The sequence below is a fragment of the Achromobacter sp. ESBL13 genome, assembly GCF_036668755.1.
Lineage (GTDB): Bacteria > Pseudomonadota > Gammaproteobacteria > Burkholderiales > Burkholderiaceae_B > Achromobacter.
In genome coordinates this window covers 227,952-343,294 of record NZ_JAZEVT010000006.1, presented here as the reverse complement: position 1 = coordinate 343,294, position 115,343 = coordinate 227,952, and the positions used below count along the sequence as shown (strand labels likewise).

The window sequence follows — 115,343 nt, the reverse complement described above, 5'->3', positions numbered from 1 at the left end:
ACGCGGGTTCAAGGACGCTTGCGGGTCCTGGAAAATCATCTGCACGCCCAGCGTATAGGCCAGCTTGTCGGCGCCACGCAGGCGCACGGCATCGCGGCCCTGATACAGCAGTTCGCCTTCGGTCTGGCGGTGCAAGCCGGCCACGACGCGTCCCAACGTGGACTTGCCGCAACCGGACTCGCCCACCAGCCCGACGACTTCGCCGCGCTTGATGGACAGGTCCACGCCGTTCACGGCATACACCGTGCGGCGGTCCAGCGGGCGGCCGGTCAGGGCCAGGATGCGCTGGGCCAGATCGGGGCGCTGTTCGAATCGCTTGTGGACGTTCTTGAGCTCGATGACGGGAGTATCGGCTTGGCTCATGCTTGCTGTGCCTCGCGGGCTATCGGCACGTAACAGCGGTAGCTGCGCGGACCTTCGGTGGTAACGGAGGGGGCTTGTTCGGTGCAGCGCGTGACCGCCTTGGGGCAGCGCGGCCTGAACGCACAGCCCGAAGGGCGGCCCGCCAGGCTGGGCGCCATGCCGTTGATCTGGTGCAGGCGCGCGCCGGGTTGCGTGGCGCCGGGCATCGAATCCAGCAGGCCGCGCGTGTACGGGTGGCGCGGCGCGGCCAGCACCTGTTCGACCGGGCCGCTTTCAACGATGCGGCCGGCGTACATGACGGCGACTCGGTCGGCCAGTTCAGCCACCACGCCCAGGTCGTGCGTGATCCAGATAAGCGCGGTGTTGTGCTCGCGGCAGATCTCTTGCATGCGGTAAAGAATCTGGCCCTGGATGGTGACGTCCAGCGCGGTCGTGGGTTCGTCGCAGATGATGAGGTCGGGCTTGTTCAGCATGGCGATGGCAATTGCCACGCGCTGGCGCATACCGCCCGAGAACTCGTGCGGATAGCTCTTCAAGCGCGATTCCGGCGACGGTATGCCCACCATCGCCAGCGCCTCGCGGCAACGTTCCTCGGCTTGCGCGCGCGACACGTTTTCGTGCGTGAGGATGGCTTCCATCATCTGTTCGCCGATGCGCAGCACCGGGTTCAGCGTCATCAAGGGGTCTTGGAAGATCATGGCGATGCGGTTGCCGCGCAACTGGCGCATCTGCTCTTCCGTCAGCTTGCGCAGGTCGGTGCCCTTGAACTTCACTTCGCCGTCCACCACTTCCCCGGGTGGGTCGATCAACCCCAGCAGCGAGAAACCGGTCACGGATTTGCCGGAGCCCGATTCACCGACCAGGCCCACGATTTCGCCACGGCGAACGGTAATGTCGACGCCGTCAACGGCCAGGTACGCGCCGGCTTCGGTATGGAATGCAGTGCGCAGTCCGCGCACATCAAGAAGAATGTCGCTCATTTCAGTAGTCCATTGCGCCACAGGCTACCCGCAGCGTATGCCACGGGAGTCGCGCCATCGGGATGCCGCGGAGCCGGCTTTGCCGGTCCGCCGGCATGCCCCCTTGAGGGGGAAGCGCATCGCGCTTCGGGGGTGGGCGTCATCGTTTGGGGTCCAGGCTTTCACGCAGGCGGTCGCCCACGATATTGATGGAAAGAATCAGCACCAGCAGCGCAATGCCGGGGAACAGGCTGATCCAGTAATCGCCGGACAGCAGGTATTGGAATCCGTTGGAGATCAACAGGCCCAGCGAGGGCTCGGTGATCGGCACGCCGACGCCCAGGAAGGACAGCGTGGCTTCCAGCGCGATGGCGGTTGCGATCTGGATGGTGGCGAACACCATGACGGGGCCCAGGCAGTTTGGCAGCAGGTGGAACACCATGATGCGCCAGGCCGGAAAGCCCAGGTTGGCGGCGGCTTCCACGTATTCCTTGCGGCGCTCTTGCAACGCGCGGCTGCGCATGATGCGGGCGTAGTGCCCCCACTGCACCAGCACCAGCGCCAGGATCACCTTGTCCACCCCGCGTCCCAGCACCACCAGCAGCACCAGCGCCACGAGGATGGTGGGAAAGCCCAGGATGAAGTCAACGATGCGCATCAGGATGGTGTCGACCAGGCCGCCGACATAGGCGGCGATCAGGCCGATGGCGCCGCCGATGGCGGTGGCCAGCACCACGGCCGACAAGCCCACCATCAGGCTGATGCGCAGGCCGTACAGGATGGCGCTGAGCATGTCGCGGCCCTGGTCATCGGTGCCCAGCCACGCGATGCTGCCGTCCATCAGCGCCTGGCGCGGCGCCAGCCGGCCGTCCATCAGCGACAGGTTGGCCAGGTCATAGGGGTTCTGCGGCGCGAAGTAGGGCGCGAACACCACCAGGATGATCAGGATGGCCAGCGCGATGACCGAGCCGCGCACGGTGGGGCGCGCATGCAGTTTTTTCAGGATGGAGGCGCGCTGCGGGGTCTCGGCCAGAGGCTGGACGGTGCGGGTGCGGCCGGGATTGGGAGAGTTAGCCATGGCGGATTATTGAGCGGAGGCCACCAGCTGCACGCGCGGGTCGAGCGCCGCGTACAGGATGTCCACAACCAGGTTGATGACCACGAAGATCAGGGTGACCAGCATCACGTAGGCGACCACCACCGGGCGGTCCAGCTGGTAGACGCTGTCAATCAGCAGCTTGCCCATGCCGGGCCACGCGAAGACGGTTTCGGTGATGGTGGAATAGGCGATCAGGCTGCCGAATTCCATGCCGATCACGGTCACGACCGGGATCAGGATGTTGCGCAGAATGTGGCGGCGCACGATGCGGCCGGGCTTGACGCCCTTGGCGCGCGCGAATTTCACGTAGTCCTGACTGCGCGCCTCGACCACGCCCGAGGCCGTCAGGCGCAGGACCAGCGCGATATTGGCCAGCGCCAGGTTGATGGCCGGCATGATCAGGTGCGACCAGCCATCGGCCGTCAGGATGGACAGGCGCACGCCCAGCACGGTGACGGTGTCGCCGCGCCCCGTGGCCGGCAGCCAGCCCAGCCACACGGCGAACAGCAGGATCAGCATCATGCCCTGCCAGAAGTTCGGCAGCGAAAAGCCCAGCACCGACGACGCCATGATGCCGCGGCCCAGGTAGTCGTCGCGGTACAGGCCGGCCACCAGCCCCAGTGGAATCCCGATCACACAGGTCAGCATGATGGCCACGATGACGAGTTCGAACGTGGCGGGAATGCGCTGCACGATCAGCTCAATGGCCGGGATGCCGTGCACGAACGACGTGCCCAGGTCGCCATGCAGCGCGCGCCACAGGAACCCGGTGTATTGCTGCCACACGGGCAGGTCCAGGCCCAGGCGGGCGATCATCGCCTCGCGGGCGGCCTGGCTGGCTTCGGGGCTGACCAGCAGTTCGATCGGGTCGCCCACGGCATACACCGCGAAAAAGACCACGACCGATACGGCCAGCAGTACGAACAGACTCTGGATCAGTCTGCGCAGGATGAACAAGGCCACGTGATGATTTCCTTGGTGGGCTCAGGGTTTCTTGGCGCGCCGGGTGTTGGCTTGGCGTGTTGAGTGGGTTGGGTTGTTTGGTTGCTTACTTGGGCGATTACTTGGGCGACTACTTGGCCGGTCGGGCCGACATGGCCAGCGTGTACTGATCCGCACGGCCCTCGTAGACCAGCCCCTTCTTGAACGCCCAGATGCTGCTTTCAAAGTGCAGGGGAATGCTGGGCAGGTCGGCCAGCGCAATCGCCAGCGACTGTTGCAGCAGCTTTTCCCGCTCGGCCGGGTCCACGGTCACCAGCGCGCGCTTGAACACGCCGTCGAACTCGGGGTTGTCGTAACCCCCATAGTTGCTGGTGCCCAGGCCGTGCTCTTTGTCGAACCGGCTGACCCAGTATTGTAGGAAAGACGACGCCTCGCCCGTCTCAGACGACCAGCCGCCCATGGCAAAACTGAATTCGCGCTTGGCCCGCTTGGGGAAATACACCGAGCGCGTCATCGCGTCGACCGTGGTCTTGATGCCCACGCGCGACAGGTACTGCGCCACGGCCTGCGAGATCTGGGCGTCGTTGATGTAGCGGTCGTTGGTGGACGAAATGGTCAGGTCGAAGCCGTTGGGGTAGCCGGCTTCGGCCAGCAGTTTCTTGGCGCCTTCAGGGTCGTACTTGAGTTCGGGCGGATGGCGCAGCGTGCCGAACATGCCGTCGGGCAGGAACTGGTTGGCGGGCGTGGCGGCGCCGTCCATGATGCGCGCGGCGATGGTCTTGCGATCGATCGCCATGGAAATGGCGCGGCGCACGCGCACGTCCTGCAAGGGGTTCTTGCCGTCGGCGGCCTTGACGGTGGGGCTGGGGCTGCGGCCCACATCAAACTGGAAATACACCACCCGCACCGACGGCGTGATCACATGGCCGAAGCCCGGCGTTTCCGAAATGCGCTTCACATCGCGCGCGGCGGGGTTTTCGATCAGGTCGAAGTCACCGGCCAACAGGCCCGTCAGGCGCGGGCCGGCGGCCGGCACGGGGATCAGCTTGACGTGCTGCCAGGCGGGTTTGTCACCCCAATAGCCGTCGTTGCGCGTCAGCTCGATGGCCGTGCCCTTCACATAGGACTTCAGTGTGTACGGGCCGGTGCCGATCACATCGCGGCCGCCATTGAAGTCGGCAACGGTGGGCCAGGGGCCGGTCACGCCGCACTTGTTCTTCAAGTCGAAGGTGATGGAACCGTGTTCGACGATGCCGCTCCAGAGCATGGCCGTGCGGGTCAGGTCGTTGGGCAGCAGCGGATAGGGCTTGTGCGTCTTGATGACCAGCTTGTTGCTGCCTTGCGCCTGGACGTCGGCAAACTTCTGCACAATCGCCGGGTACGAACCGCCAATCGCTTGTTCGTTATTCATCACGCGGCAGAACGTGAAGATGACGTCCTGTGCGGTGAAGGGCTGGCCGTTGGAAAATCGGGCGTTCTCGCGCAGCGTGAATTCCCAGGTGGTGTCGTCCAGCGCCTTCCAGCCCGTGGCCAGGCGCGGAATCAGGTCCATCCTGGCGTCCTGGCCCACCAGCGTCTCGAACATGTGCGAGGTCATCGCATCGTTGGGCGTGGCCTGGTGGTAGTGCGGGTCCATCGACGTGGGCTCGGACGACAGGCCGATCTTCAACGTGGTCGGCGTCGTCTGGGCCATGGCGGCGGGGGCGCCGGCCAACGTACAGGCCAAGGCCAGTAATGCGCTGCGGGTGGATACCTGGATGGACATGCTTTCCCTTGTTTTGAATGGTCGGCGGCGCCTCGTGGATGGGCGCCGCTCGTTGGTGCCTGTGGGTGTCAATCAGCCAATAGGCTGCGCCAGCCGCACGACGGTCACGCCGGGCCGCAGGTTGGCGGTGGACGGCATGATCAGCACGCAGTTGTCATACGGAGTGACGACCGGTTCGCCTTCGGACCAGCCGATGACGGTGCCGGCGGTGGCCAGCGTTTCCAACCCTTTCCAGGGTTCGGCAAAACGGAAGTCGGCGCTTTTTGCCGCAACGGCGTGGGTCACGCGCAGCGCGCGCTGTGGGGCCGCGGCGGGTTCGATCCAGCCGGCGGGGATGTCCGCGCGGTCAAGCGTGCCGGCTTGGAGCAGGAAGCGGGCCATCTGGTCCACCGCCACGCCGCGCGCTTCGGGCGCGCCATGGAAGCCGCATTCAATCAGCAAGGACCTCGTGCCGTTGTCGCCGGCCTCGCCAAAGCGGCCATAGTCGCGCATGCGCACGCCGGCCGCATGGCCCGCGTCGGCAATGATGGTGGCGGGGTTGCCCAGCGCCAGGGCCAGGTCGATATTGCGCTGTTCCATGCCGGTCAGTTGCAGCGGCACGTCGGAATTGCTCATGGAATGAAAGTCCAGCAACCAGTCGGACTGTTCGACCCATGGACGGATTTGCGCGGCGCGGCGGCGTTCCTGGCTGATGGGCACCGTCAGCTTGTCGTCGCTCCAGACGCGGTTCATGTCTTCGTCGACAAAGCGCGCGGGGGCGTAGTTGGTGGAATCAAAGCGGTCGAATGCGGCCAGGTTGCAGAAGGCCAGCGTCAGCGTACCCCGGCGGGGACGCAGCCCGGCCGTCAGTGCTTCTTTCAGGGCCCAGGCGCCGCACAGCTCGTTGCCGTGGATCAGCGCGCTCAACATGACGCGCTTGCCGGGCACGCCGGAATCGAAATGCCAGACGCCGGGCGTATCCGTATTGCCCAAGCGTTCGGCCGACAAATCCGGACAGGCTAAAAGAAAAGGGCGCGGACGGGCCGCGGGGGTAGGCGTGGGCATGGCAACTCCGATGAAGCGGGGGAATTGTATAGGGTATCCGACCAAAAAAAACGGCTGCGCAGGGCAGCCGTTTCCTGGTTCAGACGCGGTGGATCACTTCTTGTCGGGCGTGACGGACGTGGCCAGGGTGTACTGGTCGCGGCGGCCTTCGTAGGTGATGCCCTTGCGGAAGGCCCAGATGCTGCTTTCAAAGTGCAGCGGGATCAGCGGCACGTTGTCCAGGGCGATCTGGGTGGATTCCTGCAACAGCTTCTCGCGCTTGGGCGCGTCCACCGTCACGATGGCCTGCTTGTAGACCTTGTCGAAATCGGCATTGGAAAAGCCGCCGTAGTTGCTGGTGCCCAGGCTGTTGGGCGAATCCAGGGACGCAACCCACAGCTGGAACAACGCCGAGGCTTCACCCGTTTCCGCCGGCCAGCCGCCCATCGAGAAGCTGAACTCGCGCTTGGCGCGCTTTGGGAAATAGATGGATGCCGTCATGGCGTCCACGTTGGTCTTGATGCCGACGCGGGCCAGGTATTGCGCCACGGCTTGAGCGACCTGGCCGTCGTTGACGTAGCGGTCGTTGGTGGACGACAACGTCAATTCAAAGCCGTTCGGGTAGCCGGCTTCGGCCAGCAGCTTCTTGGCGCCTTCCGGGTCGTACTTGATTTCCGGGGCCTTGGGCAGCGCGCCGAACATGCCGTCGGGCATGAACTGGTAGGCCGGGGTGGCCATGCCGTCCATGATGCGGGCGGTGATGGTCTTGCGGTCGATGGCCATCGAAATCGCCTTGCGCACGCGCAGGTCTTGCAGCGGGTTCTTGCCGTCGGCGCTCTTGACGAACGGGCTGGGGTTGCGGCCCACGTCCGGCTGGAAGAACACCAGGCGGGTGGACGGCGTGGCCACAAAGCCGAACTTCGGGTTGTCCTTCAGGCGCGGCAGGTCGCGCGCGGCCGGGTTTTCGATCATGTCGAAGTCACCCGACAGCAGGCCGGTCAGGCGCGGGCCGGCGGAGGGCACCGGCACGAACTTCACTTCCTTCCAGTGCGGCTTCTCGCCCCAGTAGTTCTCGTTGCGGACCAGTTCGATGCCGGTGCCCTTCACGTAGGACTTCAGGGTGTAGGGGCCGGTGCCGATGGAATCCTTGCCGTTGTTGAAGTCGGCAACCGTGGGCCACGGGCCCGTCACGCCGCAACCCTTCTTGGGATCGAACGTGAGCTTGCCGTGCTCGACAATGCCGTTCCAGACGATGGGCAGCGAGCGGGCCAGCTCGGCGGGCATCAGGGGGAAGGGCTCGCCGGTCTTGATGATGACGGTGTGCGCGTCGGGCGTTTGCACGTCCGTGATGCGCTTGGTCATGTCCATGTAGGACTGCGACACGTTGGTTTCGTTGTTCAGCGTGCGGCAGATGGTGAACAGCACGTCTTCGGACGTGAACGGCTTGCCGTTCGAGAACTTGACGTCGTCGCGCAGCTTGAATTCCCAGGTCAGGTCGTCCAGGTTCTTCCAGGACTTGGCCAGTTGGGGCGTCAACTTCATGTCGGCGCTGCGGCCCACCAGCGAACTGTAGACGTGCGCCGAGAACGCGTCGTTCTGCGTCATCTTGTGATAGTGGGGGTCCGCCGAAGTGGGTTCGGCCGACAGGCCGATCTTCAGCGTCTGGGCTTGGGCGGCTGCCAAGGGAATGGCGGCGGCCACAAGGGCCAGGGTGGTGCGCAACTTCATGGTGACAACTCCGGAGGAATAACGAACCGGATCGTGCCTGCGCGACAACCACCAAGGCCGGGGCAAACACAGCGTGTCGACCGCAAGAGATGCTTTGGGAAGGGGAAGGCGCCAGGCACGACGGCAAGGGGCCGATTATCGGTAGGGGCTTCGCGCGCTGTCAATGAAGAACGGCGAACCAGGCGCTAGGGAAAACGCCGAGAAGAGGGGGGTGGCGCAGGGCCAAAGAGGGCGCCGCGAGGGTTCTCGTTGTACATCACGGGAACCGGCGCGGCGCGAAGGCGCCTGTGAGGGACGGCGCCAGATACTCGTTGCCGGGGCGCTTGGCTGGCAAGCGGGCCGTGCAACGACAGCGCGCCGGGCGAAATCGCGGGAGATCGTCGCGATTTCAGCCCAGCGCGGCTGTTTTTACCACTGCGAGCCGGAGAAGCGCGAGCTGGCGGCGCGGGCCTTGTTCATCGATTCGTTGACTTCGTCGATGAAGGCGAACACGCCAGCAACAGCGGCGATCACGGCTTGGCCGGCCTTCTTCAGGCTGGTCAGCGGGTGGGAATTGGGTTGATTTTCGAGGGCGCCGCGCAGCAGGTCGCGCTCCAGCGCGTCGGTCAGGCGGGCAGTGCTATTCAGGGTCAGTTCAGTCATGGTCTTTCTCCAGTCCGTTTCGTCTTGGTGAAAACCATTATAGGGATAACCCTAGGGGCGGCGCAATGATTGTTTTAGGGAAAACCCCTAGTATGTTGTAAAAATGTTTATTTGACGGGGACTTAGCGGCCATTGCGCAGGGCGCGGGCCGCGTTTGGCAGCTCTGAGGCGGTCAGGCCGATCGGGCCCACACCGGCTGCCACCAGCGCATCCGCCGCCGCGCCGTGCAGCCAGACGGCGCCGGGCACGGCTTGATCCTCGGGCAGCGTCTGTGCCAATAAAGATCCCAGCATTCCTGCCAGAACGTCGCCGGTGCCGGCCGTGGCCAAACCGGGATTGCCGCTGGTATTGACCCGGATGCCGCGAGCCGGGTGGCAGACCACCGTGCCCGCGCCTTTCAGCACCACCCAGCATTGATAGCGCTGTGCCAGTTTCCAGGCGGCGCCGGGGCGGTCCGCCTGCACCTGGGCGACGGGGATGCCCAGCAGGCGGCCGGCTTCGGCAGGATGCGGCGTCAGCACAACCGGGCCGGCGCCCCAATTGGGCTGGATGCCGCCGCTGGCCAAGAGGTTAAGCCCGTCGGCGTCCAGCACCAGCGGGGTTTGGCGCCGTAGCACGAACAGTTCCGACAGGGCGTTGGCCGCCAGCCCGCCGGTCCCGATGCCGCAACCCGCCACCCAGGTAGTCACGCCCCAATCGGTGTCCAGCAGCGAGCGGGCATCGCGCAGCATCAATTCCGGCTGTTGCGGATCGCAAGCCAGCGGCGACGCTTCCTGCGCAAAGCCCACCAGCACCTTGCCCGCTCCGGTCAACAAGGCGGCGCGGGCGGCGAGCAGTGCCGCGCCTGTCATTCCGGGGCCGCCACCCACCACGCCGACCGTGCCGAAGCTGCCCTTGTGCGTGTCAGCGTCGCGGGGGGCGAACAGGGCTGGCAGGCTGGCGCGGTCAATGGGGGCGCCGGCGGTCGGGGCGGGGGTGTTCATTGGCTGAGGCTCCTGGGGACAAGCGGCTGGGCGGCGTTCGTGTATCCACTATAGTGCGCAAAAACATGCCGGCCTGTACGCCCGGCAGCCCCCGACAACCCCGGAGTAGACAATGACCGATATCACGCTGCAACACTATTCAGCCTATGAATCCCTGAAGCTGCGCCGGCACCCCGGTGGCGTGCTGGAGCTGATCATGGGCGCCAAGGGCGGCCAGCCCGGCAAGCTGTCCACGGCGGATGACCGCATGCACCGCGAGCTGGCGGACATCTGGCGCGACATCGACACCGACCCCGACACCCGAGTCGTGGTGATCCGTGGCGAAGGCAAGGGCTTTTCGGGAGGCGGCGACCTGGAGCTGGTGCAGCAGATGGCCGACGATTTTGACGTGCGCACCCGCGTCTGGCGCGAAGCGCGCGACCTGGTCTACAACATCATCAACTGCAACAAGCCCATCGTGTCCGCCATGCACGGCGCGGCGGTGGGGGCGGGGCTGGTAGCCGGCCTGCTGGCCGACATCTCGATTGCCGCGCGCGACGCCCGCATCATCGACGGCCACACCCGCCTGGGCGTGACGGCGGGCGACCACGCCGCTATCGTCTGGCCGCTGCTGTGCGGCATGGCCAAGGCCAAGTACTACCTGATGCTGTGCGAAACCGTGACGGGCGAAGAAGCCGAACGCATCGGCCTGGTGTCGCTGTGCGTCGATGAAGCCGATTTGATTCCCCGCGCCTTTGAAGTGGCCAACAAGCTGGCCGCCGGATCGCAAACCGCCATCCGCTGGACCAAGTATTCGCTGAACAATTGGCTGCGCATGGCCGGCCCCAGCTTCGATACGTCGCTGGCGCTGGAATTCATGGGATTTGGCGGGCCGGACGTCAAGGAAGGCATCCAGTCCCTGCGCGAACGTCGGGCACCCAATTTCCGGCCTGATTCGCCGTTTTGATGCGGCGCGCGGGGGGGGCGTGGACTCAACCGCCTGCAATCCCCCGCGCGTCGTCCGCTATTTCTTGAAGAACTTCGCGAACGCCGCCTGCGCCTCTTCGGTTTGCAGGCGGGCGCGGAACTGCTGGGTTTCGTAGTCCAGCGTTTCCTGGATGGCTGATCGATCAGCGCGTTTCATCATGGCCTTGGTCAGGCGCAATGCGGCCGGCGGTTGGCCGGCCAGGTCGGCGGCGGTGGCCTGTGCCGCGGCCAGCGCCCCGCCCGCCGCCGTGACGCTGGTGGCCAGGCCCGCGTCGCGCGCGTCCTCAGCCGAAAACGCCTTGCCCTGCAACAACCATTCGGCCGCGCGTCGGCCCGCCAGGCGCGGCATCAGCAGGCTGGACGCGCCTTCGGGGCACAGGCCCAGCGCCACAAACGGCATGCGCAGCGTGGCGCCCTGGCCAATATGGACAAAGTCGCAATGCTGCAACAAGGTGACGCCGATGCCGATGGCGTAGCCCTCGACCGCCGCAATCACCGGCACGTCGGCCGTGGACAGCGCCCGCAGGAACGTCAGCCCCGCGCTATCGCCCGCGCCGCGTTCGGCCTGGAAGTCTCGCAGATCATTGCCCGCCGTGAAGTGCTGGCCCGCGCCGGTCAGGATCACCGCCGAGACCGCCTGGTCGGCGCTGGCCAGCGACAGCTGCTCGGTCAGCGCGGCGTAGGTGGCGGTGTCCAGCGCGTTGCGGCGGTCCTGGCGGTCGATGGTCAGCGTCAGCACCGCGCCGTCGCGGGCGACTTTCAGCCCCGCGCTCATGCGAACGACCTGCCTTCCAGTTGCGCCTTGGCCTCGGCATATTCGCGGCGCAGCGTGGCGACGATTTCGCGCGTGGGCAACACGCTGGCGATGCCGCCCACGCCCTGGCCCGCGCCCCAGATGTCTTTCCACGGCTTGACCCGCGAGGATCCGAAGTTGGATGCTTCGCTGTCCGGCTGCGGCAGGTTGGCCGGGTCCAGCCCCGACGCGGTAATGCTGGCCTTCAGGTAATTGCCCGGGATGCCGGTGAAGAACGGCGTGTACAGGATGTCGGACGCGCTGGCTTGGACGATGGCGGATTTGTAGCCCTCGCTGGCGTTGGCTTCCTGGCTGGCGATAAAGCGCGTACCCATATAGGCAAAGTCGGCGCCCATCGCCAACGCCGCCAGCACGTGCGCGCCGGACGTGATGGCGCCGGACAGGATCAGCGGGCCGTCATAGAAGCGGCGCACTTCGGACAACAGCGCAAAGGGGCTAAGCGTGCCGGCGTGGCCGCCCGCGCCCGTGCACACCAGGATCAGTCCATCGACGCCCGCTTCCAGTGCCTTTTCGGCATGGCGCAGCGTGGTGACGTCGTGAAAAACCTTACCGCCCCAGTCGTGCACGCCTTTGACTAGATCGCCGGGGGCGCGCAGGCTGGTGATGATGAGCGGCACGCGGTGGCTGGCGCAAACGGCCAGGTCCTGTTCCAGTCGGTCGTTGGACTGGTGAATGATCTGGTTGACCGCAAACGGCGCCACGACGGCGCCGGGGTTGGCTTCCCGGTGCGAGGCCAACCCGGCCTGGACTTCATCCAGCCAGTCGGTCAACAGGCTTTGCGGACGCGCGTTCAGCGCGGGGAACGAACCCACGATGCCGCTTGTGCACTGCGCGATCACCAACTGCGGGTTTGAGACGATGAACATGGGGGCGCTGATGACCGGCAGGGACATCTGGCCATACAAATCTGTCACGAGAGAGTGGGGCATAGCGTCGTCGCGTTGTGTCCAGGTCAGTCCAGAAAGGGCTTGCCCGCAAGCACTCGGGCACCGAAAAACCATCTTGAGCCCAAAAGGCGGATGTGCCTATAATTACCTACCGACCGTCCGGTAATTAATTAATCTTTATTTAACGGCATGCGCCGAACCGCTGTCAATGCAAGGTCATCCGACCCGCGCGGGGACCTCGGCGCAACCCTCCAAAGGCTGTCATGGCGACCTCCGCCCCTCCTGTTCAGAAACGCGCCCGCGCCGGCCGCCCGCCCACGCTGGTGGCGCCCCGCGAACGCATCCTGGAAGAAGCCGCCAAGCTCTTCGCCCAAAGCGGTTACGACGGCAGTTCGGTGTCGGACCTGGCCGCCGCCATTGGCGTGTCCAAGGCCGCCATCTATCACTACTACACCACCAAGCAGGACATTTATGACGCCATCATCCTGGGCGTGCTGAATGGTTTGACCCAAAGCGTCGGCCAGGATGTGGCCGCCGCCCAGGGCGCAGCCGCCCGGCTACGCGCGTTCATGGTCGGCCACGCCCGCTACTTCGAACAGCACCATGCCGAATTCGTCACCATGCTGATCGGTTATTCCGGCATGGCGCTGCCCGAACGCGAAGACGCCGCCCGCCTGCGCGATGGCTACGAAAAGCGCCTGCGCGAAGTGATTGCGCAAGGCGTGGAGCAGGGCGTGTTCCGCCCGCTGGATGTGGCCGCGACCGGCCGCGCCGTGCTGTCCATGCTTAATTGGATGGTGCGCTGGTACAAGCCCGGCCAGGGCGACAGCGCCGAGACCATCGCCGACGGTTATTTCGATTTACTGGTGGGCGGCATGCGCGCCTGACGCACGGCCACCGACCCTCTGCCTGCTTATCCATCTTCTGAGACTTGCACCATGGCCCTCGACACTGAAACCCTGAACCTGTTGCTGGACGCCGTGCACCGCTTCGTGCACGAACGCCTGATTCCCGCCGAAGACGAATTGGCCACCAGCGGCCAGGTGCCGCCGGACATCGTTAACGAAATGCGCGAACTGGGCCTGTTCGGCCTGTCCATTTCGCCTGATTTCGGCGGCCTGGGCCTGACGATGGAAGAAGAAGTGCGCGTGGTGTTCGAACTGGGCCAGACCTCGCCCGCCTTCCGTTCGCTGGCGGGCACCAACATCGGCATCGGCTCGCAAGCCATCGTGCTGGCGGGCACGGACGAACAGCGCGCGCGCTATCTGCCCAAGCTGGCCAGCGGAGAGCTGATCGGCTCATTCGCGTTGACGGAGCCGGACGCCGGTTCCGACGCAATGGCGCTGCGCCTGTCCGCCGAGCGCGACGGCGACAGCTACGTGCTCAACGGCACCAAGCGCTACATCACCAACGCGCCCATCGCCGGCCTGTTCTCGGTGATGGCGCGCACGGCGCCCGAACGCCGCGCCAACTCCATTTCGTGCTTTCTGGTCGAAGCCGGCACGCCCGGCCTCATCATCGGCAAGCCCGACAAAAAGATGGGCCAGGCCGGCGCCTTGACCAGCGATGTGGTGTTCGACAACTGCCGCGTCCCGGCCAGCGCCTTGCTGGGCGGTGAAGAGGGCAACGGTTTCCGCACGTCGATGCGCGTGCTGGACAAGGGCCGGCTGCACATCTCGGCGCTGTGCGTGGGCATTGCCGACCGCTTGCTGGCCGACGCGGTCAAGTACGCCATGGAACGCAAGCAGTTCGGCCAGCCCATCGCCGAATTCCAGCTGATTCAGGCCATGATCGCCGACAGCCAGGCCGAGCTTTACGCCGCGCGCTGCATGGTGCTGGATGCCGCCCGCATGCGCGATCGTGGTGAGAACACCACCATGCAAGCCGCCTGCTGCAAGCTGTTCTCGACCGAAATGGTGGGCCGCGTCGCGGACCGCGCCGTGCAGATCCATGGCGGCGCGGGCTACATGTCGGAATACGCCGTTGAACGCTTCTACCGCGACGTGCGCCTGTTCCGCATCTTTGAAGGCACGTCGCAGATCCAGCAGTTGGTGATCGCGCGCGAAACGATCAAGGCGCATTCCTGAGCGTTTTCCGCCCCGAAATCCGGTCATAGTGTCCAAACAGCTAATATCCGGATTGACGAATGGTGCCGCGGGCGCGACCCTAACGGTCCGCGTCCGGGTATGACGCGCCGGCGGCTCAACCCGCCGGCATGACGGAATTCCAGTCTGGCTTCGCGCGTGGCCGCAAGCCGGACGTTTTCATTTCTCATCTAGCGAAAAGACTACAGATGTCGCAACGTCCCGCTCCCCTTACCGGCATACGCGTGCTGGATCTGACCCGCGTGCTGGCGGGCCCCTGGTGTACCCAGAACCTGGCCGACCTAGGCGCAGAGGTCATCAAGATCGAACGGCCCGGCTCGGGCGACGACACGCGCGCGTGGGGGCCTCCGTACCTGAAGGACGAAGCGGGCAACGACACCACCGAAGCCGCCTACTACCTGTCCGCCAACCGCAACAAGATGTCGGTGGCGCTGGACATCGCCTCGCCGCGCGGCGCCGAGCTGGTACGGGAACTTGCCCTGCAAAGCGACATCCTGGTGGAAAACTTCAAAGTAGGCGGCCTGAAGAAATACGGCCTGGACTACGAAAGCCTGAAGGCCATCAACCCGCGTTTGATCTATTGCTCGATCACCGGCTTCGGCCAGACCGGCCCGTACGCCAGCCGCCCCGGCTATGACTTCATGATCCAGGGCATGGGCGGCCTGATGAGCATCACGGGCGAGCGCGACGACCTGCCCGGCGGTGGCCCGCAAAAGGCCGGCGTGGCCGTGGCCGACCTGATGACCGGCATGTATTCCACCGTGGGCATCCTGGCCGCGCTGCTGGAGCGCGCCAACAGCGGGCTGGGCCAGCACATCGACATGGCGCTGCTGGATTGCCAGGTCAGCATGATGGCCAATCAAAACCTGAACTTCATGACCTCGGGCGTGGCACCCCAGCGCGCGGGCAACGCGCACCAGAACCTGGTGCCTTACCAGGTGTTCGCCGCGTCCGACGGCCACTTGATCGTGGCGGTGGGCAACGACAGCCAGTTCCGCAACTATTGCGGCGCCATCGGTCTGCCGGAGCTGTCCGCCGACCCGCGTTTTTCCACCAACCCGCAACGCGTGAAGAACCGCGCCGAACTCGTGCCGCTACTGGCCGAGCGCATGGCCACCGGCGCGCGCGACCACTGGCTGGCGGCGCTGGAAGGCGTGGGCGTGCCGGCCGGCCCCATCAATACGCTGGACCAGGTCTACGAAGACCCGCACGTGCTGGCGCGCGAAATGAAGCGCGAACTTCCGCATCCGGCCGCCGGCAAGGTGCCGATGGCGTCCAGCCCCCTGAAGTTCTCCGACAGCCCGGTCCAATACCGCCGTCCGCCGCCCATGCTGGGCGAGCACACCGCGCAGGTGCTGGCGGAAAAGCTGGGTTTGTCGGCTGAAGAAATCCAGGCGCTGGCTCAAAGCCAGCCCTGATCGCGGCGGGCGGCCAGGCGCCGCCCGCTTGCCGTGCGCCATGCCGCGGCGCGCACCACCATTCCAATACCCAATACAGGCAGGAGAGAGTTGATGACGGAGATTCAAACCATCGGCGTCGTGGGCGCCGGGGCCATGGGGCGCGGCATCGCGCAGATCGCGGCGCAAGCCGGGCTGCGTGTGCGCCTGTACGACACCAGCGCCGACGCCGTGGCGGCCGCGCGCGAATCGTTGCGCCAGACGTGGGACAAGCTCGCTCAAAAGGGCAAGCTGACCGCCGCCGACGCACAAGCCGCGCTGGAACGCGTGGAATCCGCCACCGCGCTGACCGATATGTCGGCCTGCCAGTTGGTCGTGGAAGCCATCGTTGAACGTCTGGACGTCAAGCGCGACCTGTTCGCCGCCCTGGAAGGCGTGGTCTCGGAAGACTGCATCCTGGCGTCCAACACGTCGTCGCTATCCATTACCGCCATCGCGGCTGCCTGCAAGCACCCGCGCCGCGTGGCCGGCTATCACTTCTTCAACCCGGTGGCGTTGATGAAGGTGGTGGAAGTCATCGACGGCCTGCGCAGCGCGCCCGAAGTGGGCGACGCGCTGGCCGACCTGGCGCGCCGCATGGGCCACACGCCCGTGCGCGCCAAGGACATGCCGGGTTTCATCGTCAACCACGCGGGCCGTGGCATGAACACCGAAGGGCTGCGCGTGGCCCAAGAGGCTGTGGCCACGTTCGCCCAGGTTGACGCCGTGATGCGCGAGCAGGCCGGCTTTCGCATGGGCCCGTTCGAACTGCTGGACCTGACCGCGCTGGACGTGTCGCATCCGGTGATGGAATCCATCTACCGCCAGTTCTTCGACGAAGCGCGCTTTCGTCCGTCGCCCATCACCACGGTGCGTCTGGCCGGTGGGCTGATCGGGCGCAAGGCCGGCGAAGGCTTCTATGTTTACGCCGATGGCCAAAAGCAAGTGCCCGCTGAACCGCCGGTGCCGGCGCTGCCCGACGGCCTGAAGGTGTGGGTCAGCCCCAAGCACGCGGAAGGCTACGCACGTGCATCGGCGCTGGTTGAAAAGCTGGGCGCCACCTTGGTCACCGGCGCGTCGCCCGACGCGGACGCGCTGATCATCGTCACGCCGTTTGGCGATGACGTGTCGACGACGGTGTCGGCACAAGGCCTGAATGCCGGCCGCACGGTGGGCCTGGACGCGCTTTACGCCTTCGATGGCGCCAAGCGCCGCACCATCATGGTGTCGCCTGCCACCGAAGCCAAATGGCGCGACGCGGCGCATGCCCTGCTGGCCGCCGATGGCGTGCCGGTGACGGTGATCGAGGATTCACCGGGCTTCATCGCCCAGCGCATCGTGGCGATGATCGTCAACATCGCCAGCGATATCGCGCAGCAGCAGATCGCCACGCCGGAAGACATCGACAAGGCCGTGACGCTGGGCTTGGGCTACCCCGTGGGCCCGCTGGCGCTGGGCGACAAGCTGGGTGCCGACCGCATCCTGGAAATCCTGAAAAGCATGCAACGCGTGACGGGCGACCCGCGCTATCGCCCCAGCCTTTGGCTGCAACGCCGGGTGCAGCTGGGCATGTCGCTGTTGAAGTCGTCGGCGGAATAAGCCGCAGCGGCGTTCCGGCGGCCCGGCGTCCCGGCGTCCCGGCGTTGCCCTTACCCGTAACGCACCATAAAAAAGCCCCTTGAATGTTCAAGGGGCTTTTTACTGTCCGGGTCATCCGCATCGCGGCTCCGGCGACATACGCCGGGTTTACTTGGCGTGATCCACCATGTACTGAACGGCGGCGCGGATGTCTTCTTCCGAGGCGTTGGCGGCCCCGCCCTTGGGCGGCATCGGCGGCTTGCCTTGCATGGCGACCTTCACCATGGCGTCCATGCCGGTCTTGATGTAGGGGTCCCAGGCAGCCTTGTCGCCGAACTTGGGCGCGTTGGCCACGCCGGTGGCGTGACAGGCGAAGCAGACGCTCTTGTAGAGCTTTTCGCCAGCCGGGTTGACGGCGGCGGCCTGTTGCGGGGCAGCGGCAGGAGCCGGCGCCGCGGCGGTCGGGGCAGGAGCGGCGGCTGCGGGGGCTGTGGGGGCTGCGGCAGCCGGTGCTGCGGCAGCCGGAGCTGCGGCAGCCGGTGCTGCGGCAGCCGTTGCTGCGGCAGCCGCCGGGGCGGCGTCCGCTTCCTTCTTCGCGCCTTCTTCCGCCGGAGCGGCCGGTTCAGGCAGCGAGGCGCCCGACTTGTTGGCCATATAGACCACCGCGCGCGCCACTTCGTAGTCGGACAGCGTCGGGTTGCCACCCTTGGCCGGCATGCCGCCCTTGCCGTGCAAGGCCACATTCAACATGGTGTCGTAGCCCGACTTGATGAACGGCGCCCAGGCTGCGTTGTCGCCCATCTTCGGTGCGCCGGCCACGCCGGCGGTGTGACAGGCCGTACAGACGGCGGCAAAGACCTGTTCGCCCGTCTTGAATACCTTGGGCGCATTGGCGTCCACAAGCTCAAACCCCGCCACCGGGGCGATGCGCTTGGTGACCGCTTCAGGGGACAGGGAATCCGAGCCGGCTCCGGTCTTGGTACCGGAGACCACCATGTTCACCAGGAGGATGATGATGGCGATGGGGATCACGAAAGACAGGACGATCGTGACGACCAGTTGCTTGGGGGTCTTGATGGGGGAGGAGTGCTCTTCTATGTGTTCCTGCTCGTTGCTCATGACCAAATCCTGCTAACGGGTGGGGCGCCTGGCGGCGGCAACAGAAAATCAGTAACTGCACAAATCGGCGGACAAGTCGGACATCCGCCTGCAAGCAAACGCTGGATTATATAACGGTGTCAGGGACGAGCGTCCAATGCATCTGACCGGGTTTTCGATGAGATTGGCGGAAGATTTGACCCACTTCATGCAGCCTATCGAAAACTAGGTACAATGTCGCCTCCTTGCGCTGCGCCCGTAGTTCAATGGATAGAATGAGAGTTTCCGAAGCTCTTGATACAGGTTCGATTCCTGTCGGGCGCACCACCAACGTGCACAGCGCTTGTGTTACTTCCGCAGTACCCCCTCCGCATTACCCCCACGCATTACCCCCACGCATTACCCCTACGCATTACCCCTACGCATTACCCCCTACGCATTACCCCCGGCGCAATACCCTTCGCCTTTCCCGCCGCTTTACCCCCCCATGCAATTTTCCATCCCGGCTTTCCCACGCTTGCCTCCTGCTTGCCGCTGCCGCAATGCCGCACATGCCACGCATCCGGCCCGTTGCCATGTTGTGAAAAGTGGACATCACGCCCCATTACATTTCTGAGAATGCGAATCGATTTCATCGATAGTAAGATCGCGCCACTTAAAAATTCTCGGATCTTGGAATGCGGCGCGTCATCTTTTCGGCATGTCTTTTAAACACAGCGGTTCCCCCGGCGTTGGCCGATGACGCCGGCACAACACCACCCGTCCAGCTCGAGGCGGTCAGCGTTTATGGGGATGCCGAGCGTGCCGACGGCCCGGTGATCGGCTATCGGGCCACGCGTTCGCTTAGCGCGACGCGCACCGACACCGCGCTGCACGATGTGCCGCAGTCGATCACCGTGGTGCCCCGCGACGTCGTCGAAGACACCAACGCAACGCGCCTGGAGCAAGTGCTGGATTACGCCGGCGGCGTCGGCCGCGCCAACAACTTCGGCGGGCAGGGGCTGACCACCGTCACCGTGCGCGGCTTCACGACTGGCGAGTACTACCGCAACGGCTTTCCCATCAATCGCGGCTATCCCAATGCGCCCGACTCCTACACGCTGGAACGGCTGGAAGTCATTCGGGGTCCCAACACCAGCCTGTATGGCCGAGGCGACCCCGGCGGCACGTTCAACGTGGTGACCAAGCAGCCAGAGGCGGAATCGCGCGTAACCGTGGGCACGCAGGTCGATACGCACGGCATGCGCCGCGCCACCCTCGACACCACCGGCGCGCTGAACGAAGACGGCAGTCTCACCTATCGCGTCAACGCACTGGCCGAAGGCGGCGACAGCTTTCGTGATGATGTCAGCACCGAACGCTATGGCATTGCGCCGGTGATCAGCTGGCAACCCGGCGCCGCCACCCGCATCACGCTGGAAGCCGAGATGATGCGCAACAACCATCCGCTGGACCGCGGTCTGACGCGCTATCCCACCCAGACCGAACGCGCCTCGCGCGCCACCAACGTCTGGGAGACGGGCACCGACAACAAGCTGCACAACGACAACAACGTGGTGCAGCTGCGCTTCGAACATGCGCTTAACGACAACTGGAAACTGGGCGGCGGGGCACAGTGGCTGGACGGCACGCTGAAAGGAAACGCCGTCGAAGCGAACGCCTTGCAGGCGGACGGCCGCACGCTGGGTCGCAACTTCAATTACCGCAAGCTGGACTGGACGGACCGCGACGTCCAGCTGAACCTGACCGGCAACTTCAGCACGGGCGGCCTACGTCACACGCTGCTGACCGGTATCGAGGTCGAAGACTACGATTACCGGTCCATCATCCGGCGTTCGGCCGCGGGTGCCGCTGCCTATCCCATCGATCTTTACGATCCCGTGCTGGGGCAGCCACGCCCCGCGTTGACACGCATCACCACGCACGACAACGAAAACCTCAAGACCTGGGCCGCCTTCGTGCAAGACCAAGTGGCGCTGACCGATCGCTTCAAGCTGCTGGCCGGGCTGCGCTTCGAACGCTTCGAACACACCTACCGCGACCGGCTGCCCGCGGGAAGCCGTTGGCGCACCACCGATACGGCCGTCACGCCGCGCCTGGGCCTCATCTATGACCTGACCGATACCCTGGCCGTCTACGCCAACACGGCGCGCTCGTACAAGCCGAACACGGGCGCCGACCGCCAAGGCAAGGGCTTCGATCCCGAACAGGGCAAGTCGTTTGAAGTGGGCGCCAAATGGGAATTGCTGGACCGCCGCCTGAGCGTGGATGTGGCCGCCTACCAGATCGACAAGAAAAACGTGCTGACGGTGGACCCTACCGACTCCACCTATCGCGTTGCGGCCGGCAAGGTGCGCAGCCGTGGCATCGATGTCAACGTGGCGGGCAACATCACGCGTGAATGGCGGGTCATCGGCGGCTATTCGTATGTGGACGCCAAGGTCACCGAAGACAACACGCTGCCGCGTGGCACGCGCCTGGCCAACATCCCGCGCAACACGCTAAGCCTGTTGAATATGTACGAATTTCACGAAGGCCCGGCGCGGGGTCTGGGCCTGGGCGCCGGTGTGCGCTATGTGGATGACCGCGCCGGCCAGACCGTGGCCTCTTCGTACAACATGGGCGCCTACGTGGCGGTGGACCTGTACAGCTTCTACCAGGTCAACAAGCACCTGCGCGTGAACCTGGACGTGACGAACGTGTTCAACCGCAATTACGACGAGGGCGCGTTCAATACCTACGTGTATCCCGGTGCGCCGCGCACCGCGCAATTGGGCGTCAGCTACACGTATTGAGGCGGAGGCCTCGCTTCATGGCGCAGGCCTCATGCGGCGCGCCGGCCCAGCTCTTTCAGGGCCGCTGCCCCTGGGACCATGACAGCGGTGTCGGGCAACGCGTCAAAACAATCGACGCGTTGCCGACCCGTGGCCGGACGACGACGCAACGGGCGTGTCGATACGGCAAACGTCAATCATCCAGCGACGGCACCGTGCCGATTTGCGTCAGGATGCGGGGCGATTCCATATCGCCGGTTTCTTTGTCTATCCACACTTCGTAGGCGGCAACCCCCACGAATTTGGACGCCATCGAATTCGCGATTCGGATGGCGCCGAATTCGCTGCTGGCCGGACGGATTTCCCCAGGCGCCACGCCGTTGGCGGCGGCGCGATAGGGCACAACGATGTACTGAACAAGATGAGCGGCTTCTGACACAGGATTCTCCCTGGATGACAGTTTTTTGGGCGAGCGAAATGTATCACGTCGCACTGTGTTTTTGTACAGTATTTCGCATGGTCACACCAACTAATTCTTTCGCGGCGGGAAAACCCCTAGCGCGCAGTCGTTGCCCGAAAAAGTCGTCGCCTCTATTATTTTCGAAAATCTTCACGGTTTTATAAAAGAGGCCAGTCATGGAAGCGAACCGGTACGACGCCTATCGCGAGGACACCGCGGGCCGCGCCAATGTGGCGGATTCACCCGAGCGCATCGCCTATTACCAGGAGCTCGCCCGCCTGGAAACCGGTGCTTTGTGGACCGTGGCGAACAAGATTGAGCCCTGGGCGCCGCGCTCCGCGTCGGTGCCCGTGGTGTGGCGTTACCAGGACTTGCGCGGCCACGTGCTGCGGTCGGCTGAATTGGTGTCGCCCGAGGAAGCCGGCCGGCGCGTCATCTACCTGAACAACCCCGGCCGACGCGATGTGGCCGCCGCCGTGGGCTGGTTGTATTCCGGTCTGCAAGTGATGCAGCCGGGCGAGCTGGCCTCGGCGCACAAACATTCCCATTCCGCGCTGCGTTTCATCATGGAAGGGCGCGGCGCGTACACCGTGGTCGACGGCCACAAAATGACGCTGGGTGCGAACGACTTCGTGCTGACACCCAACGGCACCTGGCATGAACATGGCGTGTCCGAAGACGGCACCACCTGCATCTGGCAGGACGGCCTGGACATACCGCTGGTCAACGCGCTGGAAGCCGGTTTTTACGCCGTGCACCCCGACCTGAACCAGACCGTGACCTATCCCGTGGACGACACCAGCGCCGCCTGGGGCAACGTTGCCTTGCGCCCGCAGGTATCCGGTTGGACGAAACCCTATTCGCCGCTGTTCAAGTACGAATGGGAACCCACCTACGACGCCCTGCGCCGCTACGCCCGCACCTCCGCCGGCAGCCCCTACGACGGCATCCTGCTGGACTACGTCAACCCGGCAACCGGCGGCCCCGTCATGCCGACCATCGGCGCCAGCATGCAGTTGCTGCGGCCGGGCGAACACACCAAGGCGCATCGGCACACCGGCAGCTTCATCTATCAGGTGGCCAAGGGCAGCGGCTATTCCATCATCGACGGCAAACGCTACGACTGGACCGAACGCGACATTTTCTGCGTGCCGTCCTGGGCCATCCACGAACACGTCAACCTGTCTTCCAACGACGACGCCTGCCTGTTCTGTTTCAACGACCTGCCCGTGATGCGCGCGCTGGGGCTATACCGCGAAGAAGCGGTCAAGGAAAACGACGGCCATCAAATCCTGATCTAGCGCCGCGCCACCTTCCCATCAAATTTTCATCCGCCGCGCGGGCGTTGTCCGCGCGCCTGGCTCAACACGTCTTGAATCTATGGAGTTCCTATGCGCTTGGTGACTTTTCGTGCTCATCCCACCGCCGCCGCCCGGCTTGGCACGCTGGCCGAAGGCTATGTAATCGACCTGGCATTGCTGGGCGAGGCGGGCGGGGTGGACCTGCCCGACGACATGTTGGCGTTTATCGACCTGGGGCCGGTGGCCGTGGCGCAGGCCAGCCGCCTGATGGATGCCTATCGCGGCGAATGGCCCGTGGGCACGGCGCTGCCGCAGGAAAACGTAAAGCTGCTGGCGCCCATTCCGCGCCCGCGCAAGAACATCTTCGGCATCGGCCTGAACTATGTGGAACACGTGGCCGAATCCAGCCGCACGCTGGACACGTCGGCCGACCTGCCCAAGCAGCCGGTGATCTTTTCCAAGCCGCCCACCACCGTGATCGGCCCGGGCGACGCCATCGAACACAACGCCAAGATCACGCAGCAGTTGGACTGGGAAGTGGAGCTGGCCGTGATCATGGGCCGCCGCGCCTCGCGCGTGGCCGAGGCCGATGCGCTGTCCTACGTGTTCGGCTACAGCGTCATGCTGGACATGAGCGCGCGCGACTGCCGCCGCGCCGGGCAATGGATCTATTCCAAGGGCCAGGACACCTATGCGCCCTTCGGGCCGTGCATCGTTACCGCCGACGAAATTCCCGACCCGCAGGTGCTGGACTTGTGGCTGACCGTGAACGGTGAAAAGAAGCAGGGATCGAACACGCGCCACATGCTGTTCAAGGTGCCGTTCCTGATCGCGGACATCAGCGCCGGCATCACGCTGGAGCCGGGCGACATCATCGCCACGGGCACGCCCGAAGGCGTGGGCGCGGGCCGCAAGCCGCAGGAATGGCTGTGGCCCGGCGACGTGGTGGTGGCGTGCGTGGAAGGCATCGGCACGTTGCGCCATCCGGTTGTGGCGGTATAGCTCACACCCGGCCGGCAAGGCGGGCAACGCAATCTTCAAGGGGAAACCATGATCAAGAAACAGAAACTGGGCGGCATCGCCGCCGCGTTGTCCGTCGCGCTGGGCGCGGCCATGTCGATGAGCGCCGCGCGCGCCGCCGATCCCGTCAAGATCGGCTTCATCGCCACCTTGTCCACGCCGGCCGGCTACATCGGCGAGGACGAGCGCGATGCGTTCAACCTGGCCATCAAACAGGGCGGCGGCAAGCTGGGCGGCGTGCCGGTGCAATTGGTGATCGAAGACGACGGCCTGAAACCCGCCAATGCCAAGCAGGCGGCCGACCGCCTGATCCAGTCCGGTGTGAAGCTCTTTACCGGCGTCAACTTTTCCAACGTGCTGGCCGCCGTCGTGCCCAGCGTGGTGAAGTCGGGCGCGTTCTACGTCAGCCTGAACCCGGGGCCGTCGAACTTTGCCGGTGAAAAATGCGACGCGAATTATTTCGTGGCGTCCTACCAGAACGACGCCTTCCACACGGCGGGCGGCGTGGCGGCCAATGAACTGGGCTACAAGCGCGTGGTGCTGCTGGCGCCCAACTATCAGGCGGGCCGCGACGCCATCGAAGGCTTCAAGCGCACCTACAAGGGCGAGGTGATTGCCGAGATCTACACCAAGCTGGACCAATCGGACTTTTCGGTGGAGCTGGCGCGTGTGCGCTCGCTGTCGCCCGATGCCATCTACCAGTTTCACCCGGGCGGCACCGGCATCAACTTCGTCAAGCAGTACGCGGCGGCGGGCCTGAACAAGAGCATCCCCATGCTGATGCCCAGCTTCTCGATGGACGCGCGCATGATCCAGGCGACCGGCGACGCATCGCTGGGCTCGTACACCACCGGCATCTGGTCGCAGGATTTCGATAACGCGCCATCGCAAGCCTTCGTGAAAGCCTTCAGGGAAGCCTACGGCCGCGTGCCCACGGACTACGCCATGCAGGCCTATGACACGGCGCAGCTGATCGGCGTGGGCCTGAAAGCCACTGGCGGCGACTTGTCCAAGGCCGATGCCTTCCGCGCCGCGCTGCGCAAGCCCGACTTCACGTCGCTGCGCGGCAAGTTCAGCATGAACACCAACCAGCATCCAATTCAGGACCTGTACCTGATGCGCATCGAGAAGGACAGCGCGGGCGTGCTGGCGCCGCATCTGGTGCGCAAGTTGGTGGCCGACGATAAGGACGCCTATGCCCAATTCTGCAAGTTGCCATCATGACGCTTCTGTTCGAACAGCTGCTTAACGGTTTGCAGTTCGGCGCCATGCTTTTCATGCTGGCGGCCGGGCTGACGCTGATCTTCGGGATCATGGGCGTGGTGAACCTGACGCACGGGTCCTTCTACATGGTGGGCGCGTACTGCGCGGCCTACGCCATCGGCACCACGGGCTCGTTCCTGGCGGGCGTGCTGGCCGCGCTGCTGGGGGCGGGGCTGTACGGCATATCGGTCGAAGTGCTGGTGATCCGCAAGCTGTACAAGCGCGATCACCTGTACCAGGTGCTGGCCACGTTCGGCCTGCTGCTGTTTTCGAACGAGGCGGTCAGCCTGATTTTTGGCCGGCGCCCGCCACTGGTGGGCATCCCGTCTTTCCTGGAAGGCGCGGTGACGCTGGCGCCGGGCTTTCAGTATCCGGTGATCCGCCTGTCGTTCATCGCGATCGGCGCGCTGGTGGCGGTGGGGCTGTGGTGGCTGGTCAACCGCACCCGCATCGGCATGCTGATCCGCGCGGGCGCGGATGACAGAGAAATGGTGGACGCGCTGGGCGTGGACATCCGCAAGCTGTACACGCTGGTGTTCGGCCTGGGCGCGTTGCTGTGTGGCCTGGCGGGCGTGATGGCGGCGCCGCTGCTGGCCGTGGAAATCGGCATGGGCGAACGCATCCTGATCACCACGTTCGTAGTGATCGTGATTGGCGGTGTCGGCTCGGTGCGCGGCGCGTTGGCGGGCGCCTTGCTGGTGGGCATGGTCGATAGCCTGGGCCGCGCGTTCCTGCCGCAGTTGCTGTCCAAGATGTTCTCGCCCGCCACGGCGGACCCTTTGGCCGCCGGCATGGCGTCGGCCAGTATCTATGTGCTGATGGCGATCGTGCTGATCGCCAAGCCCGGCGGCTTGTTCCCGGCGCGAGGATGATGATGGCAAAGACACTTTCCAATCGCGCCCGCTGGGGCCTGGCCGGGCTGACGGTATTGATCCTTCTGCCGGCGGCTGCGCTGGCGTCGGGCTCGCCGTTCTTGATCGGCGTGGTCACGCGGTTCCTGATCTACGGCCTGGCCGCCGTCAGCCTCGACCTGGTGATCGGCTACGGCGCCATGGTCAGCTTCGGCCACGCCATGTTCTTCGGCTTGGGCGGCTATGCGGTGGGCATCATCGCGTTCCACACGGCCGAAGCGGGGCCCATCTTCGGCTGGGCCGGCAGCAATGCCGCGCTGGTCGTGTGGCCCATCGCGCTGGCGGTGTGCGCGCTGGCCGGTTGGGTGTTCGGCTATCTGGCGCTGCGCACGCGCGGCGTGCAGTTCATCATGATTACGCTGGCGTTCGGGCAGATGGTCTATTTCATCTTGGTGTCGCTGCAATTCTATGGGGGCGACGACGGGCTGATGATTCCGCAGCGCAATGTGCTGCCCGGCATCAACCTGGAAAGCCCGCTGGTTTTTTACTACGTGTGCCTGGCGCTGCTGACGGCGTGGACGCTGCTGTGCATCCGCGTCACGAATTCGCGATTCGGCATGGTGTTGCAGGCGCTGCGGCAAAGCGAACGGCGCGCCCTGAACCTGGGCGTGGCGCCCACGCCGTATCGCCTGAGCGCGTTTGTGCTGTCGGCGGTGGGCACCGGGCTGGCCGGCGTGCTGTGGGCCAACTATGCCGGGCTGGTTACGCCCGACATGGCCGCGTGGACCAAGTCGGGCGAACTGATGGCAATCGTGATCCTGGGCGGGGTGGGCACGTTGCTGGGGCCGATCGCGGGCGCGGCCGTGTTCCTGGGCCTGGAGCAGATGCTGTCGTCGATGACCGAACATTGGCTGCTGTACATGGGGCCTATCCTGGTGCTGGTGGTGCTGTGGGGCCAGAAGGGGCTGTTCGGAAAATTGCTGGAGACGCGCCATGCCGATTGACGCGCAAGACTGCTTGTTGCGGCTGACGCAGCTGCGCAAGGCCTTTGACGCGGTGGTGGCCACCAATGGCGTGGACCTGGATGTGCGGGCCGGCGAAATCCACGCCATCATCGGCCCCAACGGCGCGGGCAAGTCCACGCTGATCGCGCAGATCTGCGGTGAAATCCGGCCCGACTCCGGCACCATTCACCTGGACGGGCGCGACGTCACCGGGCTACGCGCCTTTGAACGCGCGCGGTTGGGGCTGGGACGGTCGTTCCAGATTACCGAGCTTTGCCACGAATACACCGCACTGGAAAACGTGATCCTGTCGCGCATGCTCAAGGGTGGGCGCGCGTTCGGCGCGTGGTCCGATCCGCGCCGCGACGCGGGGTTGAAAGCCGAAGCCATGCAGTGGCTGACACACGTGGGCCTGGCGGACCGCCGCCATGTACGGTCCGCCGATCTGGCGCATGGTGAAAAGCGCCAGCTGGAATTGGCGGTGGCGCTGGCGCGGTCGCCACGGCTGTTGCTGCTGGACGAGCCGATGGCCGGCATGGGCCCCGAGGAATCGGCCCGCATGACGCGGCTGCTGCAAGGCATGAAGGGCGACTACGGCATCTTGCTGGTGGAACACGATATGGACGCCGTCTTTGCGCTGGCCGACCGTATCAGCGTGCTGGTCTACGGCCGCGTGGTGTTCAGCGGGCCGCCCGACGAGGTGCGCCGCCATCCGGAGGTGCGCGCGGCCTATCTGGGAGAAGAGCATGTTGAAGGTTGACGGCCTGACGGGCGGCTACGGGTCCAGCAAAGTGCTGTTCGGTATGTCGTTCGAAGCCAGCGAGGGCGAAGTCATTTCGCTGATCGGGCGCAATGGCATGGGCAAGACCACCACGGTCAAGACCGTGATGGGCATGCTGCCGGCTACCGGCGGCGCGGTGCAGTTCCGGGGGCAGACGCTGGGGCGGTCCGCGCCCAGCACGGTCGCGCGCCTGGGCGTGGGGCTGGTGCCGGAAGGGCGGCGGGTGTTCGGGTCGCTGACGGTGCAGGAAAACCTGGTGGCCACCGCGCGCGCGGCGGCGGGCGGCTGGGACCTGGACCGCGTGTTCACGCTGTTTCCGCGCTTGAAAGAGCGGCGCACGCAATCGTCGCGCACGCTGTCCGGCGGTGAACAGCAGATGCTGGTGGTGGGACGCGCGCTGATGACCAACCCCAAGCTGCTGATCCTGGACGAAGCCACGGAAGGGCTGGCGCCGCTGATCCGCCAGGAAATCTGGCGCTGCCTGCGCGCCTTGAAGTCCGAAGGCCAGACCATTCTGGTCATCGACAAGAACCTGCCTGAAATGGCAACGCTGGTCGACCGCCACTACATCGTCGACAAGGGCCGCGTGGCTTGGTCGGGCAAGCCGGCCGAACTGTCGGCGCAGCCCGAGCTCGCGCAGCGATATCTGGGAATATGAGCCCGCCGCGCGCGAGTAGAATGAGCCGCCTGTGCGCGGATCGGCGGACGCGCCGCTGACACCTGGAGAGCATGTTGAAGCCAAGAATCAAAGCGTCCCGCCAGGACGAGCCCGGGTCTGACGGGAACGCCGACGTTGAAGACATCACGCTGTCCGAGCAGGTCTACCGCCTGCTTCGACGCGACATCATGAGCGGCGCCTTCGCGCCTGGCCAGTCGCTGCGGCTGGAATTGCTGCGGCAGCGCTACGGCAGCAGCTTTTCGCCGATCCGCGAAGCGCTGAACCGCTTGCGCAGCGAACGCATGGTCGTGAACACCACGTCGCGCGGGTTCAGCATCGCGCCCCTGTCGGTCGACGAAATGTGGGACGCCTGTGAAACCCGCATCCTGATCGATTGCGACGCGTTGCGGCGGTCGCTGGCCAACGCGGACGACGCCTGGGAGACGCGGCTGGTGGGCGCGTACCACGCGCTGACGTTGGCTGCCCAGCGCGCCGGCCAGTCGCCCGCGCCGTCCGACGAACTGGAAGAACTACTGGAAGCCCGCCACCTGGATTTTCATCACGCGCTGATCGGCGCCTGCCGCTCGCGCTGGCTGCTGGACCTATCCACGCAGCTGTATGCACAAACCGAGCGCTACCGTCGCCCGGCGCGTGCGGGCGCCACCGCCTACGGGCCGGAACGCAATGTTGACGACGAGCATCGCCAGCTGCTGGACGCCGCGATATCCCGCGACGCGGAACGCTCGGTGGCCATGCTGGCCGCGCATTACCGCAAGACCGCGCAATTCATCGAACGGATCATTTCACAGCCCGACCCCCAGGCACGACATGCATAAGCCCGACATCGACCTGTTCTTTTCCACCATCGCCGAACGCGACGTGCAATACAACGCCCGTGAATCGGTGGCGGACTTTGATGCCTGCGTGCGCCGCTACGCGGAGTCGTCCGCGCGCGTGCGCTCGCGCCGCCCAGGCGTGCTGGACCTGCGCTATGGCATGGGCCAGGACGAGCGTCTGGACCTGTTCCTGCCTGCCGCGTCGCGCACGCCCGCGCCGGTATTCGTGTTCATCCATGGCGGTTACTGGCGCGCCCAGCGCAAGGAAGACGCGCCCGTCATGGCCGAAGCCTTCAACGCGGCGGGCGCGGCCGTGGCCACGCTGGAATACACCTTGGTGCCCGAAGCCACCCTGGGCGAAGTGGTGCGCGAAGTGCGCAGCGCGGTGGCCTGGCTGTACCACAACGCGGCGGCCTATGGCGTGGACCCGGAACGCATCTATGTGGGCGGCAGCTCGGCCGGCGGGCACCTGGCGGGCATGCTGGTCGCGCCCGGTTGGCCCGCGCGCTATGGCGTGCCGGACGACATCATCAAGGGCACGCTGGCCTTGTCGGGCCTGTTCGACCTGCGCCCGCTGTGCGACATCCTGCCCAATACCTGGCTGCGCTTGACGCCCGAGCAGGCCGCGCATCAAAGCCCCATCTTCAATCTGCCCGAGCAGGCCGGCCCGATGCTGCTGGCGGTCGGCGGGCTGGAAACGCAGGGCTTCAAGAACCAGACGGCGGCCTTTGAAGCCGCCTGGAACGCCGCGGGTCTGGCGTCCACGCGCATTGCCACGCCGCACTGCAACCACTTCGATCTGGTCAATGAACTGGAAGACGCGGATAGCCCGCTTACCCGCGCCACCGTGGCGATGATGGGGCTGGCGGGTCGCTGACGGAGTTGCAGATGGCCGACCTGAAACTTCTTGAAGACTTGATCGCGCTGGCGCGCACGGGCAGTTTCGTGCGCGCGGCCGAGCTGCGCCATGTGACGCACCCCGCGTTCGGTCGGCGCATTCGCGCGCTGGAAGCCTGGGCGGGCGCGCCGCTGGTCGAACGCCAGCACCTGCCCGTGACGCTGACCGCGCAAGGCGAGGCGCTGCTCAAGACGGCCACGCAGGTGGTTGAACAGATGGGGCTGGTGCGCCATCGCATCCGCAGTTCGGGCGCGGGCGGCGAGGCGGTGCTGCGCATTGCGACCGGCCGCAGTCTGGCGCGCACGCTGGTGGCCGACTGGATCGCCCGGCTGCGTCACCGCGCGCCCAAGGTGCTGACCGAAGGCACACAGGTGGAGCTGTCCACGGGCCAGGCGAAAGACCTGGTGGTGCGCCTGGAGCAGGGCAAGGTGGATTTGCTGTGCTGCTACGAACACCCGGCGCTGTCGGTGCCGCTGAGCCCGGCGCGCTATCGCTACATGACGCTGGCCACCGACAAGCTGGTGCCCGTCAGCCAGGCGGATGCGCGCGGCCGCGCCCGCTACGCGCTGAAAGATGGCGGCCAGGCCGTGCCGCTGATCACTTATACGGGCGGGCTGGCGATGGAACGCATCGTGGGCGACCGCCTGGAAACCACGCCGTACGCCTTGACGCCGTTCGTGCGCAGCGATTCGCTGGACGCGGCGCATGGCGCGGTGGCCAAGGGCCTGGGCGTAGCGTGGCTGCCATGGTCGATGGTGGCGGCCGATTGTCGTCGTGGCGCCTTGGTGGCCCTGGGCGGCCGTAGCGAGGAGATCGCCTTCGAGGTGCGGCTGTATCGTCCGCGTGCGCGCCTGACAGAGCTGGCGGAGGCGGCCTGGGAGGCCACGGCCAACCGCAAGGCGTAAGGCCGGCATCGTGCCCGGCCATGCACGCTAGGCAGGATAAGCACGAAGATGTGCCGTTTCGGCACAACCGTGTCACACCGCCGCCGCGAAAATAACAGCCTATACCTCCAACGAGACGGCTCCGCCGTCCACCCCTCAGCACCCCAAGGAAGAAAACATGAAGTCCGTACTGCATCCGCTGCGCGCAGCGCTTGTTGCGTTTTGTGCCGCCTCGGCCGTGGCAACCGCCCCGGCCGCCTTCGCCGCCGATTACCCGGCCCGCAGCGTGTCGCTGGTGGTGGGCTACCCCGCTGGGGGCAGCCTGGACCTGACGGCGCGCCTGTTGGGCGAAGAACTGGGCAAGCGCCTGGGCCAGACCGTGGTTGTGGAAAACGTGGGCGGCGCCGGTGGCACCATCGGCGCCCAGCGCGTGGCGCGCGCTGCACCCGACGGTTACACGATTTTCCTGGGCTCCACGAACGAAATGGTGATTGCCCGCATGATCAACACGGCGGTCAAGTACGACAGCGCCAAGGACTTTACGGCGCTGGGGCTGGTGGCCTCGCAGCCGATGCTGCTGGCCGCCAGCAAGAATTCCGGCGTCAAGACCGCCGCCGACTACTTGCAAAAGCTGCGCGGCGCGGAGCCGGGCACGTTCAACTACGGCTCGTCAGGCGTGGGCACCACGCTGCATCTCGCCGGTGAAATGATCAACCAGGCCACCGGCACGCGCGCCGAACACGTGCCGTATCGCGGCGTGTCGCCGCTGGTTACGGACCTGATGAGCGGCCAGCTGGACTACGGCATGCTGGTGCTGTCCTCGGGCCTGCCGCAAGTGCGCAGCGGCAACATCGTTGCGCTGGGCCTGACCGAGAACAAGCGTTCGCCGGCCGCGCCGGAAATTGCGCCGCTGGCGGCCACGCCCGGCTTTGAATCCGTCGACATCAATCTGTGGTTCGCGCTGTACGGCCCCGCCGGCTTGCCCGAGCCGGTTGTGGCCAAACTGCGCACCGTGCTGGACGAAACGCTGAAGTCCGAATCGTTCCGCAAGAAGATGCAAGAGGCGGGCGGCGAAGTGGCCAAGCCGGGCGTGGATCTGGTGGCCTACCAGGCCGAAGAAACCAAGAAGTACGGCGCGCTGGTCAAGGCCGCCAAGATCGAAGCCCAGTAATCGGCCCCAGTAATCGGCCCCAGTAATCGCCCCCCAGCACCTACGTCAGAAAGCGGACCTCACCATGCAATTTCAGCTTCCCGTTCCCGACCTCGCCGCCGAACGCGCGGGCAATACCGATACGCCGGGCGTCTGGCATTTTGATTCCGGCGTGCCGGGGCGGGCGCTGATGGTGAGCGCGCTGGTGCACGGCAACGAGCTGTGCGGCGCGTGGGCACTGAAAGACCTGCTGGCCGCCGGCGTGAAGCCGCGCCGGGGCAGCCTGACGCTGGCCTTCTGCAACCTGGACGCGTTTGACCGCTTCGATCTGGCCAGGCACGATGCCTCGCGCTTCGTTACCGAAGACATGAACCGCGTCTGGAGCGCCGAGCGCCTGGACAACCCCACCACCGCCGACCGCCAACGCGGCGCGGCGCTGCGCCCGTGGGTGCAGCGTGCGGACTGGCTGCTGGACCTGCATTCCATGCACGAGCCGGGCGCGCCCCTGCTGTTGACGGGCGTTTTGCCGCGCAACATCGCACTGGCGCGCCGCCTGAAGGCACCGCAGCATGTGATCGTGGACGCGGGCCACAAAGACGGTGTACGCATGCGTGACTTCGCACAGTTCGGCGATGCCACGCGTGACGACGCGTGCGCCTTACTGATCGAATGCGGTTTCCATGGCGAACTGGCCTCGCGCGATGTCGCGCGCGACATGGTGGCCCGCATGTTGGTGGAATCCGGCGTGGTGGATGCCGCCGATGTGCCGGCCGGCTGGCGGCTGCCCGATCCCGACACCCAGCGCGTGCTGGAAGTGACGGACGCCGTGGTGGCACCGTCGATGGACGTGACGTTCGCGCAACCCTGGACGGGGCTGGAAACGCTGGCGCAAGCGGGCTCGGTGATCGGCTGGGCAGATGGCCAGCCCATCGTGACGCCCTATGACAACTGCACGTTGATCATGCCGTCGCTGCGTCAACTGAAGCCGGGCGTGACGGTGGTGCGCTTGGCCCGCGACTACGCGGGCTGATGGCCGAGCCGCGCCGCGTGGCGCGGTCAGCGAAAGCCGGCGCGAGCCGGCGTCCTGCTTATTTCTGCGGCGTGTACCGCAGTTCATCCAGCTCGTAGCCCTGGGCCTTCGCGGCAGCCAGGGCCTTGTCCAACTCTTCCTTGGGCAATTGCGGCGAGCGCGACAGAATCCACAGGTACTTGCGATCGGGCGTGCCCACGACGGACCAGCGGTATTCCGGGTCCAGGCCGATCACCCAGTAATCGCCCTTGAACGGCTTGAAGAAGGTGACTTCAAGCTTGGCGTTATTGCTGCCTTCCACGACGGTGGCGGTGCCGGACGCGGAATCGATATCGCCGTCCTTGGTGCGGCAGCGATTGTTCACGCCGATGGTGCCGTCGGGGTGCGCGGTGTATTCGGCGGTGGTGTCGCCGACGCAATTGCGCTGGAAGAACATGGGGAAATTGGCGATTTCGTACCACATGCCGACATAGCGTTTCAGGTCCACCGAATCCACGGTCTGCATGGGCGGCGGCGCGGCATGGGCGAGGCCCACGCTGGCTGCCAGGGCCAACAGGAATGTTGCGGTGCGGCGCATTGAAAAACCTCCAGAGTGAGACTGACCGAACCGCGGCGCTTGCCCGTCAGGCAGGCGCCGCGTACGCAAACCCTAACGATACGCCTTATTTGCGCGGGGCCTTCAGGGCCTCGTGGTAGCGTGCCACGTAGGTGGCGAAGTCCACCGTGTCCGACTGCTCGATGCGCTGCTGCTCTTCGGTGGATTGCGTTGCCGCCTGTTGATACGCGGCGGCCAGGTCCGAGGGCAGGGCTTGTCCGCGCAGCGTATCCGCATGCTTGCGGCTTTGCGCCAGCGAGTAGTCGTGAAACGACAGGCCGCTTTGCGTCAACGACTGCAACAGACGCGCGGACGGCGTGGCGTCGGGCTGGTCCAGCTTGACGCGTTGCGCAGCCAGCGCATCGGCGTAGGCGGTGCCGCCCAGGGCCGAATCAAACAGCGCGGCGTACGGCGCAATCTGGTCCAGCAATTCGTGGCCCCATTCTTTCAGCGCCACCGGCTTGCCTTCGCGGTCCAGCATCAGGCCAGGCTTGCGGCCTTCTTTGACGACGGTCGAAAAGTTGTCGGCGCTGCGCTGACAGTAGCCGTTGGCGGGGAAGAACGGGCTGTCGGACGCGGTGCAGAACAGCAGGAACGCGTCGACAAAGCGGCTGGTATCGGCGTCGATGCCCACCGGCGATTCGGGGTCGATATCCAGGCAGCGCACTTCCACATATTGCACGCCGCGTTCCGCCAGGGCGGTGATGGGGCGTTCGCAGCGCCCCGTGGCGCGCTTGGGGCGGATGCTGGAGTAGTACTCGTTTTCGATCTGAAGCACGTTGGTGTTCAGCTGGATCCATTCGCCATTGCGATGCGTGCCGATCTTTTCGTAGTCGGGCCACGTTTGCGTCACGGCGTCGTACAAACGGCCAAGGAACGTGTCCAGGTCGTTGTAGCAAAGCTTGAGCTGCGACTGCGCCTTGTTCTGGTAGCCCAGGTCGCTCATGCGCAGGCTGGTGGCATAGGGCAGGTACAGCGTGTGGTCGCCCAGGCGTTCCAGCGGGTGGTCATGGCCACGCAGAAAGTCGCTGGACAGCGCTGGCGCCGCGCCAAACAGGTACATCAGCAGCCAGGAATGGCGCGTGAAGTTCCGGATCAGCCCGATGTAGCCGCGCGAACGGCGGTCTTGCGCGGACCCGGCCTGCGTGTCCAGCACGGACCACAGGTCTTCGGACAGCGAGAAGTTGTAGTGCACGCCCGCAATGCATTGCATCGTCTTGCCGTAGCGCTCGGCCAAGCCGCGGCGATACACGTGTTTGAGCATGCCTGTGTTGGACTTACCGTACCAGGCGATAGGGATGTCGGCTTCGGCCGGCAGCGTGGCCGGCATGGACTGGTTCCAGATCAGCTCGTGATCCAGCACGCTGTACACGTGGCGATGGGTGTTGGTGAGCTCGGCCAGCAGCGCATCGACGTCGGTGTGCGTGCCGGTGATCAGCTCAAGCAGCGATTCGGAGTAATCGGTGGTGACGTGTTCATTGGTCAGCGCCGAACCCAGGCCGGCCGGGTGGGGCGTGCGCGACAAAATGCCCTGCTCGTCCACGCGCAGGCCTTCTTTTTCAATGCCTCGCAACGTCTGGGTCAGCAGCGAGCGGTTGGCCTCTAGGCGGGAGAGGCGGTTGGCGGCGGTATCAGTCACGGATTCTTCTCGTTGGGGTCTGTCGCGGGATTTTACGGGGTGCCGGCCTCCTGTGCCGAGGGAGTCAGTACTGGGGGCAGGGACAATGCCTGCGCCGTGCGCGCCAGCCATTCGTCCAGGTCAGCATAAACCGGATCGGAAATAGGGGCCGTTTCATTGAAAATTTCGTGCCAGGCGGTGTCGTACCAGCGCAGGGTCAGCAATTGCGCGGGTGCGCGCTGGGCGAATTGGCGGCTGCCTTCGGCGGCCACGATGGAATCATCGCCCGCCACCATCAGCAGGGTGCGGCAGGGCAGAAGATCGGCTTCGCGCAGCGATTCCCGGCCCCCTTCGTCGACAAAACGGGCCAGCCGGCCGGTCATGCGCCGGCGCACCAGGGGGTCGGACCGGTAGGCTTTGACGACGGCCCGGTCGTGCGAGATGCGGGCGGGCGCCAGGCCATGGGGCACGCGCAAGTCTGGCGCATGCAGCGACATCCAGGTAAGTGTGCGGCGCACCCACATCGGCACGTTCACGACAAAAGGCGGCGAGCTGAGCACCAGCGCGTCCAGCTCGGCCAGGCGGCGCAGGGCGATGCGCACGGCCACCAGCGCGCCCAGGCTGTGGGCCAGCACGATGGGCGGGCGGCCTTGCAGGGCGGTCCAGGCGCGGAGGCGGTCAACCGCGTCCACGACCAGGTCGTCCTGATGGGCCAGGGTGGCGGCCGGGCCGCCGGAACGACCATGGCCGCGGTGATCGTGCGCGCCCACGGTCCAGCCGCGCGCGGCCAGCCAGCGGGCCAGGCGGTCATAGCGGCCGGCGTGTTCGCTCAGGCCGTGCATCAGGTACACGCTGGGCGTGCCCGGCCCCGTGACGGGGGGCGGCACATTGGGCGCGGCGGGCCAAAGATAGTTGGCCAATGGCGTGCCGTCGGGCGCGGGGGTGATGGAAATCGGCGACAATTTCAGCATTCCTCGAAATGAATGGGCCGTCGGGTCTACGGTAATGACGATTTCATCGCTGTTTCGTTTCATGTTCAAGAAAGCCGGCCTGATTGTGGGGTTGGCTTTGTTGGTTGCCGCCTGCTCGCCCCGTTACAACTGGCGCGAAGTGGACGTGGCCGACGGCCACGTGCGCGCGGCATTCCCCGACCGGGTCTCGACCGACAGCCGGGACCTGCCCCTGGACACCCATACCCTGCGTTTTACCTTGTCGAGCGCGACCGTGGGCGAGGCCGTGTTCGCCGTGGGCTCGGCGCCGCTGCCGCCGGACATTGCCGCGGACCCGGCCGCCAAGCAGGCGCTGGGCATGGCGTTGATGCGTTCGCTGTACACGAATATGCAGGCCCCGCCGCCCACGGAATGGCCGGCGTATGGGCAGGACATCGAAGTGCACGGCAAGGCCATGGGCAAGCCGGGCTGGCTTGTAGCCAAGGTGTGGGTCACCGACACCATGCTGATCGAGGCCGTGGCCGCCGGCACCCAGGAAAGCCTGCCCGCCGAACGCGCGCGCGAATTCCTGAGGTCGGTGGTGGTGAATCCCGGCAAGCCGGGCCCGGCCAACCCGGTTACTCGATGACGCTGTCCAGCAGCCCGTGGCGCAGGGCCACCACCACGGCCGTGCGGCGCCCGCGCACGCCCAGCTTGGTGCAGGCGTTGCGCAAATGGAAATTCACGGTGCTTTCCGCGACGTCCAGGATACGGCTGGTTTCCCAGCTGGTCTTGCCGGCAGCTGCCCAATACAGGCACGCCGCCTGGCGGTCGGACAGCGCTTTGTAGGGGGGCAGCTTGCCCAGCGAGTGCATCGCGGGCACGGGTGGCCCCAATGATGACAATGGCCCGCCGCGCTGGGCCAAGTCCGGATGGAAGGCGCACAAGCGTTGGAATGCGGATGATCCTCGGAGCGCGGCGAAGCGAAGCGGTGCGGTCATGGTGGCCCGGGGGCAGTGCGCCCTGTAGTGAAGTTGCTGCATGCTGCGGCCCGCGCCGCCGCCTAGCAAGCATTGATGCTTTCGCGCATTGATCCACTTATCTTTGACGGAATAGTTGTATGTTGGCCATCGCCCAGTTCTACCTGTCAGCCATCGTGCTGATGCTGCCCTTGCTGTGTTGCGTGGGCATCGGGGTGCTGTGGGGCAAGCGCGATATCCCCTTTGGCGGCGCGTTCATCACCACGCTGGTGACGTCCGTGACCACGCCGGCGCTGGTGTTCCATACCTTTGTCACGACGCACCTGGATGACCGCGCGCTGGCGGATGTGGCCATGGCCACTGTCGCGGCGTTGCTGCTGTGCGCGCTGGTCGGCGCGCTGCTGCTGAAAATGTGGAAGCTGCCGGTGCGCACGTTGCTGCCGACGGCCAGCCTGCCGAACGCCGGCAACCTGGGCCTGCCCATTTCTCAATTGGCCTTCGGCGACGCGGGGCTGTCGGTGGCGGTGGCGTTCTTCGCGGTCAACTCGTTCGTCATGCACACCGTTGCCGTGCGGCTGTTGCCGGGCGTCAATACCAAGGGCAGTTGGAAAAGCCCCATTCTGCTGGCTTCGGTGGTGGCGGTGGCATTGCGGCTACTGCATGTGCCGGTGCCGGCCTGGGTCATCGACACCGCCCACATGCTGGGCGCGGTGACCGTGCCGCTGATGCTGTTGAGCCTGGGCCACGCGTTGGCCCTGATCCCGTCCAACGGCCTGCGTGACGGCGCCAAGGTGGCGGCGATACGGCTGGTGGTGGGCCTGGCGGCGGGGCTGGCGGTGGTGTGGGCGCTGGACCTGGAACCCGTGCTGGCCGGCGCGCTGACCTTGCAGATGGCCATGCCGTGCGCCGTGGTCAGCTACATGTACGCCAAGCGCTACACCACGCTGGGCGACACGGCGGCGGGCGCCGTGCTGGTGTCGACCGTGGTGTTCCTGCTGCTGGCGCCGCTGATGCTCTGGTTCACCCACGGCGCCTGACGACGCAATACCCGCCGGGCCGTCAGGCCACGCCGGCCATGTCACGCAGTTGCGCCATCAGCGCGTCCGGAACGTCCACGCCGTGCTTGATGGCTTCGTCGCGCAACTTCCTGCGGCGGCCTCCCGGCAGGCGCACGCCGTCATCTTCCAGCATGGCGTCCACCAGCGTTTCCACGCGTTCCAGATAGGCGTTGTTGCCCGCCAGCGCGCCGGGGTCGATCGCCATGAAAGCCTGGCCCAGCCGCGCCGGGCCGCCGGCATCGACGAAGAACGATTCGGTTTCGAAACCGAAGTGCGCGCCCGTCAAGGCGCACGCCAGCAATTCAACGATCAGCGCCAGCATTGCGCCCTTGACGCCACCCGCGGGCAGCATGCTGCCGGCCAGCCCGGCCTTCGGATCGGTGGTGGGTTCGCCATTGGCGTCCAGCGCCCAGCCCAGCGGAATGGGCTGGTTGTCGCGCGCGGCAATCATCAGCTTGCCGCGCGCCACTTGCGACAGCGACAGGTCGATGACCAGGCGGGCGCCATTGCGGCGGGGGAAGATGGCGGCGATGGGGTTGGTGCCGAACAGCGGCCGCTTACCGCCCCAGGCGGGCATGGCCGCCGGCGAATTGCTCAACGCCAACGCCACCAGACCGGCGTCCGCCAGTGCTTCCAGGTGGTAGGCCGCTTCGCCAAAATGGTGGCTGTTGGCCACGCCGATGAAGGCGATGCCGTGTTCGCGGGCGCGCCGCGCCGCTTGTTCGACGGCCATCGCGCAGGCTGGAAACGCCAGCCCCGAACCCGCGTCGATCAGCGCCGCGCCGCCGCGTTCGTGCACGATGCGCGGCACGGCCGAGCCGATGGCGCGCCCCGCGCGCAAATGCCCCGCGTAGAACGGCACGCGCGACAGGCCGTGCGAGCTGATGCCCTGGCTTTCCGCGAAAACCAGGGCGCGCGCGGTGCTGTCGGCCATGGCCGGGTTGGCGCCCGCGGCGGCCAGCGCGGCGGCGGCCAGGTGTTGCAGTTCGTCCAGATAGATGTGAGCCATATCCTTCCTGTCAGAGGGGCGATTCACGCGCCCGCGCAAAAAAGCCGGGAAGGGGATGTCGCCGATAAAACGCATTTTCGCACCAGGCCGGCGCCCTTGCAGCATCTGCCGGCAATGCTAGAATTCCTGTCGCTGCACCCAATGCAGCATCCATATTTCGGCGCCGATTTGCCTGATCCGCTTGCGGGCGCCTTCCAATAAATCCAGCTAAAGAGGTCCGTATGACCACTCCTGCCCAACATTTGGCCGGTGCTCTGGCCGCTGATCCGGCCAGCGGGTTTGTTCCCGCCACCGTCACGACTTCCGACACCGTTGATCCCGGTTCCGTCGGCCTGGTCGCACCCATCTTCATCCACTTCGATGAACCGCTGCCGTTGCTCAGCGGCCAGTCGCTGGCGGCCTACGAACTTGCCGTGGAAACCTACGGCACGCTCAATGCGCAGCGCACCAACGCCGTGCTGATCTGCCACGCGCTGAACGCGTCGCACCACGTCGCCGGGCAAGCGGCCGACAACCCCGGCGATGTGGGTTGGTGGGACAACATGGTCGGGCCCGGCAAGCCGGTGGACACCAATATCTACTTCGTCATCGGCGTCAACAACCTGGGCTCGTGCTTCGGTTCGACCGGGCCGGCCAGCATCAATCCGGCCACGGGCAAGCCCTGGGGCGCGGCGTTTCCGGTGCTGACGGTAGAAGACTGGGTGCGCGCCCAGGCCCGCGTGGCCGACCACTTCGGCATCGAACGCTTTGCCGCCGTGATGGGCGGATCGCTGGGCGGCATGCAGGCGCTCAGCTGGGCCATCACCTTGCCCGACCGCGTGGCCAACTGCGTGGTGATTGCCAGCACGCCGCGTTTGTCGGCGCAGAACATCGGCTTTAACGAAGTGGCGCGCCGCGCCATCATCACCGACCCGGACTTCCACGGCGGCGACTACTACGCCGAAGACACGGTGCCGCGCCGGGGCTTGTCGGTGGCGCGCATGATCGGCCACATCACCTACCTGTCCGATGACGACATGGCCGAGAAATTCGGCCGCGCCCAACGTGCGCCGGCCGAGAACGGCGCCTACCATTACGGCTACGACGTCGAATTCGAAGTGGAGTCTTACCTGCGTTATCAGGGCGAGAAGTTCACCCGTTATTTCGACGCCAATACCTATCTGCTGATCACGCGCGCGCTAGATTATTTCGACCCGGCCCGCACCACGGGCGGCGACCTGGCGCGCGCGCTGGCGCCTGCCAAGGCCGACTTCCTGCTGGTGTCGTTTTCGACCGATTGGCGCTTCCCGCCCGAGCGTTCACGCGAAATCGTGCGCGCGCTGCTCAAGAACGCCAGCCCCGTCACCTACGCCGAAATCGATGCGCCGCACGGGCACGACGCCTTCCTGCTGGAAGACGCCCGCTATCACGCGGTGGTCCGTGGCTACTACGAACGCATCGCGCGCGAACTCGGCCTGACCCCCGACGCCGCGCAGACCGAAGGACGCTCCGAATGAATCCCGTAAGCCCCCGCTATGCCCATGCCGCACTGCGGCCTGACCTGGCGCGCATCGCCGGCTGGATCGAACCCGGCAGCCGCGTCCTGGACCTGGGCTGCGGCGACGGCGCGCTGCTGGCGCACTTGCGCGACCACCGTCAGGTGCGCGGCGCGGGCGTTGAGCTCGACGACACCTGCGTGATCGCGTGCGTGCGGCGCGGGGTGGAAGTCATCCAGCAGAACCTGGAAGACGGGCTGGCGCTGTTTGACGACAAACAGTTCGATACGGTGGTGCTGTCGCAGACCTTGCAGTCCATGCACCGCACCGAACACATCCTGCGTGAAATGGCGCGCGTGGCGCGTCACGGCATCGTGTCGTTTCCCAACTTCGGCTACTGGCCGCACGGTTGGGCCATCTTGCGTGGGCGCATGCCGGTCACCGGTCAGATGCCCTATCAGTGGTACAACACGCCGAACATCCACCTGTGCACCCTGCGCGACTTCGAACAACTGGCCGGCGAACTGAATCTGCGCATTCTTGAACGCGCCACGTTCAACGAGGGCCACGAGGTCAAGCTCTTTCCCAGCTGGCGCAGCACGCTTGCGGTGTACCGTTTTGCCACGCCCTGACATTCCGACACCGATCCTCCTGACGGCGCGCGGCAACAGGCCCTAAAATGCCGCAAGCCCGCGACGCAACGCCTGTTGCGCCGTGCGGCGCGTTTCAGGAGACCGTCATCACCGCTGTATCCAACGTCTATACCAGCCCCCGCGTGGCCCCCTTGCTGGTCCTGGGCTTTGCCAGCGGACTGCCCTTGGCGCTGACCGGCGGTACCTTGCAGGCCTGGGCCACCGTCGAAAACGTGCCGCTGCAGGAAATCGGTTTTCTTACGCTGGTGGGCACCGCCTACACCCTCAAGTTTCTGTGGGCTCCCTTCGTAGACCGCTATGTGCCGCCGCTGCTCGGCCGGCGGCGCGGCTGGATGCTGGTAACGCAGCTGTTGCTGGCCATCACCATCATGGCGATGGGCGCGCTGTCGCCGTCCAGCGCCTTGATGCCGCTGGCCTTGCTGGCGGTGGTGGTCGCTTTCTTGTCCGCCACGCAGGACATCGCGTTCGACGCCTATTGCACGGACGTGCTGCGCAAGGAAGAACGGGGCGCCGGCGCCGCCGTGAAGGTGATGGGCTACCGGCTGGCGATGATCGCATCCGGTGGGCTGGCGCTGATCCTGGCGGACCAATGGATCGGCTGGGGCTACACCTATGTGCTGATGGGCGCGCTGATGCTGCTGTGCGCCGTGGCCACGCTGCTGGCGCCCGAACCCGAGCACGTCGCCCACGCGCCCCGCACGTTGGGCGCGGCCATTGGCGAACCCCTGCACGAATTCTTCACGCGGCGTGGCGCGCTGGCGATCCTGCTGCTGATCGTGCTGTACAAGCTGGGCGACGCGTTCGCGGGCGCGCTGTCCACCACCTTCCTGATCCGGGGCGCGGGCTTCACGCCGACCGAGGTCGGCACCGTGAACAAGGTGCTGGGCCTGGCGGCCACCATCGTGGGGGCGCTGGCGGGCGGGTCGCTGATGGCGCGTTGGGGCTTGTATCGGTCGCTGATGGCCTTCGGGCTGTTGCAGGCGGTGTCGAACCTGGCGTATTGGCTGATTGCGGTCAGCCCCAAGAATCTGTCGCTGATGGCTGCCGGCGTGGGCATTGAAAACCTGTGCGGCGGGCTGGGGACGGCTTCGTTCGTGGGCTTGTTGATGGCGCTGTGCCAACGCCGGTTTTCGGCCACCCAGTTTGCATTGCTGTCGGCGCTGTCGGCCGTCGGCCGTACCTATCTGGCGGGGCCCCTGACTCCGCCGCTGGTCGAGCGCCTGGACTGGCCGGGGTTTTTCCTGCTGACGGTGCTGATCGCGCTGCCGGGGCTCGTGCTGCTGCATAGGCTGCGCGGCACGATCGACACGATGGAAAAGCAGGGCGAACAGGCCTGAGGGCGGGGGCTCGGCGCATAAAAAAGGCGGCGCACCAGGCGCCGCCTTTTTATTGTCGACCGCGCGTTTGCGTCAGTCTTCGTCGTGCAGGCGGACGATCAGCACGTCGCTGGGCAACGATTCCAGCAGGCGTTCGGCCACGCTGCCGATGGCGGTGCGCAGGATGCCCGTGCGGCCGTGCGTGCCGGTCACGACCAGGTCAGAGCGATGGTGGAAGGAATATTCCGACAAGACCGTTTCGGGCTGGCCGGCTTCCAGCACCACCTTGGGCGGCGTCAGCCCCGCCAGTTCCGGCGTGCTGGCCGTGAATTCCCGCGCGCTTTGCTCGGCTTCCTGGTGAAAGCTGCGCGAGACGGCGTCTTCAGGCGTGTTCTTGCCCTGAAACGGCACGTCGTAGGCGTGGAACAGCGTCAGGTTGGCGTTTGGCGCCAATTGCAGCGCCGCGCGCAACGCATGGCGCGAGCCATCGGAAAAGTCGGTGGCGACCAGCACGTCGCGATACGGCCGACGCGGCCGGGTCTTGACCACCAGCACCGGTTGGCGCGCCTGGCGCACCAGTTTTTCGACGGTGGTTCCCAACAGCAGCCGGCCCAGCGTTTCGTCGCGGGCAGTGCCGGTGACGATCAGCGAGCAGCCGAAACTGTCCGCGGTTTCGGTGATGTGCGCCAGCGGATCACCCGACACCACCACCACTTCGGTGGGGACATCGGCCGCGGCCAGATCCTCCGCCAGCTCGCGTTCGGCCAGCGCCTTGTGGTCGCTGGACAACCGCCGCCAGACCGGGGTGGTCAGGCGCGCCGACGTGGCGTGGTTTTCCATGACGTGCAACACGATCAGTTTGGTGCCCAGTTCCTTGGTCAGCTGCAAGGCGCGGTCCAGGGCGCGATCGCCGCGCGCGCTCAGGTCCGTGGCCAACAGGATGGGGCCGATTTGCTGTGTCATACGCTATCTCCCGGTTGTAGCCAGAGTGGCGACTCCCGCGTCCGCCAGCCTGGCAGGTACCTCCCTTGCGGGGGCAATGCCCCATTGTCTCGCCGCGACGCGGACTGGGGATTGATCGATATCAACGCACGGTCCAGCGTAAGCGATGAGGTCCAGAGCCGCAATGGCCGCTTGCGCCGGGTCAGGCTCAATACAATGGGCGGGTTCCATCACCGGCTTTCTTGATTATTCCCCCATGCTTTCCGACATTTCCCCCTTGTTGCTGCACACGTTGTACCTGGTCGCCATCGTGGCCGAGGCCATGACCGCGGCGTTGTCGGCCGGGCGCCGCGACATGGACTGGATGGGGGTGTGCATCATTGCGTGCGTGACGGCGCTGGGCGGCGGATCGCTGCGCGACGTCTTGCTGGGGCATTACCCGCTTACCTGGGTCATCCACCCGGAATACCTGTGGATGACCGGCGGCGCGGCGATTCTGACGGCCTTGATCGCGCCGGTGATGCGGCGCTTGCGCAGCCTGTTCCTGCTGGCTGACGCGCTGGGGCTGGTGGCGTTCACCGTGATCGGCTGCCAGGTGGCGCAGATGATGCAGTTGCCGATCACGGTCGTGCTGATCAGCGGCATGATCACCGGCTGCGCGGGCGGGGTGCTGCGCGACGTGCTCTGCAACGAGGTGCCGCTGCTGTTTCGCAAGGAGCTTTACGCCAGCGTGTCCGTGGTGACGGGGGCGCTGTATCTGGGCGGGCAGTCGTTGGGCCTGTCGGCCAACGCGGCCGTGCCGCTGGCGCTGGCCGCCGGTCTGGCCTTGCGGCTGCTGGCATTGCGCTTTAACTGGCAGATGCCCAAGTTCGTGTATCGCGACGACTGGGACTGAGCTTGCCGCAGCGCTCCCCGTATTACTTGCCGGGGGCCGCGCCGGCCCTCTGCAACAATTTTCTTATTTGTGTTTCAATAAATTTCTAGTATCTTTCGGTCTCTCAACACATGCCTCGGGCAGTTCAAGGGGAGCCGATTGGACGTTAAAGCGCCCGCCACGATTCCGTATTTCCTGCAGGAACAGATTCGTGACTTGATAGTGGACGGCACTATCCGGCCCGGCCAGCCCTTGCGCGAGCAAGAGCTTGAGCAGCGGTTCGGCACCAGCCGCAGCCCCATCCGCGAAGCCCTGCGGCTGTTGGAACTGAGCGGCCTGGTCACGCATATTCAACGCAAGGGCTTTCGCGCCACGCTCTATACCGAAACGCAGATCCGGCATCTGTACGGGTTGCGCGCCGAACTTGAAGCCTATTGCCTGCGGCAGCTGGCCGACATGGACGACCTGGCGCCGCTGGTGGCCGAACTGCGCAGCTACGACGAGGCTATTGCCGCGTCGATGGCCAAGCAAGACGCGCGCGCCTGCATCGCCGCCGCTAGCGAGTTCTATCTGGCTTGCGCCCGCTACACCGGCAACACGCCGCTGACCAGCATGTTGAGCAAGCTTTACGAACAAGTCGAGCCGCTGCGATTCCTGCTGGCCCGGCGCTCGATGGAAGACCACGCCATCCAGTCGTACACACACGGCATCACGCTGGCGCTGGCCAACCGCGACGTGGACCGCGCGGCCCAGCTGACGCGCACCTACGTGCACGAAGTGCTGCCCAGCATTGTCCAGGCGTATCTCGAAGCCGCCGAACAGGCCGCGCTCGAGGCAAACCCGCGATACCGCGCGTAGCCGCATCCCGGTCACGGCGGGCAGGCGCCCGCTTGCCCTGGCGCGCGGCAACCAGCCTGTCAGGCCGGCCCCGCGCGTGCGTTCGGATTACTTGGCGAACAGCGAATCCATGTTCTTGAACGCCTTGAATTCCAGGGCGTTGCCCGACGGATCCAGGAAGAACATCGTGGCTTGTTCGCCGACTTCGCCCTTGAAGCGGATGTACGGCTCGATGACGAATTCTGTGCCCGCGTCGATCAGGCGCTTGGACATGGCTTCCCACTGTTCCATCGACAACACCGCACCAAAATGGCGGACCGGCACGTTGTGCGAATCCACGGCGCTGGTCGCGTTGTGGCCGCATTCGCTGGGGGCCAGGTGGGCAACGATCTGGTGGCCGTAAAAGTTGAAGTCGATCCATTCGGGCGAGCTACGGCCTTCCGGACAGCCCAGTTTTTCGCCGTAGAAGGCGCGGGCTTCGGCCAGGTCGCGGACCGGAAAGGCCAGGTGGAACGGCGGCAGGTTGGTTTGGGCGGTCATGAAAACTCCGGGGTCATTCAAAAAGGTCGGACTGCGGATCCCGCAGGGTGCAGCGTGCTGTGTTTAGCACCAGCGCCTAGTTTAGGTATTGTTTTTTTGATTGAAAAACGATATTTTTTGTGCCTTAGGCCAAAAAAAATTGATTGTTCATGATCAAGGAATTCAAGACCTTCATCGCCGTCGCACGGGATGGCACCTTCACCGGCGCCGGCACGCACCTGGGGCTGACGCAGTCCGCCGTCAGCGCCCAGATCAAGCGGCTGGAGGAATATTTGGGGGTGGCGTTATTCGATCGGGGTGCGCGTGCGGCCGTGCTGAACGCCCATGGCCGCGAAATGTTGCCGCAGGCCGAAGAACTGGTGGCCATGGCCGAACGCCTGGTCACCACGGCGGGGGCGGGGCAGGTCAGCGGGTCATTGCGCATTGGCGCCATCGCCTCGGTGCAGCACGATTTGCTGGTGGACGCGCTGGGCCGCTTTCGCGCGGTGTATCCCGATGTGCGAGTGCGCATCGTGCCCGGCGTGTCGCTGTCCCTGCTGGGGCAGGTGGACGCGGGTGAGGTCGACATGGCGGTGCTGATCCGTCCGCCCTTCGCCTTGCCGCCCGAGCTGGGTTGGCAGCGGCTGCTGAGCGAGCCCGTGGTGCTGGCCATGCCCCAGGCCATGCCGCTGGCGCCCTGGCGCGATGTGCTGGCCACCCAGCCGTTCATTCGCTACGACCGGGCGTCGTTCGGCGGGCGCGTGGTGGATATTTTTCTAAAGAAACATCGCATCAACGTACACGAGGCCGTCGAGCTGGATGAAATAGACGCCATCGCCAACCTGGTGCGGCACGGGCTGGGCGTGGCGCTGTTGCCGCAATTGCGTGGGCTGGATCTGGCGGGCTTGCGGCTGGTGCCCTTGGGAGAGCACGCGTTTCACCGGGATATCGGCATCATCGGCCGCCTGCCGTTCGACAATGGCAGCGTGCGCGAGAAAATGGCGGAATGCCTGGTTGCGGCGGCGCTGACCGAAACACAGCCACAGCCACAGCCACAGCCACGATCCTGAGCGCGCAATAAAAAAGCGCGTGGCGCGATCCGCGCGCTTTGCGGATCGCGCCACGCGCCTGTCGGCCTTGACTGCGTTACAGCCGGTCGCAGCGAACCGTGATGGGATGGCTGCGCAACGTCGTCATGACGATGTCATCCACCTGACCTTCCACGTCGGTAATCACGTAGCCGATCTGGCCCTTGGTTTGCAGCGTCTGGCTGACGATGTTCAGCCCATGCTGCGCCATCAGGTTGTCCAGCGTGCCCAACGCGCCCGGCGCGTTGCGGTGCACGTGCAGGATGCGCGTGGCGCCGGCCGGTTCCAGGTACGGCAGTTCGGGGAAGTTGACCGCGCCCTTGGTGGTGCCGGCTTGCAGGAAACGCACCAGCTTTTCAGCCACTTCGCGGCCGATGTTCTCTTGCGATTCCTGCGTGCTGCCGCCGATGTGCGGGGTCAGGATGACGTTGGGCATGCCGATCAGCGGGCTGGCCAGGGGCTCGTCGGCGCTCTTGGGTTCGGTCGGGAAGACGTCCAGCGCCGCGCCCGCCAGATGGCCGGACTTCAGTGCCGCGTGCAGCGCGTCGATGTCCACCACCGCGCCGCGCGAGGCGTTGATCAGGATGGACCCGCGACGCATGCGCGCGATGGTTTCCGCGTTCATGATGTTCTCGGTCGACTTGCCGCCCGGCACGTGCAGGGTGACGACGTCGGCCTGTTCCAGCAGCTCGTTCAGCGTGCCGGCCGGGCGCGCGTTGCCCAGCGGCAGCTTGGCTTCCACGTCGTGATACACGACGCGCATGCCCAGGCCTTCCGCCAGCGTGCTGATCTGCGAGCCGATGTTGCCGTAGCCCACGATGCCCAGCGTCTTGCCACGGGTTTCAAAGGCGCCGGCGGCGCTCTTGTCCCAATGGCCCAGATGCACGCGGGCGTTCTTTTCCGGAATCCGGCGCAACAGCAAAATGGCCTCGCCCAGCACCAGCTCGGCCACCGAGCGGGTGTTGGAAAACGGCGCGTTGAACACCGGGATGCCGCGTTGCATGGCCGCGTCCAGGTCGACCTGGTTGGTGCCGATGCAAAAGCAGCCCACCACGCGCAGGTCGGGGCTGGACAGCAGCGTGGCGTCCAGGTGCGTGCGAGAACGGATCCCCGCCACATGCGCGCCGCGCAGGGCGTCGCGCAGCTGCGACGCCGGCAATGCGGCGGCGTGCGTGACGATATCGGTGTAGCCGGCGGCTTCGAAGACCGCGCGGGCGCTCGGATGGATGTTCTCGAACAGGACGATTTTTGCCATGACTGCCAGGGGGGGGGTGAGAAGTGCGTTTTATTTATTGTGGCGCATTTTTGCTGCAGTGCAAGGAGTAGCCATTGGGACGGTGTGGATGAATTGTTTCAACGGTAGGTCTCGTACACCCGCGCGCCGCCTTGCTTGTCCACCAGCAGCACGTCGTGCGGGGTCTTGCGCCCGCCGTATTCGGGGCCGTCCATGCCGGGCGATCCCAGCGGCATGCCGGGGGCGGCCAAGCCCGCCGCGTCGGGCTTTTCCAGCAGCAGGCGGCGTATGTCACGTGCCGGCACATGGCCTTCGACCGCATAGCCGTCGACCATCGCGGTGTGGCACGACCCGTAGTCCGCCATGCCCGCGTTGCGGCGGATGGGGCCGGTGTCCTGCACATCGTGCGTGGCCACGGTAAAGCCGTTATCGCGCATGTGCTTGACCCAGTCTTCGCAACAGCCGCAGGTGGGCGTTTTCCAGACCTCGACCTTGACGGGGCCTTGGGCCATGACGAAGGTCGGCGCGCACAGCGCGGCGGCAAGAACCAGGCGAGTCAGGCGGGAAACGTTCATGATGCTCCGATCGGGTAAAGGAAAAAAGTGGGCGCTGTGACGGCGACTGTCACCGTGATGCGACGGCAGCGGCGTTGATGCGGCCACGGCCGTCAAAACCAGAATCGCACGCCGGCCATCAGCGCGGTTTGCGATCGGCTGGCGCCTGCGTCGGACGCGTAGCGCGCCGTCTGGCCGAACTTCCGGTCAAAGGATACGCCGATATACGGGGCGAATTCACGCGTGACTTCGTAGCGCAACCGGAACGACAGCGAGCCTTCGGCCAGCCCCGAACCGACGCCGCGCGCGGGGTCGGCCTTGCCGTACAGGCTGGCTTCGAGTTCGGGCGTGAAGATCAGCCGTTGGGTCAACAACAGGTCGTACTCCGCTTTTAGCGCCAGTGCCGTGCGACCCGATGCACCCACGTAGGCCGTGGTTTCCAGTTCGATGTTGTAGGGCAGCACGCCTTCAATGCCGATGGCGGCCCAGTTGCGCTTGGGGCCGGTGCCGATGTCGCGGCGAGCGCCTAGTTGCAGGTCCCAGAACGGCGAGACGGCGTGGCTCCAGAACGCTTCAACTTTCCCGTCCGAGCCCTCGCCGTTCTCGCGTTCGCCTTCCGATTTGACCAGCAGCCGGTCGGTGGCCGTGCCGAACCAGAAGCGCCCGTCCCATTGCAGCGCGTTCTGGCCATCACGGTTGTGCGACACGCCGAATTTGTCGAACAGCACCTGCCAGGCGGGCATGTCGTCCATCATGTGCGGATGTATGCCGTAGCTGTCGTAGCCGCGCTCGGCCGCGCCATCGCTGGTAGGCAGGCTGCCCACCGGCGGCGCGGCGGGGGGCGTCGGGGCGGCTTGGGGAGGGCCGTCATGCCCCATGTCACCATGGTCCATGTTGGCGTGATCCGTTGCGGCGGGGGCAGGCGCTTGGGCCGCGCCGTGACGCATGCCGGAATGGTCCATCGCGCCGTGATCCATCGCGCCATGATCGACGCCGGCGGGCTGGGCGGACGCGGCCGCCGTGGCCAGCGTCATCGTCAGGGCGCACAGGGCCATCAAAGAGGTAAGGGGTTTCATCATTTACTCCACCACGACCGCTCTGAACATGCCGGCCTCCATGTGATACAGCAGGTGGCAGTGATACGCCCAATGTCCGCGCGCATCGGCGCTGACGCGGTAGCTCAGGCGCTGCGCGGGGTTCAGCGTGATGGTGTGCTTGCGCACCTGGAACGCACCGTCGGGCGATTCCAGATCGCTCCACAGGCCATGCAGGTGAATGGGGTGCGTCATCATCGTGTCGTTCACCAGCACGAAGCGCACGCGTTCCCCGTAGCGCAGCAGGATGGGTTTGGCGTCCGAGAACTTCACGCCGTTGAACGACCACATGTAGCGTTCCATGTTGCCCGTCAGGTGCAATTCGATTTCACGCGAGGGCTCGCGGTTGTCCTCGGGGGGATGCACCGAGTGCAGGTCCGCGTAGGTCAGCACGCGGCGGCCGTTGTCGCGCAAGCCCACGCCAGGGTCATCCAGGCGCGTGGACACCACGTCCGGCAACATGGAATTACCCACGCCGCGTTCCGTCGGGTACGGGTGCTTGACCGGCACCATGCTGCCTTGCGCGGATGGGGAACCGTGCGGCATGCCGTGCGACGTGCCATGCGACATGCCATGCGACGTGCCATGCGACATGCCCATATCCATCATCCCCAGCAGTTGCACGCGGTCCAGTTCCGGCACCTCGGCCTGCATGCCGGCGCGCGGCGCCAGGGTGGCGCGCGCATAGCCGGAGCGGTCCATGGCCTGCGAGAAAATCGTGTAGGCCCGCTCGTCCTTGGGTTCGACGATGACGTCATACGTTTCGGCCACGCCGATGCGGAATTCCTCGACGTCCACGGGCCGCACGTCCAGCCCATCGGCGGCCACCACCGTCATCTTCAAGCCCGGTATGCGCACATCGAAGTACGTCATTGCCGACCCATTGATGAAGCGCAGCCGCACGCGTTCGCCCGGCTTGAACAGGCCCGTCCAGTTGCCGGCCGGCGTCGCGCCGTTGGTCAGGAAAGTGTAGGTGGCGCCCGACACGTCGGCCAGGTCCGTCGGGTTCATGCGCATCTGTTCCCACATCAGACGCTCGGACAACGCGGCGCCCCAGCCGCGTTGTTGCGCATCGGCCGACAGGCTTTGCACGCTGGGCTGGATGCCGTTGTAGTAGTCGGGCATCACGCGCAGCTTGTTGAAGACACGCATCGGGTCTTCGTCTGTCCAGTCGGACAACAGCACCGTGTAGTCGCGGTCGCAGGCGACGGGGTCCGGATGGCGGGGGTCGATGACGATTGCGCCGTACAGGCCGGTCTGCTCTTGAAAGCCCGAGTGGCTGTGATACCAATACGTGCCGCTTTGGCGCACGGCAAAGCGGTAGGTGAAGGTCTGGCCGGGGTCGATGCCGTTAAAGCTCAGCCCCGGTACGCCGTCCATGTCCGAAGGCAGCAGAATCCCGTGCCAATGGATCGACGTTTGCTCATGCAGCCGGTTGGTCACATGCAGCGTGACGGTGTCGCCTTCGCGCCAGCGCAGAAGCGGCGCGGGCAGCTGGCCGTTGACGGTGGTGGCGATGCGGGCAGCGCCGGTGAAGTTCACCGGTGTTTCGCCGATTTCCAGATGGAATTCGGTGCCGCGCAGTTCGGCGGCAGCAGGGGGGGCGGCCAGCGCCGCGCGCCAGGCTCCCAGCGACGCCAAGGCGCCACCGGCGGCAAGGCCCTGTACGAAGCGGCGGCGCGAGACCGCCGCGCGGGGGGTGGCGAAGGGCGTGTCGTGGCCGATACGCGGCATAGCGTCTTTCACAAGAATCCTTGATGGAATGACCGTGATGACACTGTAGGAAGGCGGCGGTGACCCGATCCTGTCGCGTAGATTACGTTTTTGTAATGTTCGACGTCCCGCGCGGCGGATAGCGCTACGCCACGTCGTGCGGAAAATCGGACCGGAATGCCCCCGGTCCGCGCAGCGTGATGCCCACCACGGTGCCGCTGGCGTCCGACGTTGCGTCGACGTCGCCGCCGTGCATGCGGGCGATGGCGCGCACGATGGCCAGGCCCAAGCCATGGCCTTCGCTGCGCGGCGCGCGGCTGGCGCCCGACCGGAAGAATCGGTCGAAGATGCGGGGCAGGTCGGCGGCAGGAATCGGCGTGCCGGGGTTGCGCACTTCGACCCGCGCGCCGCCCGGCACGGCCGAACACAACACCACGATGTCGCCGCCGGCCGGCGTGGCTTTGATCGCGTTGGCGATCAGGTTGGCCAGCGCGCGGCGCACCAGCCCGGCGTTGGCCACCACCTTGGCATCGCCTTCGCAGCGCAGATGCACGCCTTGCTCTTCCAGCATCGCTTCGTAATAGTCCGCCACGCGGCGCGCTTCGGCGGCCAGCGATACCGGCGCCAGGTCGGCCGCCAGTTCGCCCCGGTCTGCGCGCGCCAGAAACAGCATGTCGTTGACCAGCGTCTTCAGGTCTTCCAGTTCTTCCAGATTGGACTCCAGCGCGTCGCGCAGCTCGGCGGCATCGCGGGGTGACGACAGCATGACCTGAGTGCCGTTGATCAGCGTGGCCAGCGGCGTGCGCAGCTCGTGCGCCACGTCGGCGTTAAAGCCTTCCATCTGCTGGTATGCCGCTTGCAGCCGCTCCAGCGTACGGTTGAACGATATGACCAGCTCGTGCAGTTCGCGATCGGTGTCGGCCAGCGGCAGGCGATGCGCCAGATTGTCGGGGCGGATGCGGGCGGCCTGCTCGGACAGGCGGCGCGTGGGCGCCATGCTGCGCCGCACGGCCCAGGCCGCCAGCACCACGGTGGCGCCGACCCACAGCGCGCAGATCAGCACCAGCGCCGTGCCGTAGGCATACAGAAATTGTGCGCTGGTGCGGGTGCTGACGGCCACCGTCAGCTGCGCGCCGGGCAGAATTCGGTCGTTCATGGCCACGCGCAGCCCGCGCATGCGGCCGCCATCGGCGCTTTGCAGAACGACTTGCCGGCCGTCCGCCGTTTCCAGGGTGTCGGGCGGGGGCCCGCCGTAGACGGCATGGCCTTGCGCGTCCACGATCCAGATGCCCAGCTGGCCCTGCCCGGCGCGCATCTCGTCGAAGGTGGCGGCCAGGTCGTGCAGGCCGCTGGCGCTGTTCTGCATGTCGATCAGGTGGTCGATCAGTTCAAGCTTGCCGCTGACCTCGGTGATTTCCTGGCGTTCCACTTCGCGCTTCAGCGCCCAGAACAAGGTCGCGCCCGCCAGGCTGGAAACCAGCAACGCGATGGCGCCCAGCAGCAACGTCAGTCGGGCCTGCATGGAGCGGATGCGGGGTGGCCGCGGGCGGGGCGGCGTCATGGAGGCGGCTTCATGGGGCGGCTTCATCGGCGCGGCCGCTCGGCAGCCCGCGTCATGCCGGCAGCGGGTGGCTGCGCGATTCCAGTACATAGCCCATGCCGCGCACCGTGTGCAGCAGCTTGGTGTCGTACGGGTCGTCCAGCTTGCTGCGCAGGCGGCGCACCGCGACGTCGATGACGTTGGTATCGCTGTCGAAATTCATGTCCCACACCTGTTCGGCCAGCGTGGTGCGCGACAGCACCTGGCCCTGGCGGCGCAGCAGCAGGGCCAGCAGGCTGAATTCCTTGGCGGTCAAATCCAGCCGGCGGCCGCCGCGTTGGGCGCGGCGGCTGGCCAGGTCCAGCTCCAGGTCGGCCAGCCGCAGCAGCGTGGGTTCTTGCGCACGGCCGCGGCGCAGGAGCGCCTGCACGCGCGCCAGCAACTCGGAAAAAGCAAAGGGCTTGACCAGGTAATCGTCGGCGCCGCCTTCCAGCCCGCGCACGCGATCTTCCACCGCGTCGCGCGCGGTCAGCATCAGGATGGGGGTGTTCTTGCGGGCGCGCACGGCGGCCAGGATGCCGAAGCCGTCCACGCCGGGCAGCATCACGTCCAGCACGATCAGGTCGTAGTCGCCTTCCAGCGCCAGATGCAGCCCATCCACGCCGTCGCGCGCCAGATCCACGACATGGGTCTGCTCCGACAAGCCCTTTTTCAGGTAGTCGGCCAGCTTGGGTTCGTCTTCGATGACCAGGATGCGCATGGCCGGGAATTTACCACCCGCGCGGGCAGCGGCGCGGCGACGGTGGCGTCGGCGATCCGACGCCCGCCGTGCGCGTCAACGCCGGGTCGTCAGCCCGGCGTCGGCGACGCGCCTTCTATGCCGCTTCGCCGATCGCGATGCGCTCCGGCGGAAAGCGCAGGGCGAACACGCTGCCCTTGCCCGGTTCGCTGGTGATCAGCAGTTCGGCGTCGTGGCGCATGGCGATGTGCTTGGTGATGGCCAGCCCCAGCCCGGTGCCGCCCACCGCGCGCGAACGCCCGCGGTCCACCCGATAGAACCGTTCGGTCAGCCGTGGCAGGTGCCGGGCCGGGATACCGATGCCGGTGTCCTGCACGCTGTAGCGCGCGCCGCCATCGGCTTCGCGTTCCCAGCGCACGGTGATCGTGCCGCCATCCGGGGTGTAGCGCACCGCATTGGTCAGCAGGTTCGACAGCGCCGAGGTCAGTTCCGTTTCGGCGCCCAGCACGTCCAGCGTGTCGTCGATATGCCATTCCAGCACATGGCGGCCGCCCGACAGCGCCTCGATCTGCTGGCGCGCCTTTTGCAGCAGCGCGCCCATGTTGATGGCGCGCGGGTCGCTGCCTGGCGACGATTCCAGCGTGGACAGCGTCAGCAGGTCTTCCACAATGGCCTGCATGCGCTGGGCCTGCTCATGCATCATGTCGATGTACTGCGCGCGCTGTTCTTCAGGCAGCGCGTCAGCCGGCATGTCGCGCAGCGTTTCCAGAAAGCCCGCCAGCACGGTCAGCGGCGTGCGCAGTTCATGCGACACGTTGGCCACGAAATCGCGGCGCGTCGTCTCCAGCCGTTCGATCTGCGTGACGTCGCGCGTAATAAGCAGCCGCTGATTGCTGGCGTAGGCGGTCAGCTGCATCATCATCAGCCGTTCCTGGCCTTGCTGGCCCAGGCGCACCAGGATGGGCTCGGGCCAGGCGGGGCGATGCGCGTATTCCACGAACTCGGGCGCGCGCAGCAGGTTCAGCAGGTTGTGCCCCCGATCCGCCGGCAGCCGCAAACCCAGATGCTGGCGCGCCATGCGGTTGCACCAATCAATCTGGAAGTCTTCGTTCAGCGTGACCGCGCCGTCCGGCAGGGCCTGGGCGGCGGCCAGCATGCCTTGCATGGTGTCGCGGGTTTCGGCCAGTTCCCGGGCGCGGGCGCGGGTATAGCGGTAAAGGGGGGCGAGGATGTCGTCCCAGGGCCCGACGGAAGCGGGGGGCGAAGTGTCCGGGTGATTGGCCCAGTGGGAGACCAGCGTCAGGCGCCAGCTGCGCCAGAGCAACATGGCGGTCAGCGCGGCGGAAAACACCACCCAGCCCGCCGGATCTCCAATGAGCCATTGCGCCAGTAATGCAATCACCGCCCACAGGGCGACCAGGAAAAGTGTGCGCAGCCAGATCATCGTGCGGCAGTTTTACCGCGTGGCGAGCTGTGCCGTAAACCGGTAGCCGCTGCCGCGCACCGTCTCCACGTGCGCATCGTGGCCGCTGGGTTCCAGCGCCTTGCGCAGGCGGCGGATGTGGACATCGACGGTGCGTTCTTCAACAAACACGTGGTCACCCCACACCTGATCCAGCAGCTGCGACCGCGAGAACACGCGTTCCGGGTGCGTCATGAAAAAGTGCAGCAGGCGGAATTCGGTGGGGCCGATCTGTAGCGACTGGCTGTTGCCCGACAGGCGATGCGTGACCGGGTCCAGCTTCAGGCCGCCCACGTCGATGACGTCGTCGGTCAGCTGCGGCGCACGGCGGCGCAGCACGGCCTTGATGCGGGCCATCAGCTCTTTGGGCGAGAACGGCTTGGTGATGTAGTCGTCGGCGCCGGCTTCCAGGCCATCGACTTTGTCTTGCTCGGAGCCCTTGGCGGTCAGCATGATGACCGGGACGGCGCGGGTGCGCTCGTCGTTGCGCAGCTTGCGCGCCATCGCCAGGCCGGAAGTGCCGGGCAGCATCCAGTCCAACAGTATCAAGTCAGGGAGTTCAGCGCGGATAAGGGTCTGGGCTTGGTCGGCGTCGAAGGCGCGCAGCACTTTGTGCCCCGCGAAGGACAGGTTGACGGCGATCAGTTCCTGGATTGCGGGTTCGTCTTCGACGACGAGGATGGTGCTGGACATGGCGAATTTGGCACGCTTCTGAGCGCCGGCGCGGCGCGAACATTGCGATAGTATGGCCGCAATATTTCAGGTATGTGACCGCGGGGCGTCCCGCAGGCAGGTTCTTCGCGCCGCCGGCGGGGGCCGATAGGCTACCATTGCCACGATATATCGGGAATTCACCATGCAAAACCCCTCCGAATCGCAACATTCCGCGCAGGACAACGCCCAGTCCACGCACTTTGGCTTTCAAACGGTGCCTGAAGGCGAAAAGGCACGCAAGGTTGCCGAAGTCTTCCATTCGGTTGCCCAGCGCTACGACGTCATGAACGATTTCATGTCGGCCGGCCTGCACCGCGTCTGGAAAGCCTTCACCATTGGCCGCGCTGCCATCCGCCCCGGCATGAAGGTGCTGGATATCGCGGGCGGCACGGGCGACCTGGCCAAGGCCTTCGCCAAGCGCGCAGGCCCCACCGGCGAAGTCTGGCTGACCGACATCAACGATTCCATGCTGCGCGTGGGCCGTGACCGCATGACCGACGCGGGCCTGTTGCTGCCCACCGCCGTCTGCGACGCCGAACGCCTGCCGTTTCCCACCGGTTACTTCGATCGCGTCAGCGTGGCCTTCGGCCTGCGCAACATGACGCATAAAGACCGCGCGCTGGCTGAAATGGCGCGTGTCCTGAAGCCGGGCGGCAAGTTGCTGGTGCTGGAATTCTCGCGCGTGGCAAAGCCCCTGGCCCCTGCCTATGACTGGTATTCCTTCAATGTGCTGCCCTGGCTGGGCAAGAAGGTCGCCAAGGACGAAGCCAGCTACCGCTACCTGGCCGAATCCATCCGCATGCATCCCGACCAGGAAACCCTGGCCGACATGCTGCGCAGCGCCGGGCTGGAACGGGTGCAGTACTTCAACCTGACCGCCGGCATCGCCGCCCTGCACGAGGGCGTGCGCCTGGGCTGAGCCCGGCGTGTCCATCCGATGATTTGTCCCCCCACGGGGAACTTGTGGGGCGGCATCTTGTCCGTTATTCTTACGACATTCAGATTACTGTAAGAAAAGTCGCGAATAGGTCCCGCTGTCCGTGGGACTCCTTGCTGCTCGGGGCAGCGGGGGCGCGAGTACGAGGGAGCTAACTCTATGACCAAATTCTGTCTTTCGCGGTTTGTCGCCGCGGCGCTCATCGCCGTTTCCGGCGCGGCGTTGGTGACGGCATCATTTGATGCCGAAGCCCGTCGTGCGGGTGGCGGTAGCAGCGTCGGCCGCCAATCCTCCAATGTGACCCAGCAACGCCAGGCCACCACGCCGCCAGCCGCCGCCAACAACACGGCCGGCGCCACCGCCGCCCCGGCAGCCGCCGGTGCCGCCACGGCCGGTGCCGCGGGCGCCGCCGCCAAGAGCGGCGCATCGCGCTGGCTTGGCCCCATCGCCGGCATCGCCGCCGGCCTGGGTATCGCCGCCTTGTTGTCCAGCATGGGCCTGTCGGGCGCGTTCGCCGAATTCCTCGGTTCCGCCCTGCTGATCGCCGCTGTCGTGTTCGCCGTCATGTTCATCATCCGCCGCCTGCGTGGCGCCGGTCCGCGTACGGCAACGCAAGGCGCGTTCAATGGCGCCAACAACGCACCCGGCCAGCAACAGCAGCCCATGTGGCGCGAAGCGCTCAAGCCGACCGCCGCCGCCGCTCCGGCCGCTGCCGCGGCTGCCCCGGTGGCGCCTCCGGCCGTGCTGCCCAAGGCCGGCGAGGACAACAACTGGTTTGTGCCGGGTGATTTCGACACCCCCGCCTTCCTGAAGCAGGCCAAGGAGCAGTTCGTGCGCATCCAGGCCGTGTGGGACAGCGGCAGCACCGATGGCCTGCGCGACTTCCTGACCGATGACCTGATCACCGAGCTCAAGCCGCAACTGGCCGAGCGCGGCGCGGCGCCCAACAAGACCGAAGTGGTCCTGTTGAACGCCGAAATGCTGGGTATCGAAACCGTGTCCGACGGCCACCTGGCCAGCGTGCGCTTCTCCGGCATGCTGCGCGAGGCCCCGGGCGCCGAAGCCTTCCGCTTCGAAGAAGTCTGGAACCTGTTCAAGCCCGCCAATGGCGGCTGGCTCTTGGCCGGCATTCAACAGATCCCCGTGGATCTGGCCAGCTAAACGCTGTTTGATCGGGGCTGACGCTGTCCTCCGTTGCCGGATGCCTCAGGGCATCCACTTGAACCGGCCCTAGAAGGGCCGGTTTTTCCTTGTCCCGTTGTACTAAACGCGGTCCCATCTAACCCGTTACACTCCCGATTTAGCCACTAATCCCGCAACCCCGACCCACCGGCGTTGCACACCGTCATGCTGCCCTTTTCCTTTCTGCCCACGCCCTCTCGAATGGCTGTCAGTGCGCTCAACGCCCTGTTGAGGCGCGAGGAATGGGCGCGCGAGCGCCTGGCGCGGCATGCCGGCAAGACGGTGCGCTTTGCGCTGGGTGGCTTCACATTGGGGCTGACGATCGATAGCGAAGGGCTGGCCGCCCAGGCCGACCCGGCGGTGGTGCCGGATGTGACGTTGACCGTCGCGCCCGAAAAGCTGCCCCTGCCGCGCCTGGGCGCTGATCGTGAAACGCCCGATTTCGCGCAGGCCACGCATATCTCCGGCGACGCCGCGCTGGCCCAGGTCGTAGCCGACCTTGCCAAGCAGCTGCGCTTCGATCCCGAAGACGCCCTGGCCCGCGTGGTGGGCGATATCGCCGCCCTGCGCATCGTGGGCGGCGCCCGCTCGGCAGCCGATGGCGCGCGCAACGCCGGCAAGCGCCTGGCGGAAAACGTGTCCGAATACCTGGCTGAAGAAAGCGGCGTGCTGGTGGGCCGCCCGGCGCTGGAGCAATGGCGCCTGGATCTTGCCGAACTGACCGCAAGCGCCGACGCGTTGGCGCGTTCGGCCACCGCCCTGCAAACCCGTCTGGCGTCCGCCAGCGCAAAGCGGGGCGCCTGATATATGTTTCCCCTGCTGCGCCTTATTCGCATCATCGTCGTATCGCTGCGTTATGGCCTGGACGAACTGGTCCTGTCCAGCCTGAATCATCCGCTGGCCACGTGCCTGCTGCGCGTCATTCGCCTGGGCACCCGCCCGCGTCAGCCGCGTGGGCAGCGCCTGCGGCTGGCGCTGGAATCCCTGGGGCCCATCTTCGTCAAGTTCGGCCAGGTGTTGTCCACCCGCCGCGACCTGATCCCCGCTGATATCGCCAACGAACTGGCCCTGCTGCAAGACCGCGTGCCGCCGTTCCCGTCCGCCCAGGCCGCCGCCTGCATCGAGGCCGCGCTGGGCGCGCCGCCTGAAAAGCTGTTCGCGCAGTTCGACGTGGACCCGGTTGCATCCGCGTCCATCGCGCAGGTGCACTTTGCCGTGCTGCACGACGGCCGCGAAGTGGCCGTGAAAGTGCTGCGCCCGGGCATGCTGGGCATCATCGAAAAAGACCTGTCGCTGCTCAAGATCGTGGCGCGCATCATCGAGCGCCTGGGCGCCGACGGCCGCCGCCTGAAGCCGCGCGAAGTCGTGGCCGAGTTCGACAAGTACCTGCACGACGAACTGGACCTGGTGCGCGAAGCGTCCAATTGCAGTCAGCTGCGCCGCAATTTCGGCCCGGAATCGGGCCGGGGCGACATGCTTATCGTCCCAGAAGTGATCTGGGAATACACGGCGTCCACCGTGTTCACCATGCAGCGCATGTACGGCATGCCGGTGGGCCAGGTGGAACGCATGCGCGAGGCCGGGATCGACATCCCGACCCTGGCGCGCACCGGCGTGGAAATCTTCTTCACGCAGGTCTTCACCGACGGCTTTTTCCACGCCGACATGCACCCGGGCAACATCTACGTGTCGGACCGCCCCGACACGCTGGGCAGCTATATCGCGCTGGACTTCGGCATCGTCGGGTCGCTGTCAGAATTCGACAAGAACTATCTGGCGCAGAATTTCCTGGCCTTCTTCCACCGCGATTACCGCCGCGTGGCGCAGTTGCACATCGAGTCCGGCTGGGTGCCGGCCGACACGCGCGAAGAAGAACTTGAAGGCGCCGTGCGCGCCGTCTGCGAACCGTACTTTGACCGGCCGTTGTCCGAGATCTCGCTGGGGCAGGTTCTGCTCCGCCTGTTCCAGACGTCGCGCCGGTTCAATGTCGAGATCCAACCGCAGCTGGTGCTGCTGCAAAAGACGTTGCTGAACGTCGAGGGACTGGGCCGCCAGCTTGATCCCGACCTGGATCTCTGGAAGACCGCCAAGCCCTATCTGGAACGTTGGATGCGCCAGCGTGTCGGATTCAAGGGGCTGCGTCAAAGCCTGGAAAAAGAAGCCGTGCAGTGGTCGCAAATGCTGCCCGCTTTACCCAGGCTGGTCCATGACCACCTGAGCCGCCCGAACGTCTCGCCCGCGCTGCTGGCCGAGATGATTCACCTGCGGCGCGCCCAGGAACAGAACAACCGGCTGGTTGCAGCGCTGGTTGGGGTGTTGGCTCTTGCGATCGGGGTCGCAATCTGGGCCTTGACCCGATAGGCGGCGCGATGGTCTAGACGAACTCTGTCATGTTTCATTCATGAAACGGTCATCATAGCTTCGCGGGAAACGGCGAAAAATAGCGCTGCGGTGGATGAAAGCAGCGTCAGTCGCCGGAACGACGCGCGCGCCATTCATTAATTTCTATCGCCCCACAAGCGGGACGAATACAAGGGCAGACCCATGCTTTATCCTGAACTCTTCAAGACCATGGAAGCCGTGCGCTGGAACATGGCGCACGACATCCCCTGGGGAGATTTCGATCGCAGCAAGCTCTCGGACGAGCAAGCGCAGACGATCAAGATGAACGCCATCACCGAATGGGCGGCGCTGCCCGCCACGGAGATGTTCCTGCGCGATAACCGCGGGGACAGCGACTTCTGCGCATTCATGTCGGTGTGGTTCTTTGAAGAGCAAAAGCACTCGTTGGTGTTGATCGAATACCTGCGCCGCTTCCGGCCCGACCTGGTGCCCACGGAAGAAGAGCTGCACAACGTGCGCTTTGAATTCGACGCCGCGCCCGAGCTGGAAACGCTGATGCTGCATTTCTGCGGCGAAATCCGCTTGAACCACTGGTATCGCCGTGCCGCCGAATGGCACACCGAGCCCGTCATCAAGGCCATCTACAAGACCGTGGCGCAGGACGAAGCCCGCCATGCCGGCGCGTACCTGCAATACATGCGCCGCGCGCTGCATGACCGTGGCCAGGACACCAGCGAACAAGCTCGCCTGGCGTTCTCGAAGATCGGCGTGCTGATGGCGTCGGCCGGCCGCACGCAGCAGGCGCTGCACCCGACCAACCTGCACGTCAACAAAGACCTGTTCCCCAACGACACGGTGCAATCGCGCCTGCCGGAGCCGGGCTGGCTTGAGCACTGGCTGGACACGCAGATCCGCTTTGACGGCATCTGGGAACAGAAGGTAGCCAGCCGCATTCTGCACATCCTGTCCAAGCTGATGGATCGCAGCTTTGAAACGGTGAAGGACCTGAACCGCTACCGCAAGGAAATGACCGCGCTGGTCGTGCCGAAGGAAAAGCAGATCATCCTGGGTGGCGCCTGAACGTCACTTTCGGGCGGTGGATGCGCGGATATAATCGCCGCATGTCCGCCGCCCGTTTTGAATCCAAAGTCCTGTCCCGCGACGAATGCGTCGCCGCCGTTGCCGCCGGCCGCCTGCCGCGGCCGCTGGTGTTCACCAACGGGGTCTTCGACATCCTGCATCGTGGCCATGCCACATATCTGGACCAGGCCGCGCAGTTGGGCGCGACCTTGGTGGTGGCCGTGAACACCGATGAATCGGTGCGCCGCCTGGGCAAGGGTGCCGAGCGCCCGCTGAACCGCATGGAAGACCGCGCCGCGCTGCTGGCCGCGCTGGGCTGCGTGACCGTGGTCACGTCGTTTCACGAAGACACGCCCGAAGCGCTGATCGGCCAGATCAAGCCCGACCTGATCGTCAAGGGCGGCGACTACGACATGGAAACGTTGCCCGAAACGGCGCTGGTAAAAAGCTGGGGCGGTCGCGCCGTGGCCATTCCGTTCGAATTTCAGCGGTCCACGACGGCGCTGGTGAAGAAGATCCAGGGCGGTTGAGGCCGAGGGGCGTGGAGCCTGCGCAGGGCATGAAAAAAGGCGGCTTGTGCAAGCCGCCTTTTTTGTCCGTAGCCCGTAGCCCGTAGCCCGTAGCCCGTAGCCCGTAGCCCGTAGCCCGTAGCCCGTAGCCCGTAGCCCATCCCATCGCATCCAAGCCCGATCCCCAGCCTCAGCGCGGTTCCCGCAGCAGCCTGTTGATGGCTTCCAGATCCGTTTCCGCCAGAATGCCGCTGGTGGCCTTCAGCCGCAGCCCCGACAGCACCGTGCTGTAGCGGGCCAGCGCCAGATCGCGCTGCGTCGCGTACAACTGCTGCTGCGCATTGAGCACGTCCAGGTTGATTCGCACGCCGACTTCGTAGCCGGTGCGGTTGGCCTCGACGGCGGCGCGGCTGGATTTTTCACCGGCTTCCAGCGCTTGAATGCGAGCCAACCCGCTGGTGACACCCGTGTAGTACTGGCGCGCGGCCTGGATGGCTTGGCGGCGTGCGGTTTCGAAGTCGTGGCGGGCCTTTTGTTCCAGCTGCACCTTCTCGGTGACCTGGGACGATACGCCGCCGCCGGAATACAGCGGAATGGACAGCACGACGCCCACCGTGTTGTCGATGGGCTTGCCCGGCGCCGCGTTGCGCATGACGGCGTCGCTGGCGCTGCCGCTGGTGGCCCGCAAGTTCAAGGTGGGATAGTGGCCGCTCTTGGCGATCTGGATTTCGCGGCCGGCGATGCGGGTCAGCAACTGCGCGCGCAGCACCTCCAGGCTGGACGATTCAGCCTGAGTGCTCCAGTCGTTGACGCGGGCGGGCTGGGGCGACGGCAATTGCACGCCGTAGGGCAGTTCGGCCAGCGCGCCCGGCGCCGTGCCGATGATCTTGGCCAATTCATCGCGGCGCACGTCCAGGTCGTTCTGCAAGCGCAGTTCCTGCGCGACCACCAAGTCGTAGCGCGCCTGCGCTTCATAGGTGTCGGTAACCGTGGAATTGCCCAGCTCGAAATTGCGCTTGGCCGATTCCAGCTGACCCGCCACGGCCGCTTTCTCGGCCTCGGTCGCGGTCAGCGCGTCTTGCGCGTACAGCACGTTGAAGTAGGCATCCGCCACGCGCAGCAGCAGGTCTTGATAGGCTTGCTGCAACTGGACTTCGACATCGGCGACGATCAGCTTGGACTGCTCGTAGTTTTGCCACCGGCCCCAATCGAATAGCGGCTGCGTCAGCGCCAGGTCCCAGACGCCGCGCCCGCCACTGTAGGCCACGCCCAGGCCGCGCGTGCTGCGCGTTTCCTGGTATGCGCCGCCGGCTTCGGCCGAAATAAGCGGCAGCAGCAGCGAGCGGGCTTGCGGTTCTTTTTCCAGCCCGGCGCGATAGTTGGCGCGGGCGGCGGCATAGGTGGGGTCATTGCCCAGGGCGGCTTGCCAGACCTGGATCAGGTTCTGCGCAAATGCGGGCAACGGGCCGACGCTTGCGGCGGCGGTAAAAACCAGTAAAGCCGTAAGCAATCGGACGCGCATGATTTTCAACGATACGCCGGGCCGCCCCAGGGTGCCCGGGCCCCGAAGCGGGGCGGGCACGGGGCGGCGGGGATAGGGTTTAGAACTTGAACTGGGATACCGCGACACCGCGCAGCGGCTTGATCACGGTTTCAAACAGGTTCACCGTTTCAAAGCTGGCGGCGGTAGTGCGGGTGATGCGACAGGCCGTCATGACGGGGGCCTGGCCCACGATCACGACCAGACGGCCACCCACGCGCAGCTGGTACTTGAGCGCGTCCGGCACGACGGGCACCGAACCCGTGACCAGGATCGCGTCGTATTCGGTCGAGCCCCAGCCGTTGCGGGCGTCGCCGGTTTCAACCTTGACGTTGGTGACGTTGTTCATTTGCAGGTTTTGCTGCGCGAACGTCACCAGGCGGCTGTCGATTTCAACCGAGGTCACCTGTTGGGCCAGATAGCCCAGCAGCGCGGCCTGGTAGCCCGAACCGGTGCCGATTTCCAGCACGCAGTCGGATTTGGTCAATTGCAGGTCTTGCGCCAAACGCGCTTCAACCTTGGGGGCGAGCATGGTCTGGCGGGTGTTGACCGCATTGATTTCAAGGGGCAGTTCCAGGTCGGAAAACGCCAAGGCGCGCAGGGCCGGCGGAACAAATTGTTCGCGGCGCACATCGAACAGCGCTTGCAGCACGTTGGCGTCCAGGACGTCCCACGGGCGGATCTGCTGTTCCACCATATTGAAGCGGGCTTGTTCTACGTCGGGCAGGGTCGAAGCGTTCATGACGGTCAGGAAAAAACAGAGGAATCAGGCGGCCATTGTACCGATTCGTAGCGTCCTGTGACGGCGCCCGGGCCAAGCAGGCGTTTCAGGCCGGGCGACCATGCCGGAAACGAGCGCGGCGCTTCGAAAAGCGCCGCGATATTCCGCAACCCCTGCTTGCAGGGTGGGGCGCCGGGCCTGCTACCACCAGGCGTGAAAGTGGTGGACCGGCCCGTGGCCCGATCCTACCGACAGCCGTTCGGCATGGCGGATGGCTTCCGTCAGGTAGGCCTTGGCGCGGCGTGCGGCCTCTGGTACGTCCCCGATTTGGGGCAGCAAGGCCGCCAGCGCGGCCGACAAGGTGCAGCCCGTGCCGTGGGTGTTGGCGGTGTCGATGCGGTGGCCGGGCAGTTCGATCATGCGGTCGCCGTCGTGCAGCAGGTCGATGGTTTCGTTGCCGGGCAGGTGGCCGCCCTTGACCAGCACCCAGCGTTCGCCGGAGTGCGCCAGTTTGTTGCGCAGGCGTTCGGCCACGCGCCGCATTTCCTTGACGGTTTCCACCGGCCGTTCTTCCAGCAGCACACCGGCTTCGGGCAGGTTGGGCGTCAGCATCGTGCACTGCGGCAGCAGCGCCTCGCGCATGGCGCCCACGGCATCGTTCTCCAGCAGCAGGTCGCCGCTTTTTGCCACCATAACCGGGTCCAGCACCACGTGCGCCGGGGTCCACTTGGCCAGCTTTTCGGCCACCATTTCAATCACCGGATACTGGCCCAGCATGCCGATCTTGACGGCGTCGATGCGCACGTCGGTGAACAGCGTGTCGATCTGCAAGCCCACGAAGGCAGGCGGCACGGCCGAAATGCCGGTAACGCCCTGGGTGTTCTGCGCCGTCAACGCCGCGATGACGGCGCAACCGTACGCGCCCAGCGCGCTCATGGCCTTCACGTCGGCCAGGATGCCGGCCCCGCCGGAGGGGTCGACGCCCGCGATGGTCAACGCGTTGGGAATGGGACGGGCGTTGCCGTCCTGTTGGCGCGAGCTCATTTCTGCGCGCCCGGGCCGCCGGTGATCAGCCCTTCAGTGGGCGAGCTGGGCGCGCCGCTGTACAGCTTCTTGGGCATGCGGCCGGCCAGGAAGGCCTCGCGGCCGGCTTCCACGCCCTTCTTCATGGCGCTGGCCATCAGGATCGGGTCGCGCGCGGCGGCGATGGCGGTGTTCATCAGCACGGCGTCGCAGCCCAGTTCCATGGCGATGGCGGCATCCGAGGCGGTGCCCACGCCGGCGTCCACCACGACCGGCACGCGGGCCTGGTCGATGATCAGGCGCAGGTTCCAGGGGTTCAGGATGCCCATGCCCGAGCCGATCAGGGATGCCAGCGGCATTACCGCCACGGCGCCCATGTCTTCCAGCATGCGGCACTGGATGGGGTCGTCGGTGCAATAGACCATGACCTTGAAGCCGTCGTCGACCAGCGTCTTGGTGGCCTTCAGGGTTTCGGGCATGTTGGGGAACAGCGTGTGCGGGTCGCCCAGCACTTCCAGCTTGACCAGGTCATGGCCGTCCAGCAGCTCGCGCGCCAGGCGCAGCGTGCGCACGGCGTCGTCGGCGCTGTAGCAGCCGGCCGTGTTGGGCAGAAGCGTGAATTTTGACGGCGGGACGTAGTCCAGCAGGTTCGGTTCACCGGCGTTCTGGCCGATGTTGGTGCGGCGGATGGCGACGGTGACGATTTCCGTGCCGCTGGCGTCCAGCGCCGCGCGGGTCTGCTCGAAGTCCTTGTACTTGCCGGTGCCGACGAGCAGGCGCGACGAATAGGCGCGCCCGGCGATGGTGAGAGTGTCTTGTGTGGTCATGGCGGTGTTTCAAAGGGCGGGTGCGCGCAGCGATACCCGCGGGAGGCTGACTGAAAGGCTTTCGCGAATGATAAAGCACGATGTCGCGCCGGATGCGCAACAAGGTGGGAAGCCCCGTTCCGTTTTTCAAGGAATGCGGCATGCATCAACCGCCAGGGCCGGATCAGCGCAGGCGGTCCAGGTCGGCGCAAAGGGCTTCGGCGGCGTCGATCAGGCGCGGACCCGGCCGGTACAGGGCGTCGGCATCCACGCCATACACGTGCCCCAGGCGCGCGGCCGGCAGCCCCAGCGCCTGCCAGGCGGCCAGGTTGCGGGCGGTGTCTTCCGGGCGGCTGACGCCGGCCACCACCGCCTCGGGCCGTGCCGCCAGCACGTTTTCCAGCGTGACCTGCGGCGCCACCACGGGCGCCTGGCCGAACACGTTCACGCCGCCGCAGACGCGCAGCGCGTCGCCGACGATGCTGCTGTTGTTCAGGGTGTAGATCGGGTCCAGCCCGGCCTGGATGAAGACGCGCACCGGGCGGCGTCCGGCGTAGCGCGACGTCAGCGCGGCCAGGCGCTGGCGCAATTGCTGGGCGGCGGGCCGCGCATGCGCCTCGGTGCCGAACAGCACGCCCATGCGCTCAACGGCGTCGGGAATGGCGGCCAGGGTCAAGGGATCGCTGTAGAAAACGGGCACGCCCAGCTTGTCCATGACGTGCACCAGCGGCTGCGCCGCGGCGGGCTGCCAGGCAATCAGCAGGTCGGGGCGCACGGCTGCCACGCGTTCCGCATCCGGCTGCGTGCCGTCGCCGATGATGGGCACGCGGCGCGCGGCGGGGGGGTAATCGCTGCCGCGTATGGTGGCGGCCAGATAGTCGCCCGCGCCGGCGGCGTAGACCAGTTCCGTGGCGTGCGGCGCCAGCGTGACGGCGCGGCGCGCGGGCGCGGCCAGCGAGACTGCGCGGCCCTTGTCGTCGTGCGTGTGGATGGCGTCGGCCGCGTTCGCGCTTGCCGCGCCCACCGCAAGGGCCAGGGCCAGGGGCAGGGCCGGCAACGCGCCCGGGGCAAGGAACAGCCCCAGGGCGATGCGGGAAAGCGCGCGTGCAAAGCTCATGCAAAAGCCGATAGAGGCAGCGAAGAACGCCGACTATATCGGATGTCCGCCATCAATAGCGCATCGTGAGCGATGCGTAGAAATTGCGGCCCGGCGCCGGGTACAGGTTGTAGTTCGCGACGGGGCCCAGCATTTCGAACGACGCATTGCCGCCGCGTATGCCGTACGTGGCGTACTGACGGTCAAAGATGTTGTTCACACCGATGGCGCCTTCGATGTTGCGCGTGAACTTGTACGCGACCTTCGTGTTGAACAGCACGTAGGCGTCCAGTTCCTTGTCGAACTGGTTGGCCTGGTCGTTGTCCATGCGCGACTTGCCCACATACTGCGCCGACACGTTCCACAGGAACGCATCGGTCGGGCGCCACGTCACGCCGGCGTTGGCCAGCCACTTGGGCGCCAGCGGCACGGTCTTGCCGGCCAGGTCCACGCCCGCGTAGTTGCCCGAGCGGAATTGCGCTTCCATCCAGGTCAGGTTGGCATCCAGCGTGACGCTGCTGGACACGGCGGTGCGGCCTTCCAGTTCGATGCCTTGGCGGCGGGTCGGGTCCAGGTTGGTATTGGCGCCGGTGCCCGGGCCCCACATGCCGTCGGCCAGCGGGTTGTACTGGATTTCGTTGGTCAGGTCATAGCGGAAGTACGACAGGCGGGCGCTGCTGGCGGCGCCTTGCCACGTCACGCCGATTTCCTTGTCGGTGGACGTTTGCGGGGCCAGCGGGCTTTGCACCGACAGCAGTTCGTCGGCGTTGGGCAGGCGGAAGCTGCGGCCGACCTTGCCGTACAGGCCGAAGCCGGCGGACAGGTCCTGGCGCACCCCCAGCTGCCACGCGGTCAGGTGGTTGCTGCGATCCGACGGGGTGCCCGAACCGCTCAGCACTTCCAGGTCGTCGGACGCGTACTGGCGGCGCACGCCGGCCGTGACCGTGGTGCTGTCGGTGGCGCGGAACAAGCCTTCGGCGAACAGGCCGTACTGATGCTGGCGCGACTGCCACTTGGACGGTTCGAAGTCGTAGTAGGCGTTCTGGTCGGCGGTGGTCTTGGATTCCTGCGCGTCGGCGCCGAACACCAGGCTGTGGCCGCCGGTGATCGGCAGGCGATAGCGCACGCTGGCGATGTTCTCTTCCAGCTTCTGGTCGCGCCACGTGTCGCCAAAGCCGTCATACGTCAGGCCGTTCAGCTTCTTTTCGCGGGTGGACAGATCGGCGTACAAGGTGCCCACGCCAATGGCCTGCTCTACTTGCAGGCCGAAGGTGGTGGACGTGGTCTTGACGAAGTCCACATCGTTCTTCGAGCCGCGCGGGTCGTCCTGGAATTCGTTCACGCCGGTCGACGGGCTGATCAGGCGCGGGCCGGGCAATTCCAGCTTTTGCGTGGTGGTGCGGCCGTACAGGCGGATCGAGCCGTTGTCATGGCGCAGCGTGATGCCGCCGCCGCCACCTTCGCGGCGCTCGCCGCTGTGGTCGCGGTAGCCGTCGGTGTGCAGCGATTGCAGGTAGGCGTCAACGCCCACCTTCTGGTTGTTCATGGCGACGGCCGCGTCGTATTGGCGCAGGCCATAGCTGCCGAACGTGGCGGTGGCGCGGGCGGTGACCGGTTCTTTCGAGAAATCAGACCGGGTGATGATGTTGATCACGCCGCCGGTCGTGCCGCCGCCGTATTGCACCGAGCCGCTGCCGCGCACGATTTCAATGCGTTCCACCTGGTCCAGCGGCACTACGCCCAGGCTGGGGGCCGACAGATCATTGGTGTTCTGCTTGACGCCGTCGATCATGATCAGCGTGTTGCTGGCGCCCGTGATGCCAAAACCGCGCAGGTCGACAATCGCGTTGTCGCTGGAGCTGCCGGTATTGATCAGGTTGATGCCGGCCTGGGTCGACAGCAGGTCATGCATGGTGCGCGCGCTGCTGGCGGCGATGTCCTGCGCGGTGATCACCGAAATCGATATTGGCAGCGTGCGGCCGTCGGTCGGCACGCGCTGGGCGGTCACGATGACCGGGTCGAGTTCGGAGGTGGCAGCTTGCTGGGCGGCGGCGATGGCCGGAGCGGAACAGAGCAGGGCGCCGGCGTAACGCCGGATAGAGCGGGCTTTCATCTACATAACCTCGATGCGACCCGCGACCCCGCAGGCCAATCACGATGGGAGGACGTCCGCGCGCCACGGCAAGCCCGGCAAAGCGGGCGCGGCGGCGCTGGACTTCCTGACGAGCGAACTGGCCGGTATCGGGCTGCCATGGCTTGAAAAGCGCATGGGGACCGTTGCGGGGGCAGCACAGGCTGGACGCGGGGCTTGCCGGCCGCCTGCTGTACGGCAAGGCGGCGTGGCGGCCCGGGCGGGCGTCTTCCTGTTTCCCGTTTATCTTTCGCACGCGGACAGGCAAGTGTTGTGTTCTTGCCAGCCTGATGCGCCGAAAGCACCGGTTCGGGGCCGAAACTGTATCACCCGAGGGCGCGAGAGACCCCGTTTTGTTACGATCAGGGCTTGTTTTTTCGGCGTTTTTCGCTTTTTAGCCACATCCGCGCCGCTGTTGGCCAACTTTATCTGGACCTGCCCGTGTCGTATCCCCGCCTGCCGTACCCGCCCGAAGCCTATACCCAGGGTGGCGAATTCGCCCGCCTGCTGGGCAAGCGCATCCTGATCCTGGACGGCGCCATGGGCACCATGATCCAGCGCTACAAGCTGGGTGAAGCCGACTTCCGGGGCGAGCGTTTCGCGGCCCACGGCAAAGACGTCAAGGGCAACAACGAGCTGTTGTCGCTGGTGCGTCCCGATGTCATCTCCGAGATCCATCGGCAATACCTGGAAGCGGGCGCCGACGTCATCGAAACCAACACCTTCGGCGCCACCACCATCGCGCAGGGTGATTACGACCTGCCGCAACTGGCCTACGAACTGAACCTGGTTTCCGCGCAATTGGCGCGCCAGGCCTGTGACGCCTACAGCACGCCGGACAAGCCGCGCTTCGTGGCCGGTGCCCTGGGCCCGCAGCCCAAGACCGCGTCGATCTCGCCCGACGTCAACGACCCCGGCGCGCGCAACGTCACCTTCGACGAATTGCGCGTCGCCTATATAGAACAGTTGAACGGCCTGCTGGACGGCGGCATCGACATCGTCCTGATCGAAACCATTTTCGACACGCTGAACGCCAAGGCCGCCATCTTCGCCACCGAAGAAGTGTTCGAAGCGCGCGGCATCCGTCTGCCCGTCATGATCTCGGGCACGGTCACGGACGCGTCCGGCCGCATTTTGTCGGGTCAGACCGTTGAAGCCTTCTGGAACTCGGTGCGCCATGCGCGCCCCATCACCATCGGCCTGAACTGTGCGCTGGGCGCGGCGTTGATGCGCCCGTATGTGGCCGAGCTGTCCAAGATCTGCGACACCTACGTCTGCGTGTACCCCAACGCCGGCCTGCCCAACCCCATGGCTGAAACCGGCTTTGACGAAACGCCCGCCGACACGTCCGCGCTGCTGGAAGAATTTGCCCGCGCCGGGCTGGTCAACATGTCCGGCGGCTGTTGCGGCACCACGCCGGACCACATCCGCGCCATCGCCGACAAGGTCACGGCGCTGACGCCGCGCGTCGTGCCGGACATTCCCGTCAAGACGCGCCTGTCCGGCCTGGAAGCCCTGAACATCGACGAAGACACGCTGTACGTCAACGTCGGCGAACGCACCAACGTGACGGGTAGCAAGATGTTTGCCCGCCTGATCCGCGAAGAAAAGTACGACGAGGCGCTGGCCGTGGCGCGCCAGCAGGTCGAGAACGGCGCGCAGATCATCGACATCAACATGGACGAGGCCATGCTGGATTCGGTGGCCTGCATGCACCGCTTCCTGAACCTGATCGCATCCGAGCCCGACATCGCGCGCGTGCCGGTCATGATCGACAGCTCGAAATGGGAAGTCATCGAAACCGGCCTGAAATGCGTGCAGGGCAAGGCGGTGGTCAACTCCATTTCCATGAAGGAAGGGATCGAGCCCTTCCGCCATCACGCGCGCCTGTGCCGCCGCTACGGCGCGGCCGTGGTCGTCATGGCCTTTGACGAACTGGGCCAGGCCGACACGCTGGAGCGCCGCAAGGAAATCTGCGGCCGCGCGTACAAGATCCTGGTCGAGGAAGAAGGCTTCCCCCCCGAAGACATCATTTTCGACCCGAACGTTTTCGCGGTCGCCACCGGCATCGACGAACACAACCACTACGCGGTGGACTTCATCGAAGGCACCCGCTGGATCCGCGAAAACCTGCCCCACGCCCGCATCTCGGGCGGCGTGTCCAACGTCAGCTTCTCGTTCCGTGGCAACGAGCCGATGCGCGAAGCCATCCACACCGTATTCCTGTATTACGCGGTCAAGGAAGGCATGACGATGGGCATCGTCAATGCCGGCCAGCTGGGCGTGTACGCCGACCTGGACCCCAAGCTGCGCGACCTGGTCGAAGACGTGGTGCTGGACCGCCCCGACCCCGTCGGCAAGACGGACCCGTCCGACGAACGCACGCCCACCGAACGCCTGGTGCAGTTTGCCGACAGCGTGAAGGGTTCCGGCGCCAAGCGCGAAGAAGACCTGACGTGGCGCAAGGCCGACGTCGAACAACGCCTGGCGCACGCGCTGGTGCACGGCATCACCACCTTCATCGTGGAAGACACCGAAGAGGTGCGCCAGAAGATCTTCGACCGCGGCGGCCGCCCCATCGAAGTCATCGAAGGCCCGCTCATGGACGGCATGAACGTCGTGGGCGACCTGTTTGGCGAAGGCAAGATGTTCCTGCCGCAAGTGGTGAAGTCGGCCCGCGTCATGAAGCAAGCCGTGGCCCATTTGATTCCCTTCATCGAAGAAGAAAAGCGCCAGATCGCGGCAGCCGGCGGCGACGTGCGCGCCAAGGGCAAGATCGTCATCGCCACCGTCAAGGGCGATGTGCACGACATCGGCAAGAACATCGTGTCGGTGGTCTTGCAGTGCAATAACTTCGAAGTCGTGAACATGGGCGTGATGGTGCCCTGCGCGCAGATCCTGGAAAAGGCCAAGGAAGAAAACGCCGACATCGTCGGCTTGTCCGGCCTGATCACGCCCAGCCTGGAAGAGATGGCCTACGTGGCCAGCGAAATGCAGCGCGACGAATATTTCCGCAGCCGCAAGCTGCCGCTGATGATCGGCGGGGCGACCACCAGCCGCGTGCATACGGCCGTGAAGATCGCGCCCAACTACGAAGGCCCGGTCATCTATGTGCCCGACGCCAGCCGCTCGGTGGGCGTGGCCACCAACCTGATGTCGGACCAGTCTGAAACGTACCTGGCCGAACTGGCCCAGGAATACGAGGAAGTGCGCCGCCGCCACGCCAACCGCAAGGCCACGCCGATCTTGCCGCTGGCCGACGCCCGCGCCTCGCGTCCCGTCATCGACTGGGACAACTACACGCCGCCGCGCCCCAAGTTCATCGGCCGTCGCACGTTCAAAAGCTACGACCTGGCCGAGATCGTGAAGTACGTGGACTGGGGCCCGTTCTTCCAGACGTGGAGCCTGTTCGGCCCGTTCCCCGCCATTCTCGACGACAAGGTCGTGGGCGAGCAGGCGCGCAAGGTCTATGCCGACGGCCTGGCCATGATGAAGCGCATCGTCGAAGGCCGCTGGCTGACCGCCAACGGCGTAGTGGGCTTCTACCCGGCCAACAGCGTCAACGACGAAGACATCGAAATCTACAAGGACGAAACGCGCAGCGAAGTGCTGTTCACGTATCGCAACCTGCGCCAGCAGGGCGCCAAGCGCGAGGGCGTCAGCAACAAGTCGCTGGCGGATTTCATTGCGCCCAAGTCCTCGGGCAAGATGGACTACATCGGCATGTTCGCCGTCACGGCGGGCATCGGCATCGAGAAAAAGGAAGCGGAATTCGAGAAGGCGCTGGATGACTATTCCAGCATCATGTTGAAGTCGCTGGCGGACCGCCTGGCCGAAGGCTTCGCCGAATGCCTGCATGCCCGCGTGCGCCAGGACCTGTGGGGCTACGCGGCCGACGAGGCCCTGTCCAACGAAGACATGATTGCCGAAAAGTACGTGGGCATCCGCCCCGCGCCCGGCTACCCGGCGTGCCCGGAACACGTCGTCAAGACCGATATGTTCCGCGTGCTGGACGGCGCCGACATCGGCATGATGCTGACCGACAGCTATGCCATGTACCCGGCGTCCAGCGTGTCGGGCTTCTACTTCAGCCACCCGCAATCGCAGTACTTCAACGTGGGCGTGATCGGCGAAGACCAGCTTGAAGACTACGCCAAACGCAGCGGCCGCGGCATTGAAGACCTGAAGCGCACACTGGCGCCGAACCTGGGGTGATGCGCCGGCCTGGGCCGGACAGCCGCTTATCGCCCCGGCGGGGCGATGCGGCCCAGGATGCGTTCAAGGGTCAGCCCAATCGCCAGCACCGCGCGGTCTTCGCCTGGCAGCCCGTCTATTTCCAAACCCACGGGCAAGCCTTCTTTTGACCGCCCGGCCGGCACGCTCAGGCCCGGCAGGCCGGCGTTGCTGCCCGGGTCCACGTTGCGGGCCAGGCGGCTGAACGCTTCGAAGCTGCTGGCCTGCGGCGTAGCGGGCAGCGGCAGGATCGGCAGCGTGGGAAACAGCAGGCCGTTTAGCTGGTGTTCTGCGAACGCGCGGCGATAGACGTCGATGAGTTCATCGCGCTGGTGCGAGATGACACGCTCGTACAAGGGTTGCAGCGCCAGCACCTGGCCGTCGGGCGTGGGCAAGACGCCGGGCACGATCAAGCCTTCAAAAATGCCTTTGACGTCGGGACTGGAAATCTGCGCCACCACCTCGTCAAAGCTCACGCCCGTGTCGTAGCGTTGCAGGTAGTCGGTCAGGTCCGGCTTTTGTTCATACAGGCATAGCGGCATGCCGACCGCGGCGTTGGCGGCAGGCAGCTCGGGCATGTCGATCTCCACCAACTGCACGCCCGCGTCGCGCAGCTTTTGCAGCGCGGCGTGGGTGACGTCGCGCACCTGGGCTTCCAGGTCGTTCCAGAAATAGCTGGCCAGGCCCAGGCGCACGCTTTTTGCGTCAAGCGGCGCAAGCGGCGCGGTGTCATCGGCCAGCACCGCGTCCAGCAGCACGATGTCGTCCATGCTGTTGGCAATGGGACCCGGGGTGTCGCGGGTGTGTGAAATGGGCGTGATGCCGGCGCCGTCATAGCGCCCCACCGACGGCCGGAATCCGACAGCGCCGTTTACCGAGGCCGGCAGTCGCACCGATGCGCCCGTGTCGGTGCCCATGGCCGCCGGCGTCAGGCGCGCGCCCACCGCCGCGCCGCTACCCGACGACGAACCGCCTGCGATGCGGCTGCTGTCATAGGCGTTGCGCGTGCCGTCTCCCAACGGGCCGGGAAACGCGGTGTTGTAGCCCGACACGCCAAACGCCAGTTCATGCATGTTGGTCTTGCCAACGATGACCGCGCCCGCCGCGCGCAGCCGCTGCACCACCGGTGCGTCTTTTGCCGGGCGGAACGATTTCAGCGCGGGCGTGCCGGCGGTGTTGGGCAGGCCGGCAACGTGGATGTTATCTTTGATGGCGATGGGCACGCCGCCCAGCGGACCGCCGTGCGGCTGCGCGTCGTAGGCGCGGGCCTGGGCCAGGGCGCCCTGGTGGTCCACGGTAATGAAGGCGTTCAACGCGGCGTGGGCGTCGATGCGGGTCAGGCTGGCCTGGGTCAGCGCTTCGCTGGACAAACGGCCCTCGCGGATCAGGGCGGCGGCCTGGCGGACGGTCAGGGAAGCCAGCACGTCGTCGCCGTGGGCGTGGGGCAAGGGCGGCGCGGACGTGGGCTGCTTGGATGAATCGGACATGGCGCGGTTCCCTTATGCACGGTTGATGGAACCGCCATCTATACCGTTACCTGCCGGACCTGTCGAGCGCGGCCGCTACGCTGGCCGGCTGGGTCTTCTGGTTCACCAGTCGGATACTGGTAAACCATGATGCCGAAGATTGGTGAACCAAATATTATTTGGTCAGACCACTTTAATATGCCATGACGCTGCAACTGATCCCCAAACCCGCAGAGCCGGCCAGCAAGCCGGCGCCCGACCGCGCCTATGTGCGGCTGGCGGCGCAAATCCACGCCCTGGTCGCCCAGGGCGAATTTGCCGTCGGCAAGCGGCTGCCAGCCGAACGCGCGCTGGCTGAACGCTTTGACGTCAGCCGCACCGCGCTGCGCGAAGCCATCATCGCGCTGGAACTGCAAGGCGTGGTGGAAGTGCGGGGCGGTTCCGGCATTTATGTCTGCGAACCTAAGCCCGGCGTGGCGCGCCTGCCGCCCGCGCAGGAAGCGGGGGCCGGGCCGTTTGAACTGCTGCGGGCGCGTTGCCTGATCGAGTCCGAGGTGGCGGCACTGGCCGCCACAACCCGCACCGATGCCGACCTGGACCGCATCTTCGAGGCGCTGACCACCATGCGCGAGCAGATGACGGATAAGGCGGCCAACCAAGAGGCCGACCGGCGCTTTCACCTTTACATCGCGCAGTCCACCGGCAATAGCGTGTTGCTGGCGACGGTAACGTCGATGTGGGACCAGGCCCAAGGGCCGATCTGGGAAAAGATGGAACAGCACTTCCATTCGCAGGATTTGCGCCAGGCATCGCAGCAAGACCATCAGCAGATTTTCAGCGCGCTGGTTGCGCGCGACGCGCAGGCGGCCAGGCTGGCGATGCGTGCGCACCTGGAACGCGTCATCGGCGAATTCGCCCAGGGGTGGCGATAGCGCATCCCGTCATATAGGGGCACACCAGCATGTTGAATTGCGCAATTCATGGTGCACAGGATCTGCGTCTGGACGTACAGGCGCCTGAAGCGCTGGGCGCGACGCAGGTGCGCGTGGCCATCAAGGCCGTTGGCATCTGCGGGTCGGACCTGCATTACTACCGTCATGGCAGGGTGGGCGACTTTGTCATCCGCGAGCCGTTGACGCCGGGCCACGAGGCCTCGGGCCAGGTGCTGGAGGTGGGCGCCGCCGTTACCACAGTGAAACCGGGCGACCGCGTGGCGCTGGACCCGGCGCGCACCTGCGGCGTGTGCCGCTACTGCCGCCAAGGCGATTCCAACCATTGCGATGCAGTGCATTTTTTCGGTAGCGCCAGCCGCTATCCGCACATGCAGGGCGCCATGCGCGAACAAGTTGTGGTGCAGGACGCGCAATGCCTGCCCGTGCCGGATAGCCTGTCATTCGAACTGGCGGCCTTCGGCGAGCCCCTGGCCGTGGCGCTGCACGCGGTGCGCAGCGCCGGCGGCCTGCTGGGCAAGTCGGTGATGGTGGTGGGCGCCGGCCCCATCGGCGCGCTCATCCTGATGGCGGCGCGGCTGGCCGGCGCCAGCCAGGTGACGGTGGTGGACATCGTGGACGAGACGCTGGCCACCTGCGCGCGCGTCGGCGCCACCCACATCATCAACGCCGCTACCGACCCCGGTGCCATCGACGCGCTGGGCGCGGGCAAGGGCACCGTCGACGTCTGCTTCGAAGCCTCCGGCAATTACGCCGGGCTGGCCAACTGCATCCGCGCCACCCGCCCGCGTGGCGTCATCGTTACGGTAGGCACGTTGAATGGCAGCAGCGAGCAATGCCCGTTCAATCTCATCATGGTGAAAAGCCTGTCCGTGATCGGCAGCTTTCGCTTCGTCGACGAATACGCCTGGGCGGTGGACTACCTGAGCCGGGGCGTACTGGACGTGTCGCCGCTGCTGACGGCGGCGGTGCCGGTGCGCAACGTGCATGACGCCTTCGCGCTGGCGGCCGACCGGCATTTGGCGATGAAGGTGATGGTGACGTTCTGACGCGGCCTTCGTCGGCCAACCCCCTATCCCTGCCCCCGCTGTCTACTCGGAAAACCCCAATGAAAATTACGAATGCACGCGTGATTGTTTGTTCGCCGGGCCGCAATTTCGTGACCCTGAAGATAGAAACCGACCAGGGGCTGACGGGCATCGGCGACGCTACCTTGAACGGGCGCGAGATGGCGGTGTCGGCGTACCTGACCGAACACGTGATCCCCTGCCTGATCGGGCGCGACGCGCATCAGATCGAGGATATCTGGCAGTACCTGTACAAAGGCGCGTACTGGCGGCGCGGCCCGGTCACCATGACCGCGATCGCCGCCGTGGACACCGCGCTATGGGACCTGAAGGCCAAGGCGGCCGGCATGCCGCTGTATCAATTGTTGGGCGGCAAGAGCCGCAGCGGCGTCATGGTCTACGGGCACGCCAACGGGTCGGACATCGAGCACACGCTGGACGAAGTGCTGCGCTATGCCGACATGGGCTACCACGCCATCCGTGCGCAAAGCGGGGTGCCAGGGCTGGATAAGGTCTATGGCGTGGGGCGCGGCAACCTGTTCTACGAACCCGCCGACGCCGACCTGCCCAGCGAACATGACTGGTCCACTGAAAAATACCTGCGTCACGCACCGAAGCTGTTCGAGCGCATCCGCGACAAGCTGGGCTTTGAACATCATCTGCTGCACGATGTGCATCACCGCCTGACGCCGATCGAAGCCGGACGGCTGGGCAAGTCGCTGGAACCCTACAGCCTGTTCTGGATGGAAGATGCCACACCGGCCGAAAACCAGGACGCCTTTCGCCTGATCCGGCAGCACACGACCACGCCGCTGGCCGTGGGCGAGATCTTCAATTCCATCTGGGATTGCAAGGACCTGGTGCAGAACCAGTTGATTGACTACATCCGCACCACCGTCGTGCACGCGGGCGGCATCACGCATCTGCGCCGCATCGCGGACCTGGCCTCGCTGTACCAGGTGCGCACCGGTTGCCACGGCGCTACCGACCTGTCGCCGGTGTGCATGGGCGCGGCGTTGCACTTTGACCTGTGGGTGCCCAACTTCGGCATCCAGGAATACATGCGCCACACCGAGGAAACCGACGCCGTCTTCCCGCACGCCTATACGTTCAACCAGGGCATGCTGTATCCCGGCGACGTGCCGGGCCATGGCGTGGACATTGATGAAACGTTGGCGGCCAAGTACCCCTACAAACGTGCCTACCTGCCGGTGAATCGCTTGCAGCAGGACGGCACGCTATGGAACTGGTAGCGGCCGACGCCGCGCGGCTTGCGCCCGAGCGATTGGCGTCATTGCCCGATGCTGTGGCGCGGCCCGCGTATGACCGGGCCGCCTTGCGCGTGGGCATCGTGCACCTGGGCCTGGGGGCGTTCGCGCGCGCGCATCTGGCGGCGGTCAACGAGGCCGCGCTGCATGCGGGCGCGGGCGTGGGGCCAGACCTGGGCTGGGGCATTTGTGGCGTATCGTTGCGGCAGACGGACACGCGCGATGCGCTGGCGCCGCAAGCAGGCTTGTACGCGTTGGCGCTACGCAGTGCTAGCCAGGGCGGCGGTGAGGGCGAGGGCGGGTGCGGCGGTACGGGCATGCGCGGGGACGGCAGCCTGCAACAGCAGATTGCGGTGATCGGCTGCCTGATCGAAACCCTGGTTGCGCCCGAAGATCCCGCCGCCGTGCTGGCGCGCATCGCCCATGCGGACACGCGCATCGTCAGCGTGACCGTGACTGAAAAAGGCTATTGCCACGACCCCGCCAGCGGCCGCTTGAACCTGCAACACCCCGACATCGTGCACGACCTTGCCCATCCGCTGGCGCCGCGCGGCACCATCGCTTACCTGGTGTGGGGCTTGCAGCAGCGACGCGCGGCAGGCAGGGGGCCGATCACCCTGATGTCGCTGGACAACCTGCCCGGCAACGGGCACTTGCTGCGCGGCATGGTGCTGGCGTTTGCGCGGCAGGTTGACCCGGCGCTGGCGGCATGGATCGACGCCTTGTGCGCCTTTCCGTGTTCCATGGTGGACCGCATCGTGCCTCGCACAACCGACGAGGATCGCCGCGCCGTGGCGCGCGCGCTGGGCCTGCACGATGCCTGGCCGGTCGTGGGCGAGCCCTATCTGGAATGGGTGGTGGAAGACCGGTTTGCCGCCGGCCGGCCAAACTGGGCCGCAGGCGGCGCGCGCTTCGTGGCCGATGCCGCGCCGTTTGAAACCTTGAAGCTGCGCACCGTCAACGGCCTGCATTCGGCGCTGGCCTATCTGTCGGTGATGGCGGGCTGGGCGACGGTGGGCGAAGCGATGGCGCAGCCGGCGCTGAAGGCTTATCTGGCCGCGTTGATGCAGGACGAAATCGTGCCGACGTTGCCCACGTTGCCGGGCCTGGACCTGGCGCGTTATCAACAGCGGCTGTTGCAACGCTTCCAGAACCCGGCGTTAAAACACCAGACCCGGCAGATTGCGATGGACGGTACGCAGAAGCTGCCGCAGCGCTTGCTGGACACCGTCCGTGCCCGCTTGGCGGCAGATTTGCCGATCGACAAGCTGGCGCTGGCGGTGGCCGCGTGGCTGCACTTCTTGCGCGGCGTTGACGAGGCGGGGCGGCGTTATGACATCCAGGACCCGATGGCGGCAGAGTTGGCGCAACGGCTTGCCAAGGCGGAGCGTGCCTTCGAGGGCGGCAGCGCGGGGCCGCCCGCCATGCAAGCCTGGACCGAAACGCTGACCGGCGTGACGGCGGTGTTTGGCGACCTGGGCGACGACCCGCGCTTTGTGCGGGCCGTGTCGCAAGCCGCGCATGCGCTGCGCACGCGGGGCGTGGCGGGGGCGCTGAGCACGCAGGGCCTGCTTACGTAGGTGTGCTTACGTAGGCCTGCTTACGTAGGCCTGTTTACGTATGGCCTGTTTGGGTATGGCCTGTTTCCGTAGGCCGTGTTCATCACCCCGGCTTCTTCACCACGATCGTCGCCGTGTCGCTGGTGAACGAGCCGTCGTCCTGCACGTCGAAATGCGCGCGCACCACATCGGGCGCAATGCCGAACATGTGGCGCAACGCCGCGACGAGCGTGTCCGGCGTGCGCATGCGCGTGACCCAGGTCTGGAATTCCAGCGGCAGGCGGCGCGGCGACAGCCCCTGCAAGGTGAAGCCGGCCTCGGTCAGCATCCGCGTCCATTCGGCCACGGAATAGTCGCGCACGTGGGACGTGTCGCGCAGCACTTCAATCGTTTGCAGCCAGGTGTCCAGCAGCGGCTCGCCGGGCGAGACCACGTCCGCAAACACGGCGATGCCGCCCGGCTTGAGCACGCGGAACGCTTCGCGCAGGCCACGGCCGGCGTCCTGCCAGTGGTGGGTGGAATAGCGCGACATCACCACGTCGAATTCGCCATCGGCAAAGGGCAGGTATTCGGCCTTGCCCTGGCGCGTGGCCACGTTGGCCAGCCCGCGCTTGGCGGCTTCGCCGGCCACCACGTCCAGCATCTGCTGGGACAGGTCGTAGGCGGTGACGTGCTTGACTTCGGGCGCCACGTGGAACGTCACGTGGCCGCCGCCACAGCCCAGGTCCAGCACGCGAGCCTGCGGGCGTTCGCGCGCGATGCCGGCCATTTGCAGCAGGTCCTCGCCTTGGGCGTGGACGGCGCTGGTCAGGTACGCGGTGGCGCGGGGGCTGAACTGGCGGTCGACGGCGGCGTCGTGGGTGCTGGCGGTCATGAAATTCCTTGGTTGCGTTGTGCGGGGTGTAAGGTGCAGGCGCTAAGATAGGCCGGCCTTTATACACGTACAAGTCCATTGCTTATCCTGGTATGACTACTTCCCCCCAAAGCGCGGCCAACCAAGATGGATCGCCCCTGCGCCGGCAGGCGTTGGGCGAATTCGTGCGCAGCGCGCGCTCGCGCATCACGCCGCAGATGGCGGGCCTGCCCGAAGGCATGCGGCGCCGCACGCCCGGCCTGCGGCGCGAAGAAGTGGCGCAACTGTGCGGAATCAGCGTCACCTGGTACACGTGGATCGAGCAGGGCCGTGAAGTTTCGGTGTCGCCGTCCGTGTGGTCGCGCATCGCGGGCGTGCTGCAACTGGCGCGCGCCGAACGCGCCTACCTGTTCGACCTTGCCGACTGCGCCGACCCCCAACACGCGCGCGATGACGCGGGCGCCGCGCCCGGCCCCTTGCAGGAATGCGTGGACGCCATCAACGCGCCGGCCTATGTGCTGGACCGCGCGTGGAATGTGCTGGCCTGGAATGAGCCGCTGCGCGACCTGTTCGACAACTGGCCCAAGCGCGATGCCGAACCCAATCTACTGCGCTACATCTTCCTGGACCCGGCCGCGCGTGACCTGGTGGTGGATTGGGACCAGCGGGCGCGCCGCGTCGTGGCGGAATTTCGCGCCGACGCGGGCGCGCATCTGGATGAGCCGGCGGTGCTTGCCCTGCTGGACACGCTGAGTCGCCAAAGCCCGGTGTTCGCCCATTGGTGGACGCGCCACGCGGTGGTGGAACGCGAGGGCGGCTTGCGTGAATTCCAGCATCCGCGCGACGGCAAGCTGGCGTTTCAGCAGATCACGTTCCGGCTGGCCACGCACCCGGACCTGAAACTGGTGATGCTGTTAAGCGGCTCGGCGCCTGAAGACAGATAGTTCGGGGGGGGCGGCGGCGGCGGGCTGCCGTCTGTTCAGGGCTTGGCCGTGGAGAACAGGCTGTCCTGCATGCCCGCGTCGACCAGCCCTTGCAATAGTTTTTTGACCGGCGCGGGTAGCGCCATGGAAGCCAGCTTGTCGGCGGGCACCCAGCGTTCCGGCACGGGGGATTCGCGCAAGCTGGCGGCGCGCACGGGCACCAGCCACGGGCGGATGTGCAGGCGGTAGTGCGTGAACGTGTGGGCGAACGCGGCCAGTTCAAAGCGTTGTTCCGGTTCCAGACCCAGCGCGCGCGAGGCGGCGTCGGGGTCGCCCGCCACATCGAATTCTGGCAGGCTCCACAGGCCGCCCCAGATGCCTGGTTCAGGCCGCTGCTGCAACAGGAAAGCGCCCTGGTGCTGCAACACCAACATGCCGGTCTCGCGTTCAGGAATCGCCTTGCGTACCTTGGGCGTGGGCAGTTCGGCCTGGCGGCCTTCGCGCCGGGCGACGCAGGTGTCCGCCATGGGGCAGCGTACACAGGCGGGCTTGCCGCGCGTGCATAGCGTGGCGCCCAGGTCCATCAAGCCTTGCGTGTAGGCGGCCATGTCCAGCCCGGGGGCGGCTTCGACCTGCGCGTCGGCCAATGCCCACAAGCGGGTTTCGACCTCGCGCTTGGCGGGGTCGCCGTCTATGCCGAAGTGGCGCGTGAAGACGCGCTTGACGTTGCCGTCCAGGATGGGCGAGCGCTCGCCGTAGGCAAACGCGGCGATGGCGGCGGCGGTGGACCTGCCGATGCCGGGCAGCGTGGCGATGGCGTCGGCTGAAGGCGGAAAGCGTCCGTTCCAGTTTTCAGCGATCTGCACCGCGCAGCGATGCAGGTTGCGCGCGCGGGCGTAGTAGCCCAGCCCGGCCCAATACGGCATCACGTCTTCCTGGCTGGCGGCGGCCAGCGCGGCCACGTCCGGAAAACGCTGAAGGAAACGTTCGTAGTACGGGATGACGGTGGCCACTTGCGTCTGCTGCAACATGATCTCGGATAGCCAGATCCGATAGGGGTCACGCGTGTTTTGCCAGGGCAGATCGTGGCGGCCGTGCTGGCGTTGCCAGGCGACGATTCTAGGGGCGAAGTCCATGGCGGCAATTATCGCATCGCCCTATTGCCGGGGTGGGGGCGACCGGTTACAACTATCGGCACTACAGCGCAAACGCGCCACGACTTCACTTTCACGGCCCTTGTTGGCCCGCGTGACCGTCAAGCGAGGCGGCTCGCGAAGCTGGAGGGGGCCTCCAGGATTTTGGAGTACACATGAATGCCCCCCTGCCAGCCGCCGTACGCACGGCGCTTGAATCCGTCCAACTTGACGACAAGTACACCCTGGAATCCGGCCGCGCTTGGATGAGCGGCATCCACGCCCTGGTGCGCCTGCCCATGATGCAGCGCGTGCGCGATGCGCGGGCGGGGTTGAACACCGCGGGCTTCGTGTCCGGCTACCGGGGGTCGCCGCTGGGTGGGGTGGACCAGAACATGTGGAAGGCGGCCAGGCATTTGAAGGCGCACCACATTGAATTCCAGCCGGGCGTCAACGAAGACCTGGCCGCCACGGCGGTCTGGGGGTCGCAACAGGTGAACCTGTTTCCGGGCGCCAAGTACGACGGCGTGTTCGGCATGTGGTACGGCAAGGGGCCGGGCGTGGACCGCTGCGGCGATGTCTTCAAGCATGCCAACGCGGCCGGCACGTCTCGCCACGGTGGCGTGCTGGTGGTGGCGGGCGACGACCACCCCGCCAAGTCCTCGACCTTGCCGCACCAAAGCGATCACATCCTGAAGGCCTGCATGATTCCGGCGCTGTTTCCGTCCAGCGTTCAAGAGGTGCTGGATTACGGGCTGCACGGGTGGGCGATGAGCCGCTATGCGGGTGTGTGGGTAGGCATGAAGTGCATTACCGACATCGTTGAAGTGTCGGCGTCGGTGGACGTGGACCCGCATCGCGTACAAATCCTGTTGCCGGAAGATTTCATCCTGCCGCCCGACGGCCTGAACATCCGGGTGCCGGACACGCCGCTGCAACAAGAGGCGCGGCTGTTGGACTACAAGCTGTACGCGGCGCTGGCGTACGCGCGCGCCAACAAACTGAACCGCGAGCTGTGGCACGTGCCGCAACGCGATGCGCGCTTTGGCATCATGACGTCGGGCAAGGCGTATCTGGACACGCGCCAGGCGCTGTCGGACCTGGGCTTGACCGAGGCGGTGTGCCAGCGCATCGGCCTGCGTTTGTACAAGGTGGGCATGGTGTGGCCGCTGGAGTCCGCCGGCATGCAGCAGTTTGCCGACGGGCTGGACGAGATTCTGGTGGTCGAGGAAAAGCGCCAGGTGCTGGAATACCAGTTGAAGGAAGAGTTGTTCAGCTGGATCGGCAGCGGCAAGAAGATCCCGCGCGTGGTGGGCAAATTCGACGACAAGGATGGCGGGGAGTGGTCGGTGCCGCAGGGCAACTGGTTATTGCCGGCGCATTACGAGTTTTCGCCCGCGATAGTGGCGCGCGCGATCGCGGCGCGGCTGCTGCGATTTGCGTTGCCCGACGATGTGCGCGCGGGCATCGCGGCGCGGCTGCAATTCATCCAGGACCGCGAACAGGCGCTGGCGCGTCCGCGCGTGATGCAGGAGCGCAAGCCGTGGTTCTGTTCGGGCTGTCCGCACAATACGTCGACGCGTTTGCCGGAAGGTTCGCGCGGGATGGCGGGCATTGGCTGCCACTACATGGTGCGGTGGATGGACCGCAATACCGAGGTGTACACGCAGATGGGCGGCGAGGGGGTGCCGTGGATTGGGCAGGCGCCGTTCACGGAAGAAAAACACGTGTTCGCGAACCTGGGCGACGGCACGTATTTCCATTCGGGCCTGTTGGCGATCCGAGCGGCGGTGGCGGCGAAGGTGCCCATTACCTACAAGATCCTGTTCAACGACGCGGTGGCGATGACGGGCGGGCAACCGGTGGACGGGCCCATCAGCGTGCCGATGATCTCGCGCCAGATGGCGGCCGAGGGCATCGAAAAAATCGTGGTGGTCACGGATGAACCGGACAAGTACAAGGACGCACCGGGTTTGGCGCCCGATGTCCCGGTGCTGCATCGTGATGCGCTGGACGCGGTGATGCGCGACTTGCGCGAACATCTGGGCGTATCGGTGCTGATCTATGACCAGACCTGTGCAACGGAAAAGCGGCGTCGCCGCAAGCGCGGCGCGCATGCGGATCCGGCGCGCCGCGTGGTCATCAACGAGCGCGTGTGCGAAGGCTGCGGAGACTGTTCAACGGCGTCGCATTGCTTGTCGGTGGAGCCGTTGGAAACGGAGTTTGGGCGCAAGCGAAAGATCAATCAATCCAGCTGCAATAAGGACTTTTCCTGCTTGAAGGGCTTTTGCCCCAGCTTCGTGACGGTGGAAGGCGGCAAGCTGAAGAAGCCGCGGGCGTTGTCGCGGGAAGGTGTCGTCGATGAGGGTGTGCCGGAGCCGCGCGTGCCGGTGCCGGATCACGCTTATGGCGTGTTTATCGCGGGGGTGGGCGGCACGGGCGTGGTGACGATCGGGCAGTTGTTGGGCATGGCGGCGCATCTTGAGGGCAAGGGCTGTTCGGTGCTGGACATGGCGGGTTTGGCGCAGAAGGGCGGCGCGGTGTATTCGCATGTGGTGCTGGGGCAATCGCCCGAACATTTGTTGAATACGCGCGTGGCGATGGGCGAGGCCGATCTGGTGCTGGCGGGCGACTTGGTTGTGGCGACCAGCGCGGACAGCATGGCGCGGGTGTGCCCGGGCCGCACGAAGGTGCTGTTGAACAGCGACACCGCGCCCACGGCGGCTTTCGTGTCGAACCCGGACTGGACGTTGCCCGGCGCGGATCTGACGGCGGATCTGCAAGCCGCCTGCGGCAAGGACAATCTGTACGCGGTGGATGCGGCGGCGATGGCGGTAGTGCTGCTGGGTGACGCCATCTATTCAAATCCGTTGATGATGGGCTATGCGTATCAAAAGGGCTGGCTGCCGTTGTCACGCCAGGCCTTGCTGCGGGCGATTGAATTGAATGGTCAGCAGGTGGCCAACAATCAGGCGGCGTTTGCGTGGGGGCGGCGCGCGGCGCATGACCCGGCGGACGTGATGCGGCTGATGGCGAACGGCGGGGTGCCGTTGGCGGGGCCGCAAGACATCATCGAGCTTAAGCGGCCGCGCAGCGCGGCGCCGGTCACGGAATTGAAGAAGCCAACCGGGGAGTTGGCGCAGGTGGTGGCGGTGCGCAAGGCGTTTCTGACTGAATATCAGGATGCGGCGTATGCCAAGCAATACACGGACCTAGTGGACAAGGTGGCGCGGGCGGAACAGGAAGCGACGGGCACGCATCGGTTGGCGGTGGCAGTGGCGCGCAACTATTTCAAGCTGATGGCTTACAAGGACGAATACGAGGTGGCGCGGCTGTATTCAGATGGGGAGTTCGTGAAGAAGATCGGGGAACAGTTCGAAGGGGACTGGAAGCTGCACTTCCATCTGGCGCCGCCGCTGTTCTCGCGGCGCGACAAGGCGGGGCATCTGGTCAAGCGTGCTTATGGGCCGGGGATGCTGAAGGTGTTCCGGGTGCTGGCGAAGATGCGGCGGTTGCGGGGGACGCGGTTGGATGTGTTCGGGTATACGGCGGAAAGGCGGGCAGAGCGTGAGCTGATACGGGAGTATCGAGAGACGTTGTCGGCGATTCTGGTGAAGTTGAATCGGGGGAATCTGGAAAGGGCGGTGGCGTTAGCGCGGGTGCCGGAAGAGATTCGAGGGTATGGACATGTGAAGGAGGCGGCGGTGGCGCGGGCGGCTTTGGTGCGGGAGGAGTTGTTGAAGGAATTCAGTGCGAGGGTGGTGGCGATTGGGGTTCGGGCGGCTTGACGGAAAGATTTAGGCTCAGGGGCGGGTTGCTTTTTTTGGGGCGGAGCAGGTTCTTTTGACGCCTGGCGCGGCGGCGGCTCGGGGCGGGCGGGTCAACGATTGCGGTCCGGAGCCTTCGCTCCGGACTGCCCCGTCGTCATCCTCGTTGTCGCCTCCGGCGACTGCCTTCGGATTCCCTCGGGCTTATCGACTCCCCGCCACCCCGCGCCACCACCACGCCAGGCTGCGTCTGTTGACGATGACGGGGGCTGGGGAGAGGGGCGTTCTTTTGGTTCTTGCCCACCGGATGGGGGGCGGAAGGGCTTGCGGGGCCCGCCCCAGGCCGGCCGCGCGGGCGGCCTTTTGGGGCTTACGCGTTTGTAATGCGTCGGGGCGGGGGCGCTGCGCGAATGCCGGGATTGTGGTGCGTCGGGGCGGGGGCGCTGCGTGAATGCGGGGATTGTGGTGCGTCGGGGCGGGGGCGCTGCGCGAATGCGGGGATTGTGGGAGGGGGCGGGGCGCGCTGCGCGCGCGTATGGCGCTGTCGTTGACAGGGGGGCTCTGCGCTTGACCAGGCGCTGCGGTTCGACGTGTGGGTTTGCGTGCGACTTTGGCCGTGCGGTGGGGCGCGCTTGATTTGCTTGGGGCGGGAGTAGCGCCGCGCTTGCGCGCGGGCGCCGGTTTTGCGCCCCGGCCCGCCTTCAGGCGGGCGCGCTCCAACCTTTGGATAGGTCCACGGCTTGGCGCCAGCGTTTCATTCTGGCGTCGCGTACGGCTTGGGGCCAGGTGGGGGTGAAGGTGCGTTCGGCCTGCCATTTGGAGGCGAATTCTTCCAGGTGGCTCCAGAAGCCGACCGCCAGGCCGGCCAGGCCCGCGGCGCCCAGGGCCGTCGATTCGGGCACGCGGGGGCGCACGACGGGGACGCCTAGCAGGTCGGCTTGCATTTGCATCAGCAGGTCGTTGCGGGCGGCGCCGCCGTCTACGCGCAGTTCGGTCAGCGCGATGCCGCTGTCGCCATTCATGCAGGTCAGCAACTCGGCGCTTTGCAGGGCAATGGATTCCAGCGTGGCGCGGGCGATGTGGGCCCGGGTGGTGCCGCGGGTCAGCCCGACCAGGGTGCCGCGGGCGTAGGGGTCCCAGTGGGGGGCGCCCAGGCCGGCGAAGGCGGGCACCATGAAGACGTCGTCGGTGTCGGAGACGCTGGCGGCCAGGGATTCGATTTCTTCGGAGCGTTGGATGATGCCCAGGCCGTCGCGCAGCCATTGCACGGCGGCGCCGGCGACGAAGACGCCGCCTTCCAGCATGTAGGTGGGCTTCCAGTTGCCCGCGCCGGCTTGGGGCAGGCCCCAGCCTACGGTGGACAGCAGGTGGTTCTTGGACTGCACCGGTTGGTCGCCCACATTCATCAGCATGAAGCAGCCGGTGCCGTAGGTGTTCTTTGCCATGCCGGGCGTAAAGCAGGCCTGGCCGAAGGTGGCGGCCTGCTGGTCGCCGGCCACGCCCGCGATGGGGATCGAACCGCCCAGCCATTCGGGCAGGGCGTCGCCCACGACGGCGCTGCTGGGCGCGATCTTGGGCAGTACGCTGCGCGGGATGTTCAGCAAGGCCAGGATGTCGTCGTTCCAGTCTTGCGTGTGCAGGTCGAACAGCATGGTGCGCGATGCGTTGCTGCAATCGGTGCTGTGCACGGCGCCGCCCGTCAGTTGCCAGATCAGCCAAGTGTCGACGGTGCCGAATGCCAGTTCGCCGCGTTCGGCCATCTTGCGGGCGCCCGGCACGTGGTCCAGCAGCCAGGCAAGCTTGGTGCCGGAGAAGTAGGCGTCCACGACCAGGCCGGTGCGCGATTGCAGGAAGTCGGCGTGACCATCACGGCGCAACTGGTCGCACAGGGGGGCGGTGCGGCGGTCTTGCCAGACGATGGCGCGGGCTAGCGGGCGGCCGGTGGCGCGTTCCCAGATCAGCGTGGTTTCGCGTTGGTTGGTGATGCCGATGGCGGCCACGTCGGCGGCGGTGGCGCCGGCATTGCGCAGGGCTTCGCGGGCCACGTCCAGCTGGCTGTGCCAGATTTCGTTGGCGTCGTGTTCAACCCAGCCGGGCCGGGGATAGTGCTGGCGGAATTCACGCTGGCCGACGCCGCGGACCACGCATTCGCGGTCGAATACGATGGCCCGGGAGCTGGTCGTGCCCTGGTCCAGGGCTAGGACAAATTCATTCGTCGTCACTGTTTTTGGCGCCGTTCAGGTGTGCCCCGGCTAGCGGATCGAGGCGTCTAAAAGAAAGGGTCGAGGCCATGCACATCAGCCCGATGACGATAAAGCCGGCGACGACGTCGCTGATCGCCAGCGTGTCGGCACCGCGCAACGTCATGCTGACGTTCAGCGTTACCGCGGCCACTCCTACGCCCAGGCTGATGCCCAGTTGCTGCGCCATGGCGGCAAAGCTGCTGGCGCGGCTCATCTGGGACGGCGGGATGTCGGCATAGGTTAGCGTATTTACCCCGGTGAATTGCAGCGACCGGAAGAAGCCGCCGACAAGCAAAATGGCGATCATCAGCCACACCGGCGTGGTGGGCGTGAAGGTGGCGCAGACCATGATGAACACGCCGGTCAATAGCGCATTCACGGTCAGCACGCGGCGGAAACCGAAGTGCCGGACGATGGGCGTGGCCACGAACTTCATCAGCAGGGCGCCGGCGGCGCTGGCAAAGGTGATAAGGCCCGCTGAAAACGGGGACAGGCCAAAACCGACTTGCAGCAGCATGGCCAGCAAGAAGGGGGTGGCGCCCACGGCAAAGCGGCACAGGTTGCCGCCCAGCGTCGAAATGGCAAAGGTGGGAATCCGCATCAAGGACAGGTCGATGATGGGGTGGTCGATGCGCCGGGCGTGCCAGGCGTACAGGAAACCGCATGCGGCGCCCACGGCGATCAGGCCCAGCAGCATGGGCAGCGGCATGACGTCGCGGCCGATGGCTTCAAAGCCGCTGACCAGCGCGGCCAGGCACACCGCGCTGAGCAGAAAGCCCAGCCAGTCCAGGCGCGGGGCGGATTCTTCCTTGATTTCAGACACATAGCGCAGCACCAGCGCAATGCCCAACACGCCGATGGGGATGTTGATCAGGAAAATCCAGTGCCACGACATGTAGGTGACCATGAAGCCGCCCAGCGGGGGGCCGATCACCGGGCCCAGCAGGGCTGGGATGGACAAAAACGACATGGCCTTGAGCAGGTCCTGTTTGGGCACGGTGCGCAGCAGGATGATGCGGCCCACGGGCACCATCATGGCGCCGGCCATCCCCTGGACGATGCGGGCCACTACCAGTTGGGGCAGGTCCTGCGACAGGGCGCACGCGACGGAACTCAGGGTGAACAGGCCAATGGCGGCAACGAATACGCGGCGGGCACCGTAGCGGTCGGCCGCCCACCCGCTGACCGGCACGAACACGGCCACGGCCAGCAGGTAGGACGTGATGGCCACGTTCAGCCGCACGGGGGTGGACCCCAAGGCCCGGGCCATGGCGGGCAGCGCGGTGGCCACGACCGTGGCGTCCAGCATCTGCATGAACAGCGCGCAGCCGACGATGAAGGGAATCATGCGCGCTGCGCGCACCGCATCCGGGGTTGTAGGGGGTGCGGGATTGGCTGCGGCGGCGGATTCGGCTGACATGGCGGGAGGGGGCGTTGGGTGCCTGACGATTGTAACGCCGGGGAAATGGCCCCGCGTGAAGTAAACTCGACGGATCTGCAACCTACTGAAATTGGCGTCATGGCGACCAACTACGAATCCGAGATCACCCTTTTCCTGAAAGACTTCAAGCAGTCGCACCCTGGCACGGAAGAACGCCAGCGTGAAGGCCGCGCCCGTCTTTGGGACAAACCGCAAGATCCGGAACTGCTCGAAGGCTTCCGCGCGGCCCGCGTGCCGCAAAAACCGTACGTGTATTCGGCAGACTGATTCCCGTTGCGGCAGACATGTCCCGTAACCCTTCAGTCCCTGGCGAGGCACTGGCCAAGCTAGTGGAACCGCCTGTGGACAGCACGCCAGACACCGTCGATAGCGTGGCGTTCGCGCGCCTGTACGGCGAGCCGCTGTTCCAGATGCCGACGGATCTGTACATTCCGCCGGACGCGCTGGAGGTGTTTCTTGAGGCGTTCGAAGGGCCGCTGGACCTGTTGCTCTACCTGATCCGCAAGCAGAACTTCAACGTTCTGGACATCCCGATGGCGGATGTCACGCGGCAGTACCTGTCTTATGTGGACCAGATCCGCATCACCAATCTAGAGCTGGCCGCCGAATATCTGCTGATGGCGGCCATGCTGATCGAGATCAAGTCGCGCATGCTGCTGCCGGTCAAGAAGACCGACACCGGCGAAGAGCCCGAAGACCCGCGCGCCGAACTCGTGCGCCGCCTGCTTGAATACGAGCAGATGAAGCTGGCCGCGCAAAAGCTGGACAAGCTGCCCCAGCTGGGCCGCGATTTTGTCAGCAGCCAGGCCGTCGCCGATCTTAGCGTTGAACGCATGATGCCCGAGGTCAGCGTGGACGATCTGCGTCTGGCCTGGGCCGACATCATGAAGCGGGCCAAGCTCAACCAGCACCATCACATCACGCGTGAACAGCTGTCGGTGCGCGACCACATGACGCATATCCTGCGGCGCCTGAACGATGTGCGCTTCATGGAATTTGGCGATCTGTTCATGGAGCGCGTCCGCGAAGGCGCGCCGGCGGCGGTGGTCGTCGTGCATTTCATCGCCATGCTGGAGCTGGCTCGCGAATCCCTGCTGGAAATCACGCAGGCCGAGCCTTACGCGCCCATCTATGTCCGCCTGGCTTACACCAGCGTGGCGGCGGTCGCGGCCTGATCCTGACCGGGCTGCCCCCAACCCCGGAGAGTTCCCTTGAAAGTCGTACACACCATCCAGGAATTGCGCGATCACCTGCGCGGCCAGAACCGCGTGTCGTTCGTGCCCACGATGGGCAATCTGCACGAAGGCCACCTGTCGCTGATGAAGCTGGCGCGCCAGCACGGCGACCCTGTTGTCGCCAGCATCTTCGTGAACCGGCTGCAATTCGGTCCCAACGAGGACTTCGACCAATACCCGCGCACGCTGGCGGCCGACATTGAAAAGCTGGAACAGGCGCGCGACGTCTACGTGCTGTTCGCGCCGAATGAGCGCGAGATGTATCCCGAGCCGCAGAACTACCGTGTGCAACCGCCGGACGATCTGGGCGACATCCTGGAAGGCGAGTTCCGTCCGGGTTTCTTCGAGGGCGTCAGCACGGTGGTGCTCAAGCTGTTCTCGTGCGTGCAGCCGCGCGTGGCCGTTTTCGGCAAGAAGGACTACCAACAGTTGATGGTCGTGCGCAATATGTGCCGCCAGTTCCAGCTGCCGGTCGAGGTGCTGGCGCATGAAACGGTGCGCGCGGACGACGGTTTGGCGCTGTCCTCGCGCAACCGCTACCTGACCCCCGAAGAGCGGGCCGAAGCGCCTGCGTTGTATGCGGGCTTGCAGAAGATCGGTCAACGCCTGACCCAGGGCGAGCGCGATGCCGAAGCCCTGGAGCGCGACGCCATCGACGAGCTGACTCGGCGCGGCTGGAAGGTGGACTACGTGGCGCTGCGCCGCCAGCGCGATCTGAAGCGCCCGGAAGCCGCTGACTTGCAGGCCGGTGAGCCGGTCGTGGTGCTGGCCGCCGCGAAACTGGGCGCGACGCGTCTGATCGACAACCTGGAATTGGCCTACACGGCCTGATCCCGCGTAACCAGGGTAGGGGCCGCAGATTGCGGTATCCCGACCCCTGACAGAATTGCTAGCTTTCGCCGTTTTTAGGGGGAGGGCAGACTTCTTGTAATCCTACATTGCAAAAAAGAGTCGCCCCATGCGTGTTCCCCGTCCCGACCTTGATGCGGCGCTTGCCGCCTTGACGCCCCGCGAAAAGCAGATCGTCGACTATGTGGCGGCCGGCAGGCCGAACAAAGTGATCGCCATCGACCTGGGCATTTCGCTGCGTACGGCTGAAGCCCATCGCGCCCGCATCTTCGCCAAACTGAACACCCGCAACGCCATGGAGCTGGCCTGCCGCCTGTGCGCCCACGGCCGTTCCGGGGCGTCGCCTATTCTTGAGGCCGCGGCGGTGGACGCGGCGTTGGCCGCGGGGTGGCGTGCTGAGTGGGGCCCTGAGCCGGGCGCTGAATGGGGCGCGGCTACGGCTTCACGACCCGCGCCGGGTATGGCTGGGAACCGGCCGATGAATGGCCCGACAAGTGGCTCGATAGGTGGCCCGATAAGTGGCCCGATTGGTGGCCCGATAGGTGGCCGGACAAGTGGGCCGAACAGTGGGCTGACAAGTGGGCTGACAAGTGGGCTGAACAGTGGGCTGACAAGTGAGCTGACCAGTGCACTGACAAGTGGGCCGACCAGTGGACTGACAAGCGGGCTGACGAATGTTCCGACGAATGTTCTGACGAAGCCGCCGACGAGCCCGCCGTCCGACCGCGCGACAGGCAGCGTGTCGACGCAGGCGACGGAAAGGCCTCTCGGGACGCCCGCCGACGCAAATTTGTCCATCGGATCGCAGCCGATCGTCCCCGGCATTTATTCCGCCGCCATGTTTCCCACTATGGCGTCCAGCACGACGTTGCACGAACCTCCGCTGGAATATGGCGTTGATCCCGCACTCGTTGATGACTCGACGGACGATGCCGCGGATGACCCGGCGGACTCCTCTGCGGACGATGACGATTAGCCTGCGCGCGGGTTCCGAAAAAACGCCGGGCCCGCGAACAAGGTGTTCGTCGGGCCCGGCGGGATCGAGTTGTTGCGTTAGACCGGCGTTACGGACACTTGGGCGCCGCGGCCTTGGCCAACTCGTCGATCGGGTCCAGATCCGGCTGGCGGGTCAGGTTGTAGTTCAGGTTGGGCGTCTGGCCGGCGATCGACCGCACGCGCAGCACGTTGTTGGCGGCCACCACGAACTCAGCGCGGACGTTGCCGTTGCCGTCCATCATGATGACGCGCGGCGGGCGTTCGTCGGTGGCGTCCCAGCAACCCTGTTCGGTCACGGCGGGACCCTTGTTCGGGTCGTTTTCCAGGTAGGCCGTGCGGCCACGCCAACGGCCGTTGGGCGCCAGCGTCAACGTCACGCGTTGCGCGGTGCATTGCATGGCGGGCGAAAAACACGGCAACGTGCCCATATACGTTTGGGGCTGCGGCACCAGGCTGTGCGCGGCGGCGTTGGGGGCCGGGGCGGGGGCTGCTGGTGCGGTGTTGGATGCCGATACGGCGCTGGGGGCCTCGGCGCCTTCCGGAACGGGCTGGCCGTCTTCGGTGGTCTGGCCACCGGCAGCGGCTTGCGCACTTGGGTTCTGCGGCTTGCGGGCGTCGGGCTTCAGGGCGATTTGCACTTGCGACGGCGCGCGGATGACGCTGCGGTAGCCGGCGCCCGAACCCTGGTATTGCGCATCGGTCACGGTGCTTTCAGCCGGGGGGTCGTAATAGCCTTCGGTTTTTTGCTGGGCGCAGCCCGCCGCACCTAGTGCGGTACCGGCTAGCAGCAGCCCCATGACGCTGAGTTTGCGGGATCGGGTAACGATGTCGACGCGGGCGGTCATGGCAGCTTATCCGTGAATTGAGTCTGTCTCCGATTTTACGCACTTATGCGAAGATTCGATACGTTCCCTTAGCCACTCTTGGGTGTAGTCAGCACTTTATGCACAATAAACGACACGGCCGCCGTTTTGCCGTCCGCCTTCTGGCCGACGGACGGGGCGCTGGATCCGGCGCGCGCGTTTGTCGCGAGCGGGCATGAACGTGCTGCGACACGCCTTCGATATTCCGTTGGGCGCCTTCATTGCACTGGCCGCATTGGCGGGCTTGTTCGCCGGTAGCTGGCTGACCGTGCTGACCTACCGGCTGCCTCGCATGATGGAACGGGAATGGCAGGCGCAATGCCTGGACGCCGTGGGCCGGGCGCGGCCCGACAGCCCCGACGGCCTGTTCCATCCGGCATCGCATTGCCCCGCCTGCAACGCGCCGGTGCGTGGCTGGCGACGTCTGCCGGTGCTGGGCTGGCTTTTGCTGCGGGGCCGCTGCGCCGCGTGCGATGCCGTGATTGCGTGGCGCTACCCCGCCATTGAACTGCTGACCTGCCTGGTGTTCGCCGCCTGTGCCTGGCGCTATGGCGCCACGCCCGTCGCCCTGTGCGCCATGGGCTTGTCGGCCATGCTGATTGCCCTGGGCTGGATCGATTTTGAAACCACGCTGCTGCCTGATGTCCTGACGCAGCCGCTGGTCTGGGCCGGCCTGCTCGTCAACCTGTTCGGCACCTTCACCACCTTGCCGCTGGCGGTGATTGGCGCGGTGGCCGGCTATGTATTTCTGTGGGTTATCTTTCACCTGTTCCGGCTGCTGACCGGGCGCGAAGGCATGGGCTACGGCGACTTCAAATTGCTGGCCGCGCTGGGCGCCTGGTTTGGCGCCGAGTCGCTGCCGATGCTGTTGCTGGCGGCCTCGTTGGTGGGTGTCTTGATCGGCGGGGCGCTCACGCTCAGTGGTCGCGCGGGCCGGGGGCAGCCGCTGCCTTTCGGACCCTACCTGGCATTGGCCGGTATCGTGATGTTGCTGCTGGGTGGCGACGAGGGCTTGTGGTTGTTGATGCGTCCGGCGTGAGCCGGCGGGAAAGGATAAGCACCATGTTCAAGATTGGGCTGACGGGTGGCATCGGGTCGGGCAAGTCCCGCGTGGCCGACATGCTGGCGGAATGGGGCGCAACGCTGGTCGACACCGACGAAATCGCGCGCGCGTTGACCGCCGCGAATGGCGCGGCCATGCCCGCCATTGCCGCGGAGTTCGGCGCCCAGGCGTTGACGCCCGACGGTGCGCTGAACCGTGACTGGATGCGCGAGCGCGCCTTCGCCGACCCCGCCGTACGGCAGCGGCTTGAAGCCGTGCTGCACCCGATCATCACTGAAGAAACACGGCGTCAGGCGGCGGCCGCGAGCGGATCGTATCTGGTCTTTGTCGTGCCGCTTCTGGTGGAGTCCCTGACGCGGTGGCGCGGGCGCGTTGACCGCATCTGCGTGGTGGACTGCGACCCCGACACACAGGTGGCCCGCGTGCAGGCTCGCAGCGGGCTGACGGAGCCCGCCATCAGGCGTATTATGGCGGCACAGGCTGCGCGGCAAGTCCGCCTGGAGTCCGCTGACGACGTCATCATCAACGACGGCGCCACCTCACCAGAGCAATTGCGCGCGCAGGCAAAGACCTTGCATGACCGCTGGCTTGCGCTGGCGACCACCCAGGGCCGGTAAGCGCAAGCGGGCCGGCATCCTTCCACATCCCGGCCGGCTGGCTGACCACTGATGGGCCTGTAAAAAAGCGTGATTGTTTACGAATACCCCTTCAATGAGCGCATCCGCGCCTACCTGCGATTGGAATACCTGTTCGACAGGTTGTTCTTCTTTGCTCAGGCAGGGGATTCACGCCAACATCAGGTTGCCGTTACTTCTCTTTTCGATTTGCTTGACGCCTGCGAACGCACGGACGTGAAAGGCGCCGTGCTGCAAGACCTTGAACGCCAGCGCATGGCGTTGGTGGGCCTGCGCGATCACCCCGGCGTGGCGCAGGATGCGCTGGAAGCCATGCTGCGCGAACTGGAAAAAGTAGCCACGGCGTTGGCCGCGCCCGGCAAGACCGGCCAGTCGCTGCGCGAAAACGAATGGTTGACCAGCCTGCGCGGGCGCCTGTCCGTGCCGGGTAGCGCCACGCAGGTCGACATGCCGTCGTACTTTGCCTGGCAGAACAAATCCGAAGCCGCCCGCCTCTCGGATCTTCAGGCCTGGATCTCACCGTTTCTAGCGCTGTACGACGGGCTGACGCTGGCGTTGCGACTGCTGCGCGAATCCGGCCGCAAGACCGACATCGTGGCCGAGCAGGGCGCTTACCAACAGATGCTGGGCGGCAAGCAATTTCATCTGCTGCGCGTGTGGGTGGACCCCGAGCAAGGCGTGTTCCCCGAGATCAGCGCCAATAAGTACATGATCTGGATACGTTTTTCCACGCAAGACGGCGAATTCAAGCCCCAGCAGGTGGCCCGCGACGTCGCCTTTCAGATGACGCTGTGCAGCTCGTAGGGTCCCGCCTTTCCCGTCCAGGGCCGTCACAAGGCTGATTCTTGTTGCGGCCAGTTTCAACTGGCGTCCGCGATGCGCGAAACCGAACCCGACTAGTAGACAATACGGCTTTCTGCATTAGTGCCGGAACCGTTTCCATGTCCGAAAGTCGTCCTGTTTCCCCACCGTCCCGCTGGACCCGCCGCCGCATTGTCGGCCTGGTCGTGTTGCTGCTGGTGGTTGCCGGTATTGCCTGGCTGGTGCTGCGGCCCTCTGCCAAGCAGGGCGGCCCGGGTGGGGCGCGCGGCCCGGGCGCCGGCCGGCCGCCGGCAGCCGCGATGGCCAACCTGCCCGTGCCGGTGCGCATCGCCACCGCCGCCAAGCAGGACATCGACATCTATCTGAAGTCCCTGGGCACGGTCACGGCGTACAACACGGTCACCGTGCGCAGCCGCGTCAGCGGCGAACTGGTCGACGTGAAATTCCAGGAAGGCCAGCAAGTGAAGGCCGGCGACGTGTTGGCACAAGTGGACCCGCGCGCTTTCCAGGTGGCGCTGGACCAGGCGCGCGGCACGCAGATGCAGAACCTGGCACAGCTTGAAAACGCGCGGCGCGACCTGCAACGCTATCAAGCCCTGTTCAAACAGGACTCCATCGCCAAGCAACAGGTGGACACCCAGGCCGCGCTGGTGCGCCAGTACGAAGGCACCGTCAAGAGCGACCAGGCCAACGTGGACAACGCCAAGTTGCAGCTGGATTACGCCCGCATCACCGCGCCTATCAGCGGCCGGCTGGGCTTGCGCCAGGTTGACCGGGGCAACCTGGTGTCCAGCGCCGATACCAATGGGCTGGTTGTCATCACCCAGACTCAGCCCATCTCCGTCGTCTTCACGCTGCCGGAAACCCAACTGCCCGAAGTGCGCGGCGAAATCGCGGCCGGCCGGACCTTGGCCGTCGACGCCTACGACCGCGCCGACACGCGCCGCATCGCCACCGGCGTGCTGGAAACGCTGGACAACCAGATCGACGTCGCCACCGGCACCCTGAAGCTGAAGGCCAGGTTTGAAAACGCCGACGACGCGCTGTTCCCGAACCAGTTCGTCAACGTGCGCCTGCACGTGCTGACGCGCAAGGACGTCACCGCCATCCCCACCGCCGCCATCCAGCAAGGCTCGGCCGGCGCCTTTGTGTTCCTGGTGCAGCCGGACAACACCATCGCCGTGCGCCAGGTCAAACTGGGCGCCATCAACAACGGCATGGTCGCCGTCAACGAAGGGCTGCAACCGGGCGACCGCGTCGTCACCGAAGGCACCGACCGCCTGCGCGCGGGGGCCAAGGTTGAAATCGTGGGCGGCGCCGAAGTCATTCCCGCGACCCGCGACAAGACGCTGGGCGCGGGCGCGCCTGCCGGCACCACGCCGCCGTCCAAATAAGCCGAGCGCATCGTGAGTCCGTCGCGTCTGTTCATCCTGCGCCCCGTCGCCACCACGCTGGCGATGGTGGCCATCCTGATTGCCGGCTTCATCGCCTACCGCATGTTGCCCGTGTCGGCGCTGCCCGAGGTGGACTACCCGACGATCCAGGTGGTGACGCTGTACCCCGGGGCCAGCCCCGACGTGATGACCTCGCTGGTCACGTCCCCGCTGGAACGGCAGTTTGGGCAGATGCCCGGCTTGAACCAGATGTCGTCCACCAGTTCGGGCGGCGCGTCGGTCATCACCATGCAGTTCAACCTGACCTTGCCGCTGGACGTGGCCGAGCAGCAGGTGCAGGCCGCCATCAACGCGGCATCCAATCTGCTGCCCAGCGACCTGCCGGTGCCGCCCACCTATAACAAGGTCAACCCCGCCGACGCCGCCGTGCTGACGCTGGCCATCACGTCGCCCACCATGCCCTTGCCGCAGGTGCGCGATCTGGTCGATACGCGGGTGGCGCAGAAGCTGTCGCAGATTCCCGGCGTGGGCCTGGTCAGCGTGGCGGGCGGGCAGCGCCCGGCCGTGCGCGTGCAGGTGAACCCGCAGGCGCTGGCCGCCAACGGCCTGGCCATGTCCGACCTGCGCACCGCCATCGTGGGCGCTAACGTCAACCAGCCCAAGGGCAATCTGGACGGCCCGCTGCGGTCCACCACCATCAACGCCAATGACCAGCTGAAGTCGCCCACCGACTACAACGACCTGATCATTGCCTACAAGAACAACGCGCCGCTGCGCCTGTCCGACGTGGCGCGCGCGGTCGAAGGCGCCGAAGACACGCGCCAGGCCGCGTGGGCCGGCGACAAGCCCGCCATCCTGTTGAACATCCAGCGCCAGCCCGGCGCCAACGTGATCGATGTGGTCAACCGCATCCAGACGCTGTTGCCGCAGCTGCGCGCCGCGCTGCCGGCCACGCTGGATGTCACCGTGGTGTCCGACCGCACGCAGACCATCCGCGATTCCGTCGAAGACGTGAAGTTTGAAATGCTGCTGGCCGTGGGGCTGGTGGTGATGGTGACCTTCGTGTTCCTGCGCAGCCTGACCGCCACCCTGATCCCCAGCGTGGTGGTGCCGCTGTCGCTGGTGGGCACGTTCGGCATCATGTACCTGGCCGGGTTTTCCATCAACAACCTGACCTTGATGGCGCTGACGATCGCCACCGGCTTCGTGGTGGACGACGCCATCGTCATGATCGAGAACATCGCGCGCCACATCGAAGAAGGCGAAACGCCGATGCAGGCGGCGCTCAAGGGCGCCTCGCAGATCGGGTTCACGCTGATCTCGCTGACCTTCTCATTGATCGCCGTACTGATTCCGCTGCTGTTCATGACCGAAGTCGTGGGCCGGCTGTTCCGCGAATTCGCCATCACGCTGGCGGTGTCCATCCTGATATCGCTGGTCGTGTCGCTGACCCTGACGCCGATGATGTGCGCGCGCCTGCTGCGGGCGGAATCGGAACAGAAGCACGGGCGTTTTCACACCGCGACGGGCAACTTCATCGACCGCGTCATCGCCGGCTATGACCGGATGCTGCAAGTGGTGCTGCGCCATCAGCCGCTGACCTTGCTGGTGGCGGTGGGCACGTTCGCGCTGACCGTGGTGCTGTACATGGTGGTGCCCAAGGGCTTTTTCCCACAGCAGGACACCGGGCTGATCCAGGCCATCACGCAGGCGCCGCAATCAATATCGTTTCCGGCCATGGCCGAACGTCAGCAGGCCGCCGCGCGGCTGGTGCTCCAGGATCCTGACGTGCAGGCCGTGTCCTCGTTCATCGGTGTCGATGGCAGCAACGCCACGCTTAGCGCCGGCCGCATGCAGATTTCCCTGAAGCCGCAAGCCGAGCGCAGCGGCGATTTGCGCACGGTGATGGCGCGCTTGCAGGAATCGCTGGGCAAGCAGGACGGCCTGACCGTCTACATGCAGCCCGTGCAGGACCTGACCATCGAAGACCGCGTCAGCCGCACCCAATACCAGATGACGCTGTCCAACCCCGACCTGAAAGTGCTTAGCGAATGGACGCCCAAGCTGGTGGACCGGCTGCGCCAGGTGCCGGGCCTGAAGGACGTAACGGATGACTTGCAGGACGATGGCTTGCAGACCTGGGTTGAGATCGATCGCGATGCCGCCTCGCGCCTGGGCATTACCGCCGCCGTCATCGACGAAGCGCTTTACGATGCCTTCGGCCAGCGTCTGATATCGACGATATTCACGCAGTCGAACCAGTACCGCGTGGTGCTGGAGGTGCAGCCGCAATTTCAGATGAACCCGTCCGCGCTGGGGCAGATCCATGTGCCCACCGCCGCCGGCACGCAGGTGCCGCTGTCGTCGGTGGCGCATATTTCCGAAGGGCGCACGGTGCTGGCCGTGAACCGGCTGGATCAGTTTCCGATGGTCACGGTGTCGTTCAACCTGGCGCCGGGCGCGTCCTTGTCCAACGCGGTCCAGGCCATCACCGCCGCCGAAGCCGAGATCGGCATGCCGGCCAGCGTCGAGACCCGCTTCCAGGGCGCCGCGCTGGCGTTCCAGAATTCGCTGACCAGCACGTTGTGGCTGATCCTGGCCGCCGTGGTCACCATGTACATCGTGCTGGGTGTGCTGTACGAAAGCTATATCCACCCCATCACCATCCTGTCGACCCTGCCGTCCGCCGGTGTGGGGGCCTTGCTGGCGCTGTTGATCAGCGGCACCGAGCTGGACATGATCGGCATCATCGGCATCATCCTGCTGATCGGCATCGTGAAAAAGAACGCCATCATGATGATCGACTTCGCGCTGGACGCCGAGCGCAAGCGCGGCCTGAGCCCGCGCGCGGCCATCCATGAAGCCGCGCTGCTGCGCTTCCGGCCCATCTTGATGACCACGCTTGCCGCGCTGTTCGGCGCCTTGCCGCTGATGCTGTCCACGGGTACCGGCGCTGAACTGCGCCAGCCGCTGGGCCTGGTGATGGTGGGCGGCCTGTTGCTCAGCCAGGTGCTGACGCTGTTCACCACGCCCGTCATCTATTTGATGTTCGACCGCCTGTCGCGCCGCTGGCGTGGCGTGCGCGAGCCCGCCGCCGGGGACGCGTCATGATCATGTCGGCGCCCTTCATCGTCCGGCCGGTAGCGACCACGCTGCTAAGCGTGGCGGTCGTGATGGCGGGGCTGCTGGCGTTTTTCCTGTTGCCGGTGGCGCCCTTGCCGCAGGTGGACATCCCCACGATCTCGGTGTCGGCCAGCCTGCCGGGCGCCAGCCCCGAGACCATGGCGTCCAGCGTGGCCACGCCGCTTGAGCGGTCGCTGGGCAGCATCGCGGGCGTGACCGAAATGACCTCCAGCAGCTCGCAGGGGTCCACCCGCGTCACGCTGCAATTTGACCTGTCGCGCGATATCAACGGTGCGGCGCGCGACGTGCAGGCCGCGATCAACGCCGCGCGTTCGTTGCTGCCTTCCGGCTTGCGCAGCAACCCCACGTATCACAAGTCCAATCCGTCGGACGCGCCCATCATGACCTTGGCGCTGACGTCCGACACGCTGGGCCAGGGGCAGCTGTACGACATTGCCTCCACCATCGTGGCGCAAAAACTGGCGCAGGTGGACGGCGTGGGCGAAGTCACCGTGGGCGGCAGTTCACTGCCGGCCGTGCGCGTCACGGTGCTGCCGGGCGCGCTGGCCAATCGCGGCGTGTCGCTGGACCAGCTGCGCAGCACGCTGGCCAACGCCAACGCGAACCGACCCAAGGGCGTGCTGGAGAACGACCGCTACCACTGGCAGATCATGGTCAGCGACCAGCTCAGCCGCGCCGAACAATACCGGCCGCTGATCGTGGCCTGGAAAGACGGTGCGCCGGTGCGCGTGTCGGATGTGGCCAAGGTCGAGGATTCCGTTGAAGACCTGTACCAGACCGGCTTCTACAACGATCGCAAGGCCATCCTGATGATCGTGCGGCGGCAGGCCGACGCCAACATCATCGAAGCCGTGAACGCGGTGCGCGCGCAGCTGCCCGTGTTGCAGGCGCTGATGCCGGCCGACGTGAACATGACGGTTGCGCAAGACCGCACGCCCAGCATCCGCGCGTCGCTGCACGAAGCCGAACTTACGCTGATCATTGCCGTGGGGCTGGTGGTGCTGGTGGTGCTGCTGTTCCTGCGCCGCTGGCGCGCGGCCATCATCCCCAGCGTGGCGGTGCCGGTATCGCTGATCGGCACGTTTTGCATCATGTATATGTGCGGCTTCACGCTGAACACCATCTCGCTGATGGCGCTGATCGTGGCCACCGGCTTCGTGGTGGACGACGCCATCGTGGTGTTGGAGAACATCATGCGGCATGTCGAGAACGGCATGTCCCCCATGCGCGCGGCGCTGCGCGGCTCGCGCGAAGTGGGCTTTACCGTGCTGTCCATGAGCCTGTCGCTGGTGGCGGTGTTCATCCCCATCCTGCTGATGGGCGGCGTGGTGGGCCGGCTGTTCCGCGAATTTGCCGTGACGCTGTCGGCCGCCATCATGGTGTCGCTGGTGGTGTCCCTGACGTTGACGCCCATGATGTGCGCGCGGCTGTTGCGGCCCGAGCCCAAGGACGCCAAGCCTCCCGGGCGGCTCGCGCGCTGGTCCGAACGCGGCTTTGAAGCCATGCTGGACGGCTATCGCCGCAGCCTGCGCTGGGCGCTGGCGCATGGGCGGTTGATGATGCTGACGCTGGCCGTGGCCGTGGGCCTGAACGTGTACCTGTACATGGCGGTGCCCAAGGGCTTTTTCCCGCAGCAGGACACGGGTCAGCTGCTGGGTTTTTTCCGGGTGGACCAGGGCACATCGTTCCAGGCCACCGTCCCCAAGCTGGACGCGCTGCGCAAGGTGGTGCTGGCAGACCCGGCGGTCCAAAGCATGACGGGCTACGCGGGCGGGCGCGGCGGCAGCAACAGCAGCTTCATGCAGATCCAGTTAAAGCCGCTGGAAGAACGCAAGGTGTCGGCGGACGTGGTCATCAACCGGCTGCGCGGCAAGCTGCAAAACATGCCGGGCGCGCGCATGTTCCTGGTGTCGCAACAGGACATCCGCATCGGTGGGCGCCAGAGCCAGGGCTCGTACGACTACACGCTGATGTCGGGCGACCTGCAATTGCTGCGCACCTGGATGCCCAAGGTGCAGCAGGCGATGGCGAAGATTCCTGAAATTACCGACGTGGATACCGACGTCGAGGACAAGGGCCGCCAGATCAACCTGGTGATCGACCGCGAGGCCGCAACGCGGCTGGGCGTCAGCATGTCCACGATATCCACCGTGCTGAACAATTCGTTCAGCCAGCGGCAGGTGTCGGTGATGTACGGGCCGCTGAACCAGTACCACGTGGTGCTGGGGCTGGAGCCCAAGTTTGCCGAAGACATCGAATCGCTCAAGCAGGTGGAAGTGATCACGTCCACCGGCGCGCGCGTGCCGCTGCTGGCCTTCGCAAGCCTTGAAAACGGCAACGCCCCGCTCAGCGTGCAGCACCAGGGTTTGTTCGTGGCGGATACCGTGTCGTTCAGCCTGGCGCCCGGCGTGTCGCTGGGCCAGGCCACCGCCGCCATCGACGCGGCCGTGGCGCGCATCGGCTTGCCGTCGGACCAGATCCAGGCGGGCTTCCAGGGCACCGCCGCCGCCTTGCAGCAAACGCTTGCGCAGCAGCCGTGGCTGATCCTGGCGGCGCTGGTCACGATGTACATCGTGCTGGGCATTTTGTACGAGAGCTTCGTGCATCCGCTGACGATCCTGTCCACGCTGCCGTCCGCCGGGCTGGGCGCGCTGCTGGCGCTGCTGCTGGTGCGGCAGGACTTCACGCTGATTGCGCTGATCGGCGTGTTTCTGTTGATCGGCATCGTGAAAAAGAACGCCATCATGATGGTGGACTTTGCGCTGGAAGCGCAGCGCGTGCAGGGCATGGCGCCACGCGAAGCGATCTTCCAGGCCTGCCTGACACGCTTTCGCCCCATCATGATGACGACCATGGCCGCCATCTTCGGCGCGCTGCCGCTGGTGCTGGCAACCGGGGCCGGCGTCGAGATGCGCCAGCCGCTGGGCATTACCATCGTGGGCGGCCTGGTCCTCAGCCAGATCCTGACGCTGTACACCACCCCGGTGGTCTATCTTTACCTGGACCGTTTTCGCCTGTGGGCCTCGCGCTGGCGCGCCCGGCGAAATGACGCCCCTGCTTCCATAGAACCTACATGATCCGACCCAAGCCGTTTGCCGCCTCCTTTCTTCCCCGCAGCGCCGTCACGCTGGCGCTTTGCGCGCTGCTTGGCGCGTGCGCGGTCGGCCCTGATTACCAACGCCCCGCGCTGGATGTGGGCGCGTCCTACAAGGAAGGGCAGGGGCAAGAGCAGGTAGACGGCTGGAAGCGCGCAGAGCCGCGCGACGTTGCCGACCGTGGCAAGTGGTGGCTGGTGTATGAGGACGAGACGCTCAATACGCTGGTCGAGCGGCTGAACACGTCGAACCAGACCATTGCCCAGGCCGAGGCCAATTACCGCCAGGCGCTGGGCCTGGTGCGCGCCGCGCGCGCCGGTTTCTATCCCACCGTGGGCGCCAGCGCGGGCATGTCGCGCGCGGGTAGCGGCACGGGCTCGTCATCGTCGTCGGGCAATGGCAGCAATGTGTCGAACCAGTATTCCGTGACGGGCAGCGTCAGCTGGGAACTGGACGTGTGGGGACGCGTGCGCCGCAGCACGGAATCGTCCGAGGCCAGCGCGGCGGCCAGCCTGGCCGATCTGGCCGCCACGCGCCTGAGCGCGCAGGCGGCGCTGGTGCAGACGTATCTGCAACTGCGCGTGCTGGACGAACAGAAGCGCCTGCTGGACGCTACCGTGGCGGCGTATGAAAAGTCGCTGCAACTGACGCAGAACCGATATGAAGTGGGCGTGGCCGGGCAGGCCGACATCGCCGTGGCGCGCACGCAGGTGGAAAGCACGCGCGCCCAGTCGATTGACCTGGACTGGCAGCGCGGCCAGTACGAGCACGCCATCGCGGTGTTGATGGGGCAGGCGCCGTCGCAATTCAGCCTGCCGCCGGCGGTGTTCGCCTTGAAGCTGCCGCGGATTCCGGTGGGGCTGCCGTCCGAGCTGCTTGAGCGGCGTCCGGACATCGCCGCCGCCGAACGTCGCGCGGCCGCGGCCAATGCGCAGATCGGCGTGGCCGAGGCCGCGTGGTTCCCCTCGCTGATCCTGTCAGCCGACGGCGGCTTTCGCAACGGCCAGTTCGCGGACCTGCTGACGGCCCCCGCGCGCTTTTGGTCGCTGGGACCGGCGTTGGCGCTGACCCTATTCGATGGCGGCGCACGTGCCGCGCAGGTCGAACAGGCGCGCGCCGCCTACGACTCGCAAGCGGCCGCCTATCGCCAAGCGGCGTTGGTCGGCCTGCGCGAAGTCGAGGACTATCTGATCCAGCTGCGCGTTATGGAAAACGAACAGACCGTGCAACGCCGCGCGCTGGAGTCCGCGCGCGAGTCGCTGCGCCTGATTCAGAACCAGTACAAGGCCGGCCTGGTGGACTATCTGAGCGTGGCGGTGGTGGACGCCACCGCGCTTAACAGCGAGCGCAATGCGCTAAGCCTGTTGGGTACGCGGCTGGTTGCCAGCGTGAACCTGATCGTGGCCTTGGGCGGCGGTTGGGACGGTTCCTAGGGATAACGCGTAATCCTCTTCGCATTCGTTGACAAGCTTTCTGCGCCGGTTCTTAATGCTAGTGCGTAAAAAGTGACCAGCTGGTCACTTTTCTTGCGCTCTGTCGTCACGCTGCACCGACGCCGAATTCCGTTTGATCACACGCACACAAAAATCTGCGAAGGGGAACAAGGATGGGCTGGTCAATTCAATGGCGCACCGCTTTGCGGGCGGCGCGTTTTTCCAGCGTGGCGGCGGTCGCTACGTTGGCGTTGTCGGCGGCGGCCTCCGCCCAGGCATGGCCCGAGCGGCCGATCACGTTGATCGTGCCGTTTCCGCCGGGCGGCACCACCGATCTGTTTGCGCGCACCATTGCGCAGCACATGGCGCCCGCGCTGGGCCAGTCCATCGTGGTGGAAAACAAACCGGGCGCGGCGGGCAACCTGGGCGTTGCCGCTGCGTCCCGCGCGCAGGCCGATGGCTACACCATCGTGCTCGGTTCGGTCGGCACGCAGACGGTCAACCAATACCTCTACAGCAACATCGGCTTCAACCCCGCCACCGGCCTGGTGCCGCTGGGCATGATCGCGTCTACGCCCAACGTCATGGCGGTGGCCGCCGATTCGCCCTGGCGCAACCTGGACGATGTGATGAAGGCCGTGAAGAAAGACCCGGGCAAGTATTCGTATGCGTCGCCCGGCGTTGGTTCGTCGGTGCACCTGACGGGCGCGTATTTTGAATCGGCGGCGGGCTTGCAGATGCTGCACGTGCCGTTCAAGGGTTCGTCGGCGGCGATACCCGCCGTGATCGGCGGCCAGGTCGACATCCTGATGGATAACCTGCCCAGTTCCATGTCGGCGCTGAAGCCGGGCGGACGCCTGCGCGGCATCGCGGTCACCTCGGCCGAACGCAGCCCCGCCGCGCCCGACTTGCCCACGATGGCGGAGGCGGGTTTGCCCGGCTTCGAGGTCACCGCGTGGTCGGGCCTGTACGCGCCGCGCGGCACGCCGGCGCCGGTGGTCGACAAGCTGATCGCCGCCATGCGGCAAGCGCTGAAGTCGCCGCGGTTGCAGCAGTCGCTGGCGCAAGGCGGCGCCACGCCGGGCAACGTGTTCGGCGCGGACCTGGCGGCGTTCGAAGTCAAGGAACGCGCCAAGTGGGGCAAGCTGATCCAAAGCCGCGGCATCAAGGCGGATTGATTTCGCGCCCGGCGATTCAGGCTGGGCGCGCGTTCATTGCAGCGCGAAAGCCGCCGGCTCCACGGCGGGGTCGCGGCCCCGCATCAAGTCCGTCAACATGCGCGCGCTGCCCAGGGCCAGCGTAAAACCCAAGCCGCCGTGGCCGGTGTTCAACCACAGGTTGCGATAGGGCGTGGCGCCGATCAGTGGCTTGCCGTCGGGCCGCGCGGGCCGCAGCCCCGCCCACGCAGCGGGCGGCCCCGACGCATTCAGGTCCGGAAAGAACTGGGTCACATCGCGTTCCAGGCTGCGCACGCGCTGCGGATCGACCCCGCCACCGCTCGTGCCGATATCGACCATGCCCGCCACGCGCAGGCGCTGGCCCAGCCGCGCATAGACCACCTTGCGGCGGATGTCACTGATGCTTGCCGTGGGCGCCACGCTATCGGGCGTCAAGGTATAGGTCAGGCTGTATCCCTTCAGCGGATAGATGTGCAGGTTCAGCCCCAGTGGCCGCGCCAGCGCCTGCGCGCCCATGCCGCCGGCCAGCACGAAGTGGTCGGCCGACAGATCGCCAACGGTGGTGTTGGCGCTGGTGATGCGGCCGCGTTCATGGCGCAGCGCCTTGACCCGCGTGTCGAAGTAAAAGCGCACCGGGTCGGGCGCGGCGCGCAGGATGCGTTCCAGTTCCATGCACAAGCGTTGGCAGTCGCCGGCGTCTTCAGTAGGCGTGTACAGCGCGCCCTGGATGCTGCGCCCGATCGCGGTCAGCGCGGGCTCCATCGCCACGCAGGCGTCGGCGTTCATCACCTGTTGTTCGCAGCCCAGCCCGCCCAGGTAATCGCGCTGCGCCAGCGCGTGCCGGTACGCCGCCGCGTCCTGGTAGACCAGCAGCTTGCCCGCTGATGAAAAGTCAAAATCGGGCTGCTCGTTGCGCACCAGCTCGTGCACGCACAGGCGGCTGTACATGCCCAACGCCAGCAGCTCGCGCGTGGTGGACCGGTTCTTGGCACGCGTGCAGGCACGCAGGAAGCCGATGCTCCAGCGCCATTGGTCCGGGTCCAGGCGCGGACGAAAGCGCAGCGGGGCATCCTGCGCCAGCAGCCAGGACGGCAGTTTGGGCAGCACGGCGGGGTCGGCCAGCGGCGCAACAAAGCTATAGCTCAGCTGCGCACCATTGGCCATGCTGGTGGCCTGTCCCGGGCCGAAGGCCGCGTCCACCACGGTAACGCGATGGCCCTCGCGATGCAGGAAGTAGGCGGTGGCCATGCCGACCACGCCCGCGCCGATGACAACAATGTGCATGATGCTCCAAGCCGGGCGCTGCGCGTGGCGCGCAGCGCGGAGGGTTGCGCCGGGCGGACCCGGCGTCGGGGATCAGTCCCAATGTGATGGGGTGTTGCGCGCCGGTCGTCACGCCGCCCAGGCGGGCGTTTCGAAGCCGGGCGCGGCGCGGTCGTCGCCGCGCAGCAGGCGGCCGGGGCGCGCGCCCGTGGGGGCGCCGTCTTCCTCGACCAACTGGCCGTTGACCAGTACGGCGTGGATGCCGGTGGACGGCAGCGTCGGTTCGGCAAAGCTGGCCAGGTCGGCGACGGTGGCGGCGTCGAACACCACCACGTCGGCATAACAGCCGGCGCGCAGCACCCCGCGATCTTTCATGCCGAATTGCGCGGCGGTCAGGCCGGTCATGCGGCGCACCGCCTCCTCCAGGCCCAGCACGCGCATCTCGCGCACATAACGCGCCAGCACGCGCGAAAACGCGCCCCACAAACGGGGATGCGGGCGCTGATCATGCGGCAGGCCATCCGAGCCGATCATCACGCTGCCGTGCCCGATGACACGCTTCACGTCGGCTTCGTCCATCGAGAAATAAATTGCGCCACCCGGCGACAGATCTTCGGCCAGGCGGGTGGGGTCCTTGCCTTCGCGCTCGGCCAGTTCGCGCAAGTCCACGCCCTGGATTTCCGGGCGCGTCTGCGACCACGTGACGATGATTTTTTCGCCGGCCGCCACGCGGCGCGGTTCCAAAATGGTGGACGACGCGGCGTAGGGATACACGTCCATGCCCAGTGGCTGGTCGGCGCGCACGCGGTCAAACAGCGCCAGCGTTTGCGCGGTGCGCCCGTGGTTGTGCTTGCCGGTGACCTTGTGGTGCGACAGGATGGCCGGCACGTCGGCGGCGCGCCCGATCAGGAAGGCTTCTTCCATGGCATCGCAGACGTGGTCGGCTTCATCGCGCAGGTGTGTGGTGTACAGGCCGCGCCAGGCCGACAGCGGTTCGGCCACGCCGATGACTTCTTCGGTGCTGGCGTGCATGGCGGTGGGGTAGTACAGCCCCGTGGACAAGCCCGCCGCGCCGGCCGCCATGGCTTCGTCCAGCGCGCGGCGCATGGTGGCGATTTCAGCTTTGTCGGCAGGGCGGTCAAGCCGGTCCATGGCGGATACGCGCAGGCTGGAATGGCCTACCAGCGCCAGGCTGTTGACGGCGGCGGGCGCGGCGTCCAGCGCGGCGGCGTAGTCCTGCATGCGCGCGTAGAGTTCGCCCGTGTGCTTGGCCAGGAGGTTCAGCGGGGGCGGCACCACGTCACCCGGCGTGCGCACGGGCGCCAGGCTGATGCCGCAATTGCCCGTGACCACGGTGGTGACGCCCTGGCTGACCTTGGGCCGCATCAACGGCGTGCCCAGCAGCGCGCGGTCATCGTGGGTGTGGCAATCGATGAAGCCGGGCGACACCACCTTGCCGGCGGCGTCCACGCGATGCCGCGCGCGCCATGACGAGCCATCGCCGATGGCCGCGATGCGTTCGCCCTGGATGGCCAGGTCCGCGCGAAAGGCGGGCCCGCCCAAACCGTCGGCGATCTGGCCGCCGGTGATGATGATGTCGTAGTCGTGCTGATCGGTTTGCGCGGGCATGAAGGACTCAGGTGGCGGGGTCGGCGGCCGGCGATTTGCCTCGGCGCGCCTCCAGGGTGGCAAGGGATTCGGAATTCAAGGGGTCTGGAAAGCCATGGGACACCAGGTGTTCCAGCGCGCCGCTGATGCGGTCCCAGCCTTCGGGCGTGCGCAGCGGCACGCCCAGGAAGTGGGATTCGGTCTTGCCGCGCAGCATCAGGTACAACACGCCGGCCAGCATGACGCTGACCATCGCCGGCATGTCCACGTCGGGGGCCAGGCCATCGACGCGGTCGATGAAACCGCGCGCCGCGCGTTCGCGCCGTTCGGCCAAGGGCGCCGACACCTCGTTGCGTTCGATCAGTTCCCAGCGGCGCACTTCGCGCAGGGTTTCGTTGCCGGCCAGCGCGTCGATCTGCGCGCGCAGCATCGACATCACCAGTTCGCCCGGCGTGCGCTGGCTGGATTCATCAGCGGCCAGCAACCCGGGGTTGCGCGTCCAGAAGTCCTGCTCCTGCATCCAGGCCAGCATCAGGCCCGGCATGCCGTCGAAGTAGCGGTAGATCAGTTCTTTGCTGACGCCGGCGCGTTTGGCGATGGCGTTGATGCCCACGCCGCCCATGCCCGTTGCAAGGATCTGGTCTTGCAGCGCCTGCAAAATTTGTCTTTCGGTATTTTCGCGACGGGACATGGCCTATTCCTTCATGAGGATGAGGGAGCGGGCGGGGTCCGGCACGCCGGTCACCTGCCCGTCGGCCAGGTCGGCAATGAGTTCGCTGACGGTATGGCCGATACGCCCGCCATCTTGCCAGACTTCACTGCCCAGGTAGACCGCGTTCGCCCGGCGGGCGCCATGAGGCAGCGACGGGTCGGCCTGTTCGATGGAAAGTATGCCTCCGCGTGCATCGACGTGCACGCGATCCTGCGTGGCGCGGATGATCGGCGTGCCCGCGTACAGTCGCAATGCGCGGTAGGAAGCGGTTGTACCGGTCAAGGCGTACCAGGCCAGGTCCGCCATGGCGTGCGCCAGCGGCGCGCACGGATGAATGGAGTTGTGCAGCACGGCCACACGGCAGTCGCCGTTATCGTGCCGGGCCATGCCGTGATCGGGGCGGCGCGACACGCGCTGCGTATTGCCCCAGCCCAGTTCGCCCGTGACGGATAACGCGATCAGGCCCGCGTCGATTTCGGGGTGCGCGCCCAGCACGCGCGCGACGGCGTCGCCGGGCTTCGCACCGCCCGCCATCAGCCGCAGCGTGGCCACGTTCAGCGGCACGCCGTCCGCGCCTGGGCGATTGGGCAGGCGGTGGCCCGTGACCAGCCCCACGCCATCGGCGCCCGGCAGGAACTGCACCAGGGGCTCGGGGCGGTCCGGCCCGCTTTCGATCAACGCCGCGCGCCGGGCCTGCAACCAATGTGCCGGCAGGTCCAGCGCGCTGACGCCGCCGCGCTGGCACGACGCGTGGTGCACGCGGCCCGCGTCGTCCAGGATGGCCAACACCGCGAAGCCGCCGATGGCGCCATGGCCCATCAGCTCGGCGGCCAGCGCCGCCGCGTGGACTGCCGCGCCCGCGTTGGGTCCCGCCGCCGCTACGCCGATCGTCATCGCTAGTCCGTATTGCTCGTCACGGGATCGACGATGTTCAGGTTGGTGATAAAGCGCTGGAACAGCATGGCCAGCGCCAGCGGGGGCAGCGCCGCCAGCATGCTGGCGGCGGCGAACAGGCCCAGGTCCGCGCGAAAGCCCGGCATCAGCGGCGACAGCCCCAACAACGACGCCGACAGCGTTTGCGCCTGCGTGCCGCCCGTCAGCACGATGGCGAACAACAGGTCATTCCAGCCAACCAGGAACGCGATGATGAACGCCGCCGCAATGCCCGGCAGCGCCATGGGCAGCGTCACGTGGCGCAGCATCTGCCAACGCGTGCAGCCGTCCATGCGCGCCGCGCGCTCGATCTCAACGGGCAGCGATGCGAAGTAGCCCATCAATACCCACGACAGCAAGGGGATCACGGCGGTCAGGTATACGATCCACAGCCCGAACAGGCTGCCCGCCAGGCCGATGGCGGCAAAGAACACGTAGTACGGAATCAGCAACGCAATCGGCGGCAAGGTGCGGGACGCCAGCAACACGTAAAGCAGCGGGCCCTTGAACGGAAATTCAAAGCGGCCCAGCACGTAGCCCGCCAGCGTGGCGATGGCCGTGCCCACGGCCGCCGCCGGCAGCGCCACCAGCGCGCTGTTCACAAAGCCCGTCATGATGGCCTTGGTCTGCCCGCCAAAGATCGAATCCGATGTCGACATGCCCAACACGCGCAGGTAGTTGTCGAACGTGAACCCCCCCACGTTGTGCGCCACGCCCATGATGATGGCCGACTCGTCCATGAATGACGCCTTCAGCGTCCAGTACAGCGGGAACAAGCACCAGAAGGCGACCAGCGCGACGCCGGCCCCGACCAGCCAGGGGCGCCAGCCTTCGCCGGTGACTTGGGCAGCGTCATTGCGCATGGGCGGCTCCTTGGGGGCGCTTCTTGCGGATCAGCATGAAGTAGGCGGTGGCCAGCAACAGCGACAGCACGGTCAAGAGAAAGGCCGCGGCCGAGGCCAGGCCATACTTCGAAAATTCAAAGTTGTAGCGGAAGATCAGCAGCGGCAGGATCTGCGTGGACGTGCCCGGCCCGCCGCGCGTCAATGAGAACAGCAGGTCGAACTGGCGCACCGCTTCCACCGTCATCACCACCAGCACGATCAACGTGGTGTGTTTCAAGTGCGGCAAGGTGATGTGCCGAAAGCGCGACAGCGGCCCCGCGCCGTCCACGCGCGCCGCGCGGTAGAGATCGCGCGGAATCGTCTGCAACGCGGCCAGGTAGAAGAAGCTGCCCAGCGGCGCGATATGCCAGACAAACGCCAAGGCGACCCAGAACAGCGCCCAGTCGCTGGACAGCCAGACGGTGGCCGCGTTGGCCAGGCCCAGCGGCGCCAGCAGCCCGGTCAGCGCACCAAAGCTTGGGTTCAGCAAAAACGAAAACACCGTCGCCGTCACCACCTGCGACATGGCCCAGGGCAACAGCGCCAGGCCGCGCACCAGGCCGCGCAATGGCATCTCTTCGTTCAGCACCAGCGCGATGCCCAGCGCGGCCACAAACGAGCCCACGACGCACATCGCGACAAAGCCCAGGCTGCGCCAGATGGCGTCAATGACGGCGGGGTCGGCCAGCACTTCGCCATACAGGTCCGTGCCGACGAACTCCTCGGTGCGCAGGATGGCGTTGGTGTCGTGCAGGCTGAGCCAGAACGAATAGCCCAGCGGCACGCCGATGATCAGCGTGTTCAACGCGTACACCGCCACGATCACCGTCAGCGCAAAGCTCAGGTCCGACATCTCGCGCCCACCGGGGCGCGCGGCGGCCGGGCGTGCCGGCGACAGGCTGGCGGCGCTCATCGACGCGGCTCCTCGCCGCCATGCACGCGCAGCCCCTGTGCGTCGAACAGGTACAGGCGCGCCGCGGGCAGCGCCAGCGCAATCGGCGCGCCAACCTCGTAGCGGCGTTCGGGCGGCAAACGGGCGCGCAGGCGCGGGCCGTCTTCGCCGCCCACGCACACGTCCACGAACTGGTCGGGCCCCACCGGTTCAACGGCCCACACGCTGCCTTGCAGCAGCAAGCCGTCGCCCGCCAGCGGCGCGGGCGCCATGGCTTCGGGCCGGATGCCCAAGGTGACGGCGCTGCCCTCGGGCAAGGCGCGCGCCGCCGCCTGCAGCGCGGGCGGCAGCACATAGACATTGCCCGCGGCGTGCAGGGCCGGCGCGCCATCTTGCGCGTGCAGCGTGCCGCCAAGAAAGTTCATGCCGGGGTTACCGATGAAGTCCGCCACTTCCATGTTGGCCGGGCGGCGGTAGATGGTGTCGGGGTCGGCGAATTGCAGCAGGTTGCCGCCCGACATGACGGCGATGCGGTCGGCCAGCGTCATGGCTTCGACCTGATCGTGCGTGACGTAGATGAACGTGGCTTGCAGCGTGCGGTGCAGGCGCTTGAGCTCGACGCGCATGTCGGTGCGCAGCTTGGCGTCCAGGCTGGACAGCGGTTCGTCGAACAGGAACAGGTCGGGGTTGCGCACTACCGCGCGGCCGATCGCCACGCGCTGGCGCTGCCCGCCCGACAGCTGATAGGGCTTGCGGTCCAGCATGGACTGCACGCGCAGCAGGCTGGCGGCCTGGTCCACGCGCGCGCGCACCTCGGCCGACGGCATCTTCTGCATGCGCAGCGGAAAGCCGATGTTCTCGCGCACGGTCATGTGCGGATACAGCGCAATGCTCTGGAACACCATGGCCACGTTGCGGCGGTGCGGCGGCACCTGATCCACGCGTCGATCCGCGATGCGGATTTCGCCGCCGGTGGGCGTGTCCAGCCCCGCGATCATGTTCAGCGTGGTGGTCTTGCCGCAGCCGGACGGCCCCAGCAGCACCACGAATTCGCCGTCGCGAATGTCCAGGTCCAGCGAGCGCACTGCCTGGAAATGCGTGTACGCCTTTTGAATGCCTTGCAGGGTTACGCTGGCCATATCAGCTCCGCTTCAGGATCTTGGCGTACTTCTTGTAAAGCGCATCCCAGCGGGCGCGCAGCTCGGTCGCCACCTGGGCGGGCGTCTTCGACCCTTTGATCAGCAGGTCCTGCGCGATCATCTCGTGCATGCCGGTATCCCATTCCTGATACCAGGGCGCCTTCAGGATGTGCGCGGCAACGGCCTTTTCGCGGCCTTGGAATAGCCACTGGTAGACCTGCTCGGCCTGCGGGGGGTACATCCATTTCATGATCGCGGCGCGGCTTTCCGGATCGCGATACAGCTCGGGAAACGGCACTTCCAGATTGGCCTTGGCGATCCAGTTCTTGTGCGTGGTGAGCTGGCCCGCCTTGTCGCGGTAGCCGAAGTACTTCACCAGTTCCCACAGCGCGGCCTGCTCGGCGTCGCTGCGCTTGCGGGTGGACATGCACAGCAGCGCGTGGCCCACCAGCACGGTGTCGTGCGTGGCGCCCGGCACGACCGGGTTGTAGCTGGAATACGCGGCAATCTGGCTCTTGGCCGGATCGTTGTAGTTAAAGCTGTAGTAGTCGATGTTCAGGTGAAACGCGTGCTGGCCCTTCATCCACGAGCTGGATGTTTCGGTGCCCGACCACGTCAGCACGGCGCGCTGCACCAGCTCGTCGTCCCACCAGCGTTTCCAGTCCGTCAGCACTTTCACGATCGGCGTGTCGG

99 protein-coding genes, 1 tRNA gene and 1 riboswitch (2 of these 101 cut by a window edge) are annotated in these 115,343 nt (G+C 66.0%); of the genes, 52 read left to right on the top strand and 48 right to left on the bottom strand.

Features of this window, described 5'->3' with window-relative positions:
• From V6F88_RS22910 to V6F88_RS22870, 9 genes are all read right to left on the bottom strand, one after another.
• On the bottom strand, positions 1-363 hold the 5' end (the start) of the coding sequence (locus tag V6F88_RS22910) for an ABC transporter ATP-binding protein (protein ID WP_332612458.1). It extends 648 nt beyond the left edge of the window; the window shows 363 of its 1,011 coding nt (coding positions 1-363); the start codon lies at positions 361-363; the stop codon falls past the left edge of the window.
• Positions 360-1,343: an ABC transporter ATP-binding protein gene (locus tag V6F88_RS22905; protein WP_332612457.1), complete on the bottom strand. Its 984-nt coding sequence runs from the start codon at positions 1,341-1,343 to the stop codon at positions 360-362. Before V6F88_RS22905 ends, V6F88_RS22910 begins: the two co-directional genes overlap by 4 nt.
• A gap of 139 nt (positions 1,344-1,482) precedes the next feature.
• Positions 1,483-2,400 carry an ABC transporter permease gene (locus V6F88_RS22900; RefSeq protein ID WP_332612456.1) on the bottom strand — a complete coding sequence of 306 codons (918 nt, stop codon included), beginning with the start codon at positions 2,398-2,400 and terminating at the stop codon, positions 1,483-1,485.
• Positions 2,401-2,406: 6 nt separating this feature from the next.
• Entirely contained in the window at positions 2,407-3,384 is a 978-nt protein-coding gene (locus V6F88_RS22895) for an ABC transporter permease (RefSeq protein WP_332612454.1), read from the bottom strand.
• 109 nt (positions 3,385-3,493) lie between these two features.
• The gene (locus V6F88_RS22890) at positions 3,494-5,128 is read right to left on the bottom strand and encodes an ABC transporter substrate-binding protein (RefSeq protein WP_332612452.1); all 1,635 of its coding nucleotides are present in this window, start codon (positions 5,126-5,128) and stop codon (positions 3,494-3,496) included.
• Positions 5,129-5,200: 72 nt separating this feature from the next.
• Complete coding sequence (locus tag V6F88_RS22885) at positions 5,201-6,172, bottom strand: succinylglutamate desuccinylase/aspartoacylase domain-containing protein (RefSeq protein WP_332612450.1); 972 nt, start codon at positions 6,170-6,172, stop codon at positions 5,201-5,203.
• Between the two features lie 93 nt (positions 6,173-6,265).
• Complete coding sequence (locus tag V6F88_RS22880; RefSeq protein ID WP_332612449.1) at positions 6,266-7,879, bottom strand: ABC transporter substrate-binding protein; 1,614 nt, start codon at positions 7,877-7,879, stop codon at positions 6,266-6,268.
• 408 nt (positions 7,880-8,287) lie between these two features.
• Positions 8,288-8,521 (bottom strand): hypothetical protein, encoded by a 234-nt coding sequence (locus tag V6F88_RS22875; RefSeq protein ID WP_332612448.1) that lies wholly within the window; start codon positions 8,519-8,521, stop codon positions 8,288-8,290.
• Positions 8,522-8,643: 122 nt separating this feature from the next.
• Entirely contained in the window at positions 8,644-9,504 is an 861-nt protein-coding gene (locus V6F88_RS22870; protein WP_332612447.1) for an NAD(P)H-hydrate dehydratase, read from the bottom strand.
• A 112-nt stretch (positions 9,505-9,616) separates the two neighbouring features.
• Here V6F88_RS22870 and V6F88_RS22865 point away from each other — a divergent pair, with 112 nt between their 5' ends.
• The gene (locus tag V6F88_RS22865) at positions 9,617-10,450 is read left to right on the top strand and encodes an enoyl-CoA hydratase/isomerase family protein (RefSeq protein WP_046806609.1); all 834 of its coding nucleotides are present in this window, start codon (positions 9,617-9,619) and stop codon (positions 10,448-10,450) included.
• A 57-nt stretch (positions 10,451-10,507) separates the two neighbouring features.
• On the opposite strand, the gene V6F88_RS22860 is transcribed toward V6F88_RS22865, so the two are convergent.
• The gene (locus V6F88_RS22860; protein WP_332612445.1) at positions 10,508-11,245 is read right to left on the bottom strand and encodes an enoyl-CoA hydratase-related protein; all 738 of its coding nucleotides are present in this window, start codon (positions 11,243-11,245) and stop codon (positions 10,508-10,510) included.
• Entirely contained in the window at positions 11,242-12,213 is a 972-nt protein-coding gene (locus V6F88_RS22855) for an NAD(P)H-dependent flavin oxidoreductase (RefSeq protein WP_332612443.1), read from the bottom strand. The genes V6F88_RS22860 and V6F88_RS22855 overlap by 4 nt, the downstream gene beginning before the upstream one ends.
• A 221-nt stretch (positions 12,214-12,434) precedes the next feature.
• On the opposite strand from V6F88_RS22855, the gene V6F88_RS22850 reads away from it, so the two are divergent.
• From V6F88_RS22850 to V6F88_RS22835, 4 genes are all read left to right on the top strand, one after another.
• On the top strand, positions 12,435-13,058 hold the full coding sequence (locus tag V6F88_RS22850; protein ID WP_046806606.1) for a TetR/AcrR family transcriptional regulator: 624 nt from the start codon (positions 12,435-12,437) through the stop codon (positions 13,056-13,058).
• Between the two features lie 51 nt (positions 13,059-13,109).
• Positions 13,110-14,258, top strand: coding sequence for an acyl-CoA dehydrogenase family protein (locus tag V6F88_RS22845; protein ID WP_046806605.1), 1,149 nt, complete (start codon positions 13,110-13,112; stop codon positions 14,256-14,258).
• Between the two features lie 206 nt (positions 14,259-14,464).
• The gene (locus V6F88_RS22840) at positions 14,465-15,694 is read left to right on the top strand and encodes a CaiB/BaiF CoA transferase family protein (RefSeq protein WP_046806604.1); all 1,230 of its coding nucleotides are present in this window, start codon (positions 14,465-14,467) and stop codon (positions 15,692-15,694) included.
• Between the two features lie 93 nt (positions 15,695-15,787).
• Entirely contained in the window at positions 15,788-17,311 is a 1,524-nt protein-coding gene (locus V6F88_RS22835; protein WP_332612441.1) for a 3-hydroxyacyl-CoA dehydrogenase, read from the top strand.
• Between the two features lie 147 nt (positions 17,312-17,458).
• Here the strand turns inward: V6F88_RS22835 and V6F88_RS22830 are convergent, their stop codons facing one another.
• Positions 17,459-18,409 carry a c-type cytochrome gene (locus V6F88_RS22830; RefSeq protein WP_332612440.1) on the bottom strand — a complete coding sequence of 317 codons (951 nt, stop codon included), beginning with the start codon at positions 18,407-18,409 and terminating at the stop codon, positions 17,459-17,461.
• Positions 18,410-18,640: 231 nt separating this feature from the next.
• Between V6F88_RS22830 and V6F88_RS22825 the strand changes: the two genes are divergently transcribed.
• A tRNA-Arg gene (locus V6F88_RS22825) sits at positions 18,641-18,715 on the top strand.
• 404 nt (positions 18,716-19,119) lie between these two features.
• Positions 19,120-21,183 (top strand): TonB-dependent siderophore receptor, encoded by a 2,064-nt coding sequence (locus V6F88_RS22820; protein WP_332612439.1) that lies wholly within the window; start codon positions 19,120-19,122, stop codon positions 21,181-21,183.
• Between the two features lie 172 nt (positions 21,184-21,355).
• Here the strand turns inward: V6F88_RS22820 and V6F88_RS22815 are convergent, their stop codons facing one another.
• A complete protein-coding gene (locus V6F88_RS22815) occupies positions 21,356-21,601 on the bottom strand; it encodes a hypothetical protein (protein ID WP_332612437.1) in 246 nt (81 codons plus the stop codon).
• Positions 21,602-21,798: 197 nt separating this feature from the next.
• On the opposite strand from V6F88_RS22815, the gene V6F88_RS22810 reads away from it, so the two are divergent.
• The 12 genes from V6F88_RS22810 (at position 21,799) to V6F88_RS22755 (ending at position 33,298) form a co-directional block, all read left to right on the top strand.
• A complete protein-coding gene (locus V6F88_RS22810) occupies positions 21,799-22,923 on the top strand; it encodes a cupin domain-containing protein (protein WP_332612435.1) in 1,125 nt (374 codons plus the stop codon).
• A 90-nt stretch (positions 22,924-23,013) separates the two neighbouring features.
• Positions 23,014-23,925: a fumarylacetoacetate hydrolase family protein gene (locus V6F88_RS22805; protein ID WP_332612434.1), complete on the top strand. Its 912-nt coding sequence runs from the start codon at positions 23,014-23,016 to the stop codon at positions 23,923-23,925.
• A 48-nt stretch (positions 23,926-23,973) separates the two neighbouring features.
• Positions 23,974-25,167 (top strand): ABC transporter substrate-binding protein, encoded by a 1,194-nt coding sequence (locus V6F88_RS22800; protein WP_332612433.1) that lies wholly within the window; start codon positions 23,974-23,976, stop codon positions 25,165-25,167.
• Positions 25,164-26,078 (top strand): branched-chain amino acid ABC transporter permease, encoded by a 915-nt coding sequence (locus V6F88_RS22795; RefSeq protein ID WP_046806597.1) that lies wholly within the window; start codon positions 25,164-25,166, stop codon positions 26,076-26,078. The genes V6F88_RS22800 and V6F88_RS22795 overlap by 4 nt, the downstream gene beginning before the upstream one ends.
• Positions 26,075-27,061: a branched-chain amino acid ABC transporter permease gene (locus tag V6F88_RS22790; protein WP_332612431.1), complete on the top strand. Its 987-nt coding sequence runs from the start codon at positions 26,075-26,077 to the stop codon at positions 27,059-27,061. The genes V6F88_RS22795 and V6F88_RS22790 overlap by 4 nt, the downstream gene beginning before the upstream one ends.
• Positions 27,051-27,821, top strand: coding sequence for an ABC transporter ATP-binding protein (locus V6F88_RS22785; RefSeq protein ID WP_332612430.1), 771 nt, complete (start codon positions 27,051-27,053; stop codon positions 27,819-27,821). The genes V6F88_RS22790 and V6F88_RS22785 overlap by 11 nt, the downstream gene beginning before the upstream one ends.
• On the top strand, positions 27,808-28,500 hold the full coding sequence (locus V6F88_RS22780) for an ABC transporter ATP-binding protein (protein ID WP_332612429.1): 693 nt from the start codon (positions 27,808-27,810) through the stop codon (positions 28,498-28,500). The genes V6F88_RS22785 and V6F88_RS22780 overlap by 14 nt, the downstream gene beginning before the upstream one ends.
• A 74-nt stretch (positions 28,501-28,574) precedes the next feature.
• Complete coding sequence (locus V6F88_RS22775; protein WP_332612606.1) at positions 28,575-29,336, top strand: GntR family transcriptional regulator; 762 nt, start codon at positions 28,575-28,577, stop codon at positions 29,334-29,336.
• Positions 29,329-30,213, top strand: a complete 885-nt coding sequence (locus V6F88_RS22770) for an alpha/beta hydrolase (protein ID WP_332612428.1) — start codon at positions 29,329-29,331, stop codon at positions 30,211-30,213. Before V6F88_RS22775 ends, V6F88_RS22770 begins: the two co-directional genes overlap by 8 nt.
• An 11-nt stretch (positions 30,214-30,224) precedes the next feature.
• Positions 30,225-31,139, top strand: a complete 915-nt coding sequence (locus V6F88_RS22765) for a LysR family transcriptional regulator (RefSeq protein ID WP_332612426.1) — start codon at positions 30,225-30,227, stop codon at positions 31,137-31,139.
• 157 nt (positions 31,140-31,296) lie between these two features.
• The gene (locus V6F88_RS22760; protein ID WP_332612424.1) at positions 31,297-32,289 is read left to right on the top strand and encodes a Bug family tripartite tricarboxylate transporter substrate binding protein; all 993 of its coding nucleotides are present in this window, start codon (positions 31,297-31,299) and stop codon (positions 32,287-32,289) included.
• A 64-nt stretch (positions 32,290-32,353) separates the two neighbouring features.
• Positions 32,354-33,298, top strand: coding sequence for a succinylglutamate desuccinylase (locus V6F88_RS22755; protein WP_442880377.1), 945 nt, complete (start codon positions 32,354-32,356; stop codon positions 33,296-33,298).
• 58 nt (positions 33,299-33,356) lie between these two features.
• Here V6F88_RS22755 and V6F88_RS22750 read toward each other — a convergent pair whose 3' ends face one another.
• From V6F88_RS22750 to V6F88_RS22740, 3 genes are all read right to left on the bottom strand, one after another.
• The gene (locus V6F88_RS22750; RefSeq protein ID WP_332612422.1) at positions 33,357-33,875 is read right to left on the bottom strand and encodes a lipocalin family protein; all 519 of its coding nucleotides are present in this window, start codon (positions 33,873-33,875) and stop codon (positions 33,357-33,359) included.
• Positions 33,876-33,960: 85 nt separating this feature from the next.
• Positions 33,961-35,532 carry a glutamate--cysteine ligase gene (gshA, locus tag V6F88_RS22745; protein ID WP_332612421.1) on the bottom strand — a complete coding sequence of 524 codons (1,572 nt, stop codon included), beginning with the start codon at positions 35,530-35,532 and terminating at the stop codon, positions 33,961-33,963.
• Between the two features lie 32 nt (positions 35,533-35,564).
• Positions 35,565-36,473, bottom strand: a complete 909-nt coding sequence (locus tag V6F88_RS22740) for an alpha/beta hydrolase (RefSeq protein WP_082134598.1) — start codon at positions 36,471-36,473, stop codon at positions 35,565-35,567.
• Positions 36,474-36,516: 43 nt separating this feature from the next.
• Between V6F88_RS22740 and V6F88_RS22735 the strand changes: the two genes are divergently transcribed.
• A complete protein-coding gene (locus V6F88_RS22735) occupies positions 36,517-37,089 on the top strand; it encodes a hypothetical protein (RefSeq protein WP_332612418.1) in 573 nt (190 codons plus the stop codon).
• On the opposite strand, the gene V6F88_RS22730 is transcribed toward V6F88_RS22735, so the two are convergent.
• Entirely contained in the window at positions 37,079-37,315 is a 237-nt protein-coding gene (locus tag V6F88_RS22730) for a helix-turn-helix domain-containing protein (protein ID WP_314365245.1), read from the bottom strand. The two genes, V6F88_RS22735 and V6F88_RS22730, sit on opposite strands and share 11 nt — an antisense overlap.
• 245 nt (positions 37,316-37,560) lie before the next feature.
• Here V6F88_RS22730 and V6F88_RS22725 point away from each other — a divergent pair, with 245 nt between their 5' ends.
• Positions 37,561-38,457 (top strand): AEC family transporter, encoded by an 897-nt coding sequence (locus V6F88_RS22725; protein WP_332612416.1) that lies wholly within the window; start codon positions 37,561-37,563, stop codon positions 38,455-38,457.
• Between the two features lie 22 nt (positions 38,458-38,479).
• On the opposite strand, the gene V6F88_RS22720 is transcribed toward V6F88_RS22725, so the two are convergent.
• Complete coding sequence (locus V6F88_RS22720) at positions 38,480-39,487, bottom strand: Ldh family oxidoreductase (protein WP_332612414.1); 1,008 nt, start codon at positions 39,485-39,487, stop codon at positions 38,480-38,482.
• A gap of 150 nt (positions 39,488-39,637) precedes the next feature.
• Positions 39,638-39,719: riboswitch (SAM riboswitch) on the top strand.
• On the opposite strand from V6F88_RS22720, the gene metX reads away from it, so the two are divergent.
• The 3 genes from metX to V6F88_RS22705 all read left to right on the top strand — a co-directional run bounded on the left by metX (position 39,709) and on the right by V6F88_RS22705 (position 42,952).
• A complete protein-coding gene (gene metX, locus V6F88_RS22715) occupies positions 39,709-40,983 on the top strand; it encodes a homoserine O-succinyltransferase MetX (RefSeq protein WP_332612413.1) in 1,275 nt (424 codons plus the stop codon). (Overlaps the previous riboswitch by 11 nt.)
• Complete coding sequence (gene metW, locus V6F88_RS22710) at positions 40,980-41,594, top strand: methionine biosynthesis protein MetW (protein WP_332612412.1); 615 nt, start codon at positions 40,980-40,982, stop codon at positions 41,592-41,594. Before metX ends, metW begins: the two co-directional genes overlap by 4 nt.
• A gap of 47 nt (positions 41,595-41,641) precedes the next feature.
• On the top strand, positions 41,642-42,952 hold the full coding sequence (locus tag V6F88_RS22705; RefSeq protein WP_332612410.1) for a muropeptide transporter: 1,311 nt from the start codon (positions 41,642-41,644) through the stop codon (positions 42,950-42,952).
• A gap of 72 nt (positions 42,953-43,024) precedes the next feature.
• On the opposite strand, the gene V6F88_RS22700 is transcribed toward V6F88_RS22705, so the two are convergent.
• Positions 43,025-43,894: a universal stress protein gene (locus tag V6F88_RS22700; protein WP_332612409.1), complete on the bottom strand. Its 870-nt coding sequence runs from the start codon at positions 43,892-43,894 to the stop codon at positions 43,025-43,027.
• 235 nt (positions 43,895-44,129) lie between these two features.
• Here V6F88_RS22700 and V6F88_RS22695 point away from each other — a divergent pair, with 235 nt between their 5' ends.
• Positions 44,130-44,768, top strand: coding sequence for a trimeric intracellular cation channel family protein (locus tag V6F88_RS22695; RefSeq protein ID WP_046806581.1), 639 nt, complete (start codon positions 44,130-44,132; stop codon positions 44,766-44,768).
• 138 nt (positions 44,769-44,906) lie between these two features.
• Positions 44,907-45,605, top strand: coding sequence for a GntR family transcriptional regulator (locus V6F88_RS22690; protein WP_332612407.1), 699 nt, complete (start codon positions 44,907-44,909; stop codon positions 45,603-45,605).
• Positions 45,606-45,692: 87 nt separating this feature from the next.
• Here V6F88_RS22690 and V6F88_RS22685 read toward each other — a convergent pair whose 3' ends face one another.
• Entirely contained in the window at positions 45,693-46,124 is a 432-nt protein-coding gene (locus V6F88_RS22685) for a VOC family protein (protein WP_046806579.1), read from the bottom strand.
• 149 nt (positions 46,125-46,273) lie between these two features.
• Between V6F88_RS22685 and V6F88_RS22680 the strand changes: the two genes are divergently transcribed.
• Entirely contained in the window at positions 46,274-47,173 is a 900-nt protein-coding gene (locus V6F88_RS22680) for a LysR substrate-binding domain-containing protein (RefSeq protein WP_332612405.1), read from the top strand.
• A gap of 76 nt (positions 47,174-47,249) precedes the next feature.
• On the opposite strand, the gene serA is transcribed toward V6F88_RS22680, so the two are convergent.
• From serA to phoB, 8 genes are all read right to left on the bottom strand, one after another.
• Positions 47,250-48,446: a phosphoglycerate dehydrogenase gene (gene serA / locus V6F88_RS22675; RefSeq protein ID WP_332612403.1), complete on the bottom strand. Its 1,197-nt coding sequence runs from the start codon at positions 48,444-48,446 to the stop codon at positions 47,250-47,252.
• Between the two features lie 98 nt (positions 48,447-48,544).
• Positions 48,545-49,000: a DUF411 domain-containing protein gene (locus tag V6F88_RS22670; protein WP_332612401.1), complete on the bottom strand. Its 456-nt coding sequence runs from the start codon at positions 48,998-49,000 to the stop codon at positions 48,545-48,547.
• A gap of 92 nt (positions 49,001-49,092) precedes the next feature.
• The gene (locus V6F88_RS22665) at positions 49,093-50,058 is read right to left on the bottom strand and encodes a copper resistance protein B (protein ID WP_442880376.1); all 966 of its coding nucleotides are present in this window, start codon (positions 50,056-50,058) and stop codon (positions 49,093-49,095) included.
• Positions 50,059-51,807: a copper resistance system multicopper oxidase gene (locus V6F88_RS22660; protein ID WP_332612604.1), complete on the bottom strand. Its 1,749-nt coding sequence runs from the start codon at positions 51,805-51,807 to the stop codon at positions 50,059-50,061. It abuts the gene before it with no gap.
• A gap of 124 nt (positions 51,808-51,931) precedes the next feature.
• Positions 51,932-53,308, bottom strand: a complete 1,377-nt coding sequence (locus V6F88_RS22655; protein ID WP_332612399.1) for a heavy metal sensor histidine kinase — start codon at positions 53,306-53,308, stop codon at positions 51,932-51,934.
• Positions 53,309-53,399: 91 nt separating this feature from the next.
• Entirely contained in the window at positions 53,400-54,086 is a 687-nt protein-coding gene (locus V6F88_RS22650) for a heavy metal response regulator transcription factor (protein ID WP_332612398.1), read from the bottom strand.
• A 115-nt stretch (positions 54,087-54,201) separates the two neighbouring features.
• Positions 54,202-55,509: a phosphate regulon sensor histidine kinase PhoR gene (gene phoR, locus V6F88_RS22645; protein WP_332612396.1), complete on the bottom strand. Its 1,308-nt coding sequence runs from the start codon at positions 55,507-55,509 to the stop codon at positions 54,202-54,204.
• A gap of 12 nt (positions 55,510-55,521) precedes the next feature.
• On the bottom strand, positions 55,522-56,220 hold the full coding sequence (gene phoB, locus V6F88_RS22640) for a phosphate regulon transcriptional regulator PhoB (protein ID WP_006217129.1): 699 nt from the start codon (positions 56,218-56,220) through the stop codon (positions 55,522-55,524).
• Between the two features lie 163 nt (positions 56,221-56,383).
• Here phoB and ubiE point away from each other — a divergent pair, with 163 nt between their 5' ends.
• The 6 genes from ubiE (at position 56,384) to rfaE2 (ending at position 62,313) form a co-directional block, all read left to right on the top strand.
• The gene (ubiE, locus tag V6F88_RS22635; RefSeq protein WP_046807660.1) at positions 56,384-57,160 is read left to right on the top strand and encodes a bifunctional demethylmenaquinone methyltransferase/2-methoxy-6-polyprenyl-1,4-benzoquinol methylase UbiE; all 777 of its coding nucleotides are present in this window, start codon (positions 56,384-56,386) and stop codon (positions 57,158-57,160) included.
• Between the two features lie 177 nt (positions 57,161-57,337).
• Complete coding sequence (locus V6F88_RS22630; RefSeq protein WP_046807659.1) at positions 57,338-58,339, top strand: Tim44 domain-containing protein; 1,002 nt, start codon at positions 57,338-57,340, stop codon at positions 58,337-58,339.
• A gap of 186 nt (positions 58,340-58,525) precedes the next feature.
• A complete protein-coding gene (locus V6F88_RS22625; protein WP_332612392.1) occupies positions 58,526-59,164 on the top strand; it encodes a ubiquinone biosynthesis accessory factor UbiJ in 639 nt (212 codons plus the stop codon).
• 3 nt (positions 59,165-59,167) lie between these two features.
• Complete coding sequence (ubiB, locus tag V6F88_RS22620; RefSeq protein WP_046807657.1) at positions 59,168-60,721, top strand: ubiquinone biosynthesis regulatory protein kinase UbiB; 1,554 nt, start codon at positions 59,168-59,170, stop codon at positions 60,719-60,721.
• A 183-nt stretch (positions 60,722-60,904) separates the two neighbouring features.
• Positions 60,905-61,783 carry a ferritin-like domain-containing protein gene (locus tag V6F88_RS22615; RefSeq protein ID WP_046807656.1) on the top strand — a complete coding sequence of 293 codons (879 nt, stop codon included), beginning with the start codon at positions 60,905-60,907 and terminating at the stop codon, positions 61,781-61,783.
• Between the two features lie 41 nt (positions 61,784-61,824).
• Positions 61,825-62,313, top strand: coding sequence for a D-glycero-beta-D-manno-heptose 1-phosphate adenylyltransferase (gene rfaE2, locus V6F88_RS22610; protein WP_219991621.1), 489 nt, complete (start codon positions 61,825-61,827; stop codon positions 62,311-62,313).
• Positions 62,314-62,482: 169 nt separating this feature from the next.
• On the opposite strand, the gene V6F88_RS22605 is transcribed toward rfaE2, so the two are convergent.
• The 6 genes from V6F88_RS22605 to V6F88_RS22580 all read right to left on the bottom strand — a co-directional run bounded on the left by V6F88_RS22605 (position 62,483) and on the right by V6F88_RS22580 (position 69,591).
• Positions 62,483-63,814, bottom strand: a complete 1,332-nt coding sequence (locus tag V6F88_RS22605) for a TolC family outer membrane protein (protein WP_332612390.1) — start codon at positions 63,812-63,814, stop codon at positions 62,483-62,485.
• 79 nt (positions 63,815-63,893) lie between these two features.
• Positions 63,894-64,574 carry a protein-L-isoaspartate O-methyltransferase family protein gene (locus V6F88_RS22600; protein WP_046807653.1) on the bottom strand — a complete coding sequence of 227 codons (681 nt, stop codon included), beginning with the start codon at positions 64,572-64,574 and terminating at the stop codon, positions 63,894-63,896.
• A gap of 180 nt (positions 64,575-64,754) precedes the next feature.
• Complete coding sequence (gene thiD, locus V6F88_RS22595; protein ID WP_332612389.1) at positions 64,755-65,597, bottom strand: bifunctional hydroxymethylpyrimidine kinase/phosphomethylpyrimidine kinase; 843 nt, start codon at positions 65,595-65,597, stop codon at positions 64,755-64,757.
• A complete protein-coding gene (locus V6F88_RS22590; RefSeq protein WP_332612388.1) occupies positions 65,594-66,403 on the bottom strand; it encodes a thiazole synthase in 810 nt (269 codons plus the stop codon). Before V6F88_RS22590 ends, thiD begins: the two co-directional genes overlap by 4 nt.
• 163 nt (positions 66,404-66,566) lie before the next feature.
• Positions 66,567-67,499, bottom strand: coding sequence for a cobalamin-binding protein (locus tag V6F88_RS22585; protein ID WP_332612386.1), 933 nt, complete (start codon positions 67,497-67,499; stop codon positions 66,567-66,569).
• Positions 67,500-67,551: 52 nt separating this feature from the next.
• On the bottom strand, positions 67,552-69,591 hold the full coding sequence (locus V6F88_RS22580; RefSeq protein WP_332612384.1) for a TonB-dependent receptor: 2,040 nt from the start codon (positions 69,589-69,591) through the stop codon (positions 67,552-67,554).
• Positions 69,592-70,050: 459 nt separating this feature from the next.
• On the opposite strand from V6F88_RS22580, the gene metH reads away from it, so the two are divergent.
• On the top strand, positions 70,051-73,824 hold the full coding sequence (metH, locus tag V6F88_RS22575; protein WP_332612382.1) for a methionine synthase: 3,774 nt from the start codon (positions 70,051-70,053) through the stop codon (positions 73,822-73,824).
• 26 nt (positions 73,825-73,850) lie between these two features.
• Here the strand turns inward: metH and iaaH are convergent, their stop codons facing one another.
• Positions 73,851-75,329: an indoleacetamide hydrolase gene (iaaH, locus tag V6F88_RS22570; protein ID WP_332612381.1), complete on the bottom strand. Its 1,479-nt coding sequence runs from the start codon at positions 75,327-75,329 to the stop codon at positions 73,851-73,853.
• Positions 75,330-75,511: 182 nt separating this feature from the next.
• On the opposite strand from iaaH, the gene V6F88_RS22565 reads away from it, so the two are divergent.
• The 4 genes from V6F88_RS22565 to V6F88_RS22550 are packed head-to-tail and all read left to right on the top strand — an operon-like array spanning position 75,512 to position 80,173.
• Positions 75,512-76,240, top strand: a complete 729-nt coding sequence (locus V6F88_RS22565) for a FadR/GntR family transcriptional regulator (protein ID WP_332612379.1) — start codon at positions 75,512-75,514, stop codon at positions 76,238-76,240.
• Between the two features lie 29 nt (positions 76,241-76,269).
• The gene (locus V6F88_RS22560; RefSeq protein WP_332612377.1) at positions 76,270-77,307 is read left to right on the top strand and encodes an L-idonate 5-dehydrogenase; all 1,038 of its coding nucleotides are present in this window, start codon (positions 76,270-76,272) and stop codon (positions 77,305-77,307) included.
• A 59-nt stretch (positions 77,308-77,366) separates the two neighbouring features.
• Positions 77,367-78,578 carry a D-mannonate dehydratase ManD gene (manD, locus tag V6F88_RS22555; protein WP_332612375.1) on the top strand — a complete coding sequence of 404 codons (1,212 nt, stop codon included), beginning with the start codon at positions 77,367-77,369 and terminating at the stop codon, positions 78,576-78,578.
• The gene (locus V6F88_RS22550; RefSeq protein ID WP_332612373.1) at positions 78,566-80,173 is read left to right on the top strand and encodes a mannitol dehydrogenase family protein; all 1,608 of its coding nucleotides are present in this window, start codon (positions 78,566-78,568) and stop codon (positions 80,171-80,173) included. Before manD ends, V6F88_RS22550 begins: the two co-directional genes overlap by 13 nt.
• An 82-nt stretch (positions 80,174-80,255) precedes the next feature.
• On the opposite strand, the gene V6F88_RS22545 is transcribed toward V6F88_RS22550, so the two are convergent.
• Positions 80,256-81,026 carry a class I SAM-dependent methyltransferase gene (locus tag V6F88_RS22545; protein ID WP_332612372.1) on the bottom strand — a complete coding sequence of 257 codons (771 nt, stop codon included), beginning with the start codon at positions 81,024-81,026 and terminating at the stop codon, positions 80,256-80,258.
• A 92-nt stretch (positions 81,027-81,118) separates the two neighbouring features.
• On the opposite strand from V6F88_RS22545, the gene V6F88_RS22540 reads away from it, so the two are divergent.
• Positions 81,119-81,949: a helix-turn-helix transcriptional regulator gene (locus tag V6F88_RS22540; RefSeq protein ID WP_332612370.1), complete on the top strand. Its 831-nt coding sequence runs from the start codon at positions 81,119-81,121 to the stop codon at positions 81,947-81,949.
• A gap of 35 nt (positions 81,950-81,984) precedes the next feature.
• On the opposite strand, the gene mutY is transcribed toward V6F88_RS22540, so the two are convergent.
• Positions 81,985-83,064, bottom strand: coding sequence for an A/G-specific adenine glycosylase (mutY, locus tag V6F88_RS22535; protein WP_332612369.1), 1,080 nt, complete (start codon positions 83,062-83,064; stop codon positions 81,985-81,987).
• Positions 83,065-83,237: 173 nt separating this feature from the next.
• On the opposite strand from mutY, the gene V6F88_RS22530 reads away from it, so the two are divergent.
• Positions 83,238-86,849: an indolepyruvate ferredoxin oxidoreductase family protein gene (locus V6F88_RS22530; RefSeq protein WP_332612367.1), complete on the top strand. Its 3,612-nt coding sequence runs from the start codon at positions 83,238-83,240 to the stop codon at positions 86,847-86,849.
• Positions 86,850-87,529: 680 nt separating this feature from the next.
• On the opposite strand, the gene glpK is transcribed toward V6F88_RS22530, so the two are convergent.
• Both glpK and V6F88_RS22520 read right to left on the bottom strand, forming a co-directional pair.
• Positions 87,530-89,050, bottom strand: a complete 1,521-nt coding sequence (gene glpK / locus V6F88_RS22525) for a glycerol kinase GlpK (RefSeq protein WP_332612365.1) — start codon at positions 89,048-89,050, stop codon at positions 87,530-87,532.
• The gene (locus V6F88_RS22520) at positions 89,037-90,491 is read right to left on the bottom strand and encodes a DHA2 family efflux MFS transporter permease subunit (protein ID WP_332612363.1); all 1,455 of its coding nucleotides are present in this window, start codon (positions 90,489-90,491) and stop codon (positions 89,037-89,039) included. The genes glpK and V6F88_RS22520 overlap by 14 nt, the downstream gene beginning before the upstream one ends.
• Positions 90,492-90,590: 99 nt before the next feature.
• Between V6F88_RS22520 and V6F88_RS22515 the strand changes: the two genes are divergently transcribed.
• The 4 genes from V6F88_RS22515 to V6F88_RS22500 all read left to right on the top strand — a co-directional run bounded on the left by V6F88_RS22515 (position 90,591) and on the right by V6F88_RS22500 (position 93,572).
• Positions 90,591-90,779, top strand: a complete 189-nt coding sequence (locus V6F88_RS22515; protein ID WP_046807375.1) for a DUF3460 family protein — start codon at positions 90,591-90,593, stop codon at positions 90,777-90,779.
• A gap of 17 nt (positions 90,780-90,796) precedes the next feature.
• Positions 90,797-91,687, top strand: coding sequence for a segregation and condensation protein A (locus V6F88_RS22510; RefSeq protein WP_046807376.1), 891 nt, complete (start codon positions 90,797-90,799; stop codon positions 91,685-91,687).
• Between the two features lie 36 nt (positions 91,688-91,723).
• The gene (gene panC, locus V6F88_RS22505) at positions 91,724-92,578 is read left to right on the top strand and encodes a pantoate--beta-alanine ligase (RefSeq protein ID WP_332612360.1); all 855 of its coding nucleotides are present in this window, start codon (positions 91,724-91,726) and stop codon (positions 92,576-92,578) included.
• Between the two features lie 127 nt (positions 92,579-92,705).
• The gene (locus V6F88_RS22500; RefSeq protein WP_332612358.1) at positions 92,706-93,572 is read left to right on the top strand and encodes a response regulator transcription factor; all 867 of its coding nucleotides are present in this window, start codon (positions 92,706-92,708) and stop codon (positions 93,570-93,572) included.
• Between the two features lie 88 nt (positions 93,573-93,660).
• Here the strand turns inward: V6F88_RS22500 and V6F88_RS22495 are convergent, their stop codons facing one another.
• Positions 93,661-94,437, bottom strand: coding sequence for a copper resistance protein NlpE N-terminal domain-containing protein (locus V6F88_RS22495; RefSeq protein ID WP_332612356.1), 777 nt, complete (start codon positions 94,435-94,437; stop codon positions 93,661-93,663).
• A gap of 193 nt (positions 94,438-94,630) precedes the next feature.
• Between V6F88_RS22495 and V6F88_RS22490 the strand changes: the two genes are divergently transcribed.
• The 8 genes from V6F88_RS22490 (at position 94,631) to V6F88_RS22455 (ending at position 107,219) form a co-directional block, all read left to right on the top strand.
• Positions 94,631-95,494: a prepilin peptidase gene (locus V6F88_RS22490; RefSeq protein ID WP_332612354.1), complete on the top strand. Its 864-nt coding sequence runs from the start codon at positions 94,631-94,633 to the stop codon at positions 95,492-95,494.
• A gap of 23 nt (positions 95,495-95,517) precedes the next feature.
• A complete protein-coding gene (gene coaE / locus V6F88_RS22485) occupies positions 95,518-96,135 on the top strand; it encodes a dephospho-CoA kinase (protein ID WP_332612352.1) in 618 nt (205 codons plus the stop codon).
• 69 nt (positions 96,136-96,204) lie between these two features.
• Complete coding sequence (gene zapD, locus V6F88_RS22480; RefSeq protein WP_332612350.1) at positions 96,205-96,957, top strand: cell division protein ZapD; 753 nt, start codon at positions 96,205-96,207, stop codon at positions 96,955-96,957.
• Positions 96,958-97,094: 137 nt separating this feature from the next.
• Positions 97,095-98,369, top strand: coding sequence for an MdtA/MuxA family multidrug efflux RND transporter periplasmic adaptor subunit (locus V6F88_RS22475; RefSeq protein ID WP_332612348.1), 1,275 nt, complete (start codon positions 97,095-97,097; stop codon positions 98,367-98,369).
• A gap of 12 nt (positions 98,370-98,381) precedes the next feature.
• Complete coding sequence (locus tag V6F88_RS22470) at positions 98,382-101,480, top strand: MdtB/MuxB family multidrug efflux RND transporter permease subunit (RefSeq protein ID WP_332612346.1); 3,099 nt, start codon at positions 98,382-98,384, stop codon at positions 101,478-101,480.
• The gene (locus tag V6F88_RS22465; RefSeq protein WP_332612344.1) at positions 101,477-104,590 is read left to right on the top strand and encodes a multidrug efflux RND transporter permease subunit; all 3,114 of its coding nucleotides are present in this window, start codon (positions 101,477-101,479) and stop codon (positions 104,588-104,590) included. Before V6F88_RS22470 ends, V6F88_RS22465 begins: the two co-directional genes overlap by 4 nt.
• Positions 104,587-106,041: an efflux transporter outer membrane subunit gene (locus tag V6F88_RS22460; RefSeq protein WP_332612342.1), complete on the top strand. Its 1,455-nt coding sequence runs from the start codon at positions 104,587-104,589 to the stop codon at positions 106,039-106,041. The genes V6F88_RS22465 and V6F88_RS22460 overlap by 4 nt, the downstream gene beginning before the upstream one ends.
• Positions 106,042-106,214: 173 nt before the next feature.
• Positions 106,215-107,219 carry a Bug family tripartite tricarboxylate transporter substrate binding protein gene (locus V6F88_RS22455; protein ID WP_332612340.1) on the top strand — a complete coding sequence of 335 codons (1,005 nt, stop codon included), beginning with the start codon at positions 106,215-106,217 and terminating at the stop codon, positions 107,217-107,219.
• 33 nt (positions 107,220-107,252) lie between these two features.
• Here V6F88_RS22455 and V6F88_RS22450 read toward each other — a convergent pair whose 3' ends face one another.
• The 8 genes from V6F88_RS22450 to V6F88_RS22415 all read right to left on the bottom strand — a co-directional run.
• Complete coding sequence (locus V6F88_RS22450) at positions 107,253-108,503, bottom strand: D-amino acid dehydrogenase (RefSeq protein WP_332612338.1); 1,251 nt, start codon at positions 108,501-108,503, stop codon at positions 107,253-107,255.
• 108 nt (positions 108,504-108,611) lie between these two features.
• Positions 108,612-110,111 (bottom strand): N-acyl-D-amino-acid deacylase family protein, encoded by a 1,500-nt coding sequence (locus V6F88_RS22445; RefSeq protein ID WP_332612334.1) that lies wholly within the window; start codon positions 110,109-110,111, stop codon positions 108,612-108,614.
• Positions 110,112-110,118: 7 nt separating this feature from the next.
• Positions 110,119-110,781 carry a TetR/AcrR family transcriptional regulator gene (locus V6F88_RS22440; RefSeq protein ID WP_332612332.1) on the bottom strand — a complete coding sequence of 221 codons (663 nt, stop codon included), beginning with the start codon at positions 110,779-110,781 and terminating at the stop codon, positions 110,119-110,121.
• A 3-nt stretch (positions 110,782-110,784) separates the two neighbouring features.
• The gene (locus V6F88_RS22435; protein ID WP_332612330.1) at positions 110,785-111,696 is read right to left on the bottom strand and encodes a DUF6963 family protein; all 912 of its coding nucleotides are present in this window, start codon (positions 111,694-111,696) and stop codon (positions 110,785-110,787) included.
• Positions 111,697-111,698: 2 nt separating this feature from the next.
• Positions 111,699-112,598 (bottom strand): carbohydrate ABC transporter permease, encoded by a 900-nt coding sequence (locus tag V6F88_RS22430; RefSeq protein WP_332612329.1) that lies wholly within the window; start codon positions 112,596-112,598, stop codon positions 111,699-111,701.
• Complete coding sequence (locus V6F88_RS22425) at positions 112,588-113,532, bottom strand: carbohydrate ABC transporter permease (RefSeq protein WP_332612328.1); 945 nt, start codon at positions 113,530-113,532, stop codon at positions 112,588-112,590. The genes V6F88_RS22430 and V6F88_RS22425 overlap by 11 nt, the downstream gene beginning before the upstream one ends.
• Positions 113,529-114,650: an ABC transporter ATP-binding protein gene (locus V6F88_RS22420; protein WP_332612326.1), complete on the bottom strand. Its 1,122-nt coding sequence runs from the start codon at positions 114,648-114,650 to the stop codon at positions 113,529-113,531. The genes V6F88_RS22425 and V6F88_RS22420 overlap by 4 nt, the downstream gene beginning before the upstream one ends.
• 1 nt (position 114,651) lies before the next feature.
• A protein-coding gene (locus V6F88_RS22415) for an ABC transporter substrate-binding protein (RefSeq protein ID WP_332612324.1) crosses the window boundary here: on the bottom strand, positions 114,652-115,343 show its 3' end. Its footprint extends 730 nt past the window's final position; 692 of the gene's 1,422 nt are visible here — the last part of the coding sequence; its start codon lies off the right edge, out of view; the stop codon is at positions 114,652-114,654.

Coding starts and splice junctions, on each gene's coding strand:
- V6F88_RS22905 (WP_332612457.1), bottom strand. CDS start 1,343: ATGAGCGACATTCTTCTTGATGTGCGCGGACTGCGCACTGCATTCCAT.
- V6F88_RS22900 (WP_332612456.1), bottom strand. CDS start 2,400: ATGGCTAACTCTCCCAATCCCGGCCGCACCCGCACCGTCCAGCCTCTG.
- V6F88_RS22890 (WP_332612452.1), bottom strand. CDS start 5,128: ATGTCCATCCAGGTATCCACCCGCAGCGCATTACTGGCCTTGGCCTGT.
- V6F88_RS22885 (WP_332612450.1), bottom strand. CDS start 6,172: ATGCCCACGCCTACCCCCGCGGCCCGTCCGCGCCCTTTTCTTTTAGCC.
- V6F88_RS22880 (WP_332612449.1), bottom strand. CDS start 7,879: ATGAAGTTGCGCACCACCCTGGCCCTTGTGGCCGCCGCCATTCCCTTG.
- V6F88_RS22875 (WP_332612448.1), bottom strand. CDS start 8,521: ATGACTGAACTGACCCTGAATAGCACTGCCCGCCTGACCGACGCGCTG.
- V6F88_RS22870 (WP_332612447.1), bottom strand. CDS start 9,504: ATGAACACCCCCGCCCCGACCGCCGGCGCCCCCATTGACCGCGCCAGC.
- V6F88_RS22865 (WP_046806609.1), top strand. CDS start 9,617: ATGACCGATATCACGCTGCAACACTATTCAGCCTATGAATCCCTGAAG.
- V6F88_RS22860 (WP_332612445.1), bottom strand. CDS start 11,245: ATGAGCGCGGGGCTGAAAGTCGCCCGCGACGGCGCGGTGCTGACGCTG.
- V6F88_RS22855 (WP_332612443.1), bottom strand. CDS start 12,213: ATGCCCCACTCTCTCGTGACAGATTTGTATGGCCAGATGTCCCTGCCG.
- V6F88_RS22850 (WP_046806606.1), top strand. CDS start 12,435: ATGGCGACCTCCGCCCCTCCTGTTCAGAAACGCGCCCGCGCCGGCCGC.
- V6F88_RS22845 (WP_046806605.1), top strand. CDS start 13,110: ATGGCCCTCGACACTGAAACCCTGAACCTGTTGCTGGACGCCGTGCAC.
- V6F88_RS22840 (WP_046806604.1), top strand. CDS start 14,465: ATGTCGCAACGTCCCGCTCCCCTTACCGGCATACGCGTGCTGGATCTG.
- V6F88_RS22835 (WP_332612441.1), top strand. CDS start 15,788: ATGACGGAGATTCAAACCATCGGCGTCGTGGGCGCCGGGGCCATGGGG.
- V6F88_RS22830 (WP_332612440.1), bottom strand. CDS start 18,409: ATGAGCAACGAGCAGGAACACATAGAAGAGCACTCCTCCCCCATCAAG.
- V6F88_RS22810 (WP_332612435.1), top strand. CDS start 21,799: ATGGAAGCGAACCGGTACGACGCCTATCGCGAGGACACCGCGGGCCGC.
- V6F88_RS22805 (WP_332612434.1), top strand. CDS start 23,014: ATGCGCTTGGTGACTTTTCGTGCTCATCCCACCGCCGCCGCCCGGCTT.
- V6F88_RS22800 (WP_332612433.1), top strand. CDS start 23,974: ATGATCAAGAAACAGAAACTGGGCGGCATCGCCGCCGCGTTGTCCGTC.
- V6F88_RS22795 (WP_046806597.1), top strand. CDS start 25,164: ATGACGCTTCTGTTCGAACAGCTGCTTAACGGTTTGCAGTTCGGCGCC.
- V6F88_RS22790 (WP_332612431.1), top strand. CDS start 26,075: ATGATGATGGCAAAGACACTTTCCAATCGCGCCCGCTGGGGCCTGGCC.
- V6F88_RS22785 (WP_332612430.1), top strand. CDS start 27,051: ATGCCGATTGACGCGCAAGACTGCTTGTTGCGGCTGACGCAGCTGCGC.
- V6F88_RS22780 (WP_332612429.1), top strand. CDS start 27,808: ATGTTGAAGGTTGACGGCCTGACGGGCGGCTACGGGTCCAGCAAAGTG.
- V6F88_RS22770 (WP_332612428.1), top strand. CDS start 29,329: ATGCATAAGCCCGACATCGACCTGTTCTTTTCCACCATCGCCGAACGC.
- V6F88_RS22765 (WP_332612426.1), top strand. CDS start 30,225: ATGGCCGACCTGAAACTTCTTGAAGACTTGATCGCGCTGGCGCGCACG.
- V6F88_RS22760 (WP_332612424.1), top strand. CDS start 31,297: ATGAAGTCCGTACTGCATCCGCTGCGCGCAGCGCTTGTTGCGTTTTGT.
- V6F88_RS22755 (WP_442880377.1), top strand. CDS start 32,354: ATGCAATTTCAGCTTCCCGTTCCCGACCTCGCCGCCGAACGCGCGGGC.
- V6F88_RS22750 (WP_332612422.1), bottom strand. CDS start 33,875: ATGCGCCGCACCGCAACATTCCTGTTGGCCCTGGCAGCCAGCGTGGGC.
- V6F88_RS22735 (WP_332612418.1), top strand. CDS start 36,517: ATGACGATTTCATCGCTGTTTCGTTTCATGTTCAAGAAAGCCGGCCTG.
- V6F88_RS22730 (WP_314365245.1), bottom strand. CDS start 37,315: ATGCACTCGCTGGGCAAGCTGCCCCCCTACAAAGCGCTGTCCGACCGC.
- V6F88_RS22725 (WP_332612416.1), top strand. CDS start 37,561: ATGTTGGCCATCGCCCAGTTCTACCTGTCAGCCATCGTGCTGATGCTG.
- V6F88_RS22720 (WP_332612414.1), bottom strand. CDS start 39,487: ATGGCTCACATCTATCTGGACGAACTGCAACACCTGGCCGCCGCCGCG.
- metX (WP_332612413.1), top strand. CDS start 39,709: ATGACCACTCCTGCCCAACATTTGGCCGGTGCTCTGGCCGCTGATCCG.
- metW (WP_332612412.1), top strand. CDS start 40,980: ATGAATCCCGTAAGCCCCCGCTATGCCCATGCCGCACTGCGGCCTGAC.
- V6F88_RS22705 (WP_332612410.1), top strand. CDS start 41,642: ATGCCGCAAGCCCGCGACGCAACGCCTGTTGCGCCGTGCGGCGCGTTT.
- V6F88_RS22700 (WP_332612409.1), bottom strand. CDS start 43,894: ATGACACAGCAAATCGGCCCCATCCTGTTGGCCACGGACCTGAGCGCG.
- V6F88_RS22695 (WP_046806581.1), top strand. CDS start 44,130: ATGCTTTCCGACATTTCCCCCTTGTTGCTGCACACGTTGTACCTGGTC.
- V6F88_RS22685 (WP_046806579.1), bottom strand. CDS start 46,124: ATGACCGCCCAAACCAACCTGCCGCCGTTCCACCTGGCCTTTCCGGTC.
- V6F88_RS22680 (WP_332612405.1), top strand. CDS start 46,274: ATGATCAAGGAATTCAAGACCTTCATCGCCGTCGCACGGGATGGCACC.
- serA (WP_332612403.1), bottom strand. CDS start 48,446: ATGGCAAAAATCGTCCTGTTCGAGAACATCCATCCGAGCGCCCGCGCG.
- V6F88_RS22670 (WP_332612401.1), bottom strand. CDS start 49,000: ATGAACGTTTCCCGCCTGACTCGCCTGGTTCTTGCCGCCGCGCTGTGC.
- V6F88_RS22665 (WP_442880376.1), bottom strand. CDS start 50,058: ATGATGAAACCCCTTACCTCTTTGATGGCCCTGTGCGCCCTGACGATG.
- V6F88_RS22660 (WP_332612604.1), bottom strand. CDS start 51,807: ATGCCGCGTATCGGCCACGACACGCCCTTCGCCACCCCCCGCGCGGCG.
- V6F88_RS22655 (WP_332612399.1), bottom strand. CDS start 53,308: ATGCAGGCCCGACTGACGTTGCTGCTGGGCGCCATCGCGTTGCTGGTT.
- V6F88_RS22650 (WP_332612398.1), bottom strand. CDS start 54,086: ATGCGCATCCTGGTCATCGAAGACGAACCCAAGCTGGCCGACTACCTG.
- phoR (WP_332612396.1), bottom strand. CDS start 55,509: ATGATCTGGCTGCGCACACTTTTCCTGGTCGCCCTGTGGGCGGTGATT.
- phoB (WP_006217129.1), bottom strand. CDS start 56,220: ATGTCCAGCACCATCCTCGTCGTCGAAGACGAACCCGCAATCCAGGAA.
- ubiE (WP_046807660.1), top strand. CDS start 56,384: ATGCAAAACCCCTCCGAATCGCAACATTCCGCGCAGGACAACGCCCAG.
- V6F88_RS22630 (WP_046807659.1), top strand. CDS start 57,338: ATGACCAAATTCTGTCTTTCGCGGTTTGTCGCCGCGGCGCTCATCGCC.
- V6F88_RS22625 (WP_332612392.1), top strand. CDS start 58,526: ATGCTGCCCTTTTCCTTTCTGCCCACGCCCTCTCGAATGGCTGTCAGT.
- ubiB (WP_046807657.1), top strand. CDS start 59,168: ATGTTTCCCCTGCTGCGCCTTATTCGCATCATCGTCGTATCGCTGCGT.
- V6F88_RS22615 (WP_046807656.1), top strand. CDS start 60,905: ATGCTTTATCCTGAACTCTTCAAGACCATGGAAGCCGTGCGCTGGAAC.
- rfaE2 (WP_219991621.1), top strand. CDS start 61,825: ATGTCCGCCGCCCGTTTTGAATCCAAAGTCCTGTCCCGCGACGAATGC.
- V6F88_RS22605 (WP_332612390.1), bottom strand. CDS start 63,814: ATGCGCGTCCGATTGCTTACGGCTTTACTGGTTTTTACCGCCGCCGCA.
- V6F88_RS22600 (WP_046807653.1), bottom strand. CDS start 64,574: ATGAACGCTTCGACCCTGCCCGACGTAGAACAAGCCCGCTTCAATATG.
- thiD (WP_332612389.1), bottom strand. CDS start 65,597: ATGAGCTCGCGCCAACAGGACGGCAACGCCCGTCCCATTCCCAACGCG.
- V6F88_RS22590 (WP_332612388.1), bottom strand. CDS start 66,403: ATGACCACACAAGACACTCTCACCATCGCCGGGCGCGCCTATTCGTCG.
- V6F88_RS22585 (WP_332612386.1), bottom strand. CDS start 67,499: ATGAGCTTTGCACGCGCGCTTTCCCGCATCGCCCTGGGGCTGTTCCTT.
- V6F88_RS22580 (WP_332612384.1), bottom strand. CDS start 69,591: ATGAAAGCCCGCTCTATCCGGCGTTACGCCGGCGCCCTGCTCTGTTCC.
- iaaH (WP_332612381.1), bottom strand. CDS start 75,329: ATGTCCGATTCATCCAAGCAGCCCACGTCCGCGCCGCCCTTGCCCCAC.
- V6F88_RS22565 (WP_332612379.1), top strand. CDS start 75,512: ATGACGCTGCAACTGATCCCCAAACCCGCAGAGCCGGCCAGCAAGCCG.
- V6F88_RS22560 (WP_332612377.1), top strand. CDS start 76,270: ATGTTGAATTGCGCAATTCATGGTGCACAGGATCTGCGTCTGGACGTA.
- manD (WP_332612375.1), top strand. CDS start 77,367: ATGAAAATTACGAATGCACGCGTGATTGTTTGTTCGCCGGGCCGCAAT.
- V6F88_RS22550 (WP_332612373.1), top strand. CDS start 78,566: ATGGAACTGGTAGCGGCCGACGCCGCGCGGCTTGCGCCCGAGCGATTG.
- V6F88_RS22545 (WP_332612372.1), bottom strand. CDS start 81,026: ATGACCGCCAGCACCCACGACGCCGCCGTCGACCGCCAGTTCAGCCCC.
- V6F88_RS22540 (WP_332612370.1), top strand. CDS start 81,119: ATGACTACTTCCCCCCAAAGCGCGGCCAACCAAGATGGATCGCCCCTG.
- mutY (WP_332612369.1), bottom strand. CDS start 83,064: ATGGACTTCGCCCCTAGAATCGTCGCCTGGCAACGCCAGCACGGCCGC.
- V6F88_RS22530 (WP_332612367.1), top strand. CDS start 83,238: ATGAATGCCCCCCTGCCAGCCGCCGTACGCACGGCGCTTGAATCCGTC.
- V6F88_RS22520 (WP_332612363.1), bottom strand. CDS start 90,491: ATGTCAGCCGAATCCGCCGCCGCAGCCAATCCCGCACCCCCTACAACC.
- V6F88_RS22515 (WP_046807375.1), top strand. CDS start 90,591: ATGGCGACCAACTACGAATCCGAGATCACCCTTTTCCTGAAAGACTTC.
- V6F88_RS22510 (WP_046807376.1), top strand. CDS start 90,797: ATGTCCCGTAACCCTTCAGTCCCTGGCGAGGCACTGGCCAAGCTAGTG.
- V6F88_RS22500 (WP_332612358.1), top strand. CDS start 92,706: ATGCGTGTTCCCCGTCCCGACCTTGATGCGGCGCTTGCCGCCTTGACG.
- V6F88_RS22495 (WP_332612356.1), bottom strand. CDS start 94,437: ATGACCGCCCGCGTCGACATCGTTACCCGATCCCGCAAACTCAGCGTC.
- V6F88_RS22490 (WP_332612354.1), top strand. CDS start 94,631: ATGAACGTGCTGCGACACGCCTTCGATATTCCGTTGGGCGCCTTCATT.
- coaE (WP_332612352.1), top strand. CDS start 95,518: ATGTTCAAGATTGGGCTGACGGGTGGCATCGGGTCGGGCAAGTCCCGC.
- V6F88_RS22475 (WP_332612348.1), top strand. CDS start 97,095: ATGTCCGAAAGTCGTCCTGTTTCCCCACCGTCCCGCTGGACCCGCCGC.
- V6F88_RS22465 (WP_332612344.1), top strand. CDS start 101,477: ATGATCATGTCGGCGCCCTTCATCGTCCGGCCGGTAGCGACCACGCTG.
- V6F88_RS22460 (WP_332612342.1), top strand. CDS start 104,587: ATGATCCGACCCAAGCCGTTTGCCGCCTCCTTTCTTCCCCGCAGCGCC.
- V6F88_RS22455 (WP_332612340.1), top strand. CDS start 106,215: ATGGGCTGGTCAATTCAATGGCGCACCGCTTTGCGGGCGGCGCGTTTT.
- V6F88_RS22450 (WP_332612338.1), bottom strand. CDS start 108,503: ATGCACATTGTTGTCATCGGCGCGGGCGTGGTCGGCATGGCCACCGCC.
- V6F88_RS22445 (WP_332612334.1), bottom strand. CDS start 110,111: ATGCCCGCGCAAACCGATCAGCACGACTACGACATCATCATCACCGGC.
- V6F88_RS22440 (WP_332612332.1), bottom strand. CDS start 110,781: ATGTCCCGTCGCGAAAATACCGAAAGACAAATTTTGCAGGCGCTGCAA.
- V6F88_RS22435 (WP_332612330.1), bottom strand. CDS start 111,696: ATGACGATCGGCGTAGCGGCGGCGGGACCCAACGCGGGCGCGGCAGTC.
- V6F88_RS22430 (WP_332612329.1), bottom strand. CDS start 112,598: ATGCGCAATGACGCTGCCCAAGTCACCGGCGAAGGCTGGCGCCCCTGG.
- V6F88_RS22425 (WP_332612328.1), bottom strand. CDS start 113,532: ATGAGCGCCGCCAGCCTGTCGCCGGCACGCCCGGCCGCCGCGCGCCCC.
- V6F88_RS22420 (WP_332612326.1), bottom strand. CDS start 114,650: ATGGCCAGCGTAACCCTGCAAGGCATTCAAAAGGCGTACACGCATTTC.